The organism is Streptomyces sp. R11 (assembly GCF_041051905.1).
Classification (GTDB): Bacteria; Actinomycetota; Actinomycetes; order Streptomycetales; family Streptomycetaceae; genus Streptomyces.
Map to the genome: position 1 here is coordinate 7054481 of NZ_CP163432.1, position 112951 is coordinate 7167431.

Consider the following 112951-nt stretch of genomic DNA (forward strand, 5'->3'; position numbering starts at 1 on the left):
CGCTGGGTGCCGGCAGGGGGGCCCGGGTCGCCTCGTGCGGCGCACAGGCGGCGAGCGCGCTGAGCGCCGCGCCCAGGGCGCAGAGGGTGGTGTCGCGGCGTACAGATCTGATCACCGCATGAAGGTATGAGGATTAAACGACTTTTTCGGTACGTCGCTGGGTGTGCCGGACCCCTGTCACCCGCCCGGCGGGCCCGGTCCTCTCAGTCGTTGCGTGTGCAGGAGCCCGTCGGCGCGGCGGCCGGAGGGCGGCATTGGAGGCCGTACTCGGTGGCGTCGGTGCTCAGGTAGCGGCCCATGCAGGTGCTCACCGAGGTTCGGCCGCGCTCGGCGCAGAAGGTCAGCGCGGCACGGCCGTCGGCGAAGGGGCCGGGGGCGTAGATCACCCAGTAGCCGGGGCGCAGGGAGGCGTACTCGTCGCTGCGCAGGACGGCCGCCTCCGGCACCGATTCGCGGATGGTGGCGAGCCGCTTGTCCCGGGCCGCGGTGCCCGCGCCGACGGGTTCGGAGTGGAGCTGGGCGATCCAGCGGCCGTCGGTCGTGGCGGGCGTGGTCGGAGGGGTGGGAGCGGGCGTCTTCGTGGTGGGGCTGGGCGAGGGCGTCGGCTCCTGCTTCGCCGGGGTGGGGGTGGACGTCGTGGCCGGAGGGTTCGAGGTGGCGCGGGCCTTGTCGTCGTCGCCGGTGTCGCCGGGGCGCAGAGCGAGCAGGACTAGAGCCGCCGCGGTGGCGATCGCGAGCCCTGCGGTCGCGGCCACCACGAGGGGCCCCCGGCGTCGGGGCTCGGGCACCCGCTGCGGAACCGTGGGCCGGGGCGTGTCGAGCTGCGTCGGGGTCGCGGGCGCGGGCGGTGCGGCGGCGGTCAGCGTCGGCTGTGCCCAGTACGGAGTCGTACCGGCCTCCACCTGCGCCAGCATCGCGTCCAGCCGGGCGGCGTCCGGGCGCGCCGCCGGGTCCCGGACCAGCAGGGCGTCGAGCACCGGAGTCAGCGAGCCCGAGCGGGTCGGTGGCGGGAGAGGCTCGTCGAGTACGGCGGCCAGGGTGGCCAGCGTGGTGGGGCGGCGCAGGGGGCTGACGCCCTCCACGCACACGTAAAGCACCACGCCCAGCGACCAGAGGTCGGCGGCGGGGTCGTCGTCGCGGCCCCGGATCCGCTCGGGGGCCATGTACTCGGGCGAACCGACGAGCTCGCCGGTCGCCGTGAGGGCCGTCGTGCCCTGCAGGGCGGCGATGCCGAAGTCGGTGAGGACGGCGTCGCCGTCGGGGCGCAGGAGGATGTTGGCGGGTTTGACGTCCCGGTGCTGGATGCCCGCCGCGTGCGCGGCCCGCAGCGCGGCGAGCACCTGGCGGCCGACGCGGGCCGCCTCCACCGGAGTCAACGGGCCGTCGTCCAGGCGCCGCTGGAGCGAGACACCCGGCACCAGCTCCATCACGATCCAGGGATGCGGGTCGGCGGCCACGATCTGGTGGACCGTGACCACATGGGGATGGCTGAGCCGGGCCAGCGCCCGCGCCTCCCGCAGCACCCGCTCGCGCACCACACCGACCGTGTCCGCGTCGGAGCGGACCGCCTTGAGCGCGACCTCACGGTGCAGCACCGTGTCGCGAGCCCGCCACACGGTGCCCATTCCTCCGCTGCCCAGCCGCTCCACCAGCTCGAAACGGCCGTCGACGACATCCCCCGGTGCGTTCATGCCGCACAGGTTAGAGGACGTTCCGGAGAGTAAGCCTCCACTCGTTCGAGGGACGGGGCCCTACCTGCGCCAGGGGCCCGTCACCGCGAACGTCGTCCCCGGCGTGTAGCAGTTGACGTACATCGTCTCGCCGTCCGGCGCGAAGGCGACCCCGGCGAACTCGCCCCACTCGGGCTCCTGCGGCGTGCCCAGGTTCTGCGCGTTGCGCGCCATCGCGTACACCTCCCCGCGCCGTGTCACGCCGTACACGTGCTGGGCGCCGTTGCCGTCCTCGCACACCATCAGGCCGCCGCTGGGGGCGAGGCAGATGTTGTCCGGGGACTCGCCGGGGAGTTGGAGGTCGGTGTCGGGGCCGAAGACGATCACGAGGGTGAGGCGGCGCTCGGTGGGGTCGTAGCGCCAGATCTGGCCGTAGTGGTCCGCCGCCGAACCCTGCGCGCTGCGGGCGAAGGAGGAGACGAAGTAGACGCAGCGGCCGCCCCAGTAGCAGCCCTCCAGCTTTTGCGCGTGGGTGATGCCCTTCGGGCCGAAGTCCTGGTGGCGGATGGGGGTTTGGGTGGCGAGCGGGTCCGGTACGTCGACCCACTCGATGTTCTCGAAGGTCGCACCCGTGTCCTGGATCGAGGAGAGGTCGGGTACGCCCGGGACACGCATCGCCTGGAGCTTGCCGCCCGCGCGCAGGGAGCCGAGGCCGCCGTGCGGGGCGTGCGGCAGGAAGCGGTAGAAGAGACCGAAGGGGCGCTCGAAGGCGTCCTCGGTCTCGTAGACGATGCCGCGCCGTGGGTCCACCGCGATCGCCTCGTGCTGGAAGCGGCCCATCGCGGTCAGCGGGACGGCGCCGGAGCGGTGCGGGTTCGCCGGGTCGACCTCGAAGATGAAGCCGTGGTCCTTGGTGTAGCCGTTGGTGCCGGCCTTGTCCTCGGTCTCCTCGCAGGTCAGCCAGGTGCCCCAAGGGGTGGGCCCGCCCGCGCAGTTGACGGCCGTACCGGCGATGGCGACGCGCTCGGACAGGACGCGGTTGCGGGAGTCCAGGGTCAGGGCCGTACAGCCGCCCTTGCCCTGCGGGTCGTAGGTGAGGCCGGGGACCGTCGGGACGGGGACAGCCGCCGTGTTGCGGTTCTCGTGGTTGCGGACCAGGTGGACGCGGCCGCGGGCGCCGGGCAGGGCTGTCATGCCGTCGTGGTTGGAGGGGACCGGGCCCTCGCCGGAGCGGAGTCGGTCGCCCTCGCGGGACAGGACCCGGTAGCGGAATCCTTCCGGCAGGTCGAGCAGGCCCTTGGGGTCGGGGACCAGGGGGCCGTATCCGGTGTGGCCGAGGGTCTGCGCGGCGGCGGTGCCCGCGAAGAGCTCCGACAGGGACCCGGCGAAAGTGATGCCGATACCCAGGGCGCCGGAGCGGGCGAGGACCTGACGTCGTGTTGCGGACATGGTGGGGAAACCTTCCTGCTGGCGGACAGGAACTTTGATCCCGCCGTGTCTATCACCTGGCGCGAGTCGCGTGAACCACGCGCGTAGCGTGTGTCACTTCAGCGGCGGTTGCCCAGGGGGTTCTGCGGGGGGTTCGGCAGCGGGTTCAGCAGGAAGCTCGGCTGGAGGTGGTTCCGCGGATTCGTCGACGGCGATCGGCTCGGTGAGGGCGTCCGGCTCGGTGACGGCGGCCGACTCGGCAACGGCCGCCGGCTCAGTGGCCGCTCGGCCCGTGTGGTCCTGCGGTGGCTGTGCGCCCCGTTCCAGGAACCGCAGCAACTCCACCGGGATCGGCAGCACCAGCGTGGAGTTCTTCTCCGCCGCAACCGCCATCACCGTCTGCAGCAGCCGCAGTTGGAGGGCGGAGGGTGCGTCGGCCATCTGGTGCGCGGCCTCGGCCAGCTTCTTGGAGGCCTGGAGTTCGGCGTCGGCGTTGATGACCCGGGCCCGCCGCTCCCGGTCGGCCTCGGCCTGGCGGGCCATGGACCGCTTCATGGACTCCGGCAGGGACACGTCCTTGATCTCGACGCGGTCGATCTGCACGCCCCAGCCGATCGCCGGACTGTCGAGCATCAGCTCCAGGCCTTGGTTGAGCTTCTCGCGGTTGGAGAGCAGGTCGTCCAGATCGCTCTTGCCGATGATCGAGCGCAGTGAGGTCTGCGCCATCTGGGAGACGGCGAAGCGGTAGTCCTCGACGTTGATGATCGCGGCCGCCGCGTCCACGACCTGGAAGTACACGACCGCGTCGACCCGCACGGTCACGTTGTCGCGGGTGATGCCCTCCTGGGCGGGCACGGGCATCGTCACGATCTGCATGTTGACCTTGTGGAGCCGGTCCACGGCCGGGAGGATCATCGTGAACCCCGGCTCGCGCACTGAGCCCCGCAGCCGGCCGAGCCGCAGGATCACCCCGCGCTCGTACTGCTTGACGACCCGCGCGGCAGCCGCGATGTACACCAGCCCCGCCGCTGCGACACCTGCGGCCGCACCCAGCAGTTCCTCGACCATGGCGACCTCCTCGCCGAGAGGTCCGATCCGTACGCTCCTGTAACGGTATGTCCTGCAACGATATGCCCGGTGTCCGGTCCGGGGCCATGGACGGCCCCGGACCGGACACCGGGCCTGGGGTCACACCTCACCAGGAGGCATGCGCCACCCGGAGTCGTACGCCGGTCAGGGCGCCGTGACCCGTACCGGATCCGTGCCCGCCGCGCTGTGGCGCTCGGCCCAGTTCTCCAGGGCCGTACGGCAGGCGTGGTCGAGGTGGTGCAGTCCGGACAGGTCCAGCTCGACCGGGCGGTCCTGCGGCAGGGCCTCCAGGCTGTCGAGGATCTTCGGCAGCCTGAGGAAGGTCGCGTTGCCCGACAGGTACGCCTGGATCGGTCCGGCGCCCTTGTCGATGACCTCCAGCTTCACGTGCGAGGCCTCCCAGGCGGTCTTGGCGACCGACAGGGCCAGACCGATCAGCACGCCCTCGAACATGTTCACCATGACGATCGAGAGGGCGGTGACGACGAGGATCAGCGCCTCGCCCCGGTGCCCCCGCCACAGGGAGACGATCCCGCGGAAGGGGATCAGCTTGAAGCCCGCGTGGACCAGGATGCCCGCCAGCGCGGGGATCGGGATCAGTGCCAGCGTGGCCGGCAGCAGCGCCGCGAACAGCAGCAGCCATACGCCGTGCATGACACGGGACGCCTTCGTCTTCGCGCCCGCCTGGACGTTGGCGGAGCTGCGCACGATGACCGCGGTCATCGGCAGCGCGCCGAGGGCTCCGCAGACCGCGTTGCCCGCGCCCTGCGCCATGAGCTCCTTGTCGTACTCGGTACGCGGCCCGTCGTGCAGCCGGTCCACGGCCGCGGCGCTGAACAGTGACTCGGCCGACGCGATGAGCGTGAAGGCGACGATCGTGGCCAGCACGCCGACGTTCGCGAGTTCGCCGAAGGCGGTCAGGGACGGCGGCTGGATGGATCCCAGCAGGCCCTTGACCTCGACGGTGGCGACGGGCAGTGAGAACACGGCGGCGACCAGCGTCGCCAGACCGACCGCGGCGAGCGGACCGGGAATCGTGCGCACCTTGGCGGGCAGCCGCTTCCACAGCACCAGGACGGCGATCGTGCCGGCGCCCAGGCCGATCGAGGCCAGCGCCCCGGTGTCGCCGACGGCCCCGGCGAGTGCGCCGGGCAGCCCGGCTATTTTCTCCAGGCCGGAGGCGGGCGCCTTGGCGTCCGCGACCGAGTAGAGCTGTCCGGCGATGAGCACAAGGCCGATACCGGCCAGCATGCCCTCGACGACGGAGACCGAGATGGCCCTGAACCAGCGCCCCAGCCGCAGGGCGCCCATGAGGAGCTGGAGCGCCCCGGTGGCGAGCACGAGCACACCGAGGACCGGCAGCCCGAACTCCTGGACGGCCTCGAAGACGAGCACGGTCAGACCGGCGGCGGGCCCGGAGACCTGCAGGCTGCTGCCGCGCATCAGGCCGGTGACGATGCCGCCCACGATGCCGGTGACGAGTCCCAGCTCGGCCGGTACCCCGGAGGCGACGGCCACGCCGACACACAGCGGCAGCGCGACGAGGAAGACGACCAGTGAGGCGGCGAAGTCCTGCCGCAGATGAGGGTATTTGGTCATCATGCCGATCACAGCGCCTCGAACGCGTCGGTCTCGGCGCTGTGGGCGCGCACGGCACCCTTGTGCACCTCGTAGTACCAGGCGTGCAAGGTGATTTGACGCTCCTTGAGCTTCTTCTCGATGAAGGGGTACGAACGCAGCCGCAGCAGCTGCGTCAGCACATGGGCCTGGACGCCTTCGGCGACCTCCGGGTCCTCGGCGGCGCCGGTCGGGCGCGGGGTGGCGTGCGAGAGCCAGTCGCGCACGGCCGGTACGGCATCCAGGTCGTCGCCGCGCACCAGCGCGCCGACGGCACCGCAGTGGGAGTGGCCGCAGACCACGATGTCGCTGACGCCGAGGACCTCCACGGCGTACTCGATGGTGGCCGCCTCGCTGGTGGGGTGCTCGGAGGCGTACGGCGGGACGATGTTGCCCGCGGTGCGCAGCTCGAAGAGCTCGCCGGGGCGGGCGCCCGTGATCAGGGCCGGAACGACCCGGGAGTCGGAGCAGGTGATGAACAGGACCTGCGGAGACTGCCCTTCGGCGAGCCTGGCGAACTCCTCAGGGCGCTGTCCGAACATACGGGCGTTGTCGATGAGGGGCTGCATGTGTGGTGACTCCTCCTGGCGCGCCTCAGTGGCGCGTCGGGGTTTACATGACAGGGGTGGGGGGACTGCTCTGCTGCTCAGCAGCGGAAGATCTGAAGCCCCGCCGGAGTGTGGGACGTCGAGGATCTCGACGTGCGCTGGTGCGCGGCGCCGGCTTCGGCCGGCTGGTGCGCGGAGTCCCGGGTGAGCAACGGCCGGTCGGGCGCCTGGGGCCCGCAGTCGGCGAAGCGCAGCTGGTCACGGGTGCGCAGTGGACCGGTCGGGTCCCCGTCACCCGACGGGACGCAGTGGCGTGACGTGAGGGTTTCGTCGCGCAGCGCCTTCCCGGAGAGCTTGATTCCGGGCTGGGCCTTGGCCTCTGCCTGACTCGCTGTGTATGCGTGTGCGAAGGCCGCGCCGGGTGCGAAGAACTGGAGGGCGAGCAGGACGGCGGCGAGGATCGAAATCGGGGTCCGAACCGTCGTACCTCGGAACATGCGCCCCCCTCCAGTCAGTCCACACCTCATGCACGTGCCAACACTTGGTCAACCGTTGGTCAAGAAACACGTTAACCCGGCAACGTTGTTTGCAGGGTTAACTTAACGTTTCGAGCTGAAGAGAGCCTGAAATGCGAGGGTGGCTTGGCTTGAACCACGCCTTGACCAGGGGGAGTTACTGGGCTACCAGGCCCTTGGCGTCGCGGGCCAGCGCGGTGAGTCGCGAGATCGCGCGGAAGTACTTCTTGCGGTAGCCGCCCTTGAGCATGTCCTCGCTGAACAGCTGGTCGAACGGCAGTCCGGAGGCCAGCACCGGGACTTCACGGTCGTAGAGCCGGTCCGCGAGCACGACGAGCCGCAGGGCGGTCGACTGGTCGGGAATCGGCTGCACGTCGGTGAGACACACCGCCTTCAGGCCGTCCGTCAGCGCGCCGTAGCGGCTGGGGTGGACGCGGGCGAGGTGCTCCAGCAGATGCGGGAAGTCGTCGAGCGAGGCGCCCTCGGTAGCGTACGCCGCCTTCGTCACCTGCTCGTCGGAGTACGGCGCGGGCGCCTCGGGCAGGCCGCGGTGGCGGTAGTCCTCGCCGTCGATGCGCAGCGCGCGGAAGTGGGCCGACAGGCCCTGGATCTCGCGCAGGAAGTCGGCCGCCGCGAAGCGGCCCTCGCCGAGCTTGCCGGGCAGGGTGTTGGAGGTGGCGGCGAGCGCGACGCCCGCGTCGACCAGCTTGCCGAGCAGCGTGGAGACGAGGACGGTGTCGCCCGGGTCGTCGAGCTCGAACTCGTCGATGCACAGCAGGCGGTGGCCGGACAGGGTCTGGACCGTCTGCTGGAAGCCGAGGGCGCCGACGAGGTTCGTCAGCTCCACGAAGGTGCCGAAGGCCTTGAGGGACGGCTCGGCCGGGGTGGCGTGCCAGAGGGAGGCGAGCAGATGGGTCTTGCCGACGCCGTAGCCGCCGTCGAGGTAGACGCCGCGGGGGCCCGGCGGGGTCTTCGGAGCCTTGGGCCTGCCGAACCCGAGGAAGCCGCGCTTGGCCTTGCCCGCGCCGCTGGCGTGTGCGCCGCCGAGTCCGGCCGCGAAGGTCTCCAGGACGCCGACCGCCTCGGTCTGGCTGGGCTGGTTCGGGTCCGGGATGTACGTGCTGAAGCGGACCGAGTCGAAGCGGGGCGGCGGCACCATCTCGGCGACCAGCCGGTCCGCGGGCACGTGCGGCTCACGGGCGCACAGGGACAGCGGGCTCGCTTCGGCTATCGGGCTCCGCCCGGAGGCGGCGGTGGAGGACGACACGGGTCACCATGCTAAGGGCCGTGCCACACTCCATGACATGCGACGCCTGTTCCCTGTGACCGATGAGACAACAGCGAGGGCCTCCGGCGGTTCGGCCGGGGACGACGGGGCTGGGGCCGCCGGAGGGGGGCCTGCGGCGGGTGGGTCCGGGTCCGGGGCCGGTGGTTCGGTGGCGGAGGGCCCTGGCCGAGGATCCCGTGGGCCGGTGGCCGGGGCACCCGATCGGGGTACCGGGGGTGGTCCGCGCGTCGGGTTCCCCGGTGGTGGTCTCGTCGATCGTGAGTGGAGCCTCGCCGAGCTTGCCGCCGCGTACGCCTATCCCGAGCCCGGTCCCGACGGGCGGCAGCCCTGGTTGCGGGCCAACATGGTGTCCACGCTGGACGGGGCGGCCCAGCACGACGGGCGTTCGCAGCCGATCTCCACCGCGACCGACATGCGGATCTTCGGCACGCTGCGGGCGCTTGCGGACGTAGTGGTCGTCGGCGCTGAAACGGTACGCCTCGAGGGGTACCGTCCGGCACGCGCGCGTGAAGAGTTCGCACAGGCGCGTGAGGCGGCCGGGCAGGGACCCGCGCCGGCCATCGCGGTGGTGAGCGCCGGTCTGGACCTCGACTACAGCCTTCCGCTGTTCACCTCGCCCTTGGTGCCGACCCTCATCCTCACGGGAGCCGCCGCGGCCCCGGACCGGATCGCGGCCGCGGAGAAGGCGGGTGCCCAGGTGGTGATCGCCGGTGACGGTGTCGGCGTGGACCCCGTACGCGCCGTCCAGGCCCTCGCCGAGGTCGGCCACACCCGCCTGCTGACCGAGGGCGGGCCGCGGTTGCTCGGGCAGCTGGTGGCCGCCGGAGTGCTCGACGAGCTCTGTCTGACGATCTCCCCGATGCTCACCGCGGGAGACGCCCAGCGGATCGCCGGCGGGCCGTCGGTGCCGGTTCCGAAGCGGTTCGAGCTGGTGTCGTTGCTCGAGGAGAACGGCTTCCTGTTCAGCCGCTACCGGCGGACGTGAGGTTAGTCGGCTCGGAAATGGGTTCTATGACTGCCGTGCTCCTGAAAACGGCGGAATCCACCGTTCCGTTTGACGTCCGACGGGCACACTAAAACTCGCAGTCCCCGTGCGAGCACGGGGCAGGATGGTTTCCGCAGAAGGGGCGCCCGGTGTTCACAAGCGTTTTGATGATCGAGAAGGCCCTGACGTCCGCCGACGTGGAGTTCGTCACCACCTTGCACGGGGACGAGCAGGTCTCGTTCCATGTGCTGCTCCAGCCGCGGGGTGAGCAGGCCGACAGGTTGTTGCGCGCCATCGACGACATCGCGCTCGGCGAACTGGACGAGGCGGTCCGGGAGGGGAACACGCCGGAGGGGCAGGAGGCGCTGAGTACGGGGGAGCGGGCGCTGGAGGTGTCGCTCACGGCTCTGCGTACGGCCGGGGCCGCGGCCGAGGGCCGGCTTCTGGAGGACCATCCGCTGGACGCGCTCAGAGCGGTGGTGGACGAGGTCGGGGCGGACGAGGTGATCGTGTTGACCGACCCGCACTACGTGGAGGAGTTCTTCCATCGGGACTGGGCGTCCAGGGCTCGGCACAAGGTGGGGGTGCCGGTGCTGAAGCTGTTCTCGCACAGCAAGGCGTAGGGGTTTTCGGCTCAGGGCCGCCGTAAGGGGGTGCTGGTTCTCCCGGCTGCGGGTCGTACGTGGCTTGCCGCGCAGTTCCCCGCGCCCCTGGGGGTCACAGTTCGCGGCGTCCAGTGCGCGAGGTCCGAGGCCCTACCCAATAGGCTGGGGCCTCACCGTCGTATCGCACTCCTGGGAGAACACGCATGGCACCCGGCATTCCCCACGCCATGGACCGACCGCACTTCATCGGCATCGGTGGGGCCGGGATGTCGGGGATCGCGAAGATTCTCGCGCAGCGTGGGGCCAAGGTGGCCGGCAGTGATGCCAAGGAGTCCGCGACCGCCGAGGCGCTGCGGGCCCTCGGTGTGACCGTGTACATCGGGCACGCGGCCGAGCACCTCGCCGACGACGCCAGCTGTGTCGTCGTGTCGTCGGCGATCCGGCAGGACAACCCCGAGCTCGCCCGGGCCGCAGAGCTGGGCGTTCCGGTGGTGCACCGCTCCGACGCGCTCGCCTCGCTCATGGACGGGCTGCGTCCGATCGCCGTCGCCGGTACGCACGGCAAGACGACCACGACGTCGATGCTGGCGGTCTCCCTGAGCGAGCTCGGGCTGCGGCCGTCGTACGCCATCGGCGGTGACCTCGACGCTCCCGGCTCGAACGCCCTGCACGGCGACGGCGACATCTTCGTCGCCGAGGCGGACGAGTCGGACCGCAGCTTCCACAAGTACGCGCCCGATGTCGCGATCGTCCTGAACGTCGAGCTCGACCACCACGCGAACTACGCGTCGATGGACGAGATCTACGAGTCCTTCGAGACCTTCGCGGACCGCATCACCGAGGGTGGCACGCTGGTGATCTCGGCCGACCAGGACGGGGCGCGGGAGCTGACCCGCCGGGTCTCGGCGCGGGATGTGCGGGTGGTGACGTACGGCGAGGCGGAGGACGCCGACGTACGGGTGCTGTCCGTGCTGGCGCAGGGGCTGAAGAGCCAGGTCACCGTCGTTCTGGACGGTCAGGAGCTCACCTTCACGGTCTCCGTCCCGGGCCGCCACTACGCGCTCAACGCGGTGGCCGCGCTGGCCGCCGGCGCGGCGCTCGGCATCCCGGCCGCCGAGCTGGCCCCGGCGCTGGCGGCCTACACGGGCGTCAAGCGGCGGCTGCAGCTGAAGGGCGAGGTCGCGGGCGTCCAGGTCATCGACTCCTACGCCCACCACCCGACCGAGATGACGGCCGACCTGGAGGCGATGCGCGCGGCCGCCGGGGACGCCCGGATCCTGGTCGTCTACCAGCCCCACCTGTTCTCCCGTACGCAGGAGCTCGGCAAGGAGATGGGCCAGGCCCTCGCCCTGGCGGACTCCTCGCTGGTCCTGGACATCTACCCGGCCCGCGAGGACCCGATCCCCGGTGTCACCAGCGAGCTGATCATCGAGGCGGCGCGGGCGGCCGGCGCCGAGGTGACGCCGGTGCACGACAAGAGTGCGGTGGCCTCGCTGATCGCGGGAATGTCGAAGCCCGGTGATCTCGTTCTCACCATGGGCGCGGGCGATGTCACGGACCTGGGCCCGGTCATTCTGGACCGCCTGTCGAAGTGAGGGGCAAGGACTCATGTCGTACGACATCGAAAAGCCGGACGAGCAGTGGCGCGCGGAGCTGACCCCGGCCGAGTACGCCGTCCTGCGCGAGGCCGCCACGGAGCCCGCCTTCACCGGCGAGTACACCAACACCAAGACGACGGGCGTCTACTCCTGCCGGGCCTGCGGCGCCGAACTCTTCACCTCCACCACGAAGTTCGAGTCGCACTGCGGCTGGCCGTCCTTCTACGACCCGAAGGACACCGACGCGGTCGAGCTGGTCGAGGACCGCTCGCACGGGATGGTGCGCACCGAGGTGCGGTGCGCCCGGTGCGGGTCGCATCTCGGGCACGTCTTCGAGGGCGAGGGTTATGCCACCCCGACCGATCAGCGGTACTGCATCAACAGCATCTCGCTGCGGCTGACGGCGGACGAGGACTGACGCGGACGAGGACTGACGCAGGGGGCGCCGCCCGGGTGGCGCCCTCCTTGCGCCGGCACGCCGGATGCCGGTGTTCCCGGATGTTCCTAGACTCGTAGGGGACGTCCGGCCCCGGCGGTCAGTTCGGTGCGGGAAGGCGGTGGCGCTGCATGGCGTACGTCGCTGTGAGTGCGATCAGTCATCCCGGACTGCTGCGCGAGCGCAACGAGGACAGCCTCGTCGTCGGGCCGTGGACGCTGTGCGCCACCGTGACCGAGAATCCGCAGACCCTGATCTTTCCGCTCGGCACGCCCCTTGTCGTGGCCGTCGCCGACGGGCTCGGCGGGCATCCCGGCGGCGATGTGGCCAGTGCGCTCGTCGCCCGCCGGATGGCCTCGCTCGGCCCCGCCCTGACCAGCGAGGTGGCCGTCCGGGACGCCCTGAACGCCTGCAACCTCGCCGTGTACCAGGCGGCCGGCGGGGACGAGGGCGGCGACCTGGAGGCCATGGGGACGACGATCGCCGGCGTCGTCGTGCAGCCCGACTCGCTGCTGGTGTTCAACGTGGGCGACAGCCAGGTCTACGCGGCCGACGGCGACGGGCTGCGCCAGGTGAGCGTCGACGACAGCCCTCCCCACCCGGCCGGACGCAGCACCTCACTGGTCACCCAGTGCCTGGGCGGCTCGCCCGCCTACCGGGCCGTCCATCCCCATGTCACGTCCGTGCCCCTGTCCCTGGGCGAGCGCTATCTCATCTGCTCGGACGGACTGACGGACCCGGTGCCCACGGACGTACTGGACGAGGTGCTGCGCGAGCACGACGACGGGCGGGCGGCGTTCGAGCTGTGGAAGGCCGCCATCGAGGCGGGCGGGCCCGACAACATCACGGTGGCGGTGGTGCGGGTGGGGGAGGAGTAGGTCGGCGCGCCGCGCGGGAGTCCCGGTCGCCAAGTGCCGGTCGCCCGTTGTCAGTCCGAGGCCAGGGGATCGCGGTGGTCCGCCTCGTCCAGCTTCCAGTAGCCCTTGGCGTAGGCGTGCTGACGGTCCAGGCCGAGGTTCTCCGTGAGGTGGCGGCGGATCTCCCGTACGGCTCCGGACTCGCCGGCCGCCCACGCGGCGACGCCCTGCTGCGGAACGGCGGCCTTGAGTACGGCGTCCCGCAGGGCCTCGCCCTTGAACCGGCCGGCCTCCCGGTGGACCCAGATGACGTCCAGGCCGGCCCGCCGGGGCACCGGGATCTCGGCCTCGGGGCCGGTCACCTCCAGGTAGATGGCGCCGCGGGTGCCGGGCGGCAGGTTCTCGGCGATGGTGAGCACCGCGGGCTGGGCGCTCTCGTCACCCGCGAGGAGGTAGAAGTCGGCGCCCGGGACGGGGCGGAAGGACCCCTTGGGGCCGCCGAACGAGACCTCCTGGCCGGGGAGCACGGCCTCGGCCCAGCGCGCGGCGGGGCCCTTTCCGTGCAGGACGACGTCGATGTCCATCCGTGGCTCTGACGGGGACTGATGGCGGACGGTGTAGGCGCGGCCGACCGTCCGGCCGTCGAGCGGGTCGGTGACGAACAGCTTCACCCACTGAGTCGGTTCGTCGCATCGGAAGGCCGACATCCCGGGCCCTCCCAGGGTGATGCGCGTCATCCGCGGGGCGATCGGGGTGACCGCCTCCACCGTGGCGGTGTAACGGGTTCGGCGTGCGCGGAACATGCGGGGACAGCCTTTCAGCAGGTGGGGCCGGCGGCCGGCGCCCCGTCGGGCGGGGTGCCCTGCCGGCAGGTCAGGACGGTGGCGGCCAGACGCTCGGCGAACAGCGGGTCCGTCGGCCGGCCTGTCATGAAGGCCCGGTGGAAGACGGGACCGGCCAACAGGTCCAGGAGCCGGTTGGCCTCCTGCCGGGGCAGGGCGCCGGGCGCGTCACAGGACAGGGCTTTCCGGAGCCGTGCGCGGGCGTGGTCGCGTCGGCGGTCCAGCACTTGGTTCCGGAGCGCGGACGCGGTCGCTGCGTCCTGGAGGGCGTGGCCGATGAGCACGAACAGGACGCGGCCCGTGTCGGACCGTGTGAAGACCCGGTTCAGATGCGTCACATGCCCCGTCAGGACGTCCTGCGCGGATTCCGTCCCGGGCGGCCGGGACGTGACGTCGTCCGGCAGGTCCTCCTCCAGGACGTCCAGCAGGATGTCGATCTTCGATCTCCACCAGCGGTAGATCGTCTGCTTGGAGACGCCCGCCCGCTCGGCGATCGAACCGACCGTCACGGCCTGGAACCCGCTGTCGACCAACAGGTCGTCGGCGGCTCGCAGGACGGCGACGCGGGCGGCCTCACTGCGCCTCGGTCCGTTCCTGGTGCGGTGTGGTGCGTCTATGGCGGCTCTCCTCGATCGTCGATCGGTGCCAGCTAGACTAGACGCAACGGTGCGTATAGTCAAAGTCGAAGGGGTGGAGGGGCCCGCTTCTCCCCGGGCGGGGGAGGCCCGGGGAGAAGCGGGAGTCTGGCTGCGGCGCCGGTCATCAGCTCCGCAGGGACACCGCGTCCTGCGCGGCGTCGGCCGGCTGTCCGCAGGCGAACAGCAGCCGCGTGCGCATCCGGTACACCGTCGCGCCCTCCTGGTTGTCCGCCTCGACGAGGAAGCGGATCGTGCCCGTGCCCGGACGCCTGGGATGCGGTGCGGCCTCCTCCACGGTGGCCCGGCCGCGCAGTTCGTCGCCGGGGCGTACCGGACCGAGGAACCTGACCTCGTCCATGCCGTAGGACCCCTGGCAGGCGGAGTCCGCGAGCAGGGTGCGCACGAACTGCCCCATGATCACGGCACCGGTGTGCCAGCCGCTGGCCACCAGGCCCCCGAAGGCAGAGCGCCGTGCCGCCTCCGGGTCCAGGTGGAACGGCATGGGGTCCCAGGCGCGCGCGTAGCCGATGATGTCCTCGCTGGTCAGCCGGGTGGCCCCCAACTCGTGGGTGGCGCCTGCGGGGAAGTGCTCGAAGTACCGCACAGTGATCTTCCTCCGGATCGGAACTCGGCGGGCCGGGACGTGCCCGACGGGCGGGCGGAGACGGGCTCCTGGTGGGGGTTACTCAGTCGGCGCTTCTCGGCGCTGTGCCACTCGGCGATCCGGAAGGCCAGGTCCATCGACTGCGCCCGGTTCAGCCGGGGATCGCAGGCCGTCTCGTACCGCAGGTGCAGATCGTCGGAGAGGACCTCCCTGCTGCCGCCCAGACACTCGGTGACGTCCTCGCCCGTCAGCTCCACATGGACGCCGCCGGGATGGGTGCCCAGCGCCCGGTGCACCTCCAGGAAGCCGGTGACCTCGTCCAGGACGTCGTCGAAGCGCCGCGTCTTGTGGCCGCTCGGCGCGGTGCAGGTGTTGCCGTGCATGGGGTCGCACGCCCAGACCACCCGGGCGCCCTGCGCGCGTACCGCCTCGACCAGCACGGGCAACCGGTCGCGCACCAGGCCGCGTCCCATCCGGGCGACCAGCGTCAGCCGGCCGGGCGTGCGCTGTGGATCGAGCCGGTCCAGCAGCCGCAGTACGTCGTCGACGGCGGCGTCCGGACCGAGCTTGACGCCCAGGGGATTGTGGACACCGGCGGCGAACGCCACGTGCGCGCCGTCGAGTTGGCGGGTTCGCTCGCCGATCCAGAGCATGTGCCCGGACAGGGCGTAGCGCCGCCCGGTGTCGGGGTCCGTGCGCACGAGGGCCGACTCGTAGTCGAGCAGCAGGGCCTCGTGGCTGGCGAACACCTCCGTGGTGCGCAGCGTCGAGGTGCTCATCCCGCAGGCCCGGATGAAGGCGAGCGCGGCGTCGATCTCGTCCGCCAGCCGCTCGTACCGGCGTCCCGCGCCGGACAGGGCGACGAAGTCGCGGTTCCACTCGTGCACCCGGTCGAGGTCCGCGTGCCCTCCGGCCGTCAGTGCGCGCAGCAGGTTCAGCGTCGCCGCGGACGCGTGGTACACGCGCCGCAGCCGGTCCGGATCGGGGGTGCGGGCCTCGGCGGTGAACTCCAGCCCGTTGACCGCGTCACCACGGTACGAGGGCAGGGTCACGCCTTCGCGTGTCTCGGTGGGCCGCGAACGGGGCTTGGCGTACTGGCCGGCGATACGGCCGACCTTGACCACGGGCACCCCGGCCGCGTACGTCAGCACGGCGGCCATCTGGAGCAGGACTTCCAGCTTGCCGCGCACGGACTCGGCGCTCACCGAGTCCAGCGTCTCCGCGCAGTCGCCGCCCTGGAGCAGGAAGGCCCTGCCGAGGGCCACTTCGCCGAGCCGGTCGAGCAGCGCGTCGCATTCGCGCGCGAACACCAGGGGCGGTGCGCAGGAAAGGGACGAGAGGGTGGTGTGCAGCGCGGCGGGATCGGGCCAGTCGGGCTGCTGGGCGGCGGGGAGGGCGCGCCATGCCTCGGGTGCCGCCCCGGGATTCGCCGACGCATTCGCTCCCGGAATGGGCGCGGGACCGGCCGCGGCATTCGCTGCGGCATCAGGTACCGGATTCGGCACGGCATTCGATACCGGATTCGGCACGGCATTCGGTACCGGATTCGGTACCGCGTTCGGCAGGGGCTTCGTTTCTGCTTTCGCTGTGGGGTTCTCTATGGCTTCCACGGATTTCACGGCGACAACCTCAACGCCTTCCGCTGACGACGGCACGGTGGGGGCAGGTGGTGGGCGCAGCCTGTCATGCGCGAAGTACCGGCGGGCAGTGCGTCGTTGTGGCTAGAAGGGCGGATCTACTACCCGAGTACTAGCCCCAGTGGCCGACTGTCGGCGCAGGTCGCGCTCCTGGAGCATTTCGGCAGGCGCAAAAGTCCGCTCGAAAGGTGATCCCGCATGAGCAACACCGTGAACCCGTCCGGATCCGTCTCCCGCCCACAGACCGGGGACGAGTATCTGGAGAGCCTCCGCGACGGCCGCGAGGTGCGGATCTACGGCGAGCGGGTGGCGGACGTCACCAGCCACCCGGCCTTCCGCAACAACTCCCGGATGGTGGCCCGACTGTACGACGCGCTGCACGACCCCGAGCGCAACAGCGAGCTGGTCGTCCCCACCGACACCGGCAACGGCGGTTTCACGCACCCCTACTTCAAGGCCCCGTACACCACCGGCGATCTGCGCGCCTCCGCGCGGGCCATGACGGAGTGGGCCCGTATGACGTACGGCTGGCTGGGCCGCACCCCGGACTTCAAGGCAGCGTTCCTGTCCACGCTGGGATCGAACCGGGAGCACTACGCGCCGTTCGAGGACAACGCCGCCACCTGGTACCGCAAGGCCCAGGAGAACGTGCTGTTCATCGGTCACGGGATCGTCAACCCGCCGATCGACCGCAACCGGGGGCTCACCGAGCTCAAGGACGTCATGCTGACCGTCGACCGGGAGACCGACGCCGGCCTCGTCGTGTCCGGCGCCAAGGTCGTCGGCACCGGAGCCGCACTCACCCAGCACATCTTCATCGGCAGCTACGGCGTCATACCGAAGGGCGCGAAGGAATTCTCCGCGTACTTCATCGTGCCGACGAACAGCCCCGGGCTGAAGGTCATCTCGCGGCCGTCGTACGAATTCTCGGCGGCCACCGTCAGCAGCCCCTTCGACCAGCCGCTGAGCAGCCGCCTGGACGAGAACGACGGTATTCTCGTCTTCGACCAGGTACTGATTCCCTGGGAGAACGTCTTCTGCTACGACGTCGACAAGGCGAACAACTTCTTCTACGGCTCCGGATTCTTCTACCGGGCCATGTTCCACGCCTGTGTCCGCTTCGCTGTGAAGATGGACTTCCTCACCGGCCTGCTGGCCAAGTGCCTGGAGACGACGGGCACGTCCGAGTTTCGCGGAGTGCAGAGCCGGCTCGGTGAGGTGCTCGCCTATCGCAACATGTTCTGGGCGCTGGTGGACTCCATGGCCGAGAACCCGACCAAGTGGCCCGACGGCACCGTCACCCCCAACGGCGAGACCGCGCTGGCGTTCCGCGTTCTGTCCTCCTCCATCTTCCCCAAGGTCCGCGAGATCTTCCTGCGGGACCTCGGCAGCGCCCTGATCTACAACAACTCCCACGCTGCCGACTGGTCCAACCCCGAGGTACGGCCCTACCTCGACAAGTACGTCCGCGGCCTCGGCGTGGAGGCGGTCGACCGCGTCAAGCTGATGAAGCTGGCGTGGGACGCGGTCGGCACCGAGTTCGGTGCCCGCTGGGAGCTGTACGAGATGAACTACGCCGGCAACCACGAGCAGATCCGCTTCGAGGCACTGCACGCCCAGCAGGCGTCGGGGAAGTTCGAGGACTACAAGCGACTCGTCGACCGGTGCCTGTCGGAGTACGACGAGAACGGCTGGACCGTTCCCGACCTGATCAACCCCAAGGACACGACCGTGATCGGCGGCGGGACCCCCACCGAGGCCGGGCGGTGAGCAGCCGCGCCCTGCCGGACGCCACGCAACTACGCAGTGTGCTCGGGCAGTTCGTGACCGGCGTGTGCGCGGTGTCCACCCGCTTCGACACCCCGTCCGGGGTCCGGCACGACGCCATCGCGGTGAACTCGTTCACCTCGGTGTCCCTCGATCCGCCACTGGTGTCGATGTACCTGCGCGACGACTCCACGTTTCTGGAGCGGGTGCGCACGTCGGGACAGTGGGCCGTGTCGTTCCTCGGCGACCGGGCGCGGTCCCTGGTCGGTGTCCTGACCACTCCCGCCGCCCGGCGCCCCGCCGTGGAGGACGCCGCGGACTGGACCGTCGGACCGCACACCGGCTGCCTGGTCCTGCCGGACGGGCCCGGAACGCTCGAATGCGCCCTGCACCTCACCCAGCCCCTCGGCGACCACGTGCTCGTCGTCGGGCGGGTGCTCGGCGCCGTCGGCCGCGACCACGAGCCCCTGGTCTTCCATCGGGGCACCTTCACGGGGATCTCGCCGGCCCGGTGACCGCGTGCGGCCTCGCGCACAGCGGCGTGCTGCCCGCACCCCGAACAGCCCGCACACAGAACAGGAGGAGGCGCCATGGCGCCCAAACGCCCGTACGTGGCCGTCGTCGGCGGTGGCATCGGCGGCCTGGCCGTCGCCATCGGACTACGGCGCCAGGGCATCGAGGTCGTCGTCCACGAGCAGGCCCGTGAACTGGCCCCCCACCGCGGCGCCGGCATCGCCATCGGCGCCAACGGCCACCGCGCCCTGAGGGACCTCGGTGTCGCGGGACGTCTGGCCGCGGCGGCCGTGGAGCCCGTGCGTGCCGACTTCCGGCACTGGCGCACCGGGCGGTCGATGGTGACGCACGCCCTGACCGGTATGTACGAGGAGAGGTTCAAGGCGCCGTTCTGGACCGTCGAACGGGCGGCCGTGCAGCAGGCCCTGCTCGCCGAGTTGGGAGCGGACCGTGTCCGGCTGGGCGCGCGCTGCACCGAGGTGGCGCAGACCGGCGCCGGCGCCGTCCTCCGCTTCGCCGACGGCACCGAGACCGAGGCCGACGCGGTCGTCGGCGCCGACGGCATCCACTCCGCCGTACGCGACAGCGTCTTCGGGCCGGACGAGGCCGTGTTCTCCGGCACCAGCGGATACCGGGCCCTCGTCCCCATGGACCGGCTCGGGCACATCCCGGAACTCGCCGAGCGGGTGTTGTGGCTGTGGCTCGGACCCGGCCGGCACTTCATCGCCTACCCCGTGGCCGACGGCGCGGCGCTGAACTTCCTCGCCGTCGTCCCCGACACCGAGTGGACGATCGAGTCCTGGTCCACCGAGGGCGACGGCGCCGACCTGCTCGCCGCCTTCGACGGCTGGCACCCGTTCGTCACCGAGATCCTCGCAGCGTGCGAACGGCCCGGCCGCTGGGCGCTGTACGACCGCGAACCCAGACGCATGTGGAGCTCGGGCCGGGTCACCCTGCTCGGCGACGCGGCCCACGCGATGCTGCCCCACCACGGCCAGGGCGCGAACCAGTCGCTGGAGGACGCGGTGGTGCTCGCGCACCTCCTCGGCCGCGCCGGCGCCGACGAGGTCGCGACGGCCCTGCGGTCGTACGAGCAACTTCGCCGGCCGCGCACCCGGCTGCTCCAGGCGGGCTCCCGCAAGAACGCCACCTGCTTCCAACTGCCCGACGGTGCCGAGGCCCGGGCCCGCAACGAGCGGCTCACGCGGCTGCCCGAGGACCTCGCCTGGATCCACGGCCACGACGCCCTCGGCCCGCTGCGCTCGGCGCCGACGCCGGCGTGAGCGACGCCGACGACCATCGACGAACGGTGAGAATGACCATGGCACGGACCTACTCCTTCGAAGGCAACGTCCCCGTCGTCCACCCCACGGCGTTCGTCCACCCGGACGCCGTACTGATCGGCTCGGTCGACGTCGGGCCCGGGTGCTACGTCGGCCCGCTCGCCAGCCTGCGCGGCGACTTCGGGCGCATCGAACTGCGCGCGGGCTCCAATGTGCAGGACGGCTGTGTGCTGCACTGCTTCCCCGGTGCGGACACGGTGGTCGAGGAGGACGGCCACGTCGGTCACGGCAGCGTGCTGCACGGCTGCCGGGTGGGGCGCGACAGCCTCGTCGGCATGAAGTCCGTCCTGATGGACGGCGTGGTCGTGGGGCGGCAGGCCTTCGTCGGCGCCGCCAGCTTCGTCAAGTCCCGCTTCCAGGTGCCGGAACGGCACCTGGTGGCCGGCAGCCCGGCCAAGGTGCTGCGCGAACTCACGGCCGACGAGATCGCCTGGAAGGGCAACGGAACCCTCCAGTACCAGAAGCTGGCCCAGCGCTGCCTGACCGGCCTGCACCCGGCCGAGCCCGCGACCGAGCGGGCGCCCGACGAGGCCCTCGGCCACTCGGGCGAGCCCGAGCACGTGACCCTGCACGCCTACCGGGCCTGCTGAGGCGCATTCCCGGTCCCTTCGAACGACTCCCGCGGTCCCACCGGCCGCGGTTCCCCACCCAGAGCCAGGAGGCACGTTCATGACCAGCACGGCTACTTCCCGCCTCGTCGTCGGCGACCGGTTCCGCGACTTCGCCGAGGCCGTCGGGGCCGAGACGCTCACAGCCCTCACCCACGCGCTCGACGCCGGTGACCTGGACACCGTGGAAGGCCCGGTGCACGTGGTCACCGGCCAGGGGATAGGGGAGTTCGAGCTCTCCTATCTCAAGGACGCGATCACCCGCCGGAACCTGGACGACCGGATCGTCCTGGTGCACTCCGCCGGGCGGCCGGCCCGCCGCCAGGAGCTGCACAAGGCCCGCGAGGACAACGTCCTCGTCGCCGGACTCCGCCAGGTCGACGAGACCACGTACGAGGCCGGGCTGCGCCTGCACGACCACAACGAACTCCTCGTCGACGTGCAGGACCGCGTCCATGTGCAGGGCATGGTGGCCGTCGAGGCCGCCCGCCAGATGTTCCTCACGGTGATCGAGCACTACTTCACCTCGCGCTGGCCGCAGCAGCGCTACTACATCGTTCTCAACTCCATGAACACCTCGTTCACCAACTTCCTGTTCCCCGTCGGGGCCACGCTGCGGCTGACGGTGGACGAGTCCGACCTCTCGGAGCCCAGCAGGCTCACGGTCCGTACGACGGTGGAGGTGGAGCAGGCCGGACGGGTCGCCGCCAGTGTGACCATCGACGCCGCCGCCTTCGCCCCGGGACTGCTGGAGGAGAAGGAGCTTCGGCGCGCGAAGAGCGCCGTGGCGAGCACCATGGACGCGGCTCTCGCGGCCGTGTGACATGACACCGCCGGTACAGGACTCGCGGGTACACGACCCACGGGCGCGGCCCGCCATGGACCGGCCTCCGCGCCCGCAACGGCGGTTCGCCTATCTGGGGCCGCGCGGCACCTTCACGGAGCGGGCGCTGCGCTCGCTTCCCGAGGCCGAGGGTGCCCGGCTGACGCCGGCCGCCACGGCCTCGCAGGCCCTGGCGCTGGTGCTCCGGGCAGACGCCGACGCCGCCATGCTTCCCGTGCACAACACGGTGGCGGGGATGGTCCCGGACACGCTGCGCGCGCTCGCCGAGTCGCCCGCGCCGAGCGTGCTGCGCGAGGTCGTGCTGGGCATCGAGTTCGCCCTGCTGGTCCGGCCCGGAACGCCACTCGCCCGGATCCGAACGGTGAGCGGGCACCCGCACGCGCTGCGGCAGGTCGGCGGCTGGCTCAGCGGCCGGGTGCCGCGGGCACGCCGGCTGTCCGCGGCGTCCAACGCCGAGGCGGCGCGCCTGGTCCGGGAGGGGGAGTGCGACGCCGCGGTGGCCGGAGAGTTCACCGCCGCCCCCTACGGTCTGCGGGTCGCCGCCTCCGGGATACAGGACACCGCGGGTGCCACCACCCGGTTCCTGCTGTGCGCGCGCTCCGGCGGGCGCGGCCTGCCCGCCCTCGCGCCCGCCGACCGCACCTCGATGATCGGGCGGCTCGACGGGCGGCCGCAGGACGTCGACGGGCTCCTGGCGGACCTGCGGCGCCACCCCTTTCTGCGGGCCGTTTCCCTGTACGCCGTGCGCGACGGCGGGAGAGGGTCCCTCCTCTTCGCCGACTGCCCGGGCCGACCCGACGAGCCGCCCTCCGCACGAGCCGTCGGACTGCTCCGGCTGCGCGTACCGGGGCTGAGATCCCTGGGGTCGTACACGGCGGCGCAGGACCCGTCCCGGCCCCACGACCCGAGCCACCCCAACGACTTGTGCCACGGCCACGACTCGTACGAAGGGAGCAGGACGATGCCCACCGAGGCAGCCGACGTGACCACCACCGGGGCGCCCCGCCCCGCGCAGCCCACACCCGAGGACATCGCACAGCTGCGGGAGCAGATCGACGACCTGGACCGCTTTCTCATCGGCACGCTCAAGGAACGGCTGCGGACGTCCCGGGAGATCCAGCGCCTGCGCACCGGTCGTGGCGGCACGCACCTGGACGCCGGGCGCGAGCACGCCATACGGGGCCGGTACGCCGAGGAACTGGGCGAGGGCGGCGCCGGACTCGCCGAGGCCCTGCTCCAGTTGTGCCGGGGGCGGTCGGCACGGTGAGCGCACCCCCGGGGGCGCCGCCCCCGCCTCGTCGTCGCGGTCGTGAGCTCCTCCTCGCGGCCGCGACGGCGCTGTTCCACGAGCGTGGCTACGACGCGACGAGCATGAGCGACCTCGCCGACCGTCTCGGCGTCACCAAGGGCGCGCTGTACCGCCATGTGAAGAACAAGGCGGAGCTGCTGCACGCGGTGACGGCGCCGGCACGCACCACCGTGCGGGCGTTGCTCGCGGCGAGCACGCCGCCGCACGACCGGCCCGTGGAGACCCTCGCCGCACTGCTGCGCGGACTGGCCGACGCGGTGTCGGGCGACCCCGCGGGACACGCGCTCTTCTGGGGAACGCACCCTTGGACCGGCAGGGAGGCCCCCGATGCCGTCTGCCGTGACGCGGTGGTCCGGCGGCTGACGGAGCTGCTGGAACTCGCCGCCGCCCAGGGCGACGTACGCGGCGACATCGCACCCGCACTCGCGGCCCGGCTGCTCCTCGGCGCCGTCGTCGGGCCCGGCAGTCCGTCGGACGCGCCGAGGGTGCCGCCGTCGGCCTCAGTCGTCGGTCTGCTGCTCGACGGTCCGGTCCGCCGCTCGCTCGCCGGGATCTCCTGAGCCGCCCCGGACGGCGGGGCCCCCGGGAGTCTGCCGGGTGAGCGCCGCCCGTACGGCCTGCCTGAGCCACAGATGCACCGGCTCGGTGTCATGCCGGGGATGCCACGCCTGACAGATACTGATGGGCTCCGTCTCGACCGGGAGGTCGAACACCTCGACGCCCACGGCCCCGCGCGCGCTGCCGGCCAGCGAGCGGGGCATCGCCGTCACGAAGTCGCCGGCGGGGATCATCAGCAGCGCCTCGCCGTAACTCGGCACGGCGGCGACGACGTCCCGGCTCAGCCCGCGGGCGTGCAGGGCGGCATCGATCGGGCCCGTCATACGGCCCTTGCGGGAGACGCTGATGTGCCGCACCGACGCGAACGCCTCCGCCGTCACCGCGCCGTCGAGGAGCGGATGACCGGCCCGTGCCACTCCTACGAACCGGTCGTCGAAGAGCGGCTCGATCCGCAGTTCGGGACTGGGCTCGTCGATGATGCCGACCTCGATGTCCACGGCGCCCTCCCGCAGCGGTGTGCTGCCGTGGGAGTTCTGCACGGTGAAGGTGAACCGGGCGAGCGGCACCTGGGCGCTCGCCCGGTTCAGCAGCACCGGCGCCAGAACCGCCGCGTAGGCCTCGTCCGCGACGATGGTCAGCGTCCTGTCGACCCGGGTGAGGTCCTCCTGCCTGCTCGGCGTGAGCAGTGACTCCGCCTCACGCATCAACGCCCGTACCTTCGGCTGGAGTTCCAGTGCCCTGGGCGTGGGCACCAGACCGCGTCCGGCACGGACCAGGACGGGGTCGCCGAGGGCGCGGCGGATCTTGGACAGGGCCCGGCTCATGGCGGGCGGGGACAGCGCGAGCCGCTCGGCCGCTCCGGTGACGCTCCCCTCCTGGAGCAGGGCGTCCAGGGCCGGCAGCAGCCGCATGTCCACGGCCGGCCCGCAGGGGCCTGCCAGCCCGTCGGCCCACTCCCGGTCGTGGCCGGAGTCTTCGATGCCGGTGGCGCTCAATGCTTCTCCCGAGAAGAGTTCTGCTGTGCGTCGTGCGGACGCAGCCAGTTGACGACCAGCAGCGCCGCCAGCAGCAGCACGACGCCGATCACCCGCAACGACTCGGCCATACCGGTGCTGAACGCCTCGCGCACCTGAGCGGCGAGCCGCGCGGCGTCGTCGGAGCCGAGGTGCCGCGCCCCGCGCAGGGTGGTTCCCAGGGCCTGCCCGCCGGCCGAGTCGTCCTTCAGCTGCCGCAGCCGGGCGGGGAGGGCGTCGGTGAACCGGATGTTGAGCAGCGTGCCGAAGACGGCGAATCCGAGCGCTCCGCCGATCTCCCGGCTGAAGCTGTTGATGCCCGAGCCGACCCCTGCCTGCCGCACGGACACGGAGGTGACGACGGCGTTGGACAGCGGCGGATTGGACAGCCCCGAGCCGACACCGACCACGACGATGCACCCGGCGTAGAGCACGTAGGGCGTGCCCGGTCCGCACAGGGAGAACAGCCCCAGTCCGGCGACCACGAGCAGCAGTCCGCAGGCGACGACGGGGCGGGGTCCGTGCCGGTCGGCCAGCCGGGCGGCACGCGGCGAGACGAGGAAGATCACGACGGCCAGGGGTGCCGTGCCCAGGCCCGCCAGCGCGGCCGGGTACCCCTTCACGTTCATCAGGTACTGGCCGTTGAGATAGAACACCGAGTACATCGCGATGAACGAGACGACGATGCCGAGGGTGCCTGCGCGCATGCCGGGACGGCGGAACACCCGGGGGTCCAGCATCGGTTCCGCGCGGCGGAGTTCGTGACGGCAGAAGAGCAGGAGGAACGACGCTCCGGCGGCGAGGGCCAGGAGTACGGCGGGCGAGGCCCAGCCGAGTTCCGCGCCCTCGATGATGCCGAACAGCACGCAGAAGACCGTGACGACAAGGAGGAGCACCCCGCCCGTGTCGACGGGGTGGTGATGGCGTTCGGCCCGGGGCAGGGACCTCGCGGCCACCGCGAGACCGAACGCGGCCAGGGGAGCGGCGACCGCGAACAGGGCCTGCCAGTCGAAGTACTGGAGAACGGCACCGCCCACGACGTTGCCCGCAACACCGCCGCCGCCGCTCAGCGCGGTCCACAGCGCGACGGCATGGCCGCGTTTGTCGGGTGCGTAGCAACCGATCAGCAGCGGGAGGCTGTTGGGCAGGATCAGGGCGGCACCGGCACCGGTCACCGCTCGTGCCGCGAGCAGGAGGGGCACGGTGGGGGAGACGGCGGATCCGAGGGACCCCACGACCAGCAGGGCCAGGCCGGCGAGCAGGGCCCCCTTGCGGCCGAAGCGGTCTCCCAGGGCACCGCTCGGGATCAGCAGACAGCCGAAGACGATGAGATAGCTGTCGACGATCCACAGGACCTGGGTCGGCGTCGGGTGCAGCGCGCTGGTGGCCAGCCGGCCGACCGCCAGGTTCACACTCGCGCCCAGGCCGAACACCAGCATGACGCACATCCCGAGGGCGGCGGCGGCCGTGCGCGAACCGGGAAGTGCACCGCCCCGCGCGGCCGTGGACTGCACGGGGTCGGCCGACGGGGCGGCGGTCATGAGAGGGCCCGTTCGGACGGGCCCGTGTAGGTGGAGAGTTCGAGGCCCTGGCCGTCGGTGATGCCGAGGGAGACGTAGCCGTTGGCGGGATCGCGGACGTGGTCGAGATAGGGGCGGGCGCCGGCCGCGAACTTCTCGGTGTCGTCCGCGTGCACCAGGGCACCGGCACGGAGCCGGGGTTCGGCGGCGCGGACGACGTCGAGATAGAAATCCACCCACCCGTCCAGATAGAGGAAGTCGATCGGACGGGAGAACGAGGAGACCACGGCCACCGCCTCACCGGTGATGACTTCGGCGTATTCGTCGAGTCCGGCGGACGTGAGATTGTCCCGGGCCGCCAGACACTTTCCGGCGTGCAGGTCCACGGTGTACAGCTTTCCCGATCCGTTGTCGCGCAGGGCCGCCGCGATATGGATGGCCGTGAATCCGTACGAGGTGCCGAACTCGAAGACGGTGTGCGGACGCATGGCGCGGACACAGGTGTAGAGCATCCGGCCGATGGCCGCCGGGGCGGCGTAGTAACCGCCGGCGCACGCGGCCACGAGTTCCTCAGGAGTCCAGGGAATCTCGCGCTTCTTTATCTTTTCGAGGAGTTTCGGCTGTTCTGTTTCGTCGATCCGCAGTTGCTCGGACGCAATGCGATTCACTACGTCCTGAATGCGCGGCGAGAAAAGTGAGGAGGTCATGTCCGTACTTCCCTGAAGGGGCTTCCGAGGGTATCCGGAATATTGCTCCGGATCACCTTTGAATTGACTCTGATGAGGGGCTGGATAAGCAGATCGACCCCCACAAGAAAACAGATCGTCCCGATTCCCAGTGGTCCGCCCATAAGGAATCCGAGGGTCATGAGGGAGGCCTCGATGAGCCCTTTCGTCGTCCAGAAGGGCCAGCGCCATTTGCTGGTCATCGTGAGGGCCAGCAAATCGATGGCCCGGATGCCGAAGCCGCTCATGATGATGAGGGCCGAGCCGTACGCGCAGAGCAGGACCGCGCCCGCGAGGACTCCAGGGGAGGGAATCGGCAGGTCGCGAGCAGGGTCCGACCAGCGCAGCAGGTCGATGACGCTGCCGCAGAAGAAGAAGGTGAAGAGGGGGGACAGCAGGGGGCGGGTCCGGTTCCAGGCCGCCACGACGGCCAGGCAGATCGCGGCCACCGTGGCCTGGGAGAGGCCCACGGTGACGGGCACGTGCTCCATCAGGCCGAGCGCGAACACGTCGAGGGGGTCGGTGCCCAGATCCGAGTGGATGAAGAGATAGGCGCCGGCGGAGAAGACGAGGCAGCCCGCCGGATAGAGTAAGTGATTTTTTCGCCGTTTGCGGTGAATGAGCATCGGCTCACCTCCGGGCTTCACTCTATTGACCACCCGGTTATTAATCCAGTGCGTTGTGTGCAACCTACACTTTCACCGAATGGAATTGCCTCACCGCTAAGAGTTTCAAGATACAACTTCACGTGTGAGGTAACCCACGTTTGATGCCGTGATTGAATCTCAGCCATATAATTATTCCGCAACGCGCAATCGTTGCCTGGGTGACTGATGACCATTGCATGACAGGGGGAACACATGTCTCGCGTATCCCGTCCGGGGTCCGAGGGGTTAGCGCCGAGGTCGGCTTCGATGCTCACACCGCGCGAGTGCCAGGTCCTTGATGGCATCAAGGAGGGATACTCCAACAGGATGGTAGGGAGGGCGCTCGGAATTTCCGAGCGCACCGTGAAGGTTCACCTGCACTCGATCTTCATCAAACTTGGCGCCGCTTCACGTACCGAGGCCGTCATCTCGGGAATCAGGAACGGTTGCATCAGCCTGCACTGAGTGAAGCATGTGAGAGTGGCCCCCGGCGGGAAGCGCCGGGGGCCACTCATCTGCAACGGTCCGTCAGCGGGACGCGGACGACGACTCGCGGGCGAGGGTCAGGACGAGCCGGGCCGTGGAGTCCACCAGCTCCTGGTCGATGGCTGCGCCGAACACGAGCACGCGGTAGTACAGCGGGCCGAGCAGCAGGTCCACCAGGTGATCGAGGGTCCGTTCGTCCACGACCAGTTCGTGGTCGTGGGCGAGGAGTTCGCGCAGGCCGGTCACGTCGCGCTCGCGTTGCTCCTTCAGGAAGCCTTCCCGCAGCGACACGGCCGTGTCGCTCTCCAGTTGGGCCTGGCCGAGCAGGGCCTGGAGTACCTGGCCCGCCGGCTCCTCGAAGAAGTCGGCCACGCGCCGCAGATGGGACGCGAGGGCCTCCTCGGCGCTCGCGGACTCGTCCGTCCGCCACTCGAGGGCCTCTCGGGCGTCGTCGATGAGGGTGTCCAGAAGGATGTCGACCTTCGACTTCCACCAGCGGTAGATCGTCTGCTTGGCCACGCCGGCGCGCTGGGCGATGCCCTCGATGGTCAGGCCGGTGAACCCCCGCTCGACGAGGAGATCGTCGGCGGCGTGCAGTACCGCGAGCCGGACGCTCTCGCTGCGGCGTGGGCCGGTTCGGCTGATGACCGGGTTCTGTTCGCAGGCCGGCTTTGGCTTCCGCGTGGCGCTGATGGTCCCGTCAACCTTTCGAGTCGTGCGTGTGGGGAGATTCTGGCACAGGGCGCCGGGGTGAACCGCTGTGCGGGGGACCCAACTCAGGCGGTCTTCCGGCCGGTGCGCACCAGGCTGAGCAGTACGCCGAGGGAGAGCGCGGCGACCACCGCGCTGAACGTCTCACCGGCCGGGCGCAGGCTGGTCTCGCGGATCAGGACGCCCACGCCGATCGCGGGCACGGCGAGCATCGAGTACAGGATGGCGAAGAACGTGGACACCGAGGCGCCGCGGTGCTGAGGAGCGCTGCGCGTGGTGATGCTGCCGATGCCGTGGCCGACGGCGATGCCGGTCGCCAGTCCGTTGACGGCGGCGCCGATGAGCAGGGGGGCCAGGGTGCCGGTGGCCATCGAGGCGGCGATCAGGCCCGCGGCGACGATCAGGCCCAGGCAGGACGCGGGCAGGGCGGTGGCCGGCTTGAGGGTGCGCACCAGGAGCTGTCCGAAGGCGGTGCAGGCGAAGGCGACGAAGACCACGAGGCCGGTCAGGGCGTGGCTGGTCTCGTGCAGCACCGTGCCGAGGAAGAGGCCGGTCACGGCCGTCAGGACGCCGAGCACCGCGAAGCCCGAACCGGCCGCCATCGCGGAGCGCAGGAAGTCCGAGCGGATCTCGCTCGGCACGTGCAGCGGCTGGAACTGGAGCGAGAAGCCGGACCGGTGGGCGGAGCTCTCCCCGTTCACCATGACCCCGAGCATGCCGATGGCGGCCAGCGCGAGCATGACGACCCAGGGAGTGCGCAGTGGGGAGGGGGCGGCGTCGGCCAGGATGCCGGCCAGCAGCGTGCCGCAGGCCAGGCCGCCCATGTTGGCGAACAGCGCAAGGGTGGCGGGCTTCACGCGGGCGTCCGGCCCGAGCCGTTCGGCGAGGGAGGCGGTGGCCGCGCCGGTCACCAGGGCCGCCGAGAAGCCCGAGATCACGCGGGCGACGAGCATGGCCCCGAGGTTCTCGGCGATCAGGAAGACGGCCGCGGCGCACACGGACAGGAAGGTGGCCGCGATCAGCACGGGACGGCGTCCCACCTGGTCCGAGAGTCGGCCGAAGACCAGCAGCCCGAGGACGACGCCGAGTGCGTAGACGGCGAAGACCACGGTTACGGTGAAGGGGGTGAAGCCGAACTCCTCGCCGTAGAGCGGATAGAGGGGGGTCGGCGCCGTGGTGCCCGCCATGGTGATCCATAAGGCGAAGGCCACGCTGAACACGGCGAGCCCGCCGCCCTTCACCCTCTCTGGTGCGCTGGTCCGGTCCATGGCGCGGACGGTCGGATTCCCCACGGGTGTGGCCTCTCATGAGCGGTTGAACAGGAAGACGCGTACAGGTCGGAGACAAGACTTACCGTTGCGTCTACTCAAGAGACTAGACTAGTCGTCGCGTCTATTCAATGGGCTCCGACGATGCCGGGCGGCTGCGGCGGGCGCCCCCGGGCGGGCGGGTCAGAGCAGCTTGCGCTGGACCATGACGGAGAGCACCAGGGCGCCCGGCAGCAGAGGTACCCAGACCGTCAGGACGCGGTAGCCGATGACGGTGGCCGCGGCCAGGCTCATCGGGGCGCCGAAGGTGACCATCGTGAACACCAGGGCCGCGTCCACGGGGCCGATGCCGCCCGGCGCCGGGACCGCGCCGACCGCGGTACTGGCGAGGAGGAGTGCGAGGGTCACCTGCGTCCACGACAGCGGCAGGCCCAGCGCGAAGCCGACCGAGGCGATCACGCTTGCCTGGAGCAGCGGGGTGGCGGCGGCGCCGCCCCAGAGGGCGAGGACGCGGCTGGGCCGGGTGTGCAGGATCCGCGCGTCGGTCAGGGCGGTGCGGACGAAGCCGAGGAGGGGGCGGCGCAGCGGTCGTACGGTGGTCACGAGTACGACCGCCGTGATGAGGGCGGCCGTCACGCCTCCGGCAACCAGGAGCAACGTCCGCTCGTCCGGGACGAGTTCGCCCAGGTTCAGCAGCTCGGGGAAGGCCACGAGGAAGCCGAGCAGGACCACCGTCTTCGCGATCGGCTTGACCAGCGAGTACAGCGCGAGTGAGGCGGTGGCCCGGGCCAAGGGGATGCCGCAGTGCTGCAGGAAGCGCAGGGTGACGGCGTGGGCGCCGATGCTGGCCGGCAGTACGTGGTTCGCGGCGCCGGCGGCGAACTGCGACGCGACCAGCAGGCCCGGCGGCAGGCGTTCCGGTATGGATCCCTGGCGGACGACCGAGGCGGTCACCCAGCCCATACACGTGAAGAAGAAGCCGGCCAGCAGCCACCAGGGGTCGGCGGAGGCGAGCCGGAGGGCGCCGTCCTGGACGGTGTGCCAGTCGGTCACCGCCCAGCCCCCGATCATTACGAGCGGGAGCAGCGTCAGCACGTGGCGGACGAGGCGTGCGGGGGAGAAGCGGGGGCGGGGACGGACGGACGTGGGGGTGGCGGCGGGAGTGGGGCAGGCGGGCAGCGGTCCGGGGAGATCGCTGAGCGGGAGCGAGGACACGGCGCGGTCGTCCTTCCGCGTCACACCCACGCGGGCGCGGGCGGACGGCTTGAGGGCGAGGCAGGAGGGGACGTGGGAAACGTGCCCGTCCGGCATGACGCCGTGGTGTCCGGCAGCCGAAGCGACGTCGGCGGGCGGGCGACGCGACCGGGGATGCGGCCTCTGCCGCCGCTCGCGCCAAGGGGGTTCGAGGGGCTGCTGGGCGCGGGGGTTGATCTCCCCCGTCCCCGTCCCCGTCCCCGTAACGGCTGACGGCTGCATGCCGGACCGCGCCGCGGCCTCAGCCCTCGCCCCCGCGCCCCGCCCTCACCGCATCCAGTGCCGTTCCGTGCTCCACCCCAGGAACCGGCGTGCGCGACCCTGGTCCGCCGTGCCGTCCGTGTCGAAGCTGCCGCCGTCTGCGACCAGGGCCAGGCCCGCCAGGGCCGGTGCCAGTCGGGACCTGACGTGGGCGGGGTGGCGGGCCGTCTGCTCGTCCAAGGTGGCGAGGAACCGCCGGAGCTCGTCGGGCCGTCGCCTTCGTCAGTACCGCGGCGGCGTTGTACGACTACGGCATCGAGTGCGACGGCGTCTTCGGGCCCACCGAGCCGGTCGACGGCAAGCCCAACCCCCAGGCCGGCGACATGGACGTGGCGAAGCTGACGAGCCTCGGTACGGACTGGGGGCAGTTCAACGTCGAGAAGTACGCGGCGCTGGGGCCCGATCTGCTGATCAGCAACATGTTCCCGGCTCCCGACCTCTGGTATGTCCCGCAGGAGAGCCGGAAGAAGATCGAGGCGCTCGCGCCCAGCGTCGGCATCAGCGTCGCCCGCACCTCCCTGCTGAACCCGCTCAAGCGCACCGCCGAACTCGCCGAGGCGCTCGGTGCCGACCTGAAGGCGAAGAAGGTGACGGACGCCAGGGCCCGCTTCGACAAGGCGGTCGAGACCCTGCGTGAGGCGGCCGCAGCCACCAAGGGGCTGAAGGTCATGGCCGTCACCGGTGACGACGAGCAGTTCTACATCGCCGTCCCCGACTCCTACGTCGACCTGAACTACTACAAGGACCTCGGCGTGGCGTTCGTGGAGGGGGAGAAGTCCGATGAGTGGGGCTTCTGGGAGTTCTTGAGCTGGGAGAACGCCGACAAGTACGACGCGGACCTGATCATGGTCGACAACCGCTCCTCGTCGATGAGCGAGGAGCAACTCGCCGAGAAGGCGACCTGGCGGCAGCTGCCCGCGGTCAAGGCGGGGCAGACCGTGCCGTGGGCCATGGAGGAGCGCTTCAGCTACGCCGGGTACGCGCCCGTGCTCGAACGGCTGGCGGAAGCCGTGGGGAAGGCGAAGAAGCTGTCCACGTGAAGACCCACTGTTGAATCAGCCAGCCATCGAAAGGTTGACTTTAGGCTGACCCAGCCAGAGCATTGCCGGGGTGAGCCACTTCGAGCACGCATCACCCCGGTCGGCCGGCCTCCCCGCCGACCTGGACGAAGCCGCCCACCGCTGTCTCGTCGCCGGGTTCGACGGCGCCACGAGCGTGCCGGACACGCTCAAGGGCCTCATCCACCGTGGCCTCGGCGGGGTCATCCTCTTCACCCGCAACGTCCGTGACGCGGGGCAGGTGCGCCGCCTCACGGACGAGCTGCGCGCGATACGCCCGGACCTCCTGGTCGCCATCGACAACGAGGGCGGCGGCATCGGCCACCTGGTCGGTGCCGCCGCCCCGGACGTCCCCGGCTCCTACGCCCTCGGCGTCGTCGACGACCCGAATCTCACCGCCCGCTGCGCCGACGCACTCGCCGGGCACCTTGCCACCCTCGGCATCACCGCCTCCTACGCCCCCGTGGCCGACCTCCAGCACCGCCCCGGCAACCCGATCGTGCGCACCCGGTCCTTCGGCGCCGACCCCGAGCTCGCCGCCCGCCATCTGCGCGCCTGGATCACCGCCACCGAGGCCCGCTCCATCGCCTCGTGCGCCAAGCACTTCCCCGGCCACGGCGGCACCGCCACCGACAGCCACCACGGCATGGCCGTCGACCCACGGCCGTACGACGAACTGCGCGCCGACCTCGAACCGTTCCGCGCGGCGATCGCGGCGGGCGTACCGATGCTGATGAGCGCTCACGTCGTGTTCCCGGCGCTGGACCCCAACCGCCCCGCCACGCTCAGCCGCCGCGTCCTGGGCGACCTGCTCCGCCACGACCTCGGCTTCGACGGCGTCCTCGTCAGCGACGCGCTGGAGATGAAGGCCATCGCCGACCAGTACGGCGAGGCGGCCGGCGCGCGCATCGCACTCGCCGCCGGCGCGGACCAAGTGATCGTCGCCGTGGGCGACTTGAACGTCACCCTCGACTGCCGCGACGCCGTGCTCGACGCGCTGCGGACCGGTCAGCTCGCCGAGGAACGGATCGAAGAGGCCGCGGGACGGGTGCGTCGGCTCGCCGAGCGGTACGCGACCCCCACGGCCGACGTGGCCGACTGGGACTCCGGCGCCGGACGAGAGGCCGCCCGCCGGGCCGTACGGAGCCGGGGCGTGCCGCCCCCCGTGCGCGGCGCCCATGTCGTCGACCTGTTCCCGCCGCCGCACCCCGCCCTCAACTGGGGCGGCGAGGACCTGCTGACCGAGACACGCGCGGTCGACCCCGCGGCCACCGGCACGGCGGTCACGGGGGACCCGGCGGACCCGGCCGAACTCGTCGACGGCATGCTGCGCCGCTGCGGATCCGCCCCGCTGGTCGTGGCCACCTGCGACGCCGGGCTGCACCCCTGGCAGGTTCGGCTGCGGGACGCCCTGCTGAAGCGGCGGCCAGACGCGGTGCGAGTGGACACCGGGCTGCCGGAGGGCGGTGCGCTGTGCTCGTACGGGCGTGGCCGCGTGAACCTGCGGGCGGTGGCCGAGGCGCTGGCGGGCGTCACCGACGGCACTGAGAGCTGACGGGGCCACAGCGCTCAGGACGGCCGTACGACCTCCTTGATCCCCTGGCCGTCAGGTACTCGGCGTCCGCGGCCCGCTCGGCCTGGACCACCGCCGGGCGTGCTGGGAGACGAACCAGCCGTGGCGGGGCGTGTGGTTGACGCCGAATCGGAGCGTGTGGATGGGATCCTCCTCGGGCCGGGCCCGCTCTTCCGGGCTACGGGCCGGCTCTCGGTCTTGTCCCTTACGAATGCATCAACCACCATGGTCGTCGATGAATAGTGATTTGAACCAAGATTCGCCCGGGAGGGCGCATGCGTACGTCGTCGGCCTGGACGCCGGCGGCACCCGCACCCGCGCCGTCCTGGCGCCCCTTGGCGACGGTGAGCCCGAGGGCGAGGGCGTCTCCGGTCCCGGCAACGCCCTGACGGTCCCCGGCGCGCTGCTCACGGAGCACCTCGCCGAGGCCCTCGCGCACGCCGTGCCGGCAGAGCTGCGCGGTCAAGTCGTGGCCGTGGCCGGCGGGTTCGCCGGCGCCTCGCGGACCGCCCCGGACGAACCGGGCCGGGTCAAGGCGCACGCCGCCCTCACCGTCGCGCTGAGCAGGCTCGGCATCAGCACCGACACGGTCGAGATCCACAGCGACGTCGAGGCCGCCTTCGCCGCCGCGCCCGGCAACCCCGCCGACGGCCTGGCCCTGGTGGCCGGCACCGGCGCGGTCGCGGTGCGCATCACCTCACGCGTGTGCACCGAGACCGCCGGCGGCGACGGCTGGCTGCTCGGCGACGACGGCAGCGGCTTCTGGATCGGTCGCGAGGCGGTACGGACGGCGCTGCGCATGGCGGACGGACGGGGCGGGCCGACGGCGCTGGCCGCGTCGGTGGGGCGGGAGCTAGGGGTGCCGGAGGACGTTCTGCCGGGGGAGACGGCGGACCCGTACGCCGGCGGATCCTGGACGCGGGCCCGGCGCGAGGCCTACCGCATGCGCCTGCTCCCCGCCGTGATGGACCGGCCGCCGGTCCAACTGGCCGGGCTCGCGCCGCTCGTCGCCGAGGCGGCCCGGCACGAGGACGCCGTCGCCGCGGGCATCCTCGAAGCGGCCGCCGACCACCTCACCGGCACAGTCCGCGCCCTCGAACCACGTCCCGGCGAACGCATCGTCGCCACCGGCGGTCTCCTCGGCGACGACGGCCCACTCACCGAGCCGCTCACCGCCCGGCTCCGGCTCCTCGGCCTCACCCCCGACCGGGTGGCCGACGGCTCGCTGGGCGCCGTGTGCCTCGCCCGGCTGGGGTACGGGAGTTGAGCGGCGTCAGCGCGCAGCCGCACCGCCTGGCCGCGGGGGGATGATTCAAACAGCCACCTTCGAAGCAGCCACCTTCACGTGTCCAACGTGGTTCAGTCATACATTTCGGTCGGCTTCAGCGTGCCCGGCGATTCTTCACCGCGTGCTGCGGGGTGATGTGGTCCGTCAGGGCGAGTGAGGCGCTGGCGCGCTGGTAGGAGACCTGGCCGACCCGGACGTAGAGGCAGTCGACGATCATCAGGACGGAGTGCCTGCCGCCGATGCTGCCGGTGCGGAAGCTGGTCTCCGAGGTGGCGGAGATGAGCCGGATGTCGGCGGCCTTGGCCAGCGGTGAGCGCGGGTCGGTGGTGATGGCGACGGTGGTGGCGCCGCGCTCCTTGGCCATCTCGAAAGGTTCGAGGGTCTCGCGCGTGGCACCCGAGTGGGAGATGCCGATGGCCACGTCGGCCGGGGTGAGCAGGGCCGCCGAGGTGGCCGCCCCGTGCACCTCGGTCCAGCCGCGGACCTGACAGCCGATGCGGAACAGTCGCGTCTCCGTCTCCTGGGCCACGGCGCCGCTGCCGCCCACGCCGTACACGTCGATGCGGCGGGCGCGGGCCAGGGCCTGGGCCGCCCGCTCCAGCGCGTCGAGGTCGATCCGTTCGATGGTCTGCTGGATGGCGCGCAGGTCCGCGCTGCCGACGACCTGCACGACCCGTTCCAGGCTGTCGTCGGGCGAGATGTCGGGGCCGATCTCGGCGCTGCCCCAGTCGGAGACCTCGCCGCGGCCGCGCTCCTGGGCCAGTTCGATCAGCAGATGCTGGTAGGAGTCGAGCCCGATGGCCCGGCAGAACCGGGTCACCGTCGCCTGGGAGGTGCCGGTGCGGCGGCCCAGCTCGGCCGCCGAGCAGTGGGTGACGGCGGCCGGATCCTCCAGGATCAGTTCGCCGACCTTCCGCAGGGAACCGGCCAGCCGGGGCAACTCGGTGCGGATCAGCGTGGTGACGTCCGTCGAGGGCATGGGGAGAAGGTACCAGCCACCGTTTGGCCCGTAACTTGAATACCAGGACCGAGATGAGGCCGCTCATTGCCCCGGGCCGACGGTCTGTGATTCAGTGATTCACTGACTGAGTTGTACAGGGTGGTTCAATCCATCAGTGGGGAGTGACGCGTGTCCGACGAGTCCGTGAGCGCCCAGCGCTTCGTGCGCGAGAGCATGACCGTCCTCGACCGCCTGACCGAGTCCGCCCGCGACGACGTGGCCCGCGCGGCCGAGCTCATCGCCGACTGCGTACGAGCGGACGGTGTCATCCAGGCCTTCGGTACCGGTCACTCCCAGGCGACGGTCCTCGAAGTCGCCGGTCGGGCGGGCGGACTGGTGCCCACCAACCGGCTCAGCATCGCCGACCTCGTCCTGTACGGCGGGGCCGCGCCCGGCGTCCTCGACGACCCGCTCCTGGAGCGCGAGCCCGGAGTGGCCGCCCAGATCTACGACCTGGCCGCCCCGCGCGCCCAGGACCTCTTCGTCATCGTCTCCAACTCCGGCGTCAACAACGTGATCGTGGAGATGGCCCTGCACGCCAAGGGGCAGGGCCACAGGATCCTGGCCATCACCTCCCTCGCCCACACCCGGGCCGTGCCGGCGGGCCACGCGAGCGGCAAGAAGCTCGCCGACCTCGCCGACGTGGTCCTCGACAACGCGGCCCCTCGCGGCGACGCACTGCTGGAGCTGCCGGGCGGCGGCGCGGTGTGCGCCCTGTCCACGCTCACCGGCGTGATGCTCGTACAGATGGCCGTGGCCGAGGCGTCCGCCCTGCTCATCGCCGCCGGGGAACGCCCGCCGGTGTACGTCTCGGCCAATGTGCCGGGAGGGTTCGAGGCAAACCTGGAGCTGGAGAAGCGGTACGCCGGACGGATCCGGCGCACCGCGAGCTGATCACTCCTGCATGGTGCATTCAACAGCGGGCTGAGCACGCGCGCCCGACCGCACGTGGGCGCACACTGGAGGAGTGCTGTCGGTGCTCAAGGGGGTGTCGGCATGGCTGCGTCCGGATGTTCGAAGGTGCGGCTGTGGCGATGGCGGCGCAGCCCGCTGAGGCGGCGCAGCGACGTCATCGAAGCCTGGGTCGTGCTGTGCGGGTGGCTGTTCGCGCTGGGTGCCGCCCTGTTCGCGGGCATCGCTGCGGCGGACGCGGTCGTGGCCTCCGCGGAGCAGCAGCGGGCCGAGAGCCGCAAGGTGACGGCCGTACTCGTCGCGGACGCGGAGGATCCGGGGGCCTCGCGGGTCACCACCGACCATCTCGTGTGGACCACCGTCCGCTGGACCGACCCGGACGGCACGACCCACACGGACGAGGCGCGGGTACCGCCCAAGACGCATGCGGGCAGCAAGGTCGAGGTGTGGACGGACCGCAACGGCGTCATCGCCGGCGAGCCGCTCTCCGAGAGCGAGATGCAGCTGCACTCGGTCGCCGGAGGCCTCCTGGCCGGGGCGGCCACCGCAGGCCTCGTGCTCGGCTCGGTCTGGGTGGTACGGCTGGGGCTGGAGCGGCGCCGACTGGAGGAGTGGGGCGCGGAGTGGGAGCGGCTGGACACGCCGTGGGGGCGGAAGACGGGCTGAGGAGACGGGTCGAGACGGGCCGAGACGGCACCCCGGCGCGCATGACAGCGCCCCGGAGGAACTCTCCGGGGCGCAGCAGGCGTTGTTGCTCGGCGTCCGCTACTTGACGTCCGCGCTCGGCAGCGCCGACGGGGACGCGGTGTTCAGGTCCTCCAGGCCCTTCGGGATCGCCAGTGTGAGGACCGGCGAGCCCGGCTGGGGCGCGGGCGGCGTCATCTGGTCCTTCGGGAGCTTCGGCGGCGAGGTCTGCTGGAAGTTGTTGGCGTCGAAGTTGACCATCCCCGTCTTCTCCAGGACGGTCATGTGGTCGAGCACGGTGTCGTTCGCCAGGTCGGCCAGCTGACGGACCAAGCTGTTCTGCGTGGTGCCCCGGATCTTCGCGATCGCCGGGAAGATCTGCCCGTGCGTCACCCGCATGATCGCGACACCCGTGGCGTCGAACTCCTTGCCCGTCTTGGAATCCACCGTCGCCACGAACTGCTGCTGCTGCGGGCTGGCCTGGTTGGGCAGCGTGATGTTCAACTCGGACGCGAGCTTGCGGCAGGCGAGGTCGAGCCGGGCGTGTCCGACGACCAGGTGCTCCCCGGCCTCCTTCATCTCCGGGGTCGTGCCCCTCTCCATCGCCATCATGCCCAGCGGGTGCTCCCACAGACCGGCCGCGCGGACCTTGACCACGAAGTCCCGGTCGGCCTCGGTCAGCGGCCCGTACTGCGTGTTGGCGATGACGCGGTCCTGGTTGGCGGAGGTGGTCTCCACGCCCAGCATGGCCGGGTAGGCAAGGGCGGAGAGGGTCAGGACGAGGGCGCCTCCCACGAAGACGGTTCCTACCATGCGGCGCGAGATGGGCATCGTGCCTCCAGAGATGAACGGCTGCTACGCCAAGAGGTACGGACGGGACGCGCGAAACAATCACCGCCGCGCGAAAAAACTTGCGGTTCGCTGTGCGTGGTGCGTCACACCCGCCGCACCACGAGCGGGGCTTGAGCGGGTCTCAGCGCAGGTGGCGCTCGAAGAAGGCCGTCGTCGCCGCCATGGAGTCCGGCCACCGTGGCCCGAACGTGTGCCCCTCGCCCCGGTAGGTCCGCAGCTCCACGTCCTTGCCCGCCGCCTCGAACGCCGCGACGGTCGTCCTCGTCCAGCCCAGGGGGCAGGTGTCGTCGGCGGTGCCGTGGTGGACCAGCAGGGGCTCGGTGACCCGGTCGACGTAGGTGATCGGCGAGACCTGCCGCCAGAACTCGGGGTTCTCCTCGGGGGTGCCGTGCGCGGCCTCGATCTCGGCGACGAGCGGGTCGCCCTCGGAGCGCTGGAAGTGGTCGATGTTCTGCTCGGGGCGCGAGCTGACCGGCGCGAACACGACGGCGGCGTCGACGAGGCCGGGCGCCACGACCAGCGTGTTGTACACGACCCCACCGCCCATCGACCGCCCCATCAGGCCGATCCGGTCGTCGTCGACGTCCGGGCGGGCGGCGGAGCGCAGCGCGTGGACGGCGGCGATGACGTCCTCGGTGTAGCCGAGGCGCAGGTTCACGTCGTTGTCGGGGTCGTCGTCGGAGCCCGCGTGGTTGCGGTAGTCGGTGTGCAGGACGACGTAGCCGTTGCGGGCGAGGAGGTCCTGCTCCCGGGGCATGCCCTGGCCGGTCGCGTACACGTCCGGGTCGATGTAGCCGTGCGCCAGGACCAGCGCGGGGAAGGGGCCCTTGCCGGTGGGGACGTTCAGGATGCCGGAGATCTTCAGGCCGTTGGACCGGTAGGTGACGGCGTACTGCGTGTAGGCGTCGGTGCGGACGCGTACGGCCCCGAGGCGGAGGTCGGAGCCGCGGTGCTCGCGCTGGATCAGGGCCGGCAGGGAGACGGGGTCGGCGGGGGTGGGGGAGGGGGCGAGTGTGGTGGCGCTAGGGCTGCCGCCATCTGCTCTGCTCGACGCCGGCGGATCCGTACGCGCCGGCTCGGCGCCGTCACCACCGCTACCGCTGCAGCCGACGGCGGTCACGAGCACCAGCACCAGCCCGACCGCGAGACGGGCCACGCACCGCGGGTACCGCATGCGCCCAAGTATCCCGCGCTCCGACGCGGTTGGCTCCTGCTGCGGCGGGCCCGGTCCACGGTGTTCCGGGGCGCCCCGGTCATCGGATCCGGGTGCCGAAAGGGTTCTGTTGTGATGGGCATCACACAGGTCTACGGTGATATGGCCTGGAAGCCTCCCACGAGCCGCAGGCCGAGTGGCGGTGTGCGGCCGGGTGGTTCCGGGTGAGGAAGTGATCCGGTTGTCCGTCGCCTGGGACGACATCGGCGGGCTCGTCGATGCGCACAAACGTTTCCTGGCCGGCTCCCTCGTCGAGTCGGACGTCAGGGACTGTGTGCTCGACTCCTGGAAACGATGCCGCTCCGCGGGGCTCGAGCCGGATCGGCTGCTGGTCCCCTACACGGCGGGCGTGGCGCTGGACGACCGGTTTCTGCACGCGGCGGGCCCGGTCCTGGAGTGGCTGGTCGAATCCCTCGCCGACGTGGGCATGGCGATCGCGCTCTGTGACGCGCAGGGGCGGATGGTGCAGCGGCTCGGTGGTGATCCTGGGCTGAGCAAGCGCCTCGACGCCGTGCAGTTCGCCCCCGGGTTCGACGCCTCGGAGCCGGTCGTGGGCACCAACGGCGTCGGCACCGCTCTGGTTGAGCGCGGTCCCGTCTACGTCGCCGGCCGCGAGCACTTCGCCGACTGTCTGCAACCCTTCGCCTGCGCGGGCGCGCCGGTGCGTGACCCGCTCAGCGGGCGTATCGAGGCCGTCCTCGACCTCACGTGTCTGCGCGACCAGGGCGATCGGGCCATGGTGCGGATGGTGCGTGAAGCCGCCCTGGGTATCGAGGCGCGGCTGCTGGAGCAGGCCACCCAGCGCGAGCGCGCGCTCTTCGCCGCCTACCGGCGGGCCGACGGCCGCCCCGAGAACTGGCCCGAACAACCCGACGCGGTGGCCGCCGGCCAGGACGGGGCCGCCCTGTCCCGGCTCGACCTGGCCGTCCTGCGCGAAAAGGCCGAGGAACTCATCGCCTCTCCCCACCGCACCCTCGCCGAAGTCGCCCTCCCCAGCGGCCGAACCGCCACTCTGCTGCGCCGCCGGCTCACGGGCGAGTCCGGCGAGACCGGCGTCGCAGTCGAGGCCCGCATCCTCGGCGGGCCCCGCCTACGCCGGGTGGCACCGGGGCCGACGGCGACGCAGGGTCCGCCCTCACCTTCGGCCCGGGCCCCGCTCCGGCCGTCCGCGCGGAGACCGGGTTCGCCTGCTGTGCGAACTCCGGGTTCGCCGGCCGCGGACGGGCCGATTTCCTCACGCGCGGCCACGTCCGCCGTATCGGCCGAGCCGCCGGCACCGGTCGAGCAGGCCGGTGCGTTTCCGGAGGCGCCGCCGCTCACGTCGCCCCGTGCGCACAAGCACGCCGTGCAGGCCGCACCAGCCCCGGCGACCGCGCCCGTACCCTCCACCACCCGGCGTACGGTCGTACCCCCGCCCGCCGCACCAGCCCCGCAGCCGACTCCCGACGAGGGCGACACCGGCACAGGCGCCCCGCGCATCGCCCTGCCCGAGCCGGACGGTCACGGCGCCGATGGCCGGCTGCTGCTCGTCGGGGAGCCCGGTGTCGGGCGGTTGGCGGTGTTGGCGCGGCGGCGGCTGGAGTTGTTGCACGACGCGAGCGTGCGGATCGGCACGACCCTCGATGTCACGCGCACCGCGGAGGAGCTCGCCGAGGTGACCGTTCCCCGGTTCGCGGACTTCGTCGCCGTCGACCTGCCCGACTCGGTGCTGCGCGGCGAGGAACCGGAGGCGCTCGGCGGCCGGACCGCGCTGCGCCGGGTGGCCATCCGCGCCGTACGCAAGGAACCCCACAACCTGTACGACGTCGGCGACCCCGTCGAGTACGTGCCGTCCACGCCGCAGGCCCGCTCCCTGGAGACCAGGCAGTCCGTGCTGGAACCCGTGCTGGCCGAAGCGGCCGGCTGGATCGCGCAGGACCCGGCGCGGCTGGAACCGGTGCTCGCGGCGGGCATCCACTCCCTGATCACCGTGCCGCTGCGGGCCCGCGGCACGACCCTCGGCGTGGTCAGCTTCTACCGGTCCCTGCAGCCCGCCTCCTTCGAGGACGACGACCTGTCCCTCGCCCAGGAGCTGGCCGCCCGCGCGGCGATCTCCATCGACAACGCCCGCCGCTACACCCGCGAGCACAACACCGCACTCGCCCTGCAGCGCAGCCTGCTGCCCCGCGGCCGTTGCGAGCAGAGCGCCGTCGAGGTCGCCTACCGCTATCTGCCCGCGCAGGCCGGCGTCGGCGGCGACTGGTTCGACGTCATCCCGCTGTCCGGCGCCCGCGTCGCGCTCGTGGTGGGCGACGTCGTCGGGCACGGTCTGCACGCCGCCGCCACGATGGGCCGGCTGCGCACCGCCGTTCACAACTTCTGCGCCCTGGACCTGTCGCCCGACGACCTCCTCACCCACCTCGACGACCTGGTCGGTCGGCTCGACCGGGGCGAGGGCTGGGCGGCGGAGAGCACCCCCGACGCCGGCATCGTCGGCGCCACCTGCCTCTTCGCCGTCTACGATCCGGTGTCCCGGCGCTGCACCCTCACCCGCGCCGGGCACCCCCTTCCCGCGGTCGTCGCCCCCGACGGCACGGTCGAGTTCGTCGACCTGCCGTCGGGGCCGCCCCTGGGCCTGGGCGGCCTGCCCTTCGAGACGGCCGACTTCGAACTGGCCGAGGGCAGCCAACTCGTGCTCTACACCGACGGGTTGATCGAGGACCGCAACCGCGACATCGACGTCGGCCTGGACAAGCTGCGCGCGGTCCTGGCCAGTGCCGGCCGCCCGCCGGAGGAGACATGCGAGGCCGTCCTGGACGCCATGCTGCCGACCCGCCCCGCCGACGACGTGGCCCTGCTCGTCGCCCGCACGCACACGCTGGGCCCCGACCGGGTGGCCCAGTGGGACCTGCCCAGTGATCCGGCGGTCGTCTCCCACGCGCGGGCCGTGGTCACCGAACGGCTCGCCGCCTGGGGCCTCGGCGACCTGGCGTTCACCACCGAACTGGTCGCGAGCGAACTGGTCACCAACGCCATCCGCCACGCCACCGGCCCCGTCCGGCTCCGCCTGCTCCGCGACCGCGCCCTGGTCTGCGAGGTCTCCGACGGCAGCGGCACCTCACCACGCCTGCGCCGCGCCCGGAGCACGGACGAGGGCGGCCGCGGCCTGTTCCTCGTCGCCCAGTTCACCGAGCGCTGGGGGACGAGGTACACGCCCAACGGGAAGATCATTTGGACGGAGTCGCCGCTGCCGTGACCGGCAGTCCCGGCCCGGCGCAGCGCACGTCCGCCGCAGGCACCTCCCCGTCGACGAGGTAGCCCGCCACCGCCCCGTCCACGCAGGCATTGCCCCGGCTGGCGAACACCCCGTGCGAGTAGTCGTCGTCGAGCGTCACCAGCCGGGATCCGGGCAGCAGTTCGCGCAGTTGCCGGGCGCCCTCGATCGGGGTCACCGGGTCGTGCGCGGAGGCGACCAGCAGGACGGGAGGGGCGGCGGGACTGCCCAGTCGGGTGCGCCGCGCGGGGCGGTGGTGCCAGTACGCGCAGGCCGACGCCTCCATGCCGGTCAGGACCGGCTGCGGGTCGGCACGTCGTATGCGCCGTACGTCCGCCACGACCTCACGGGGCGTCGGCCCCGGACCGTCCGCGCACTTCACGATCCGGTTGGCCGCCTCGTAGTTGCGCGACTGCGGGCTGTCGAAGGCGGATGCGGGGCGCAGGCCGGCCACGCTCCCGTCCGTCAGGTAGCCGTGCAGCCCGTCGGCGAGACCCGTCCAGCGTTCGGTGCGGCCGAGGGCGCGGTAGACGGCGCGGTCGAACTCCGCCGCGCCGAAGCCGCCGACCGGGCGCGCGGCCAGGCCCTGGCGTACGCGCAGATACGAACGCCGTACGGCGCCCGCGTCGCCGCCCAGCCCGAAGCGTTCGGCATGCGCGGCGGTCCAGCCGAAGAACGTGTCGCGGGCACGCAGCATCGCCCGGCTCTGGATCACGTCGAAGTCGTACCAGTCCCAGGGCCCGACCACGCTGTCCAGCACCATGCGGCCTACCCGGTGCGGAAAGCGCGCCGCGTACGCCGCGCCCAGGTAGGTGCCGTACGAGACACCGAGGAAGCTCGTCCGCGGCTCGCCCAGCGCGACGCGGATCGCGTCCATGTCGTACGCCGTCCGCTCGGTGGACAGGTACGGCAGCACCCGTGAGCCCGCGCCCGCCGCGCAGTCGTCGGCCAGATGCCGCAGTGATGTGAGGTACGACCGCTCGGCCTGCGGGGTCGTCGGCACCGGATCGGTCCCGGGAGCGGCGAACAGGCCGCCCATCGCGCCGCAGCCGGCCGGCGCGCTGTGGCCCACGCCGCGCGGGTCGAAGCCGATGACGTCGTACGAACGCCGCACGCTCACGGGGAGTTTGGCGCGCTTGGTCACCGCGTAGGGGAGCCCGGAGCCGCCCGGGCCGCCGGGGTTCACCAGCAGAATGCCGCGCCGCTCGGCGGGGGTGCCGGAGGCGGGGACGCGGGAGACGGCGATCTCGATGCCCGGGCCGGACGGGTGCCTCCGGTCGAGCGGGACGGTGAGGCGGCCGCACTCCACGCGGTCGGGTGCGGGCGGCGTCGGTACGGAGTCCGGGCAGGCACCGAAGGCGAGGGTGGCCGTCGCGGCCGTTGCCCGGGCGGGGCCGGCCGTGGGGAGCAGGGCTGCCGCGGCCACTAGGGCGCACAGCAGGGCGGTGGGGCGGGGCAGGGCGGTCAAGGTCTCTCCGATTCTCCGAAGCGAGGTAAGAACGGGGTAGCAAATGAAAATGATTATCGATAGCGTGTGCCAGTCAAGTCCGGCACCCCTCCCGTCGAGGGGTGCTCCGGGCTGCCCTGCCGTCTGAACCCACGTCATGAAAAGGGGAGTTGTGGCTCATCTGCTGGTGGTCGAGAGCTGGGTCGGATCGATGAGCAGACTGCTGCCACGCGCGATCCGCGAAGGCGGGCACGAGTTCACCTTCCTCACCCGTGACCTGCATCACTACCTGCGCTCGGCGCCCGAGGGGGCGGCGCATCCGCTGCTCGGCGCGCGCAACGTGATCACGACCGACACCAATGACCTCGACGCCCTGCTGCCCGAGGTGGAGCGGCTGCACTCGGTACTGGGCTTCGACGGGGTGATCACCTCCTGCGACTACTACCTGCCGACGGTGGCGCGGATCGCCGGGCGTCTGGGTCTTCCCGGGCCCGGCCCCGAGGCGGTGGAGAACGCCTGCCGCAAGGACGCCACCCGCCGTGTCCTCGCCGACGCGGGCCTGCCCGGACCGCGCTTCGCCGTGCACGAGGAGTGGGCCGACCTCGCGCGGGCCGCGAAGGAGATCGGCTACCCGCTGGTCGTCAAGCCGGTCGACCTGTGCGCGGGCATGTTCGTGCGCCGCGTGGACGACGAGGGTCAACTGGGTGCCGCAGTCAGGGCCTTGGCCGACTTCCCGGTCAACGCCCGCGGCCAGCGGCGCACCCCCGCCGTCCTCCTCGAAGAGCTCCTCGACGGCCCCGAGGTGAGCGTCGAGACCGTGTCGTACGCGGGCGCCGTGCACCTGGTCGGCGTCACCGACAAGAGCCTCGGCGGAGCGCCCGCCTTCATCGAGACCGGCCACATGTTCCCCGCCGCCCTGACGCTCGCCGACATCGAGGCCGCCGAGCAGACCACGCTCGGCGCGCTCAAGGCGCTCGGGCTGACGGACGGGGTCGTGGCGCACACCGAGATCAAGCTGACCTCCGCCGGGCCGCGCGTGGTCGAGGTCAACCCCCGCCCCGCCGGCAACCGCATCACCGAACTCGTCCGCCACGTCACCGGCATCGACCTCTCCGCCGCCTTCGTGGACGTCGCCCTCGGCCGCAGGCCCGACCTCAGGCGCACGGACACCGGGCTGCGCAGCGCCGCCATCGGCTTCCTCGTCCCGGAGCGCACGGGCACGCTGGAGGCGCTCGACGGACAACGACTGACCGACCTGCCGGGGGTGTTGGAGGTCCAGCTCGCCGAGCCCGGCAAGGTGGTCAAGGCGGCCGGCAGCAACAACGAGTACCTGGGCCACGTCATGGCCGGCGACCCCGACGGTCCCGGCGCCCGTGACCGCGTCGAAGGCCTGCTGGCCGGGCTGCGCGCGGGGCTGGTGATCCGGTGACCGCCGTCAACGCCTCGCCGGCGGCGCTGAGCCGGACGTACGACGACCTGGTCGCCCACGTCCGCGCGGGCGCGCTGGGCCCCGACCCCGGCACGCAGCGGATCGCCGTCGCATTCACCACCCGGCAGGCCGTACGGCACGACGGGCGTGGTACCGGCTACCGCAACGAGGTGCTCAGCCTCCGCCTCGCCGAGGCCGTCGGGTCATGCGCCGTCGAGCCCGGCGAACTGCCCGACGGCGCGCTCGACGACTGCGTCGGTGCCGACGTGGCACGGCTCCTCGATCATCCGCTGCCTGCCGTGCGGGTGGCCGCCCTCGACGCCTACCTGATGCACATCACCCCGCACACCCCGGACCACGGGGCGCGGCCGGTCCCCCTGCCGGCCGGGTCGTCGCTGGAGAAGTCCACGGCGCGGGCCAGGGCCGTGGTCGAGCTGCTCGACCTGCCGGCCGGGAGCACGGTGCTGGTGGTGGGTGTCGTCAACTCCTTGTTGGCAGCGCTGCGTTCGCGCGGCCTCGGCTATGTCCCGTGCGACCTCAAGGGCGGCGCCACGGAGTGGGGCGAGCCGGTCGTCGCCGACGCGCTCACCGCGGCCGGGAGCTGCGACGCGCTGCTGGTGTCCGGGATGACCCTGGGCAACGGCACCTTCGAACCGCTCCGGCAGCACGCGCTGCGGCACGGCAAGCAGCTGGTGATGTTCGCGCAGACCGGCAGCGCGGTGCTGCCCCGCTTCCTGGGGCACGGCGTGAGCGCGGTGTGCGCGGAACCGTACCCGTTCTTCTGGCTCGACGGGGGTCCCGGAACCGTCCATCGGTACAGGTCCACCGACTTCGTCGACCGCCACAGCTGTCCCGGCGGTGAGCGATGACCCCCACCACCGCCACCGTCGTACGGCCCACCGCCCGCCCCGAGTTGCTCGCCCTGCTCGGCCGCACGCCCGTCGTCCGGGTCGGCACCGACCTGCCGCACGCCCACCCCGGATTCTGGGCCAAGCTCGAAGGGCTCGCGGCGGGCGGCATGAAGGCGCGAGCCGCCGTGTCGATGCTGCTCGGCGCGCGCGAGCGCGGCGAACTGCGCCCCGGCGCCCCGGTGGTGGAGTCCACCTCCGGCACGCTCGGCATCGGACTCGCCTTCGCGGGGCAGGCGCTCGGCCATCCCGTCGTCCTGGTCGGCGACAGCGAACTGGAGCCGTCCATACGGCAGTTGCTGCGCGCACACGGCGTCCGCCTGGAGATCGCCGACCGTCCCGCGCCACAGGGCGGCTGGCAGGCGGCCCGGCTCGGCCGACTGCGCGAACTGCTCGCCGAACTCCCCGGCGCCTACTGGCCGGACCAGTACAACAACCCCGACAACACGGCTGGTTACGCCTCCTTGGCCGCGGAGCTCTCCGCCCAACTCGACCACCTGGACATCCTGGTGTGCAGCGTCGGCACGGGCGGCCACAGCGCCGGCATCATCGGCCCGCTGCGCCGGCACTGGCCCGGGCTGCGGCTCATCGGCGTCGACGCCACCGGTTCCACGATCTTCGGCCAGCCCGCCCGGCCCCGCCTGATGCGCGGCCTCGGCAGCAGCATCCACCCGCGCAACGTCGCCTACGACGCCTTCGACGAGGTCCATTGGATCGGTCCCGCCGAGGCCGTGGACAGCTGCCGCCGGCTCGCCCGGGGCAGCTTCGTCAGCGGTGGCTGGAGCACCGGCGCCGTCGCCCGGGTCGCCGCCTGGGCGGCCTGCGTGCACCCGGGGGCGGTCGTCGCCACCGTGTTCCCCGACGGGCCGCACCGCTATCTCGGCACCGTCTACGACGACGACTTCATCGCCGCCCACGGCCTCGACCTCGCCGGCGCGGCCACCCGGCCCGTGGAGATACCGCACCCGTACGCCGCCGAGGCGAGCGGGTGGGTGCGGTGCGCGCGGGTGGCCGATCCGCTCAAGACGTTCCCTCCCCTGGACGGCACTGCTCCGAAAGGCACTTCGTGAAGGTCCACTTGCGCACCGTGCGCCTCGAACTCACCGAGCCGTTGCGCATCTCCCGATCCACCATGTCCGCACGCGAGGCCGTGTGGATGAGCGTCGAGCACGAGGGGGTGACCGGGCACGGCGAGGCAGTCACCAGCGTGTACTACGGGCTCGACGCCGAGACACTCGTACGGCTGCTGACCGCTGTGGACGTGCGGCGCTTCGCCGACCCGGAGAGTGCTCTACAGGCCCTGCGGAACGATGAGTTGGCGTCGGTCGCGGCCGTGCCTCCCGCCGTGACGGCAGCCGTCGAATCCGCGCTCCTCGACCTCGTCGGCAAGCGCGCGGGCCTTCCCGTGCACCGCCTCCTCGGTGCGGCGGCACTTCCCGTGGCGGCCACCGCGCGCACCATCGGCATCACCTCGCCGATCCGCGCGGCCGCTGAGGCCCGCCGGCTGGCCGCGAGCGGCTTCCAGGTCGTCAAGGTCAAGGCGGGCACCTCCGACCCCGAGGACGACATCGAACGCGTACGGGTCATCCGCGACGCCGCTCCGCGTGCCCGGCTGCTCCTCGACCCCAACGGCGCCTGGAGTCCGGCACAGGCGGCGGCCCTGCTGCCCCGTTACGCCGACCTCGGTGTCGAGGCCGTGGAGCAGCCCCTCGCGCCCGGCGACCCGGACGCGCTGGGAGCCCTCGCCGAGAAGTCGCCGCTGCCCGTCATCGCCGACGAGGACGCCGTGTCACTGGCCGACGTCCGGCGCCTGGCCGGGCGCGTCCACGGCGTCAACGTCAAGCTCGCCAAGTGCGGGGGCGTCCACATGGCCCTGCGCATCGCCGAGGCGATCGAGGGCAGCGGGACCGACTTGATGCTCGGCTGCCTCACCGCCAGCACCCTCGGCCTGGCACCCGCCGTGCACCTGGCCGACCGCGCCCGCTGGACCGACCTCGACGGGCATCTGCTGCTCGCCCACGACCCGTGGCACGGGATCGGCGGCGCGAACGGCCTCGTACACGCAAGTACCCGTCCCGGGCTGGGAGTCGAGGAGGTGACGGCACATGAAGACGTGGCATGAGATGCGGCGCTTCCCGCTCGCCGTGCAGTTGCTCCTCGTCAACCAGCTCGGCGTCAACATCGGCTTTTACCTCCTCATCCCGTACCTCGCCACGCACCTCGGCCAGAACCTGGGCATGTCGGCGGCCGTCGTCGGTGTCGTGCTCGGCGTGCGCAACCTCAGCCAGCAGGGCCTTTTCATCATCGGCGGCTCGGCAGCGGACCGGCTCGGGGCGCGGGGCGTCATCATCGCCGGGTGCGCCCTGCGGACCGTCGGGTTCGCGTTGTTCGCGCTGGGGGACGGGCTGCCGGTGCTGCTCGCCGCGTCCGTGCTGAGCGGGCTCGCGGGGGCCCTGTTCAACCCGGCCGTGCGGGCGTATCTCGCGCAGGAGGCGGGGGAGCGGAAGGCGGAGGCGTTCGCGCTGTTCAACGTCTTCGCGACGGCAGGTGCGTTGATAGGCCCGCTGCTGGGCAGCGCCCTGCTCCTTGTCGACTTCCGGACGTCCGCGCTGACCGCCGCCGGGATCTTCGCGGTGCTCACGATCGCCCAGGCTCTCGTCCTTCCGGCGCGCAAGGTCGAGCCCAGCGGGAGCGGTGTCCTCGGGGACTGGCGCGAGGTCCTCGGCAACCGGGCCTTCCTGGCCTTCGCCCTCGCCATGGTCGGCATGTTCACCCTGGAGAACCAGCTCTACCTGCTGCTGCCCGACGGGGCCCGCGAGGCCACCGGCTGGGACGGAGCGGCGGGCATCGTCTTCCTCGTCGGCACGGTGGCCAACCTGGCGCTCCAGCTGAGAATCACCCGGGGCCTCAAGTCCCATGGCAGCAGGGCCGGTTGGATAGCCGTCGGCCTCGCGGTGATGGGCCTGGCCTTCCTGCCGCCGGCCCTGGTGGCGGGCACCGGATCCGCCGGGTGGCTCGACGTGATTCCCGTGCTGCTCGGCGCGCTCCTGCTCTACCTCGGCGTCATGGTCGCGTCGCCCTTCGTGATGGAACTGATCCCGCGCTTCGGCCGCCCCGAGCTGACCGGCACGTACTTCGGGATCTTCTACGTCGTCTCCGGCATCGCAGCGGCCGTCGGCAACGCCGTCGTCGGCTGGGCCATGGACGCGGGGGAGAGCGGCGGCCGTGCCTGGCTGCCATGGGTGTGCTGCGCGCTCTTCGGGCTGGCCTCGGCGGGTGGGGTGGCCTGGCTGCAGCGACGTGGGGCACTGCCCGCGAGCCCCGCGGCGGCGGCTTCGGTGCGCGACGAACACAGGAGCAAGGCGTGAGTGCGGCGCGGGGAGTTGATGCGGAGCGGCGTGGGCCGGGGGGAGCAGACGTGGAGCGGCTCGGGGACGGTGAGTGGACGGACGGCCGGGGGCAGGGCGCTGCCTTCTCTGAGCCGGTCGGGCGGCAGCCTGGCGTGGCCGTCGCGGCGGGGCGAGAGCGTACAGGCGGCGGCCAGGACGCCACTTCCAAGCGGGTCGGTCCGGACGCGCGGGTGGCTGACGCCGCAGCAGGCGAAGGCTGTGACTGCGTCGGGCGCGATGCGGGCGGGCAGGCCGGCCCCGTTCCCGGCAGCCATCCGCACGACAAGGGCGTCCCCGCCCCCACCACCCCTGCCGGCCACCGCAACCTCCTCACCGACAACCCCGCCCTCTACGAGGCCCGCTTCCCCGACCCCGACCGGCACGCAGGGCGCTGGGCCGAGGACTGCCTCCGTCGCCACGGCGCCGGGCCGCGGGTGCTCGACATGGGCTGTGGCACCGGGCGGGACGCCGCCCACCTGCACTCCGGCGGTCGTACGGTGACCGGCGCCGATCTCTCCGAGGCGATGCTGGCGTACGCCCGGGTCCGGCATCCGGGACCGGCATACGTACGGGCCGACCTGCACGGGTTCGACCTGGGCCGGGCTGCCTTCGACGCGGTCGTGTGTCTGGACAGCTCCCTGCTGTACTGCCACACCAACGACCAGCTCGACGGCTTCCTCGCCTCCTGCCGTCACGCCCTCGCACCGGGCGGCCTGCTGATCGCGGAGATGCGCAACGGCGCGTACTTCCTGGGCCGCACGGACCTCCTGGACACCCCGTCCGACAACGCCTTCACCTGGCAGGGCGTCGCCTACCGGTCGACCACCACCCTGACCGTCGACCGCACGGACCAACTCCTGCGCCGTACCCGCGTATGGACCGCCGATGAGGGCGGCGTCGACGCGGCGCCCGTCGAACAGCACTCCGCGTGGCGACTGCTGTTCCCGCACGAGCTGCGCCACTTCCTCGCCGCGCACGGCTTCGACGTGCTCGAACTGCACGATGGCCCAGGCCCGCGCACCGAACCGCCCTGGCAGGACGGCCAGTTGCCGGGCACCGCCACGGACGCGGACCGGCTGCATGTCGTCGCGCGCCGTCGCCGCACCAACTGAGCGTCTGCACACCAACTGACACGAAGGACACGAAGGAACAGTGATGTACGACGAACGCTTCCCCGGTCTGCGCCGCCGCGGCTTCCTCGCCGCCACCTCAGGCGCCGCCGCCCTCGCCCTCGTCGGCTGCGGAGGCGGCACGGACGACAAGGCGGCAGGCGCCTCCGGCAGCCCCAAGCGCGGCGGCCGGCTGCGTGCCGCGTTCGCCGGGGGCGGTGCGAGCGAGACCCTCGACCCGCACCTGGGCAACCTCTTCGCCGACGTGGCCCGATCCAAGGCCCTCTTCGACAAGCTCGCCGACTACGGCGCCGACCTCTCCGCGCAGCCCCGCCTCGCCGAGAAGTGGGAGGCCAACAAGACCCTCGACCGCTGGCAGATCACCCTCCGCGAGGCCACCTTCCACGACGGCAGCCCCGTCACGGCCAAGGACGTCCTCTACAGCTACCGCCGAATCGCCGACCCCGAGCAGGCGTTCCGCGCCAAGGCGTCCCTGGAGCCCATCGACCTCGACGCCAGCCGGGCGACCGGCGAGCGGAGCATCGAGTTCGTGCTCAAGCGCCCCACCGCCGAATTCCCCAACGTACTGGCCGCGTTCGGCGCGTACATCGTCCCCGAGAACGCCACCGAGTTCGACGACAAGCCGATCGGATCGGGCCCCTTCCGGTTTGTCTCCTTCGCGCCGGGCCGCTCGGCCGTGTTCCGCCGCTACGACGGCCACTGGGACGGCGCCCCGCTCCTCGACGAGATCGAGTTCGTCGTCGCCAACGAGGAGTCCGCCCGCGTCAACGCGCTCCTCGGCGGCCAGGTCGAGTACGCGCACGAGCTCAACCCGACCACCGCACGCGCCCACGAGAGCGGCGGCCAGATCGAGATCGTGCGGCTGCGCAACAGCGCCATGCAGGCGTTCTGCATGAAGACCGACCGGGCACCCTTCGACGACAAGCGGGTCCGCGAGGCGTTCTTCCTCATCGCCGACCGCCAGGAACTCGTCGACGGCGCGCTGTCCGGCGCGGGCGAGATCGGCAACGACCTGTTCGGCAAGGGATACGAGTACTACGCCGCCGATCTGCCGCAGCGCACCCAGGACCTCGACAAGGCGCGCGCCCTGCTCAAGCAGGCCGGCGCCGAGAAGCTCAAGGTCACCCTGGACACCTCTGCGGTCGCCGCCGGGTTCACCGAGGCGGCCGGCATCTTCCGCGACCAGGCCGCGAAGGCGGGCGTCACGATCGACGTCAGGATGGGCAGCAAGGACTCGTACTGGAGCGACATCCTCGACGGCGGCACCCTGTGCTGCTACCGCTCCGGCGCCATGCCCATCGAGTCCCACATCTCCCAGCGGCTGCTCACCGACTCCACCACCAACGCCACCAAGTGGCAGCACAAGGACTTCGACGGCCTCTACCAGCAGGCCCAGTCCATCCGCGACAAGGCCGAGCGGGCCGCCGTGTACGAGCGTATGCAGCGCCGTCTGTACGCCGAGGGCGGCTTCCTCATCTGGGGCTTCGCCGACTGGATCATCGGAACCGCCCGCACGGTGCGGGGAGTTGAGACCAAGGCCCCCGCCAACACCCTCGACTGGGCCCGCTTCGACAAGGTGTGGCTCGCGTGAGCGGACTGCGCTCCTTCGTCGCCCGGCGGCTGCTGCTCGGCGTCGCGCAGACCCTGGCCGTCGTGCTGCTGGTCTTCGCGCTCACCGAGGCACTGCCGGGCGACGCGGCCGTCGCCCTGGCGGGCGACCAGCCGGACCCGGCACGCATCGCCGCGATCCGTGAGGCGCTGGACCTCGACCGGCCGGCGTACGAGCGGCTGGCCGACTGGGCGACGGGCCTGGTGCACGGCGACCTCGGCACGTCCCTGACCTCCGGCCGCCCGGTCACCCAGTACATCGCCGACGGCTTCGGCCCGACCCTGCTGCTGGCCGCGCTCACGCTGACGCTCCTCGTCCCGCTCGGCCTCGGCTTCGGCGTGCTCGCCGCCCGCCACGAGGGACGGCTCGTCGACCGGCTGGTCAGCTCGGTGACACTGGCCGTGTACGCGGTCCCCGAGTTCGCCCTCGGGGTCCTGCTGGTGACCGTCCTCGCGCTCAAGCTGGCCTGGCTGCCGCCGACGGCGGTCGGCTACGGCACCGACCTGCTCGCCCATCCGGCGGCGCTGGTACTGCCGGTGCTGGTCCTGCTGTCCCGCCCGGTGTGCTCCCTGTCCCGCCTGGTCCGGGCCGGCATGGTCGACGCCCTCGCTTCCCCCTACGCCGTCCACGCCCGCCGCTACGGTGTCCCCGGCGCCCGAGTCCGCTACGCCCACGCCCTGCCCAACGCCCTCGCCCCGGCCGTGCAGCAACTCGCCCGCACCGTCGACTGGTTGCTGTGCGGAGTGATCGTGGTGGAGGCCCTCTTCGTCATCCCGGGCCTGGGCACGGTCCTCCTCAATGCCGTGGCCGAACGGGACGTGCCCGTGGTGCAGGGGCTGGCCGTGGTGTTCGGCGTGCTCACGGTCGTGCTCAACCTCGGTGCCGACCTGGTGGCCCATCGGCTCACGCCGCGCGCGGGGGTGGCCGCATGACGACGCCCCTCGGCCGCCGTCGCCGCTTCGCGTTCGGCCTGGCCGTCGTCACCGTCCCCCTCCTCCTCGCCCTGCTCGGACCGCTGTTCACCGGTGCCCCCGGCCCCCGCGCCACCTCCTTCATCCTCGGCGACGGCCACTGGCTCGGCACCGACTTCGTGGGCCGTGACGTCTGGCGACAGGTCCTGCTGGGCGGCCGTACGGTCGTCCTCACCGCCCTGGCCGCCACCGCGCTCGCCTACCTCGTCGCCGTCCCGGTCGCGCTCATCAGCGCCCTCACCCGCCTGCGAGGGCTGGAGGAACTGCTGATGCGGCCGCTGGACGTGCTGCTCGCCGTGCCCTCGCTGCTGCTGATCCTGCTCGTGGCCTCCGTGCTGTCGCCGGGAGCGACCGGGCTCGCGCTGCTCGTGGCGCTGGTGAACGTGCCCGACGCGGCCCGGATCGTGCGGGCGGCGGCGGGGGAGGCGGCCGCGCGCCCCGCTGTCGAGGCACTGCGCATGCAGGGGGAGACCTGGTGGCGGATCGCCGTCGGCTACGTCGGCCGTTCGGCGCTGCGCACCCTCGCCGCCGACGCCGGGATCCGCCTGACCGGCGTGCTGTATCTGGTGTCGACGGCCGCGTTCCTGGGTGTCGGGGTTGCGCCGGACGCCGCCGACTGGGCGGTGATGGTCGACCGCAACCGCACCGGCCTGCTGGTGCAGCCCTGGGCCGTGGTGGTGCCCGCACTGCTGATCGTGGCGCTGACGATGGGCACCAATCTGCTCTTCGACGCCGCGCTGGAGAAGACCGCGATGAGGAAGACCGCGCCGGCCAAGGCCGTACCGGAGAAGACCGCACCTGAGCAGAAGGGATCACGCTGGTGAGTCGGGCAGAGCACGCGGCGGTCGCCGAGATCCGCGACCTCCGCGTCGAGATCGACGGCCGCGCGATCGTCGACGGCGTACACCTGCGCGTGCTGACCGGGAAGGTGACCGCCCTGGTCGGCGCCTCGGGCAGCGGGAAGACCACGACCGGCCTGGCGCTGCTGGGGGAGTACCCGCGCGGCGCCCTGGTCACGGGTGAGGTGCGGCGGCCCGGGGACGGCCCGGTGGGTTACGTCCCCCAGCACCCCGCCGCCGTCCTCAACCCCGCCCGCCGCGTCAGCGCCCTACTCGACGACCTCGCCCGCCCCCAGGTCCGTCACCTGCCCCGCGCCGAACGCCCCGAGGCGGCCCGGGCACTGGTGCTGCAAGCCCTCTCCGACGCCCAACTCCCGGACGCGGGAGAGCTGTTGTCGCGCTACCCGCACCAGCTCTCCGGCGGCCAGCAGCAACGCGTCGTCCTCGCCCAGGCTCTGCTGCTCGGCGCCCGCGTCGTCGTCGCCGACGAACCCACCACCGGCCAGGACGCGTTGACCAAGAGCCGTATCGTCGAGCAGTTGGCGGCGGTCGCGGCACGGGGCATCGCGGTCGTCCTGCTCAGCCATGACCTCGACGTGGTGCGTGCCCTCGCCGACGAGGTCCTCGTCATGCGTGCGGGCCGGGTCGTCGAGTCGGGGCCGGCGGAGCGGCTGTGGGCGGCACCCCGGCACGAGTGGACCCGCCGGCTGCTGGACGGACAGCGTGTGGACCCGCAGGTCGCAACGGGCACGGATGCGGTGCAACCCGTCCTGGAAGTACGGGATTTGACGGCCGTACACGACCGCAGGACCGTCGTGCTGCGCGCCCCGCACCTCGCCCTTCACCCCGGCGAGTGCCTCGCGGTGGTCGGCCGTTCCGGCAGCGGCAAGACCACGCTCGCCCGGTGTGTGGCGGGCCTGCACCGGGACCAGGACGGGCAGGTCCTGCTCGACGGCACGCCGCTCCCGCGCAGCCTGCGCCACCGCACCCCTGCCCAACTCGCCGCGGTGCAGTACGTCTTCCAGGACGCCCGCGCCGCCTTCGACGAGTACCGGACCGTGCTGCACCAGGTGGCGCGTACGGCGATACGGCTACGGGGCTCCGACGAACGGACGGCAACGGAGGAGGCATCCGCCACCCTGAACCGCCTCGGCCTGCCGGAGAACCTGGCCCGTCGCCGCCCCGGCGAACTCTCCGGCGGCGAGCTCCAGCGTGCCGCTCTGGCCCGGGCCCTGCTCGCCCGCCCCCGGGTGCTGATCTGCGACGAGGTCACCTCCGGCCTGGACACGGTCACCCGGCGGGGCATCCTCGACGTCCTGGCGGGCCTGGTGGGCGGGGGCGACGGACTGTCCCTCGTCCTCATCACCCACGACCTGGACACCGCACGGCTGGCTCACCGCATCGCCGTACTGGACGCGGGCGAACTGGTCGAACAGGGCTCGGTACAACGGATTCTGACGGAGCCTCGGCATCCGTTCACTCTTTCGCTCATGCGGACGACGGAGCGTCTGGAGACAGGGAGCCGGCTGTGAGAGCCGACCTCCGGGCACCGTCGCGGAGGAGACGGGAGGCCTCTGCGAAGGGCCCGGAGGCCGGCAGCGAGGGGGCGCGCCCGCGCCTACGACGTGGTCGGCAGGCGCCGGCGGCGCGGGCGGGCGCCGGCCCGGGCGAGGAGCGCGTGGATCTGGCGCACCGCTTCTCCCGGGTGGGTGGCCGGGGCTGTGAAGGGCAGGCGGACGTCGAGGTGGGAGTCCGCTGTCTCCAGCCGGAGCACCAGGCCGTGCCGGTCGAGCCGCAGTGGCCGTACGCCGGTCGCGCCGAGCTGCTCCAGCGCCGGCAGCAGCCGGGCGAGCGGGGCGACGGTGTCGGCGTGGGCCGCGTCGAGCCGGCCCAGCATCTCCGCCTCGTGCGTGGCCAGGGGGTCGGGGGAGGCGAGGGTCAGCTCGTCCAGGCCGATGACGGTCGTGCCGTCGTCCTCGGTGAGCACGGCCCGAGCGGGGTGGAACACCAGGTTCTTCGGGCCGAGCGCGCTGAGCCAGCCGCCCAGCGTCAGCCGTGAGCGCACCCTGTCGCGTACGGCTACGGCGGCGACGTCGGTGAACTCCACGAGGGCGGCCAGATCGCCGTGCGGCGCCACGGCCAGTTCGGCGGCCAGGTGGCCGTCCGGCGGGTTGTGCAGGAGCAGCCGCGCGGCGGCGTCGACGGTGTGCAGGCCGATCAGTTCGATGCGGTGGCCCTGCGTGGTGACGGTCAGCGAGCCGGCCGCCGCCAGCACCGAGCGGGCACGCTCGGCGGGCGTCGGCTCAGGGCAGGTGGCAGCAGCCATGGGAACCTTTCGAGCCGGTTGGCTTCTACTTAGGCAAGCCTAACCTATCCTGGGTTCGCGTGGTCACCAACCCGTCAGCAGCAGGTGGTTGACGAGTAGTGCGAGCACCGCCTGTCCCGCGAGCCAGGCCCGCGGCCCCCTCAGGAAGGCGCAGGCCGGCAGCAGCCACAGCGCGAACGGCAACCAGATCCGCTCCGTCTCCGCCTTGCTCATCCCGGACAGGTCGGCGGCCAGCATCGCGACGAGCGCGCTGAGCACCAACACACCGAGGCGGCACGCGGCCGTACCCCTCTGCCGGACGATCACCACCCCGGTCCGCCGCAGCGCCGCCGCCGTCGCCAAACCCACCACCAGCACCTGGCAGGCGAGGTTGGCCCACACCCAGTAGGCCTGCGGCCGGGTACCGCCGGCGCCCTGGTTGTAGCGGGTGACCAGCAGGTCGTACGCCTCCCACCAGTAGAAGCCCAGCGCGGTGAACACCACCGGGACCACCACGAACCCGGCCAGCGCGAAGAGCAGCGGCCGGACGCGCTCCGAGCCCAGGAACAGCACGGCCGCCGCGATCACGACGAAGAGCGTCAGGCCGTACGACAGATAGACCGTCAGGCCGTACAGGAGACCCGAGGCCAGGCCGGTCCAGCGCGGCCGATGCCCCGTCACTGCCAGCGCGAGCAACGCCACCGCCCACGCCGCGACGGCAGCGAAGTAGCCGTCGGCGGAGGTGCCCGTCCACACCGCGCCCGGCGCCAGCGCCACGAAGGGCGCGGCACGGCGGGCGAGCTTTTCGCCGGCGAGGGTGCGCACGGTGACGAGGATGCCGAGGGCGGCCGTGGCCCCGACGGCGATGCACCAGACCCCGGCCCATGCGCCGCCGCCCAGGCCGATCCGGTCCAACTGGACGAAGGTGAGGGTGGCCGCCGGGGGGTGCCCGGCAACGTGCGCGGGCCAGTGGTCCGGTGAGCCCAGCAGGATGTGCCGGGTGAAGTCCCGCAGCGTCGCGGGGATGTCCTGGAAGCGGTCGATGACCTGGAGATACTCGTAGCGGGTCGTCAACCGGCGGGCGATGCCGCGCTGCCAGCCGTCGACGAGCGCGAGCGAGAAGGTCCAGGCCAGGCCCGCGCCCCAGACGGCGAGCAGCAGGCGGCGCCAGGGCAGCCGGGCGGCCAGGAGCGGGCCGTACGCCACGACGGCGACCGCGACGGCGATCGCGGCCGGGGTGCCCGGACCGACATGCGGGCCCCAGTCCGCCAGGAGCGGCGGCCAGTTGACGAAGAGGGTGCCGTCGCGGTGCTCGATCGCGGTGCCGACCAGGGCGGCGAGGGCGAACAGGAGCGCGGCGGCCGCGGCCGCGTACAGATCGCGGCGCAGGTCCCCGCGGGCGTCGGGAAGCGCGTCGGGGCGGGTGTCGGGCAGGAGATCGCTGGTCACGTCTGCACGCTAGGACGCCCCGGGTCCACCGGACGCGTGACGGCGCGGACGTCAGAGTTTCGTCATGGTCCGCAACGGCCTTTCCGGCCCTGGTCGGGCCTACGGTCGGCACATGGCACGGACTCCGAACTCCCCCCTGTCCCCGTTCTCTCCCGCCTTCTGGCGCAGCCCGCTGCGCGGCCCGTGGCTGACCTCGGTGCTCGGCGTCGTGCTGCTCGGCGGGATCACGGTGCTGTTCGTGACGGGTGCGGTGTCCTACGCCGCCTACAACCCGAACCTGTCGCCGGTGAACGACAAGACCCCGGACAAGGGGATCCTCGGCTTCTACCTCTTCTCCTGGCCGACCAGCCCGCACTGGCTGTACCGCCTCAACCAGGGCGTCCACGTCACCCTCGGCATCGCGCTCATCCCCGTGCTCCTGGCCAAGCTGTGGTCGGTCCTGCCGAAGCTCTTCACGCTGCCGCCGGCACGGTCACTCGCGCACGCGCTGGAGCGGATCTCGCTGCTGCTCCTGGTCGGGGGCGCGCTGTTCGAGTTCGTGACGGGCGTGCTCAACGTCCAGCTCGACTACCTCTTCCCCGGCTCCTTCTACACCCTGCACTTCTACGGCGCGTGGGTGTTCATGGGTGCGTTCGTCGTGCACGCCGTGCTGAAGACCCCCATGGCGCTGCGGAACCTGCGCCGCATGCGGGAGGAGAAGGGAGAGGGGGCGGGGGAGGAGGACCGGGAGCTGATTGCGCCGAGTCCCGCCGAGCCGACGGTCTCGCGGCGCGGCGCCCTCTGGTTCGTCGGCGGCGGCTCGCTGTTGCTGTTCGCCACGACCGTCGGGCAGAACTTCGACGGGTTCCCGCGCCGGACCGCCCTCCTCGCCCCGCACGGCGGTGCCGAGCCGGGGAGCGGGCCGGGCGGCTTCCAGATCAACAAGACGGCCGCGTACGCGGGGATCCGCGAGGCCGACACGAGCGACGAGGCATGGCGGCTGGTCGTCGCGGGCCGGGACGGTCGGACGGTCCGCCTCAGCCGTGCCGAACTGCTCGACATGCCGCTGCACAGCGCTGCGTTGCCGATCGCCTGCGTGGAGGGCTGGTCCACTTCCGACCAGTGGTGGCGCGGTGTACGGCTGCGGGACCTAGCGGCGCTGGTCGGCCACGACCAGGAACCGCCCGACGTTCTGGTGGAGTCGCTCCAGCAACGCGGCGCCTTCCGCCGGGCCGCCCTGCGGGCCAACCAGGTCGCCGACCCCCGCTCCCTGCTCGCCCTGTTCGTCAACGGCGAGGACCTGACCCCCGACCACGGCCACCCGGCGCGGATCATCGTGCCCGCCGCGCCCGGTGTGCTGAACACCAAGTGGGTGGCGCGGATGACGTTCGGAGACCTGTGATGGACCGACTGACGCTTCGACCGACAGGCCGACGGATGCGCCGACCGGGGCTCGCCCTGGGCAGTCCCCTCCAGATCCTCCTCCTCGCCTGCTCGTTCGCGCTCGCCGGATACGCGGGCGTACGGCTCCTGGACGGGGAATGGTTCGAGATCGTGCTGTGGTTCGTCGGCGCGGCGATCCTGCACGACCTCGTGCTGGTGCCGCTGTACGGGGCGGCGGACCGGGGACTGCTACGGGGTTTCGAGGCGGTCGACCGCCGGAGCTGGATGCCGTACGTCCGCGTCCCGGCCGCCCTGTCCCTGCTGCTCCTGCTGGTGTGGTTCCCGCTGATCACCGGCCGGGTGGCGGACCGCTACGCTGCCGCCACGAGCCTGTCCACGGACGGCTTCCTGACCCGCTGGCTGCTGATCACCGCCGCGCTCTTCGGCGGCTCGGCGGTGCTGCTCGTGCTGCGGCGGCGCCGGGGCTAGGCCGCCCGCGCCGCCGCCGACGCCACCGGAAAGCCCTCCGTGCGGAGGACCCGCCGCCCGGCGTCCACCGCGAACACCTCGCAGCCCGGCCGTGCGGCGGCCCACCCGACGCCGTCGCCGCCCATCGCGAACGCGGCCGTCGCCACCGTGTCCGCCACCGTCAGGGAGGACGCCACGACGGAGAGGGACAGCAGCCCCGTCGCCGCCCGCCCCGTGCGCCCGTCGATGATGTGGTCACCGCGCTCGTAGCGAGCGGACGTCGCGACGGCGCCGTCCGTGAGCTCGGCCACCGTGCACACCTGGTCGGCCCGCTCGGGGTGCCGTATCCCCACCCGCCAGGGCCCGCCCGCGGCGACCACGTCACCACCGGCGTTCAGCACGAAGCGCCGCGCCCCCGCCGCCTTCAGCAGCTCGGCGGCCCGCTGCACGGACCAGCCCTTCACCACCGCGCACGGATCGAGCCCGCGCCCGGGCAGCCGCACGTCGAAGGCGCCGCCGGTGGCGACCCGGTACTCCTCGCACAGCCCCAGCACCTCGTCGAGGTCCGCACTGACGTCACGCCGCGCGACCTCGCCCCGGTCCAGCCGGCAGACCTCGCTGTCGGCCTTGAACGGACTGAACCGGGCGTCGACCTCACGCAGCCACGCGAACACGGCATCGGCCGCCTCCTCGCCGACGTGTTCGTCGTCGACCCGCAGCGAGACCGGAAACCCCATGACGTGTTCGACTCGGTGCACGATCAGCCCTTTGCGTCGATGGCGGCCTGGAGGGACTCCTTGTAGCCGTCGCTGGTGATGGTGGCGCCGGAGACGGTGTCGATGTCGGCGCTCTGGGCTTCGAGGGTCTCGGCGATGAGCTTCGGGACCGCGGCCGTGGTCTGCGGGTGGTTGGGCTGCTGGAGCATCTTCACCGACGCGATCTCGTCGCCGTCGAAGGTCACCCGGACCTGGACGGGCCCCTTGTCGGTGTTCACCGTCGAGCCGTCGACCGTCCGCGACTGCGAGGCGGCGGACGCGGACGCCGACGGGGAGGACGTGGACGCCGACTCCGCGTTCGCGTCGATGGCGGCCTGGAGCGATTCTTTGTAGCCGTCGCTGGTGATGGTGGCGCCGGAGACGGTGTCGATGTCGGCGCTCTGGGCTTCGAGGGTCTCGGCGATGAGCTTCGGGACCGCGGCCGTGGTCTGCGGGTGGTTGGGCTGCTGGAGCATCTTCACCGACGCGATCTCGGTGCCCTCGAAGGCCACCCGGACCTGCACGGGGCCCTTCTCGGTCTGCACCGTCGTGCCCTTGACGACCGTACTGCCCGAACCCGAACCCGAATCCGAGCCCGACGCGGCGGAGGAGGACGCCGAGGGTGTCGGGGCCGGCGTGGCGGCCGTGCCGAGCGACGGCTCGTAACGCCAGACCGGGATCAGGCCCGCGATGCTGAGGACCAGGACAGGTATTGCTCGCTTCACGATGTCTTCCTTGTCCCTCTCAGCCGGCCAGGCTGAATCGCTCGAAGTGGACCTGCTCCTTGGGCACGCCCAGCTCGCGCAGGCTGCCGATCACCGCGTTCATCATGGGCGGCGGGCCGCACAGGAAGACGTCCCTGTCCGTGATGTCGGGGACCAGCCGCTCCAGCTCCGCGGGGGCCAGTCTGTCCGGCGTGACCGGGCCGGTGACCAGGTGCAGCTCGGCGCCCTTGGCGTGGGCGAGTTCCGCCAGCTCCCCGTACAGCACCGCGTCCCGGTCCGAGCCGACCCGGTAGATCACGACCGCGTGGCCGTGCAGCTCCTCCAGCAGCGCCCGGATCGGGGTCACACCGACGCCGCCCGCGATCAGCACCGCCTCCGGCCGGGTGCGGTGCATCGTGGTGAACGCGCCGTACGGGCCCTCGGCGAACACACGCGTGCCGACCTTGAGGTGCCTCAGGGACGCCGAGCCGTCGCCGGCCGCCTTGGCCGTGAGCCGTAGCCGGTTGCCGTCGGGCGCGGCCGACAGGGAGAACGGGTTGGCCTGCCACCAGCGGTCCTTCGTCAGGAACCGCCACAGGAAGAACTGGCCGGCCCGCGCGGGCAGCCTGTCCAGGTCACGGCCGGTGATGTACACCGAGACCACGTTGTCGGACTCGGGGACCACGGCCGACACCCGGAACTGGTGACGCCAGTTCCGCCACAGCGGCAGGACCAGCCGGCCGACGAACACCGCGCCGAGCGCCACGCCCCACACCGCGTACCAGTACGCCGTGGCGGCGGACGAGGAGGTGAAGGACGTACCTACCGCGACCTGGTGCGTGAACGCCAGGACCACCGCCACGTAGGTGTACAGGTGGATGAAGTGCCACGTCTCGTACGCCAGCCGGCGCCGCGCGAACCGGGCCGAGACGACACCGATCATGATGATGATCCCCAGCGCGACGACGGCGCGCAGCACGCCCTCGACCGTCTCGGCCAGGTCGATCAGCTGGTTCACCGGGTCCAGCGAGGACGACTCGGCGTAGCCGAAGGTGATGAACACCGCGTGCGCCAGGAGCGCCCACAGGACGCTGAAGCCGGTCCAGCGGTGCCAGGATGTCAGCCGGTCCATGCCGATCCGGCGGTCCAGCCACGGCAGCCGGGCCACCAGCAGCAGCTGGAACGCCATCAGCAGCGCGCCGAGCAGGCCGGTCAGCCGCCCGAGCACGATCAGCGTGTTCGAGGCGAAGCCGGCGGCGAAGAAGAAGTAGAGCACCACGGCCACGTTCGCGGCCAGCACGGCGTACAGGCCCGTGCGGGCGACCACCCTGGGGCGTATCGCCGTGGGGGGCGCAGGGGGCGATTGGACGGTCGTCACGGCGACAGCTCCTTGATCTCGTCTGTGGATACCGAGCTTGTCCGGCGGGTGCTGTCGAAAAGCTGTCGTACTTCTTTCAACTGGTTATCGATGTGGTCCCGGGCCCACACCCGGCTCATGTGATCGGCGCCGGGTGCCGCAGTATGAACGGGTGGAGAAAGTACGCCTGCTGGTCGTGGACGACGACCCGCCCATCGCCGACCTCGTCGCGACGGTCGCCCGCTACGAGGGCTGGGAGGCCGTCACCGCGAACTCCGGCGAGGAGGCGCTGCGGCTGGCCGCCGAGTTCCACCCGGACATCGTGGTCCTGGACCTGATGCTGCCCGACGTGGACGGCTTCGGCGTCCTGGACCGGCTGCGCGGCGCCGGGAAAATGGTGCCCGTGGTGTTCCTGACGGCCCGCGACGGGGTGGCCGACCGGGTGGCCGGGCTGACCCGCGGCGGCGACGACTACCTGGTCAAACCGTTCGCCGTGGAGGAGCTCATGGCCCGGCTGCGCACCGTCCTGCGGCGCAGCGCCGGACCCGGCTTCCAGCGTTCCGTCCTTCGGGTGGCGGACCTGACGATGGACGAGGACACCCGCGAGGTCCGCCGGGGCGAAAAACAGCTCACGCTCACGCCGACCGAGTACGAGGTGCTGCGCTACCTGATGCGCAAGTCGCCGACCGTGCTCACCAAGGCGCAGATCCTCGACCATGTGTGGGAGTACGGCTTCGGCGGCCGCTCGAACGTCGTCGAGCTGGTCGTCAGCCGGCTGCGCCGCAAGCTCGACGAGCCCGACGACGGCAGGGCGCCGCTGATCCACACGGTGCGCGGTTTCGGATACGTGATCCGGCAGGCGGCCGAGTGACAGGGCGGCTGCGGCGGGCGTACCGCGGGATGCGGCTCGGCACCCGGCTGGCGCTGGGCCTCGGGGTGCTGGCGCTGTTCGTGTTCGGCGTCGTCGGCACGGCCCTGACGACGTACATGCGGGACTACCTGTCGGCCCAGCTCGACACCCAGCTCGCGCAGGGCCAGATCGCCCAGTCCAAGAGCATCGCGGACTACGGCACGCTCTCGGGCAAGAAGTACTACAGCTGGTTCTACGCCGTGTACGACGTGTCCGACGGCAGGCCCGTACTGCGCCGGCCCGAGGACCCCGCCGACCTGCCGCAGGACGTCGACGACTTCACCTCGCTGGCCACGGCACAGACCGGCGCGCACACGGAGATCCTGCGCACCGAGCACCTGAAGGGCAAGGGCGAGTACCGGCTGCGGGCCTGCGAGGTCGAGCCCGGTGTGGTGCTGGTCAGCGCCGCGCCCATGGAGGACATCGAGGACACCGTGGGCCAGCTGATCACCATCCAGGTGGTCACCTTCGGACTCGCGCTGCTGGCCCTCGTGGTGTTCGGACGCGGGATGCTGCGGCGCGGCCTGAAGCCACTGAGCGACATGGCGCACACCGCCCGCGACATCACCTCGCACGACCTCACCGACTCGGCCCAGCTGCCCGTACGGCACGACCGGCGGGGCGGCGGCCCCGAGGTGGAGGAGCTGCGCACCGCGTTCAACACCATGCTGGAGCACATCGACGACTCCCTCGCGGTGCGCGCGGAGGCGGAGCAGCGCCTGCGCCGCTTCGTGGCGGACGCCTCGCACGAACTGCGTACACCGCTGATGTCGGTAAGGGGCTACGCCGACCTCTTCCAGTACGCCGCGGCCAACGCCCCCGAGGAGCGGGAGCGCCACCTGGCCCGGCTGCGTGCCGAGGCCGCCCGCATGGGCTTCCTCCTCGACGACCTGCTGCTGCTCGCCCGCCTGGACGCCGCCGAGGTGGAGACGCCGCTGCGGATGCAGAGCGCGGATCTGGTGGACCTGGTCGAACAGGCGGCGGACGCCTTCCGCGTCACCCACGCCGACCACCCCCTGACGGTCGCCCCCGGCCCCGGCTCCCTGAAACTCCGTCTCGACCCCCAGCGCATCCGCCAGGTGCTGGACAACCTCCTGACCAACGCGGCGATCCACACGCCGACCGGGACGCCGGTGTCCGTCGCGGTCTCGGTGGTGCAGACCACCGCCGTCGTCCGGATCACCGACGCCGGCCCCGGCATCCCGCCCGCCGACCGGATACGCGTCTTCGACCGCTTCTACCGGGTCGACAAGGCCCGCAGCCGCGACCGGGGCGGCAGCGGGCTGGGACTGGCGGTGGCGCAGTCCCTGGTCCATGCCCACGGCGGGCGCATCGAGCTGAGCAGCGAGCCCGGGCAGACGGTGTTCACGGTGACGGTTCCGCTCGTGGTGGACGGAAAGCGGGAGACAGGTCTTACGGACCCGTGACATGACCGGCGCCGAGCGACCGAAACGACCCTCGCCGCCCTAGCGTGAGCGCATGCGCGTACTGGTCACCGGCGGTGCCGGTTTCATCGGGTCCCACGTCGTCGAGGCGCTCGAGGCGCACGGGCACGAACCCGTCGTGTACGACGTCCGTCCCGACCCCGAGTCGGACGTACGCAACCCCTACGCCGTCCGCCACGCCCTGACCGGCGTCGACGCCGTGTGCCACCAGGCCGCGATGGTCGGCCTCGGTGCCGGCTTCGCCGACGCCACGGAGTACGTCTCCCGCAACGACCTGGGCACGGCCGTACTCCTGACCGCCATGGCCGACGCGGGCGTACGCCGACTGGTGCTGGCCGGGTCGATGGTGGTGTACGGGGAGGGACGCTACGAGTGCGAGCGGCACGGCGTCGTACGCCCGGGTCCGCGTGCCGTGGCCGATCTCGACGCGGGCCGGTTCGAGCCGCCCTGCCCGGAGTGCGGCGCCGACCTCGCGCCCGGGCTGGTGGCGGAGGACGCCCCGGTCGACCCGCGCAACGTGTACGCGACGACGAAGCTGGCCCAGGAACACCTGGCCGCGGCATGGGCGCGCGCGACGGGCGGCACGGCGGTGTCCCTGCGCTACCACAACGTCTACGGACCGGGCATGCCCCGCGACACCCCCTACGCCGGGGTCGCCTCCTTCTTCCGCTCCGCCCTCGCACGCGGCGAGGCGCCCCGCGTCTTCGAGGACGGCCGCCAGCGGCGGGACTTCGTCCACGTCGGGGATGTGGCGGCCGCCAACGTGACCGCGCTGGAGGCGAGTTCGGCGGCCCTCCCGGAGGGTGCGCTCACGGCGTACAACACCGCCAGCGGCGATCCGCGCACCGTCGGCGAGATGGCCCGCGCGCTCGCGGAGGCGTACGGCGGTCCCGAGCCGGTCGTGACCGGGGAGTACCGGCTGGGCGACGTACGGCACATCACGGCCGACTCGGCGCGGCTGCGCGCGGAGTTGGGCTGGAAGGCCGAGGTGGGGTTCGCCGACGGGATGCGGGAGTTCGCGGTGGCCGGGATGCGAGGGGCGTAGGCTCCCTGAGACCGGTGGTGCTGCCCGCCTTTCAGGAAGCGGCAGCGGGCAGCACCACCTCGAAGCGGCACCCCCCGGGGACGTTCCGTACCGAGGCCCGTCCGGCGTGCGCCTCCACGATGCCCCGCACGATGGCCAGGCCGAGCCCCGCCCCAGCCGGCGGGGTACGCGCGTGGGTGCCGCGCCAGCCGGTGTCGAAGACGCGCGGCAGGTCCTCGTCGGGGATGCCGCCGCAGCCGTCGGTGACGGAGAGGACCACGCCGTCGGCCGAGCGTTCGGCGGCGAGGGCCACGGTGCCGTCGGCGGGCGTCCGACGGATCGCGTTCACCAGCAGATTGCCCAGCACCCGGCTCATCTCCTTGCCGTCCACCTCGACGGGCACCGGTTCGATCCGCTCGCCGACCAGCCGTACGCCGCACTCGCGGGCCAGCGGGTCGGCGCCCGCGAGCGCGTCGCCGACCAAGTCGTACAGAGAGATCCGGCTCGTGCTCAGCGCCAGCGTCCCCGCGTGGATGCGGGAGAGTTCGAAGAGGTCGCCCACCATGCCGTTGAGCCGCTCGACCTCCATGCGGATCTGCTTGAGATAGCGGTCGGGATCGGCGGCGACCCCGTCCTCCAGTGCCTCCGCCATCGCGCGCAGGCCGGCCAGCGGGGTGCGCAGATCGTGGGAGATCCAGGCGACGAGTTCACGCCGGGAGGACTCAAGCGCCCGCTCACGGTCCCGCGACTCGGCGAGCTTGGCGCTGGTCGCCTCCAACTCGCGGCTCAGCGCGGCGAGTTCGGCGGTGGCGACGCCGCCGGGCGAGGTGAAGTCGCCGCCGTCGCCGAAGGAGCGGGCGGCGAGCGCGAGGGCGTGGCTGCGGGCGGCGACCCAGCGGCCGAGCAGCAGGGCGGTGGCCAGGGAGACCAAGGCGGCCATGGCGACGACGGTCGTGACGACGGACAGATCGTGCCCGTTCAGGAACATCGCCTGCGCGACGGCGAGCGTGCCCGCGAGCATCGCGGTGATGCCGACACCGGCGACCACGGCGAGGTGCACGATGAGCGAGCGGCGCCGGATCAGCAGCAGCACGCACGCGCCGAGCACTCCGGCCGCGGCGGCGCCGAGGAAGGCGAAGAGGGCGATCAGGAGGGTGTCGCGCATGGTCACGCCTCCCCGTCGGGAGCGGGGTCGGGGGTGGCGGTGCCGGTCGCGTCGAAGCGGTAGCCGACGCCCCACACGGTCTGGATGAGCTGGGGCCTGGCGGGGTCGTCCTCCACCTTGCCGCGCAGCCGGCGGACATGGACGGTGACGGTCGACAGGTCGCCGAAGTCCCAGCCCCACACCTCGCGCATCAGGTCCTCGCGGCTGAAGACCCGGCCGGGGTGCCGCAGGAAGAACGCGAGGAGGTCGAACTCGCGGATGGTGAGGGCGAGTTCGGCGCGGTTCTTGGTGGCGCGGCGGGCCGCCGGTTCCACCGAGAGGCCGGCCGCGCGCAGGGTGCCCTGCGGCTGGGCGGGGCCGGGGCGGGTGCGGCGGAGCACCGACTCGACGCGCAGGACGAGTTCGCGGGGGCTGAAGGGCTTGGTGACGTAGTCGTCGGCGCCGACCTCGAGGCCGAGGATGCGGTCGTCCTCGTCGCCGCGCGCGGTGAGCATGATGACCGGCACGGGCCCCTGGCCGCGCATCCGGCGGCACACCTCCAGGCCGTCCATGCCGGGCAGCATCAGGTCCAGGACGACGAGGTCCGGCCAGTGCGCGGCGGCCCGGGCGAGGGCTTCGGGGCCGTCTCCGGCGCGGTCCACGACGTACCCGGCGCGGTCGAGGTAGCCCGAGACGACTTCGGCGACGGTGGGGTCGTCGTCGACGACGAGAACTCTGGCCCCGGGCCCGGCCCCGGCCTGCGGGTGCGGCTGTTGCTGCTCCATGCCGCCAGCCTCGCACCCCGGGCGCGCATGTGCCGCCGCCGGGGCCCGACGTCCGTGTTTCGTAAGGAGCGGTAGTCCGAAATGCCCGTTTCAGGCTCGTAGGGTGAAAGCCGTGACGACCCCATCCGCAGCAGCGAATGAACCCCGCACGGCGTCCGTCGACGTCGTGCTTCCCTGTCTCGACGAGGCCGACGCCCTGCCCTGGGTCCTGGAGCGGATCCCGCAAGGCTGGCGGGCGCTCGTCGTGGACAACGGTTCCACCGACGGCTCGGCCGCTGTCGCACGCGAGCTGGGCGCGACGGTCGTACACGAGGAACGACGCGGTTTCGGCGCCGCGTGTCATGCGGGGCTTACCGCCGCCACGGCCGACATCGTCTGCTTCTGCGACTGCGATGCCTCGCTCGACCCTGGCGGCCTGGTGCCCTTCGTGCGCCGTATCGAGGCCGATGAGGCCGACCTCATCCTGGGCCGGCGCCGCCCCGCGTCCCGCGGCACCTGGCCGCCGCACGCCCGCGCCGGCAACCTCGCCCTGACCCACCTCCTCCACCGCCGCACCGGTCTGCGTCTGCACGACCTGGGCCCCCTCCGCGCCGCCCGCCGCGACCGCCTCCTCGCCCTCGACCTCACCGACCGCCGCAGCGGCTACCCCCTCCAGATGGTCGTCCGCGCCGCCGACGCGGGCTGGCGCATCGCCGAGTACGACGTCCCGTACCTGCCCCGCACGGGCGCGTCGAAGGTGACGGGGACCTGGCGGGGGACTTGGCAGGCGGTGCGGGACATGAGCCGGGTGTTGGGGGAGGGCGACGGGGGTGCGGGGGTGGGTGCGCGGGCCGGCGGGCCAGGCGGGTCCGGTGCCGAGCCCGCCCCGCACAGCGGGACGCACGCCGAGCCCGACCCGCACAGCGGGACCGTTGCCAAGTCCGTTGCCCGTGCCGAAGCCGAGTCCGCCGAGCGTTCCCGGACCCGGCCCGGCGCCGCCCCGTCGAAAGGAAGCCGCTCGTGACCACGCTCCTCGTCATCGCCAAGGAGCCCCGACCGGGCCGGGTGAAGACCAGGCTGACCCCTCCCTTCACGCCCGAGGAGGCGGCCGTGCTTGCCGAGGCGGCCCTCGTGGACACGCTGGACGCCGTGGCGCGGACGCCGGCCCGGCGCCGGGTGCTGGTCCTGGACGGGACGCCGGGCCCATGGCTGCCGCCCGGCTTCGACGTCGTACGGCAGTGCGCGGGCGGCCTCGACGAACGGCTGGCGCAAGCCTTCGCGGGGTGTGACGGCCCGGCCCTGCTCATCGGCATGGACACCCCGCACGTGACGCCGGAGTTGCTGACGGTGGACTGGTCGGGCTGCGACGCGTACTTCGGCCCGGCCGAGGACGGCGGCTTCTGGGCGCTCGGCATGGCCGAACCGGACCCGGCACGGCTGCGCGGCGTCCCGATGTCGACGCCACGGACCGGTGCCCTACAGCGGGCCCGGCTCGCGGGTCTGCGCGTGCGCGACCTGCCGTGCCTGCGGGACGTCGACACGGCGTACGACGCCGACCTGGTGGCCGCGGCGGCACCGGGCGGACGCTTCGCAACAGTGCTGGCGCACCTCAGCCCGACGGCGGACCGATGAGCGCTCCGCACGAGACGACGACGGCAAGGATCGCCCGCCAGGCGGACCCGGTCACGATCCACCACCCGGACACCGCCACCGGCAGCCGCCCACGGGGGACTTCGTCCGAGTCCGGCACGGCCGTGAGCGCAGCCCTCGGCACCGACGGCCGCCCGTCACGCCTCCCGGTCGAGGCCGGCACCCCGCACCTGCGCCCCGGCTCGACTCGCCCTCATGCCCCAAGAGCCGCCTGGTCCGCCGACCCCTACGCGCGTGCCCTCCGTGCCGGTCGGGGGCCCCTCTTTCTGCGGCGTACCGACGGCTGGCTGCTGCCGCTCGACGTGGAGCGGTGGTGTGCGGATGCCGATGCGGTGGATCTGGAGGTGCTGCGGCGCTGTGAGGGGGCGGTGCTGGACGTCGGGTGCGGGCCCGGGCGGCTGGTGGCGGCGTTGGGTCTGCAGGGTCGGCGCGTGCTCGGCATCGACGTCAGCGAGGTCGCTGTCGCGTGCACGCTGCGGCTCGGGGGACCGGCGTTGCGCCGCTCCGTCTTCGACTCGCTGCCCGGCGAGGGCCGGTGGGGCACCGCCCTGCTCATCGACGGCAACATCGGCATCGGCGGAGACCCGGCGGCGCTGCTCGACCGGATGGCCCAACTTCTGCTCCCCGGCGGCCTGTTGATCGCCGAGACCGTGCCGGACCTGGACCTCGACGAACGCGTCCACGTCCACGTCACCGACGCCGGTGGCCCCTCGGGCGCCCCCTTCCCCTGGGCTCGACTGGGCACCCCCGCCCTGCTGCGGTACGCGGAGCGCGCCGACTGGGGTGCCGTCGATCAGTGGGTGGCGGGCGGCCGTTCCTTCGTCGCCCTGCGCAGCAGCGGAGTCGGCCGGCAGCGATGACGGAGTAGCGCCGTAGGGCAGTAGCGCCGTAGCGCTGTAGTGCAACGATCTCGCCTGCACGGAGCCGGTCCAGTCCACAGTCCCGCAACACGGGACGTCTAGACTCTCCCCTCAACGGCCCGGACCCGTGGTCAAAAGCGGGCGAAATCTGCCAGACCCGAAGGGTATTCGGCGTTTTGATACGGATAGATTCAGTCACCAAGCGGTATCCGGACGGCACGGTGGCGGTCGACCAACTCTCCCTGGAGATACCCGACCGCTCGATCACCGTCCTCGTCGGACCGTCGGGCTGCGGCAAGACGACCACCCTGCGGATGATCAACCGGATGGTCGAGCCCAGCGAGGGCACCATCCTCCTCGACGACGTGGACATCCAGCAGCAGCCGGTCAACACCCTGCGCCGGTCCATGGGGTACGTCATCCAGAACGCCGGCCTCTTCCAGCACCGCACGATCATCGACAACATCGCCACGGTGCCCCGCATGCTCGGCTGGGGCAAGGAGAGGTCCCGGGCGCGGGCGCGGGAGCTGATGGAGCGGGTCGGCCTCGACGGGGCACTCGCCAAGCGGTACCCGTACCAGCTCTCCGGCGGCCAGCAGCAGCGCGTCGGCGTGGCCCGGGCACTCGCGGCGGATCCGCCGGTGCTGCTGATGGACGAGCCCTTCTCGGCCGTCGACCCCGTGGTCCGCAAAGGTCTGCAGGACGAACTCCTCCGCATCCAGGAGGAGTTGGGCAAGACCATCGTCTTCGTCACCCATGACATCGACGAGGCAGTCAAGCTCGGCACGATGGTCGCCGTGATGCGCACGGGCGGCAAGCTCGCCCAGTTCGCACCGCCGGCCGAGCTGCTGACCCACCCCGCGGACGAGTTCGTGGAGGACTTCCTCGGCGCGGACCGGGGCATCCGGCGGCTGTCGTTCTTCCCCTCGGCGGGCCTGGCGCTGCTGACCGAGCCCATCGTGGCCGTCGACGCGAGCGCCGAGCAGATCACCGCCGCCGGCACGGCCGACGCGCCGTATCTCCTGGTCACCGACCCGGACGGCAAGCCCCTCGGCTGGGGCGAGCCGCAGGAACTCACCGCCGGGGAGATCGAGGCCGGCCGACTCCTGCCGTACGGACGCCCGTTCGTGACCGGCACCGACTCGCTGCGGGCCGCCCTCGACTGTGCCGTGCTCTCGCCCACCGGGTGGGCCGTCGCCGTGGACGCCGACGGCCGGGCCACCGGGGTCGTCTCGCAGCAGACCATCGGCGAGGCCATCCGCGGTGCCCACGCGGAGCGGCGAGCGGACGACGGCAGGGCCGGGGAGTCGGCCCGGGCGACCAAGGACTCCGGGAAGCCCGGAAAGACCGGGACGACCGGGACGACCGAGAAGGTCGCGCCATGACCGAGCTTTTCGACATGCCCAGCGACCTCCAGAACAGCTACTTCGGACTGGTCGGCCTGCACCTGCGCGAGGCACTGATCCCCGTGCTCGCCGGGCTGCTCGTGGCACTGCCCGTCGCCCAGCTGTGCGTGCGGGTGCGCTGGCTGTACCCGCCGGTGCTGTGGGTGACGACCGTGCTGTACGCCATCCCCTCGCTCGCCTTCTTCGTCATCCTCATCGACTACACCGGCCTGAGCGAGATCACGGTGATGATCCCGTTGGCCGTCTACAGCCTGGTGGTGCTGGTCCCGGCCATCGTGGACGGTGTGCGGTCGGTGCCGCAGGAGACACTGGCCGCGGCCACCGCCATGGGCTTCGGGCCCGTACGACGCTACCTCCAGGTGCAGTTGCCGATCGCGGCGCCCGCGATCATCGCCGGACTGCGGGTCGCGTCCGTGTCGAGCGTCTCTCTCGTCAGCGTCGGCATGCTCATCGGCAACGCGGGAGCCCTCGGCAACCTGCTCAACAGCGGCCTGATCTACAACCAGCCCCGCCTGGTGTGGCTCTCCGTGGTGGGCACGGCCGTCCTCGCCATCCTCGTGGACGCCGTCCTGATCGGGCTGCGTCTGCTCCTGACGCCCTGGATGCCGCGCGGCACCCGTAAGAACGCGCGCCCGCTCGCCGTGAAGGAGGCCGCCCGGTGAACGTCCTGAACTTCATCAACTCCTTCTTCAGCGACAGCGCGCACTGGCAGGGCTACGACGGCATCCCCGCGCGACTCACCGAGCACGTCCAGTACACGCTGCTGGCACTCGGCATCGCCGCCGCGGTCGGACTGCCGGTCGGCCTGCTCACGGGCCACACCGGGCGCGGCGGCAACGCGCTCGCCCTCATCGCCACCTCCGCCCGGGCGCTGCCCAGCTTCGGCCTGATGGTGCTGATGTTCATCCTGCTGGGCCTGGGCATGGCCCCCGTCATGATCCCGCTGGTCGTGCTCGCCATCCCGCCCATCCTCGTCACCACCTACGAGGCCATGCGCTCCGTCGACCCCGCGCCGGTGGACGCCGCTCGCGGCATGGGCATGGCCGAGACCGGGGTCCTGTTCCGGGTCGAACTGCCCGTGGCCCTCCCGCTGATCCTCAGCGGCCTGCGCTCGGCGGCCATCCAGATCGTCTCGACCGCCACCATCGCCGCGTACGTCAGCTTCGGCGGCCTCGGCCGCTACATCATCGACGGCCTCTACCAGCGCAACTACGAGAAGGTCGTCGGCGGCGCCACCCTGGTCGCCGCCATGGCACTCACGACGCTGGCGCTGTTCTGGGCGGTGGCGCGGTTCGCGGTCTCACCGGGGGTGCGCAGGCGCGGCTAGCCACGCACCCACGGTCCGCAGGCTCGCCTAGGCCCTGTCGTTTGGATCATCTCGGCGTCGCGGGCCCCGGCACGCACATCTGCCGCGTTGTCGTCGGTCGCCGACTCCCCCACTCCCGACATCGCTCGAGCGGGGGTACCCCCATCGCGTCCACTCCCTCCACCGCCTTGCAGCTGCACGCACCAGACCCCGCTCGGGTCCGCCAAGAGGAACCGATCCGCACAGCCGAGCTGATCCAAACGACAGGGCCTAGCCCCGCGGGGACGGCCGTACGGCGACCGCGTCGATCTCGAACAGCATGCCCGGCAGCGCGAGCGAGGCGACGCCGCTCAGGGGCTGGGCGGGCAGGCGGTCGCCGAACCGGGCGTGCAGCGCCTTGCCGATGGCCTCCAGCTTGGCCGCGTCGTGGTCGACGACGAAGGTGCCCAGGCGGACGACGTGCTCGTAGCCTAGGCCGACGCCCTCCAGCGCCGAGCGCAGCCGGTCGAGGGCCAGCTCCACCTGGGCCGGGAAGTCGCCCGGCACGGGTGCGCCGTTGCCGTCGGAGGCGTACTGGCCTGCGATGAAGACGAGTTCGCCGGGCGCCGAGACGGCGTGGCTGTAGCTCAGCGGGGTCGGGTCGTGCAGGGCGGGCGGGTTGGTGATCGTGCGCTCGTCGAGGCTCATGCCTTCCCAACCCGCTTGCGGGCGCGGGCATTCCGCGTCCGCCGCCTCTCCAGCGCCCGCCGCCCGCCGCCCGCCGCCCGCCGTCAGTTCTCCGTGCGCGCCAGCGCCAGTTCCAGTACGACGAGCAGGGCGTCGCGGACCGAGCCGCGTTCGCGGGCGTCGAAGACGACGACCGGGACGCCGTCGGTGACGTCGAGGGCCCAGCGGATCTCCTCCAGCGTGTGCTCGACCTTGCCGTCGAAGGCGTTGGCGGCCACCGCGAAGGGGATGCCCTTGTGCTCGAAGTAGTCGACGGCGGCGTAGCAGTCGTCGAGCCGGCGCGTGTCCACGATGACGAGCCCGCCGACCGCGCCCTCGACGATGTCGTCCCACATGAACCCGAACCGCTCCTGCCCGGGCGTGCCGAACAGATACAGCTTCAGGGTGGGGTCGATGGTGAGGCAGCCGAAGTCCATGGCCACGGTGGTCGTCGTCTTGCGGGGTGTGTGCGTGAGGTCGTCCACGCCCGCCGCGACCTCCGTGATCGCGGCCTCGGTGGTCAGCGGCTCGATCTCGGATATGGCGCCCACGGTGGTGGTCTTGCCCACGCCGAAGCCGCCGGCGATCACCATCTTGACCGGCAGCGGCGGTCGTACGGTGGGCGGCGGCGCGGCGGACGCGCCGGCGGCCGGTTCAGTCGTCGTCACGGAGTGACCCCTCGTGAGTCGGGTATGGCGCGCAGGCCGTCGATGACCCTGCGCAGGACGGATGCGTCGTGGATGACGCCGGAGTCGGGCACGTGCACCGTCAACTGCCCGGCGGCGCGCAGGTCCTCGGCGAGGACGCGCACCACGTTGAGGTGCAGCCGCAGCCGGGCCGCGATCTCCGCGATGGACTGCGGCAGCCGGCAGACGGCGACGATGTCGTGCTCCTCGAACGCCAGCCGGTCCAGCGCGTCGAGCCCCTCGGTGGTGGCCACCACCTGCGTCTCAACGGGCATCGACCGCCCGTCGGCATCGGCCACGACCCGCCCGGCGGTCACCAGGAAGGGCCGCACGGCGGATGCGGGACCGACCGACTGCGACCCACCGGGATCCACCGCGTCGGGCTGCGGCCCGTCGAGGTCCGGCCCGTCAGGCGTCAACGCGTCGAGGTCTGGCCTGTCGAGGTCGGACTCATCGAGGTTCGGCCCGTCAGGCTTCAGCCCGTCGAAGTCCGGACCATCGTGGTCAGGGCCGTCGGGGCTCGGCGCTGGGGTGCCGTCCGCCATGGCGTTGTCCGTCCTCCTCGGCCGGGTGCCTTGCCGCTCGCCGGGGCTCCCGGGTACCTTCCCGGCGCGGTCAGCGGGGCGACGTGGCGCCGACGCTGTTCTTCAGCTCCAGTACGAGCTGCGGGCTGAGGGCGGAACCGGCGCGGTTGGCGAACACGGTCATCTCGTAGGCGATGTTGCCCAGCTTGGCCTCCTTGTCGGTGACGACGCCGAGTACGGCGCCGCTGCCGATCGTGGAGACCAGGACGTGGCCGCCCTCCAGGTCGATGATGACCTTGTTGAGGCCGCCGAGGCCGTAGTTGCCGGAGGCGCCGGCGGCCAGGCTGGTGATGCCGGAGACGATCGCGGCGAGCCGCTCGGAGTCGGCGTGCTCCCGCAGCTCGGACACGGCGATGAGGAGGCCGTCGGACGAGACGGCGATGGCGTCCACGACACCGGCCGTCTCCTTCGCGAAGCGATTCAGCAGCCACGTGAAGTCGGCTGCGGCGGCCTGCAGTTCGGCCGGGGTGGGGCCTCCCGCCGGGGTGCCACCTGTCGACGTGCTCACTGCTCCGCTCCTTCCGGGGGGTCGTTCTGGTCTTGCGTATGGGGGGCTGGGGTTGTCGCTGGGGCGGATTGCGCTCGGGTGCCGCCGTCACCACCGTCACCGCCGTTCCGGCTGTCGCGATGCGCGCGCTCCACGGCGGCCTCGAACTCGTCGAGCGCGGCCCGCACGGCCTCCGCGTCCAGCGTCCGCGCGGTATGCCGCACCGGCGTCTGCCGCTCGGAGGCCTCGACGGTCGTACGCAGGGTCGCACCGCGGACGCGGCGACGCAGAGGGCGGGCCGCCGGCACCGAGGGGTCCGGCTGGTCGGCCCGGGCGTGATCGGCGGATGCTGTGGGAGGGACGGCCGGCGTCCCGTCCGGAGCGGGCCCGCGCTGCGCGACACGGCGGGGGAGGGGCCGCAACCCGTCGGGGTCCGGAGCGTCGTCCGGCCGTACGGCATCCCCCCGCACGGCGGCTGAGGGCCGAGGGCCGGTGGCCGCACCCGCACGGCCCCCGTGCTCGGCCTTCGTCACGTCGGCCGCCTTCGGCCCCGAGCCCGAGCCACCGCCGGCCACCGCAGCCAAGGCCGCCGTAGCCGTCGACCCCGTGGTGCTCCCCGTCACCAGCAGCGACGACGGCACCGTCACCTCGGCCGTCACACCGCCGCCCGGCGTGCGGGAGAGCGTGACCGCGACCTCCCAGCGGCGCGCGAGGGTGCCGACCACGAACAGGCCGAGGACCTTCGTCGGTACGAGGTCGAGCCGCTCGCGGCGGATCAGGCGGGCGTTCTCCTCGTCGAGGCGTTCGGGGGCCATGCCCAGGCCGTGGTCGGAGACGACGATCACCGCGTCGTCGCCGGAGGCCGCCACCGTCACCTCGACCGGGCTGCCCTCGGGCGAGAACGACACCGCGTTCTCCAGGAGTTCGGCGATCATCAGCGTCAGGTCGCCGATGACCTCCGGCTCCACCACTGCCTCGGTCCGCGCGCGCAGTTCCACGCGCTGGTAGCCCTCGATCTGGCCGAGCGCGGCGCGTACGACGTTGGTGAGCGCGGTGGGACCGGAGTCCAGGACCGCCTCGTGGATGCCGGCGAGCAGCATCAGGCTGTCGGCGTTGCGGCGCAGCCGGACCGCGATGTGGTCGATGGAGTACAGCCGCTCGAGGAGGGCCGGATCGGTCTCGCCCCGCTCCACCGCGTCGATCAGGGCGAGCTGGCGCGTGGTGAGGTTGCTGACCCGGCGCCCGACGTTGCCGAACATCTCGGCGACGTTGCGCCGGCTGAGCACCTGCCGTTCCAGCAGTGCGGCCGCCATGGTCTGCACCTGGTTGAACGTCTCGGCGAGTTCGCCGATCTCGTCGCGGGCGGTGACCGGCATCGCGCGCAGCCGCGGCGGACCGTCGTCCTCGGCGTCGTCGTCGGCCACCCGGGCCAGCTCGCGTTCGGCGACCTCGGCGACCTGCCGCGCGGCACCCGTGAGGGCCTGCACCGGGCGGACCACCGAGCGGCGCACCAGCATCGCGAGGACCAGCCAGACGGCGAGGCCGAGCAGGGCGAGCCCCAGCAGCAGCACCGCGCGCCACGCCGCCTTGTCGGACGCGCTCTCCGCCTGGTCGGCGATCTGGCCGATGAGCGAGGTGGTGATCGCCAGCCGCGTTTTGGCCTGGTCACGATAGGCGGGGTAGGAGTCGAGCGCCGCGTCGAGGGACCTGCGGATCTCCGCGGGCGAGCCGCCCTGGGCGGCGCCGGGGTCGATCTGCAGCTCGGCGAACTGCCGGCTGATGACGCTCTGCGCGGCGGTGTACTTGATCCCCGCGAGCTGCGCGGCCTGGGCGTCGGTGGCGAACCGGGAGAAACGTTCGGCCTGATGGGTGTACTCGTCGTAGGAGCCGACCGCGCCGATGAACTCGATGAGGGCGTTGGAGTCGCCGGTCGACGCGGAGAACACGCCGGTCTCGAAGGCACTGTGGGCGGCGCCCGCGCGCAGCAGCGAGTCCAGCAGATTGCCGGTGAAGGCCGTCGCGAGGTCGGGGTTGCGGTCCAGGCCCAGGCCGTCGATCAGGTTCTGCGCGGCGTGGGTGTACGCGGGGTCGATGTTCTCGGCGGGCAGATACCCCTGCTCGATGGTGTCACGCAGACTGCTCAGGCCCTCGACTCCCCGCAGCGCCTGTGCCTCGGTCTCCGGCAGCCGTTCCCCGAAGGCGTCGCGCACCTGCTCGACCTGGGAGTCCACGAGGGACTGCGCCGTGCGGTAGGCGGCGGACGAGGGCGCGTCGCCCTCGGAGGCCTCGTGCCGTACGGAGAGCAGGACGGCCTGCTGGTGCTCGGACGCCAGCCGGTCGGCGAGGGTGGCGACCTCGGTGCTCTCCCGGACCAGCCGGGCGGCGTCGGCGGCGTCACGTGACTGCGCGGTCTGGTCGGCTATGAGGTAGGCGAGAAGGACCGCTACCACGGTCAGCGGCACACCGACGAGAAGGTTGAGCTTGCGCCTGAAGGGCCAGCGGTCGGCCAAACCGCGTAGACGACGTGGGCGCTGAGCGCCCACCTCGTTCGTGGACACCGAGTTGCCTCCTTCGTGGGCGTCACACGGCGCGCGAGGTCTCACGTGACCGTTGTTGACCGGTATCGCCCCCGCCAACGTCCGGGACACTACCGCCTCTTGCCTTTCGAGACCGGAACTGTACGTCAAGAATCCGTTACAACACCCTCCGCCCCAACCGTCCCCCCTTCACATCGGGGCACAAGCGACCATTGTTCGAGGCCAATCGGTGACCGGATTGCTCTTGACTGGGACAGAACCGGCTGGATTGGATCAGTGGAGAGCTCTGCCCAGACCTCGGGGTCGGCCCGCCAACCCCCACAAACCGGAACGGGAATCGTGACTTCCACCGCCGCAAGCAGTAGGTCCTTCAGGAACCATCCCGGCGTGGCCGCCGTCGCGCTCGCCGCCACGGCGGCGCTGTTGGCGGGATGTTCCTCCTCCGACGACAAGTCCGACCCGCTGGCCGGGGACAAGCCGAGCGGCGACACCGTGGTCGTCGGCTCGAACAACTTCGCCGAGAGCATCCTGCTCGCCGACATCTACGGCGAGGCCCTCAAGGCCAAGGGCATCAAGGTCACCTACAAGCCCAACATCGGCAGCCGCGAGACGACTTACGGTCTGCTGAAGAACGGCTCCATCACGGTCCTGCCGGAGTACAACGGCTCGCTGCTCGCCTACCTCGACAGCAAGGCGGAGCAGAAGTCGGCCGACGCCGTGAACGCCGCGGTCAAGGGCAAGCTGGACGCGAAGCTGACGCTGCTGGAGTCCTCGCCGGCCGAGGACAAGGACTCCGTCAGCATCAACGCCGAGACGGCGAAGAAGTACAAGCTGACGGCCGAGTCCAGCCTCGAGGACCTCAAGGACATCGCCCCGGACCTGGTGATCGGCGGCTCGCCCGAGTTCCAGACCCGGCACCAGGGCCTGGAGGGCCTGGAGTCCGAGTACGGCCTGAAGTTCAAGTCCTTCAAGGCGCTGGACGCGGGCGGCCCGCTCACCCAGGCGGCGCTGACGAAGAACACCGTGCAGGCCGCGGACATCTTCACCACCGACCCGACCATCACCAAGGAGGGCTTCGTCGTCCTGAAGGACCCGAAGAACCTCTTCGGCTTCGCCAACGTGACCCCGCTCGTATACAAGAGCGGCCTCTCCCAGGAGGGCGTCGAAGCGCTCAACGCGGTCTCGGCCAAGCTGGACACCAAGACGCTCCTCGACCTGGACTCCCAGGTGCAGCTGGAGAGCAAGGACCCGCTGGACGTGGCGAAGGCCTGGCTGAAGTCGGCCGGCCTCAGCTGACGCAGCCGGGGTGGGGGTGGTGGCCTGCCGGTGCCGCCCCCACCCCACCCTCCGTCCGAGGCCGCTCAGTAGCCGACGTGGAACGTGGCGTCCTGACGCTCGGTGGCCGTGGAGACCGGGTCGATGCGCAGGGCGTGGTCCGCGTGCCTGATGTAGCGGGTCGGGTTGTTGTACGAGCGGAAGGACGCCCAGGAGGCGTCGGCGAGCCCGGCCGTCCGGTAGAACGTAGCGTCCGCCGCGAACGTCGACGTGCCGTCGCTCTCGTCGAGACGCAGGGCGTAGTTGTAGTGCCGCAGGTAGCGGGTCGGGTAGTTGACCGACTGGAACGAGACACCTGAGGAGTCGGCGAGCCCCGGCACCAGCTTCCACTGCGAGTCGGGGAACGGATCGAAGGGGTACTCGTCGATCCGGCCGGCGAAGCCGCTGTGCCGGACGTAACGCGCCGGGTAGTTGTACGACTTGAGCCGGTTCCAGGCCGGAGCGCCCCAGTGCGAGACCAGGTTGGTGTACTGGGCCTGGGTGATGGGCTGGATGCCGCAGTGCTTGGAGTTGAGCGGCTGGGTGTAGAGGCGCTGGTCGAGCGCCGTCCAGGTGCCGGCGGCGAGATCGGTCGACTGCCACGCGTAGAAGACGCCATTGGGGGTGTACGTGTCTCCCCACAGGTACCAGGTGCTGGACGTCAGCGACTTCACCACCGTCGGCGCCTCGGTGCCGCCGTGTGCGGCCGGTGTGCCGAAGACCGTGAAGCTGCCGGGGTTCAGCGAGGTGGACCGGGCGCCGACCAGCGTCTGGTCCCGCTTGAAGTAGAGGTAGTTGACGCCGTTCACGCCCACGGTCAGGTTGCCGTCGATGACGTCGTAGCCGGGGTCGAAGAAGACCTGAGGATTCCGGGTGGTGCGGAAGTCGGACGTGTAGCTGACCATGATCACGTTGTGGCCGCTGCTGTTCACCGACGAGTAGAGGATGCCGTACTGCCCGCGTCCGGCGTCCCAGTAGGCCTCCGGCGCCCAGCTGTGGGTGCCCGTCATGTCGTGCAGCTTCAGCAGCCGGTAGCCGGTGAAGGACCGCAGGTCGGTCGAGTCCCAGACGTGGATGTTGACGCTGTTGCGGCTCCAGTCGGTGCCCTTGAGGTCGGTCGCCAGCACCACGAAGGTGCCGTCCTGCTTCCGCAGAACGAACGGATCGCGCAGTCCTCCCGCCCCCAGGGTCGGCGTGACGACCGGGTTGTTCTGGTTCAGCGGCATCCAGCGCAGACCGTCGGAGCTGACGGCCAGGTGCAGACCGTAGTCGGCCTCGAGCATGGTGGTGGACTCGGTGAAGTAGGCCATGACATACGCCGAGTCGGCGGCGTGGGCCGTCCCGGCGCCGAGGGCCAGGGCCCCGGTCGCCGCGAGCGGAACGGTCGCTGCCATGCCGAGGACCTGTCTGCGGGAGGGGTGGGCCATGTGCGCTCCAGGGGGTGTGGGGGTGCGGGCCTTGTGGTCGAGCGGACGAGCATGCCGAACTGTCGATATATCGAACAGAGTTCGGTGAATCGACCAGAAGGTAGGAGAGCGTGGGGTGCGCGTCAATCACTCGGTCACCCTTGGCGGATTTCCGCCACCCGGCCCACCAGGGGCCCCAGTTCCGCACGCGCGCGTGCCGCCGCCCCGATCGCCACCGCGTCGGCGCCGAGCCCGGCCGGCAGGACGCGCACGGGATGGCCGCTGACGGGCGGCTCGGTGGCCAGGGCGGCGCGGATCGAGCGCTCCAGCAAGGCCCATGAGCGGCTCACGCCGCCGCCGACCACCACCGTGGTGACGTCCAGCAGGCCCGCCGTGACGAGCAGGGCGCGGGCGACGGCCGCCCCCGCCGCGTCGTACACGGCGAGCGCGTCCCCGTCGCCCGCCCGCGCGGCCTCGGCGACCTCCCCGGAGGTGCGCGAACGGCCCGTGCGCTCGGCGTACCGGTCGGCGATCGCGCGGCCCGAGGCCAGGGTCTCCAGATGTCCGCGCCCACCGCACGTACAGGGCAGGTCGCCGAAGCCCGGGACGTGCCCGATCTCGCCCGCCGCGCCGTGCGGGCCGTCGTGGAGCACGCCGCCCAGCCACAGCGCCCCGCCGACCCCCGTGCCCAGCGTCATCCCGAGTACATCCGGCTCGCCCGCCACCGAACCGGCCGTCGCCTCCCCGCGCAGAAAGGCGTTGACGTCGTTGTCCAGGAACGCCGGTACGCCCAGCGCCTCCTCGAACGCCGCCGTCACCGCGAACCCGGCCCAGCCGCGGAACGAGTCGCTGGCCACCAGTACCCGCCCGGCCCGCGCGTCCACCACACCCGCCGCGCCCACCCCGACGCCGAGCAGCCGCGCGGGAGTACGGCCCAGCAGCAGCCGTACGGCATCCAGCGCGGCGCCGACCATCGCCGCCCCGCCGTCGGAGGCCGGGGTGGGTACGCCGACGCGGTCCAGGACGCCGAGGTCCGGGTCGCACAGCACCACCTGGGTCGTCGTACCGCCGATGTCGACACCGGCAAGCACTCCCCGCGTCATGCGCCGGCCCCCGTCCCGAGCGCCGCCCGGCGTTCCCTGCGCCGCCGTTGCAGCACCGGATCCGGTACGGGTACGGCCGCGATGAGCCGGCGCGTGTACTCCGTCCCCGGACGCAGCAGGGTCCTCATGGTCGGCCCCTGCTCCTCGATCCGGCCCTCCCGCATGACGACGACGCGCTGCGCGAACTCCTGCACGACGGCCAGGTCGTGGGAGACGAACAGACAGGCGAAGCCCAGCTCACGCTGCAACTCGGCGATGACCTCCAGCACCGTGCGCTGCACACTCACGTCCAGCGCGCTCGTCGGCTCGTCCGCGACCAGCAGCCGGGGGTCCAGCACCAGCGCCCGCGCGAGACTCACCCGCTGCCGCTGACCGCCGGACAGCTCACGCGGCCCACGGCCCGCCAACTCCGGCGGCAGCCGCACCAGTTCCAGCACCTCGGCGACCCTGGCCCGCCGCTCGGCCGCCGCCATGCCCCGCCGGTGCACCCGGAGCGGCTCGGCGACGCACTCCGCCACGCTCATCCGCGCGTCCAGCGAGGCCACCGGGTCCTGGAGCACCACACCCACGCCGGACAGCAGAGCCCGCCGCTTCCGGCCCCGGGCGCGGCCCAGGTCGGTGCCGAACAGCGACACCGAGCCGGAGGCGGGCGCGATGAGCCCGAGCGCGACCCTGGCCGCCGTCGACTTGCCCGACCCGGACTCGCCCACGAGACCGACGGTTTCGCCGGGGCGGACGTCGAGGGAGACACCCTCCAGCGCCCGGACCCGCCCGAACCGCACGGACACGTCCCGCAGTTGCACCACCGGCGCCTTCTGTGCCGCGGGCGGGTCCTCACCGCTCAGCCGCAGCCGGGGCACCGCCGCCAGCAGGCCTCGCGTGTACTCGTGCTGCGGCCGCAACAGCACGTCCTCCACCGTCCCCGTCTCCACGACCTCGCCCCGCAGCATCACGGCGACCCGGTCGGCGAAGTCCGCGACCACGCCCATGTTGTGCGTGACCAGCAGCACGCCGGTGTCCGAGTCGGCCGCCAATCGCCGTAGCAGGTCGAGGATCTCGGCCTGCACGGTCACGTCGAGCGCGGTGGTCGGCTCGTCGGCGATGAGCAGGCCCGGCGAGTTGGCGATCGCCATGGCGATGACGACGCGCTGGCGCTGCCCGCCCGACAGCTGGAAGGGGAAGGCCGACGCCCGCCTCTCCGGCTCGGGAATGCCGACGCGGCGCAGGAGTTCGACCGCCTCACGGGCGGCCTCCGACCGGGAGACCTCCCGATGGTTCCGTACGACCTCCGCGATCTGGGCGCCGACCCGGGTCAGCGGATCGAGGGCGGTCGCCGGCTCCTGGAAGACCATGGAGGCGGTACGGCCCCGCAGCCGGGCCAGCGCGGCCTCCGTGGCGCCCACCACGTCGGTGCCGTCGACCGTCACCCGCCCCGAGGCACGCGCGCTGCCCGGCAGCAGCCCCATCGCGGCGAGCGCCACCGTCGACTTGCCGGACCCGGACTCACCGACCAGCGCCAGCGTCTCGCCGGGCCGCACGTGCAGCGACACTCCGCGCACGGCGGCCACGTCACCGGTGTCGGTCGAGAAGGTCACGCCCAGGTCGGCGATCTCAAGGATGTTCATCCGCGTCCCCTCACGTCGAAGGCGTCACGCAGCCCGTCGCCGATCGCGTTGAACGCGCACACGACGAGGATGATCGCGAGGCCCGGCGGAACGATCAGCCACCAGCGCCCGGAGTACGCCGCCGTCAGACCGGCCGACAGCATGCCGCCCCAGTCGGTCTTCGGCGGCTGGACGCCCAGCCCGAGGTACGACACATACGCGACGAGCAGGATCGCGTCGGCAACCTGGAACGTCGCCGCGACCACGATCGTCGACACCGAGTTCGGCAGGATGTGCCGCCGGATCGCGCGGCCGTGCGTGCCGCCGGTCGCACGCAGCGTCAGCACGTAGTCGCGGTTCTTCAGGGTCAGCGTCTCGGCCCGTACGAGGCGGGACGGCACCAGCCACGACACCAACCCGAGGATCACGATCAGGCCGACCGTGCCCGGAGTGGTGATCGCGGAGACGACCAGCAGGATGAACAGCGCGGGAATCGCGATCCCGGCGTCCACCACCCGCATCATCACCGCGTCCACCCAGCCGCCCGCATACCCGGCGACCGCACCCCACAACGTTCCGATGACGGTGGCCAGCAGCCCGGCCGCGAGCCCGACGAGCAGCGAGACCTGCCCGCCGTACATGAGCCGCCCGAGCTGGTCGTGGCCGACGGCATCGGTACCCAGCCAATGGGCCGAGCTGGGCGGGAGGTTGACCTGGGTGAGATCGGTGTGGGTCTGGTCGGTGGAGTACAGCAGCGGGCCGACGAAGCAGAAGAGCAGGAAGAGCAGGACAATCAGGCCCCCGGCCATGGCGAGCCTGTTGCGCGCGAAGCGCGCCTTGAGGGGCGCGGGGCTGCGTCGGTCTGCGGCTCCGCCGCGGGGCGCGCCGAGCCCCCACCGGCCCGCAGCCTCAATACGACCACTCACGCCCGCCCCTCCTTCACCCGAGGATCGACAACCCGCTGCACCACATCCGCAAGCAGGGTCCCTACAACCGTCGCGACGGAAATCACGAGGACACAGCCCAGCAGCACCGGATAATCCGACGACTGCGCGGCGGACCAGAACAACAGCCCCATCCCCGGATAGTTGAAGAGCTGCTCGACCACCAGTGCCCCACCGAACAGCACCGGCACGTAGTACCCGAGCATCGCGATCACCGGCGTCAGGGAGTTCCGGAACACGTGCCGGAACAGGACCGCGTACTGCCCGGCCCCACCCGCCCGCGCGGTCCGCACATAGTCCTCGGACAGGTTCTCCAGCGTCGCCGCCCGCATGTACCGACTGAACACGGCCACCATGGAGGCGGCCCCGGTCACGACCGGAAGCACCAGCGCCGCCGGGTCTGCGAGCACCTGGGCCAACGTGTCCCCCTGGGGCGCCTGCGACGGAAACCATCGCAGGGTCTGGGTGAAGACCAGCACCAGGATCAGTCCCAGGAAGTACACCGGCGTCGAGTACGCGACGAAGCTCAGCGTGGTGATCACGTAGTCGGCCGGCTTGTTGCGCCGCACGGCCTGCCACATGCCGAGCGGGACGGCGAGCAGCAGCCCGACCAGCGCGGACAGCACGGTCAGCACCAGCGTCTTCGGCAGCCGTTGCTCGATCAGCCGCGCGACCGCCTCGTTGAGGGTGTACGACGTCCCGAGGTCACCCTGCGCCAACTCGCGCAAGTAGTGGACGTACTGCACGGGCAGCGACCGATCGAGTCCCTGTTCGTGGTTGAACGCGGCGATCTGCTGGGCCGTCGCCTGCGGGCCGAGGATCCCGCGTGCGGGGCCTCCGGGGAGGGTGTGCAGCAGGCAGAAGACCACGATCGTGACGATCAGGATCACGGCGAGGGCCTGGAGGAGCCGGCGGCTGAGATACAGGAGCGTGTCCATGCCTCAGCCGGTCCACTTCCACTGCGCGGGGTGGAAGTTGGCGAGCGAGTCCTGGGAGAAGCCGCCGAGGCCGTTCCTGATGACGGAGACCTGGTACACGGGCTCCGGGAGCCAGATCACGGGCAGGTCCTCGGCGAGGGCGGCGCTGTAGTCCTGGACCGCCTTCGTCGAACCGGACGTCGTGGAGGCGGAGATGAGCTTGTCCACGTCCGGGTTGGAATAGTTGCCGAAGTTCGAGCCGCCGCCTGTCTGGAACAGCGAGTCACCTGTCGGGAAGGCGGAGAAGTACCAGCTGCCGGCCGTTCCGAAGAAGGACAGCTGCCACTTGCAGATCGGCTGGCTCGCCTTGCACTGCGGGGTCTGCGACAGCACCGAGTTGACGGGCGCGGTCTTGATCGAGAACTTGATGCCGGTCCTGGCGAGCGAGGACTGGATCGCGCTCATCATGTTGTCGGTGACCGTCGAGCCGGACTGCGACAGCACCCGCATCTCGAACTTGGTGCCCCCGGCGACGCCCTCACCGCACTGGGAGGCCCCGGTCCCGGGGCTCGTGCAGGTCATGACCCCGCCCTGCTCGCTCCAGCCGTGACCGGTCAGCAGCTCGCGGGCGGCCGTCGTCGAGAAGGGGTACGGGTTGTCCTTCTGCGCCCGGGAGACGAAGTCGGACGCCTGCCCCTGCGGAACGGGGCCGTAGCCGGCGACCGCCGTCCCGTTGAAGACGACTTTCGCCAGACTTGCCTGGTCGATGGAGCGCTGGACGGCCTGGCGGGCGTACCGCTGCTTGAACACCGCGCCCATCGCCGGGTTGTTGAAGTTGTACGGCATGTAGGTGATCGCCCAGCCGGACCACGGCTTCACCTCGTACCCCTGCGCGGTGAAGCTCTCCTTCTGGTCGAGGTCGGTCGCCTCGATGTAGCCGTAGTCGACGCTGCCGGAGCGCAGGGCGTTCTTCTCGGCTTCGGCCGTGGTGAAGGGGAGCAGGTTCACCGTGGGGATGGCCGGCTTCTCGCCGCCGTCGTACTTCTTGTTGGCGGTGAGGACCACCTTGCCGGCCGTCGAGTAGGACTTGACCGCGTAGGGGCCGCTGATGGTCTTCCAGAGGGCGTTCTTCTCGTAGTCGCCGATGTTCTTCGCGGCGTTGTTGAGGTCCGTCCACACCTGCTTGGCGTCGCCGCCCTTGTCCCAGGTGTGTTGTGGCAGCGGTGTGATGGAGCTCAGCTCGTTGGCCAGCATCCACTGCGGGTTGTAGGCCTTGTCGAAGGTGATGGTGAAGTGGCGGTCGTCCTCGGTCTCGAAGGACGTCCAGTTGTCCGGCGCCTGGCCGGGGTTGTAGCCCGCCCACTCCGACTTGTTCGCCTTGATGAGGTCGAACCAGAACCGGACGTCACGGGAGGTGATCGGCTTGCCGTCGCTCCAGTGCCGGTCGCCCAGGGTGATCCGCACGCTCTTGTTGTCGGGCGCGAAGTCGGCGTCGGTGGCGACCGAACCGGCTTTGTTCCAGGCGATCTCGCCGGTGGACCCGTCGTAGGCGATGAGCGGCTCCCACAGCGTGTTCGCGATGGAGATGTTGTTGGTGTTCAGATGCGCCGCGGTGCCGATCGGCAGGATCCAGTTCGGCGTGAAGTTCGCAGGCAGCGCGTAGTTGATGGAGTCGCGGGACCCGGTCGACGTACCGCTGCTCCCGGAGCAGCCCGCGAGCAGCAGCGTGCCGGCGGACAGGGCGGCGGCAGCGGCGAGGAGTCTCGTGCGAGCAGGGGACATGGCTCTCCTCAGGGGGACAGAAGCGAGGTGCAGTCAGTGAAAGCCCCGCCTGTTCGAAGAAACAGGAGTGCCGCTGTAAAAAGTATGTTTCTGCTGTTCTGGAATTAGCCCGGAGAGCGCGTTCGCGGCCTACTCTCGCTGTCCCGACCGCAGATGACGGAAGTAACTTCGTCCATGACTGAAAAAAGTGGGTCGTTGACCCGGCGCATCCTCGAACTCCTCGCCTCCGGGCAGGCGTCCACGCGCACGGAGCTCTCCGAGCTGCTCGGCGCCGCGCCGTCGACGGTCTCGTTCGCGGTGACCAAGCTGCTGGACTACGGCCTGGTCACCGAGGAGGGCACCATGTCGTCCACCGGCGGACGGCCGCGCAAGGTGCTCCGGCTCGGCGGCGGCGACGGCTACGCCGTGGCGGCCGAACTCGGCGGCAAGCATGCCCACGTCGGCGTCGTCCACCCCGGTGGCGGTCTCACCGACGTCTCCACGGTGCCGTTCGCGACGGCCGACGGACCGCAGGCCTCGCTGCCCGGCCTGGTCGAGACCCTGGAGGGCCTCGTCGAGCGGAACGGGCGGGAGTCCCTCAGAGGTGTCGGACTCTGTCTGCCGGGCCCGGTCGACGTCGAGCCGGGCCTGGTGACACTGCCCGCGCGCATGCCGGGCTGGAACCGGTTCCCGGTACGGGACTGGCTCCAGGAACGGTTCGGGGTCCCGGTGGCCATCGAGAACGACGCCAACTGCATGGCCGTCGGCGAGCACAGCGTCCGGCCCGCCGGGCAGCGCCAGGCCATCATGGTGAAGGCTGGCACCGGCATCGGCGCGGGCGTCATCGCCGACGGCCGCCTCTACCGGGGCGGGTCGGGCGCGGCCGGCGAGATCACCCACGTCCGCGTCGAGGCCGCCCACGACATCCCCTGTTCCTGCGGGAACACCGGGTGCCTGGAGACGGTCGCCTCGGGTGCGGCACTGGTCCGCATCCTGCGCGAGCGCGGCCTGGAGGTGGCGTCCACCGAGGACGTCGTACGCCTCGCAGGTGACGCCGACCCCGAGGCCACCCGCGCGGTCCGGCAGGCCGGCCGCTACCTGGGCATGGTGCTGGCCGCCAACGTCAACTTCTTCAACCCCGACGCCGTGTACCTCGGCGGCATCCTCTCCACGCTGGAGCCCTTCGTCGCCGCCGTGCGCAGCCAGTTGTACGAGGGCTGCCATCCACTGGTCACCGAGCACCTGGTCATCGAACGGGCCGGCCTCGGCGCCGACGCCGGCCTGGTCGGCGCGGGCCAGTTCGCTCTCCAGCGGGCCCTCGCGCACGCGCTGCACTCGGTCGCCGGCACCCACCCCTGACCCTCAGGAGGAGCCATGCCTCAGCCTCAGCACCAGCTCCAGCCCCGTCCCGTCATCGCGATCGCCGGCCTCGGCATCGAGTCGTCGACCTTCTCCCCGGCCCGCACCGAGGCCCCCGCCTTCCACCCGCGGCGCGGACCGGACGTCCTCGACCGCTACCCGTTCCTGGCCCCGGGACAGCCGCTGCGGGACGCCGCCGACTGGCGAGGCGCCCTGGTCGGCAAGGCCCTGCCCGGCGGCACGGTGACGGCGGCCGCGTACGCCGAACTGTCCCGCGAACTCATCGAGCAGCTACGGGAGTTGGGGCCGCTGGACGGCCTCTGGTTCGACATCCACGGTGCGATGACCGTCGAGGGGCTCGACGACGCGGAAGTGGACCTGCTGTCCCGTGTCCGCGAGGTGATCGGCCCGGACGTCCTCGTGTCGACCTCCATGGACCTGCACGGCAACGTCTCCCGGCCGCTCGTGCACCTCAGCGACCTGATCACCTGCTACCGCATGGCCCCGCACGAGGACGCAATGGAGACCAAGGAGCGGGCCGCCCGCAACCTCGTCGACCTCCTGGCGAGCGACGGGCCCCGCCCCGTCAAGGCCTGGGTGCCGGTGCCGGTGCTGCTGGCCGGGGAGCAGACCTCCACCCGTATCGAACCCGCGAAGAGCGTGTACGCGGCCGTCGAGGACGTGGCAGCGGCCGACGGAGTGACCGACGCGGCGATCTGGGTCGGGTACGCCTGGGCCGACGAGCCGCGCAACCGGGCCGCCGTCGTGGTCACCGGATCCGACGAGGCCGCCGTCACCGCGGGCGCCGAGCGCCTCGCCCGCGGATTCTGGGACGCCCGCCACGACTTCGCCTTCGTCGCCCCCACCGGCACCCTCGGCGACTGCCTCGACGAGGCCCTCGCCGCCGGCGCCCGCCCCTACTTCATCAGCGACACCGGCGACAATCCCACGGCGGGCGGCGCCGGAGACGTCACCTGGGGACTTCAGCACGTCCTGGCCCGCCCGGAGTTCAAGGACCCGTCCGGCCCCGTCGTCCTGTACGCCTCCCTGCCCGGCCCGTCCGCGGTCGACACGGCGGTGAAGGCCGGCGTCGGCGCCACGGTCACCGTCACCGCGGGCGCGGAGGTCGACCACCGGCACGCCGGGCCGCTCACGATGACCGGCGTGGTGCACTCCGTACGCCACGGCGACCGGGACGCCGAGACGGAGGCCGTGCTGCGGGTGGGCGGCGTGCACGTGATCCTGACCCGGCTGCGGAAGCCGTATCACCTCGAACGCGACTTCACCGGACTGGAGTTGGACCCGCGCACGGCCGACATCGTGATCGTCAAGATCGGCTATCTGGAGCCCGAGCTGTTCGCCATGGCCGCCGACTGGAAGATGGCGCTCACCCCGGGCGGCGTCGACCAGGACCTGGTGCGGCTCGGCCACCACCGGATTCGCCGGCCCATGTTCCCCTTCGACCCCGCGATGGCCGACCCCGACCTCAGCGCCAGGATCGTGACACCCGTGAACCGGCCGCTCAGCGGCCCCGAGGAGTGACGTTCAGCTCGCCTGCCGGGCGTCGGCGATCAACTGGTCGATCAGGGCGATCAGCACGTCCCGGCACGACTCGCGCTCCCGCGCGTCGCACAGCAGCACCCGGACGTGCTCCGGGAGCGCGAGGGCTTCCCTGATCTCATCGGCGGGATAGGGGTGTTCGCCGTGGAAGCCGTTGACGCCGACGACGAACGGGATCTGCCGGCGCTCGAAGAAGTCGATCGCCGCGAAACTGGACTCCGGCCGGCGGACGTCGATCAGGACGACGGCACCCAGCGCGCCGATCGCCAGGTCGTTCCACATGAACCAGAACCGCTGCTGCCCGGGCGTACCGAACAGGTACAGCACCAGTTCCTGGCTGATGGTGATCCGGCCGAAGTCCAGGGCCACGGTGGTGGCCCGCTTCTCCTCGATGCCGTTGAGGTCGTCGACGCCCACGCCGGCGGCGGTCAGCGGCTCCTCGGTGCGCAGCGGGGCGATCTCGCTGACCGACCCGACCAGCGTCGTCTTGCCGACGCCGAAGCCGCCGGCTATCAGGATCTTGACCGTGTCGGGAGGCGCGACCGATTCCACGGTGGTGTCAGAGCCGGCCAAGGCCGTCCCTCACTTTCTGCAGCAGGTCCAGGTCCGGGGTGCGGGGGGTGACGGGGTGCGGCGGGTGCACGGTGATCAGACCCGCCTCCAGCAGATCGCAGAGCATGATGGCGACCACGCTCACCGGCAGGTCGAGATGGGCCGCGAGCTCCGCGACGGCGATGGGCCGGGCGCAGCGCCGCAGGATCCGTGTCTGCTCGGGCTGCGGACGGGGCGCCCGCTCCGGCGGCGGATCCACCGCCGTCACCGTCGTGATCAGCGTGAAGTCGGTGCGGCTGGGCCTGGTCCGGCCGCCGGTCAGCGTGAAGGGACGTACCAGCCTGCCCGCCGTATCGTCTCCGGCCACCTCACGCGCCAGGGCCGACATGGGCCCGCGGTGCCGCCGACAGGTGCTCGCCGATCTTCTTCACCAGCATGTTCATCTGGTACGCCACCACGCCGACGTCCGCGCCCTGGTTGGTGAGGACCACGAGATGGGCGCCGGGCCCGGCGGAGGTCAGGATCAGATAGCTTTTGGCCATCTCGATCAGCGCCTGGCGCACCGGCCCGCCTCTGAAGTCCATGCTGACGCCCTTGCTGAGGCTCATCAGGCCGGAAGCGGTCGCCGCCAGCCGCTCGGCGTCGTCCCGCAGGAACCCGGTGGACTTGCTCACCACCAGACCGTCCTCGGAGAGCACGACGGCGTGGTTGACGTCGGCGACCCGCTCCACGAGTCCGGTGAGCAACTGGTCGAGCTGGGTGTCCGTGGCGGGGCTGGGGCGTGTCATGGCGGTGTCCTTCATGAACGGTCGGCGGGCGAAGGGGAGGACGTGGGGGAGGAGGCCGGGGCGGGGGCGGACGCGGAAGTGGCGGACGCGGAAGTGACGGACGCGTCGGCCTCGTCGGCCGCAGGCGGCTCCCCGGGGGCGACGTCGTCGAGCGTCCGGCGGGCGGCCGGGATCCGCTGGTCCGCCGCCGGCTCGGGCGGGTCCGCGGCCTCGTCGCCGCTGTCGTCGCGGGCCTGGAGCGTGCCCCGCTGGAAGCAGGCGAGGGAGGAGGCGGCTCGCTCCGCGGTGAAGTCGTCGTCGCTCTCCTCGGCGGGCTGCGCCTCCTCGCGCAGTTCGGCGGCCAGGCTGGTCTGCGGCACCCGGCGGGGCAGTGCGGTGAGACCGCCGTCGCGGCGCGTGGCGGGGGCGGAGGTCGAAGAGGATTCCTGGGCGGCCGAGTCACGGGCCGGGACGACGGGACGGGACTCCCGTACGGGCTCCTCCGGTTCGGCGGCACCGGAGTGCTCCACCTCGTCCGGCTCCGGGGCCGGCAGGTCCCGCACCACGACGTCGTGCGGGATCAGCACGATCGCCGTCGTGCCGCCGAACGGCGAGGAGCGCAGGGTGACCGCGATGCCGTGCCGCTGGGCGAGCCGGGCGATCACGAACATGCCGAGGCGCAGGTCGTCGGCGAGGGCCACCACGTCGAACTGCGGGGGCTCGGCCAGCTGGGCGTTGAAGGAGTCGTAGTCCTCCTCGGACATGCCGAGCCCACGGTCCTCGACCTCCACGGCCAGGCCCTTGGCCACCATCGCGGCCCGCACCCCGACCGGCGCGGGCGCGGGGGAGTACAGCGTGGCGTTCTCGATCAGCTCGGCCAGCAGATGGATGACGTCCGCCACGGCAGGCGGCGCCAGGTGCACCTCCTCCTCCGTCTGCACCTCGACCCGCTGGTACTCGGCGACCTCGCCGACGGCGCTGCGCAGGATGTCGATCAGCGCGACCGGTTCGCTCCAGCTGCGGCCGGGCCGCTCGCCGCTGATGATGACGAGGTTCTCCTCGTAGCGGCGCAACTGGCTGGCTGTGGAGTCCAGTTCGTACAGGCCCTTGAGGATCTCGGGGTCCTGGTGCGCGCGCTCCAGCGCGTCGAGCTTGGTGAGCTGGAGGTTGACCAGGTTCTGGCTCTGCCGGGCGATGCCCAGGATGACCTTCTGGAAGCCGCGCCGGGTGTCGGCGAGTTCGACGGCGGTGTGCACGGCGGTGCGCTGGGCGGTGTTGAACGCCTTGGCGACCTGGCCGAGTTCGTCGTGGCCGTAGTCCAGCGGCGGGGTGGCCAGCTCCACGTCGACCTTCTCGCCCCGTTCCAGCCGCGCCACCACGTCGGGCAGCCGCTCCTGCGCGAGACCGAGGGTGGCCTCGCGCAGGCCGTGCAGGCGCCGGGACAGCGAGCGCGTGATCCGCCACGACATCCAGACGCACACCAGCAGGGCGACCAGACCGCCCGCGCTCAGGGAGGCGGCCTTGATCAGCAGGCCGCGCGCGTTGTCGCCGCTGCGTTGCAGCAGCGCGGTCGTCTGCTGCCGGATCAGGACCTCGTACTCGTCGGAGACCTTGACCAGCGCGGCCCGCCACTCCTTCTGCGCGTCCGGGACGGAGATGTCCCCGTCCCCGCGCGCCGTCGCCCGCGCCGCGAGCACCCTGTCCTCGACGGTCTCCAGGGTCCCCCATTGCGGGCTCCCCAGGATCCGCTCGGTCTCCGTCTTCGCGCTCCCCGTGAGCGAGGGGAGGATCTGGTCCTCGACGAGCCAGCGGCGGGTGTTCACCAGCTCCGCGAACTCGGTCCACGACTTCTCGTCCATCCTCCGCGACGGCGAGGCCAGCGTCAGCAGCGCGTCCTCCCGGGACACCAGTTCCGCCGCGTGCTCCAGCGCGACGAGCGGACCGGCCTGCGAGGTGAGGTCGCCGTCGTCGACCTGGGAAAGCTCCTGGAAGGCGTGGATCTGGTCGTCGATGATCGACGTGTACTGGCCGAGCGCCTGTACGGCGGTGATGTCGGTGGGGTTGTCGACCTGCCCCCGGTAGTACTCCAGGCTGCTCACCGACGCGACGACCGAGTACAGCCGGTCCTTGATCCGGGAGGGTGCCTGCTGGATCGCGTCCGACTGGGAGAGGAGTTTCGCCACCGCTTTGTCGGTCTTCTGCCGCTGCTCGTCCAGCGCGCTGCGGGCCTCCTCCTGCCGGGACGCCAGCCATACGGCCGAGTAGCTGCGCTCCTGCTGCAGCGCGAGCGTGGCCTCCGTGCCCATGGCCCCGGTCGACTTGCTCAGCCCGGTCTGCGACCGCAGCCCCAGGCCCTCCGAGAACATCTGGATCGTCGTCACGCTCCAGACGGCGGCGAGCGTGACGCTGGGCACCAGGGCCAGCAGGATCAGGGAGAGACGGATGGAGCCGAGGCGGCGCCGGGGACCTGTCCGTGGAGACATTGTCGTCCTTGGGCGATCAGCGGAGGGCGGGAGCGGGCGGGGTCAGCGCGGAAGCGGAAGCGGGACGAGCGCCAGGGGTGGCGGCGTGTCCGGTACGTCACAGGGGATGCGCTGGATGCTATCCGTACAAGTGAGCGCATGTGTCACGCGTGACCGAATCTTTGGCGACACCATCGGGGGGACCGTCCGGTCACCGGGTTCCATTGGCGGCGAACTTCGCGACCGAGGCGATGTTCGCCCTGGTGACGAACGCCGGCCCGGTAAGGACGGGCGCCTCGCCACCGCCGAGGGTGTTGCCGTTGGTCCTGTACAGCCACAGCGAGTCCACCGCGAGGTAGCCCTGCAGATACGGCTGCTGGTCGACCGCGAACTGCACGTCCCCGGCCTGGACCGCCTTGACCAGGTCCTTGTTGAGGTCGAAGGTCGCGACATGGGCCTTGGAGCGGGCCTCCTCGGCCGACTTCACCGCGGCCAGCGCGAACTGTGCGCCGTTCATGACGACTTCGTCGATGCTCGGGTCCTGTCTGAGCCGCTTCGCGACGGAGGCCGTCACCGCGTCCATGTCGGTGCCGTCCACGTAGAGGTTCTCGGTCTCGCCGCCGAAGGACTTCTTCACGCCCGCACAGCGCGCCTCCAGGGCGACGTTGCCGCGCTCGTGGATGACGCACAGGGCGTGTTTGGCCCTGAGGTCGTCCAGCTTGTCGCCGACGGCCCGGCCCGCGACGCTCTCGTCCTGGCCGAAGTACCCGACCAGACCCGCGGACTGCCAGTCGTCTATACCTGAGTTGAGGCCGACCACCGGTATGCCGGCCGCCCGCGCCCGGGCGACGGGACCCGTCATCGCCGTCGGCTTGGCCAGGGTCACCGCGATGCCGTCGACGTTCCGGCTGATCGCGTCGCGCATCAACCCGGCCTGGCCGGCCGGGTCGGAGTCGCTCGCGAAGGTCAGGTCGATGCCGTCCTTCGCGGCCGCTGCCCGGGCGCCCTTGTGGACGAGCTCCCAGAAGGCGTCGCCCTCGCCGCCGTGGGTGATGAGGGCGACCTTCAGCCCTGAGGAGCCGGCGGCGTCCGCGTCCGACGCCTCGTCGGTCCCGCCGACGGCGGAGCAGCCGGCCAGGAGCAGACAGGCGGCGGCCGTGAGGGCCGCGACGCGAGTGAAAGAGGGGGAGGGGGGTGGGGTCTTCATGAGGGTGCGGCACCTCGCTGTGCGGCCGAGCCGTAGGAACGAACGAGAGGACGGCCGAAGTCGACCGGGGGGTTCTCCGACCGGGTGAACTCTCGCTGGGGCGGAGCCAATCGCGTGCGACCACCGGTAGTCAAGTGTGCAACAACAACGCGTGAGTTGTTGCTCCCACATCGTGATGAACCGCTGGCGGGAGGGTGGGCGGCCGACCGGCCCGCCCGCACTGCTTGCGCTCGCAAACCGGGTCAACCCGCCTTGCGGGCGAGCGCCCCGTACATCGCGATGTCCTCGTCGCGGAACACCTCGGTGCCCGTGCCGTCCGGACGCCACTTGTGGACCTGGACGATGCCGGGCTCCACGTGGTCCAGACCGGTGAAGAACTCCTCGGCCTCGGCGAGGGTGCGCAGCCGCATCGGCATGCCCCGGGTCGCGTACTCCCGGGCGACCCGGCCGACCTCGTCCGGCGCGAACTCGGCGGTGCCGATGGACATCGCCAGGTAGCTCCCGGCGGGCAGCGGCTCCAGCAGCCGCCGGACGATCCCCACGGCGTCGTGCTCGTCCAGCATGAAGTGCACGATCGCGATCACGGTGAGCGCGACCGGCTCCCCGAGATCGAGGGTCTCGCGGAAGGCCGGGGCGTCGAGGACGGCCGCGGGGTCGCGCATGTCCGCTTCGACGTACGCCGTCCTGCCCTCGGCCGTGCCGGACATCAGCTCCTTCGACAGCGTGAGCACGAGCGGATCGTTGTCGACGTACACGACACGGGCCTCGGGGCTCACCGACTGGGCGATCTCATGGATGTTGGGCGACGTCGGAATCCCGGTCCCGATGTCGAGGAACTGCCGTATCCCCGCCTCCTCGGCGAGATACCGCACGGCCCGGTTCATGAAGTCCCGGTTGGCCCGCATGTGGACGGGCAGCGCGGGCCACTCCCGCACCATGGCATCGCCCGCGTCCCGGTCGGCGGCGTAGTGGTCCTTGCCGCCGATGATGTAGTCGTAGATCCGGGCGGAGTGTGCGGTCTCGGTATCGATACGGTCGGCGGACACGGGGCCTCCGGGCAACATGGGCACAGGCTGGTTCACCCCGCAACTACTCGGCGATACCGGGGAGTTGGCGGTCAGGACACCAACCTAGGGGCGCGGGGAACTGCGCGACCAGCCCCCACGAACCCGCATCCGCCGAACTCCGCCGATCCCCACGGCGCTCCGGCGCAACGGCACCACGACCCACGCCCCGGGCCTGCGAGCGCAGGCCGGAGAACCCGGTTCAGGCGGGCTCCCCGACCTACTCGACGGCCGCAGCCGCAACGCCTTCCTCCCGCCGCTGCCGCAGGCGCCTGCGCTTACGAGGTTCCTGATCCGGCAGCCAGCCAAAGGCAAGGCAACTCCCAGCGACCCCCAGCAGGAGCCCCACGAAGAAGCCCCCCAGGTTGGACGTGGGCCAGGACCCCAGGGAAACCAGCACCCCGGTGATCGAGTAGAAGAGCCGCTGAGCCGGATTGAACAGGACCAACAGCCCCAGCAGCAGCATCAGCGCCGGCAGCAGATACCCCGCCAGCCCCTGCATACCGACATGAAGTACGACCTTCAAGGACGCCTTCATCGTGAGCAGAATCTCCGCCCCGCCCAGCGCGAGCAACACCCCGCCCCAGAACGGCCGGTCGGCCCGCCAACGACGGAAGGCCGACCGGAATCCCGAACGCTGCGCCATCAGCAGCCCTTGCTGCTGAAGCCGAGTTTCAGCCCCGGAAGCTTGAACACGCCCGCAGTGGTCGCGTAGTTGGTCTGCCGCAGGTTCGCGATGCGCACGGTGTCCGCCTGCTGGCTGAAGACGCCGATCGGCCCCTTCACTCCGGCCTTGGTCAAGGTGCTCGCGTCGTTGCCGATCTCGATGTTGTTGAACGCCGCGTCACCCGACAGTTCGGTCGAGTCGGTGGTCAGATCGCTCGCGCTCACCTTCTCCGCTCCGCTGCCCGCGGTGATGAGCAGGTTCGTGCCGCCGAGGTCGACGCTCTGGCACAGCTTCGTGAGCGTCGCGTTCTTGATCGCGGAGGTGACGACCAGCACCTGGCCGCCGGTGTCCCCCTCGTTGGGGCTGCCCGGCGCCATGTTGTCGAGGCCGCCGAACTGCTCGAACCCGGTGCCGTTGAGCTCGGTCGCGGTGACCGTGAAGGGCATGCCGGAGATCGCGAACTGCACGCCCAGCGCCCCCTCGGCGGTGAGTACCGCGAGGGCACCGGCGACCAGGGTGGCCGGCACCGCCATCACTGCGGCCCGGCGGGCCCGGACCCGCCCGCGTCCGGTGGGGCCGTCAGTGGGTTCGGATGCCGCCGGCGCGGAACCGCTTTCCTGGTTCTCGGGGGTGTGGTCGGCGGACGAGGTGACGTCCGAGGACGAGGCCATAACTGCTCCCAGATGCAAAAGTGCGGGTAGGGCATCAGCGGCACGTTGTCCTGGCGCGGACAGCGCCCACGGCGCACGCCCCTCGCAACTCCCGGCGGGTGCAAGGGCTTTCTCGTACTCCGCAGTAGCCAGCCCGGAAGTTACCGGTGGTTACACCTGAGGGTCAAGGCGGTTGTGGGAAAAGAGTGTTGATTGTGCGTCACCTGTGAGTCCGCTTCCTGCGCGACTCCCCCGGAAGCCTCGGAGAGCGCCAACGCGAGCAAGTAACTCCCTTGCCACGCCTTGACGTTGACTGACACTCAGGTCTACAACTCTCCCTGGCTCCCCCCTGGATCCGTGGCGCCGGATCCGCCGTCGCGTGGCCCGTGGCCCGCGTTCCCGGACTTGAAGTCCTTCACATTCCGCGAGATCACTCCACGGCGCCGTGACGGTCGCTTCCCCCTCGGTCCGTGCCGGACGTCCTCCCCGCCCGGTCCGTCCGGAGCCCTCCCCACGGGCTCCGGCCGGTCACCGGTCGGCTGTCGTTGCCGGTCCGTGTCGTACGGAGAAGGCGTCACGGACCGGCAACGGCGCACACCGACGCTCGAACGAGCCCTCCACACCGAACCCCCTGAGCCGCGCAGCCGCCCTCAGGGCACACCCCCCGCAACGAAAGTCGAGGTACACCCGCATGCGCGCACGCACCCTCCTCACCCTCGCCGGCACCGTCGCAGCCCTCGGGCTCGCCGTCCCCGCCTCGGCCGCCGACACCCCGGTACTGACCACCACCGACGGAGCGGCGGTCGCGGTCGGCGCCGTGCTCGACGCCAACCTGGCGAGCGGCACCGCCGCCACCTTCTACTCCAGCGCGACCGGCACGAGCGGCATCTCCTGCACCAAGTCGGCGTTCTCCGCCACCGTCACCGACAACCCCGCCGCCCCCGGCACCGCCACCGAGTCGCTGACCTCCCACACCTTCGACACCAGCGGCTGCACCGCCAACGTCACCGGTGTGCTCGGCGTCAGCGGCATCACCGTCGACAATCTGCCGTACACCACCAGCGTGTCCTCCGACGGCACCGTCACCGTGACCCCGGCCGCGGGCTCCGCCGTCCAGTCCACGGTCAAGCTGCGCACCCTGCTCGGCACGATCACCTGCGTCTACCAGGCGCCCGGCCTCTCCGGTACGGCGAGCAACGCCGACAACAGCATCGCCTTCACCAACCAGCCGTTCACCAAGACGTCCGGTTCGTCGCTGTGCTTCAGCAACGCCTACTTCACCGCCAAGTACGCCCCGGTGACCAGCTCGGGCCTCGCCGTCGACGTCAACTGACCGCCGTTCGGCGGGGATTCACCGCCGACGCAGACGCAGGACGAGGGCGGCGCCGCCGGTGAGCACCAGTACCGCCGCGGCGCCGCCCGCCAGCATGGGGGTGGACGGCCCCGAGCCGGTATCCGTGCTGCCGGAGGCCACCGGAGTGCTGTCGCTCTGGGGCTGGGCGGACACCGGGGCCTGCGGCGGCTGCTGGGACGTGCGCTGTTCGGCAGCCGGCGAAGGGCTGCTGTCCGTGCGCTTGTCGCCGCCGCTCGGCGAAGCCGTCGCGGAGCGCTCGCCCTTGCCCGCTGAAGGCGTCGCGGAGCCCTCGCCGCCCTGCTTCTGCGCCTGCGGGAACACCACGTCGGAGCACGAGTAATAGGTGTCCGGCGTGCTGCTGTTCTGCCAGATCGTGTACAGCACATGGTGCCCGGTCCGGTCGGACGGCAGGGTCGCCCGGATCCGGTACGCCCCGTTCGTCAGCGCCGGGTCCTTCACCACCGCGAACGGCTGCTCCGCGAGGTCGGACCAGGCGAGCGGCTTCGTCGGGTCGTAGCCGGGCTTGGTGAGATAGAGCTTGAAGGTGCCCGTGTGCGGGATCGTGGACACGTACCGCATCGTCAGGGTGGACCCCGGCGCGAGTCGGGTCGACGGCCAGTCGGAGCGGGCGAGGTCGAGGCCCCGGTAGGCGGGCAGTCCGCCACTGCACAGCTGTCCGTCGGGAACGACCTGCCGGTCCCGGCCGTCGACATTCGCGATCCGCAGATTGTCCCAGGCCGTGAAGGGCGCGCCGTTCGAGGCGATCGCCGCCCGGCAGGCCGGCGTGGACGCGCTGCTGCCGTCGGGGGAGCAGGCGTACACACGGCTGGTCGGATCCGTCGGCGCACCGTGCGCATGGGCCGGGCCCGCCGCCCACACCGTGAGCAGCAACGGCGTGACGGCGGCGGCCGTCAGAGCGGTGCGATGCGATCTCATCCAGGGCATCCGGGACATCCGGAACGTCTCCTCGGCCGGTGCGGAAGGGTCCTCGTGCAGTACGGGAAACCGGCTCGGCGCGTTCAGTGCGCGACGAGTCGGGCAAAGTCCGCCAATACCGGTCAACCATGCGACGTAGAGGGTGGGTTTCCGGCCGGATCGAGGGTTTCCCCTGTATCCGGATGACCAGCTCTTTGCCTATCGTTCGACCACAGCCGCCCCACAGGTAACCCCGAACGGGGCGTAGCTCGCGCCAGGCCGGCCGCCGCGCCACCGCACTACGCACTGCCCCACCTGCGTTCGTTGCACCGCCCCGCCTTGCCGTATTGCCCCCACCTGCCCACCCGGTGGACCCCCCGCCGCTTCGAGGACGAAGCGAATCGACCGCCGCTCCGCGCTGCCCGGAGTACGGCCGGCCATGAAAGGCAAGCCCTTGCGTACCTCCACACCCCTCAGACGGAAGCTGATATCCGTCGCCGCGGTCTCCGCCGCGCTCTTCACGGCCGCCACCACCACGGTCGCCGTGGCTCAGGATTCCCCCACCAGGGAAGCCGCCGCCCGCGTCCCGGCGGCCCAGACCGAGGCCGCTCCCGGCACCCCGGCCGAGCGTCTCATCGTCGGCTACAAGTCCGGTGCCGCCGAGGCCAAGTCGAACAAGGCCGCCGAGTCCGACGCCGCCGCCAAGGGCAAGGAGGCAGGCGAGGACCTCGACTTCCAGCGCCGCCTCGGCTCCGGCGCCGCCCTCGTCGACCTCGGCGAGAACCTCACCAGGACGGACGTCGCCGACGTCGTCGCCGAGTACCGGGCCGACCCGCAGGTCGCCTACGTCGTACCGGACCGGCTGAACAAGCCGCTGGCCACCCCCAACGACACCGAGTACGCCAAGCAGTGGGACCTCTTCGAGTCCACCGCGGGCATGAACGTGCCGGGCGCCTGGGACGTCGCCACCGGCAGCGGCGTGACCGTCGCCGTCATCGACACCGGTTACGTCACCCACTCCGACCTCGGCGCCAACATCGTCGGCGGCTACGACTTCATCTCCGACACGGCGGTCTCCAACGACGGCAACGGCCGTGACAGCAACCCGGCCGACACGGGCGACTGGACCACCGACGGCCAGTGCGCCGCCGACTGGGAGGCCTCGCCGTCGTCGTGGCACGGCACCCACGTCGCGGGCACCATCGCCGCGGTCACCAACAACGGCAAGGGCGTCGCGGGCATCGCCCATGGCGCGAAGGTCTCCCCGCTGCGGGTCCTCGGCCAGTGCGGCGGCTACGACTCCGACATCATCGACGCCATCACCTGGGCGTCCGGCGGTACGGTCTCCGGCGTCCCGGCCAACGCCAACGTCGCCAAGGTCATCAACATGAGCCTCGGCGGGGGCGGCGCCTGCACCACCGCGACCCAGAGCGCCATCAACGCGGCCGTGAACCGCGGCACCACGGTGGTCGTCGCGGCGGGCAACAGCAACGCCAACGCCGCCAACTACTCGCCGGCCAGCTGCAGCAACGTCATCAGCGTGGCGGCCGCCGACCGCCAGGGGAACCGCTCGTACTACTCCAACTACGGCTCGGTGGTCGACATCGCCGCTCCGGGCGGCGAGACCAACTCCGTCACGGCCAACGGCATCCTGTCCACGCTGAACTCCGGCGCCCAGGGCCCGTCCTCCGAGAGCTACGAGTACTACCAGGGCACCAGCATGGCCGCCCCGCACATCGCGGGCCTGGCCGCGCTGATGAAGTCGGCCAACGCGTCGCTGACCCCGGCGCAGATCGAGTCCGCGATCAAGACCAACTCGCGTACTCTGCCCGGCACTTGCTCGGGCGGCTGCGGTGCCGGCCTGGCGGACGCGACCAAGACGGTGCAGGCGGTGAGCGGCGGCTCCACGGGGGGCACCACCTTCACCAGCACGTCCGCCGTGTCCATCCCGGACAACGGCTCCGCGATCGAGTCCTCCATCGCCGTCAGCGGCCGCAGCGGCAACGCCCCCTCGGCCCTCCAGGTCGGCGTGGACATCACCCACACCTACCGCGGTGACCTGGTCATCGACCTGGTCGCCCCGGACGGTTCGACGTACCGCCTTAAGTCCAGCTCCTCGGACTCCGCGGACAACGTCAGCGCCACCTACACGGTGAACGCCTCGAGCGAGACCGCCAACGGCACCTGGAAGCTGCGCGTCCAGGACACGGCGGCCCAGGACACGGGCCGGCTCAACAGCTGGAAGCTGACCTTCTGAGCGAACGGTCACCACAAGCGGGCGGGCCGGCCGGTGCGGATGGGGCATCGGCCGGCCCGCCGTTCGTCAGGGCACCGACCGGAGTGACGGAAACCGTCACTCCGGTCGGTGGTTGTGCACTCAGCGTACGGACAGGTCCATGTCGGTCTGCTCGACACCGGCTTCGCCGAGAGTGGCCAGGACCCGAAGCCCGCGGTCTGGCTCGCGGTCGATACCGGTCAGCAGACCCGGCACCGCGACGCTCGGCAGGATGTGTCCCCACAGGACCGAGATCCGCTCCGCCAGATCCTCCCGATCGGTCAGCGCCAGGGACATCAACTGGAGCCCCGCGAACGCCCCGACCAGCAGCTCCACCGTCTGCCTCGGTACCACGGTGGGCAGCAACTCGCCCTGATCACGGGCCTGTTCGAGCAGCCCGACCAGATGGTCCGCCCACTGCCGGAAGGGCGCGGCGTCGTCGACACCGGGCGGAGCGCTCTGGTCCACGGCCAGCCGCACACTGCCTTTGAGTAGGGAGTTGCCGATCAGCCGCTGCCCGAACACGAAGGTCATGTCGACGAGTTCCTGCAGCTTGCACGGCTGCGGCGGCACCGCGCCGAACGGCATCTGCTCGTCCAGCACGGCCTGGGCGAGGGATTCCTTGGAGGGGAAGTGAAAGTACAGGGCGCCCTTCGTGACCTCGGCCCGCTCCAGGACCATCGAGATGGTCGTTGCCGCGTACCCGTGCTCGTCGAAGACCGCGCCCGCGGCCTCCAGAATCACCCTCCGCGTTCTGATGGCGCGCTCCTGCCTCGCCATAACAGCCCCTCCGCCGCGCCGAGTCGACCTGTGCGCCGGGCGTGCGCCGGAGCGGTTCGGGCACGGCCGGGCGACCCAAGGCCGCATTGAAAACAAACCGGTCGCCTCGTACTCTAACGCTCGCGGCACGGGCACCTCGCCGTCGTCAGCGCACACACGGGGGGACCCAAGGAGGGGACATGCCTCATCCGCGGCAACTCGCCACGACTCCACTCACTGAGACCCCGGTGGCACCGCAAGGCCTGACCGCCACCGTACCTCGCCAGCTCGTCCACCGTGCCTCGGTCGCGGAAACGTTTCTCACCGGTGCGACCAGCACCGAAGCGGACCGGTTCACCGTCTTCGCCGAATGGCCGCGCGCTCACCATTTACACGTGTCGCCGGACCGGTCGGCATACGAGCCGCTGCTCGTCGCCGAGACCGTCCGCCAGGCCGGCACACTCATCGCGCACACCGGCTACGAAGTTCCGCTGGGCCACCAGTTCGTGCTCACCGAACTGCGGATCACCACGAGTCCCGAGCGCCTGGCCATCGGCCCGGCACCCGCCGAACCCGTCCTCCACATCACGGTTTCCGACGTCACCCGCCGCGGCGGCCGCCCGGCCGGATTCCGCTACGACGCGGAGATACGGCTCGGCGGCCGACGCGTCGGGACCGCACACGTGGCCGCCACCTGGGCCAGCGCAGCCGTCTACCGCCGACTGCGCGGCGGGCGCACCGCGGCCACCGTGTCCGTGCTGCCCGTCCCTCCCGCTCTGCCGCCCTCTGCCGTGGACCGCGCCCTGCCCGCGGACGTCGTCCTCGCGCCGGCCGAGCTCCCCGACCGCTGGCAGCTGCGAGTCGATACCGGCCATGCTGTTTTCTTTGATCATCCACTTGATCATGTGCCCGGCATGCTCCTGCTGGAAGCCGTCCGCCAGGCCATCCGGGCCAGGACCAAAAAGTCCTCCCGCAGGCCTGCTTCCTTCCATGCCGTCTTCCACCAGTACGCCGAACTCGACCTGCCTCTTTGGATAGAGGCCGTGGATGAACCGGGTCTGGACGGCACCAACGTGCAAGTCGTGGGACGGCAGGGAAAGTCGACGGTTTTCGAGTGCGGGGTGGGCACCGAGGAGGCCTGAGCTATCGTGTACGGGGAGTAAGAAACAAACGGCGCGACCCGTTCTTTTCCGGCCCCAGGAGAGTTCAGCTGATGGCGAGGCAGTTACGCGCGGAACAGACCCGCACCACGATCCTCACGGCCGCCGCCGAACTGTTCGACCGTCACGGCTATGAATCGACAAGTCTCAGCGACATCGTCGAGCACGCCCAAGTCACCAAGGGCGCCCTGTACTTCCACTTCGCGGCTAAGGAGGACCTGGCCCAGGCCATCATGGAGCTCCAGTCCCGCGCGTCGCGTCAGGTCGCGGCGGAGATGGACGGCCGGGGCTACACCTCGCTGGAAGCCCTGATGCGCACGACGTTCGGCATCGCCCGGCTGTCCGTCGAGGGGCCCATCCCCCGGGCCGGTCTGCGTCTCGCCACCGGGGGAGTGGTGATACGGCCGCCCCTGCGGCACCCCTTCACCGAGCTGCTGGACATCACCACCCGCAAACTCCTCGCCGCCGCCAAGGAGTCCGACCTGCACCCGGACATCGACGCCGAGGCCGCGGCCAACTCGCTCGTGTGCTTCTTCGTCGGCACCCGCGTCGTCGGCCGCTCCCTGGAACCCGTCACCCGCCAGCCCCGCAGGGTGGCAGAGATGTGGCACATCATGATCCGCGGCCTGGTCCCGGTGCCCCGCCGGGCCCGCTACCTCACCCTCGCGACACAGCTGGAGCGGGAGATCAGAGCCGTATGACAGGCCTGACCCGCGCGATACGGTGACGCGTATGCCCGAGAGGTCCGACACCCCGCCCGCGCCCGTGCTCCTCGGGAACGAACCCGGCTCGTTCCCGCACAGCGTCCTCGCCGAACGGCACCCCGCGATCATCCGGCAGGTACGGGAATCCTTCCCCTACGGCCCCGAGCAGCACCGTGCGCTGGACGTGCTCCTGGCGAGCTGCACCAAGGGCGTGATCGAACCGCTGCCCGCCGACGCGCACGACCGGGACCGCTGGACGGCCTGGGACGCCGACGCCCACGCCGGCCGGTCCTGGTTCGACGTACCGTGGCTGTGGTCCGAGAGCTACTTCTACCGCCAACTCCTCGAAGCGGTCGGGTACTTCACTCCCGGCCCCTGGCAGGGCATCGACCCCTTCCGCCCCTCCAAGGCGGCCGGACTCGGCGCCCCGGAGACGGACGAGGAGCTCGCCGCCCTCGACGACCTCGCGGACCGGCCCGCCGACGAACAGGACCGGGCCCTGCTGCACGGCTCCCTGTGGGGCAACCGGGCCGACCTCGGTTTCCGCCTGTCGGCCGGACCCGACGAGGCCTCCTCGGACACCCCGCCCCTGGTGGCCGACGACAGCGACACCCTCTGGTCCCTGCTCCCGCCGTCCGGCTCCGCCACCCTGTGTCTGATCGCCGACAACGCGGGCCGCGAACTCGTCCCCGACCTGCTCCTCATCGCCCACCTCCTCACCCAGGGGCGGATCGGCCGGGCCGTCCTGCACATCAAGGCGTACCCGTACTACGTCTCCGACGCCACGCACGCCGACGTGCTCGACGCCCTGCGCCGGCTGACGGCGGCGCAGGGCGTGGCCGCGTCGTACGGCCAGGTCCTGTGGTCGGCGATGACGGACGGGCGCCTCACCGTCCGAGCCCACCCCTTCTCGTGCGCCCCGCTGCCCTACGCCGCGATGCCCGGCGACCTCCGCGACGAGCTCGCCGCGGCCACGCTCACCATCGTCAAGGGCGACCTCAACTACCGGCGCCTGGTCGGCGACCGCCTCTGGTCGCCGACCACACCGTTTGCCGACGTCACCGCCTACTTCCCCGGCCCGGTGGCCGCCCTGCGCACTTTGAAGTCCGATGTGATCACCGGCCTGGACGCCCGTACGGAAGCGGCGCTGGTGGCGGCGGAGGGCCAGAAGTGGCGGACAGGCGGGACGCATGCGCTGATCCAGGTGCGGACATGACGACCCCGCGCCGTCGCATCGCTTCGGCTCAACCGATCCGCACCGGCAGGGACTTGAGCCCGTTGATGAAGTTCGACACCAGCCGCTTGGGCTCTCCCGCTGTCCTGAGGACGGGCAGTACCCGCAGGACCTCCCGGTAGAGCACCCGCATCTTCGCCGGGCTGCGCCTGAGCCTGTCCCTCTCCCTCATCCTCATGGTGTTCTCGGAGCTGCTTCCCGGCACCGCGAACGGCATCGGCTTCACCCTCACCGGCGCCCACTTCCGCTCCGACCTGCTCACGGTCTGGGCGGCGCTCGTCCTGCTCGGCGCCCTCGGCCATCTCCTCAGCACCGCCCTGCTGGCGGTCGAGAAGCGGCTCATCGGCACAGGGAGGACGATGACCGCATGACCCGTACGCCCCCTGCAACCTCTGCGCAGGGACATCCGTGCTCCGCCTGGACGAGGTCGGCCAGCACTACGGCGACCACCAGGTGCTGCACGACATCACCCTCACCGTGCCGAACGGCCAACTCCGGTACGTCGTGGGTCGTGGGCCCGTCCGGCTGCGGAAAGTCCACGCTTCAGCGGACCATCGGCGCGGGCGTCGCCGGCGTGGCAGCACTGGCCGGGGCTGCTACCGGGGTACGACGGCACGATCACCCTGGACGGCACACCCGTGCGCGGTGTCCCCGACAACCTGGCCGTCGTCTTCCAGGACTACGCCCGCTCCCTCTACCCCTGGCTCACGGTCCGCGAGAACGTGGCGCTCCCGCTGCGCCGCAGGAGCCTGCCGAGAGCGGAGCGCCGGGCCGAGGCCGACCGCATCCTGGCACGGGTCGGCCTCACCGACACGGCCCGCCGCCACCCCTGGCAGCTTTCGGGCGGCATGCAGCAACGCGTGGCCATCGCCCGTGCCTGGTCTGCCGCCCTTCCCTGCTCCTCATGGACGAACCTTTCGGCTCCCTGGACGCCCAGACCCGGGAGGATCTGGAGGACCTCCTGCTGGAGGTCCACCGCACCGACGGCACGACGATCGTCTTTGTCACCCATGACATCGACGAGAGTGTGTACCTGGGCGACCGCGTCGTCGTCCTGTCCCCGGGACCGGGCGCCGAGGTCGTCCTGGACCAGCCGGTCGAACTCCCCGGCACCCGGGACCAGAACACGACCCGAGGCCTCGCGGAGTTCGTCGCACTGAGGTCGGAGGTGGGGCGAGCGGTGCGCAACAGGTAGGGCGTCCGAGAGCCGTCACCTGTCCGTGCCCGCGCCGCTCGGCTCAGCCCACGCGCACGTCCTGCCACACCAGCCGATGGTCGGACGTCGGCACCGTCTTCCCGTCTCCCACCAGCCGGTACAGCGGGTCGTCGGAGGCCGGCCAGAAGACGCCGTTCGCGCCCGGTATCAGGCCCCTGGACGGGATGACGTAGTCGACGCGCAGGTTCCCCGGCGCGGTGTCGCCGAAGTCGGACGTGTCGTACGCCGGGTTGCCGAGGTGCGAGGCGTTGGCGCCGCCCTGGAGCTTCGCCGCCTCGACGCCGCCCGCGCTGGCCGGCGGGGTGGCCGGGAGGTGCACCGCCGGGTGGTCGAGCAGCTGCCGGATCGCGTGGGCGTAGCTGTCGCCGTCGTACGGGTCGGCGTTGTTGTCGCCCGCGATCACGAACCGTGCCCCGGACCGCAGTCCGCCGCGCACGCCCTTGTCGTCGTAGAGGTAGGAGCTGCGCCGGCGCCCGCCGATGTAGTCCGCCCACAGCCGGATCTCGTCGTGGTTGCGGCGGCCGTTGCGGTCCTCGGTGCCGTCGAAGGTGGGCGGCGTCGGGTGCGACACCAGGAAGTTCACCGTGGAGTGGCCGATGCGCACCGGCACGTCCCAGTGGCTCTTCGACGACAGGCGGAGGATCGCGCGGGCCTCGTCGCTGTAGTAGCCCGTGGGCATCACGTGGCCCGGCATGTCCCGCCACAGGAAGCGCTGGAAGGTGCGCACCGCGCATGTGTCGATCGGGTACTTCGACAGGACGACCATGCCGTACTGCCCCGGGAACCAGCCGTAGCCGTACGCGTCCTGCCCGTACGCGTCCGAACCGGGCGTCGTGACCGCGCCGTTCTTCCCGTCGAGGTCCACACCGGAGGCGACGCCCGTGTTCACCGGGCCGGTGAAGTGGTACGGCAAGCGGATCGGCTCGGCCCCGTTGTGGCCGACGGACAGGTAGTTGCGCAGGAACAGGCGGACCGCCTTGCCCCGCTCGTCGTAGTCGAACTCGTTGATCAGCAGGACGTCCGGGTCGACCCGCTGGATGGTCTCGGCGGCGTTGCGCGCCTGGGCGTTGTCCGGCGTGGACAGGTCGGTGATCAGTGCGCCCTCGGTGCCGCGGTTCAGGGAGGCGTTGAAGGTGGCGAACCGTACGGACCGGCGGCCGTGCCGCTCGGCCGCCGAGGCCGGGAACGCCGCGGTCGTGGCCAGCGCCGCCCCGGCGAGGGAGGCGAGTGCCGTGCGGCGGGAGAGTGATCCGGTGTGGTTCATCGCGACTCCGGGGAGGGAGGGGGACACGGGGAACATGAGGCTCGAAAAGTCTGCGCGCGTAGAGATGAACGCCGCAAGGTCCGTCGAGAACTCCCGGATTCACCCGCGATTCACGCGATGGTGTGATCATGTCCCGCGCCGCGGATGCCCGTTGGGGCCCAGGGGTAGGGCCCGGCCATGACGCAGCAGCCCTTCGAACTCCCGCACTTCTACATGCCGTATCCCGCGCGGCTGAACCCACATGTGGACGAGGCCCGAGCCCATTCGACCGAGTGGGCGCGCGAGATGGGCATGCTGGAGGGGTCCGGGATCTGGGAGCAGGCCGATCTGGACGCGCACGACTACGGCCTGCTCTGCGCCTACACCCACCCCGAGTGCGACGGCCCCGCGCTCTCCCTGATCACCGACTGGTACGTGTGGGTCTTCTTCTTCGACGACCACTTCCTGGAGATCTTCAAGCGCACTCAGGACCGGGCCGGCGGCAAGGCCTACCTCGACCGGCTGCCTCTGTTCATGCCGATGGACCTGTCGACCCCGATGCCGGAGCCGCAGAACCCGGTCGAGGCGGGCCTCGCCGACCTGTGGACGCGCACGGTGCCCTCGATGTCGGCCGACTGGCGTCGCCGTTTCGCCGTCGCCACCGAGCACCTGCTGAACGAGTCCCTGTGGGAGCTGTCCAACATCAACGAGGGCCGGGTCTCCAACCCGGTCGAGTACATCGAGATGCGCCGCAAGGTGGGCGGCGCCCCCTGGTCGTCCGGTCTTGTGGAGTACGCGACGGCCGAAGTTCCCGCGTCCGTCGTCGAGTCGAGGCCGCTGCGGGTCCTGATGGAGACGTTCTCGGACGCCGTGCACCTGCGCAACGACCTGTTCTCCTACCAGCGCGAGGTCGAGGACGAGGGCGAGCTCAGCAACGGTGTTCTGGTGCTGGAGACCTTCTTCGGCTGCACCACCCAGGAGGCCGCCGACACCGTCAACGACGTCCTGACCTCCCGCCTCCACCAGTTCGAGCACACCGCCCTCACCGAGGTGCCCGCCGTGGCGCTGGAGAAGGGGCTCACCCCCGGCGAGGTCGCCGCCGTCGCCGCGTACACCCAGGGGCTTCAGGACTGGCAGTCCGGCGGCCACGAATGGCACATGCGCTCCAGCCGGTACATGAACGCGCGCGCCGAACCGACGGCGCCCTGGAAGGGCCTGACCGGTCCGGGCACTTCCGCCGCTGACGTCGGCGCGCTGCTCGCGTCGGCCGGCGCCGAACGCCTGCGTGCCTACACGCACGTGCCGTTCCAGAAGGTCGGCCCGTCCCGGCTTCCCGAGTTCTACATGCCCTTCCAACTGGAGCTCAGCCCGCACCTCGAGGGTGCACGGCACCGCCTGACCGAGTGGACGCACCGCATGGGCATCCTCGAGGAAGGTGTCTGGGACGAGGACAAACTCGCCGCCTACGACCTTCCGCTGTGCGCGGCGGGACTCGACCCGGACGCCACCCCCGAGGCCCTCGACCTCAGCTCCCACTGGCTCGCCTGGGGCACCTACGGAGACGACTACTACCCCCTCGTCTTCGGCCACCGCCGCGACCTCGCCGCCGCCCGGCTGACCACACAACGCCTGGCGGCCTGCATGCCCCTCGACGGTGAGGAGGCCACCGTGCCCCTCAACGCCATGGAGCGCGGCCTCGCCGACCTGTGGGCGCGCACGACCGCGGACATGACCCCCGAGGACCGGCGTTTCCTGAAGGACGCGGTCAACGTCATGACCGAGAGCTGGGTGTGGGAGCTGTCCAACCAGATGCAGCACCGCATCCCCGACCCGGTCGACTACCTGGAGATGCGCCGCGCCACCTTCGGCTCCGACCTCACCCTCAGCCTGTGCCGGATGGGTCACGGCCCCGCCGTCCCACCCGAGGTCTACCGCAGCGGTCCGGTCCGCTCGCTGGAGAACGCCGCCGTCGACTACGCCTGTCTCCTCAACGACGTCTTCTCGTACCAGAAGGAGATCGAGTACGAGGGCGAGATCCACAACGCGATCCTCGTCGTACAGAACTTCTTCGGCATCGACTACCCGGCCGCCCTGGACGTCGTCCACGACCTGATGACCCAGCGCATGCAGCAGTTCGAGCACGTGGCCGCGCACGAACTGCCCATCGTGTACGAGGACTTCGGGCTCTCGGAGGAAGCTCGGGAGATCATGGCGAACTACGTGGTCGACCTCCAGAACTGGCTGGCGGGCATCCTGAACTGGCACCGGGAGGTCGACCGCTACAAGGCCGAGTACCTGTCGCGCCGGGCACACGGCTTCGTGCCGGGCCGCCCGCCGGCCGTGCCCGTCCTCAGGTGAGCTCGCGCACCCGCGCGGCCGTCTCCTCGGCGAGCTTCCGGGCGCCCTTGGCGGCGTTCTCCGAGAGCTCGCCGAGTATCGCGTCGGCGGCCGGGAGGAGCGAGCGGGCCTCGTCGGGGAGGTGCGCGTCGGCCAGAGCGTGGGTGAGCCGGTAGTGCTCCTCGGCTGTGAAGCGGCCGAGGTTCACGCCTTCCCAGTGACGCAGGGAGTCGTCTCCGGGGGCTGCCAGGATCTCCCGCAGCGCCGCCAACGTCTGTACAGCTTGCGCCAGTTGACCGTCCTCACGATCCAGACGGCCTGGTTGAGGCGGGCCGAGACCCCGTCCCAGGCCTTCTCCTGCAACGCGGTGTGGAGCCGCTGAGCGCGCAGGGCCTGGGTGCGGTCACCGAGCTCCTCGAAGTCGTGGGCGAGCGCGCCCAGCGGGGCCGTGGTCAACACCCGCGGAGCGTCGGGCCGGCGGAGTCTGCTCTGGTCCATGACGATCGCGTCGAGTTCGCGGATCAGCGTCACCCGGGCGAGCTTTCATGCCCTGGTCCCGGGCCAGGTCGGTCCAGGTGGACACCGGCTCGTCCGCCGGGTCGTACCGAACAGCGAGTCGTCGAGCCCCTGCGCCCAGTCCCGCAACTCCTCGGAGCTCGCGCTGGGTTCGGGCATCCCGCCGAGACCGCACGCCGTGTCCGGTTCCTTCCGCCGGCTCACGCACGACATCGAGCACGGCCACCGGCTGATCGTGCTCACCCCGCCCGCCACGTAGGGCCGGCGGGCACCCGGAGATGTGGGAGATGGCGGAGGTCGAGGACCCGGGCGACATCCAGGTCCCCACCGACGGCGTCATCCAGGTCACCGGAGCGGACGGGAAGACCAAGACCTACCGGCGCACGGCCCGGACGTTCGACGACGGGCTCGGCTTCACCATCGCCGAGGGCAGCCACCAGCAGTGGAGCTTCCTCAACCTTGCGCCGATCGTCCACCCCATGCACATCCACCTGGCCGACTTCCAGTTGCTGGGCCGGGACGCCTATGACGTCTCGGGCTTCGACCCGGCAGTGGGCGGCACCCGCAGCCCCATCCGGTACGACGCCGCCACCGCGATCCCGCCGGCACCCAACGAACGCGGATACAAGGACGTCTTCCGGGTGCCGGGGAACCGGATGCTGCGCGTCATGGGCAGGTTCGACGGGGCGTACGGCCGGCTCATGTACCACTGCCATCTCCTCGAGCACGAGGACATGGGGATGATGCGGCCCTTCGTCGTCATGCCCGCCGAGGCACTGAAGTTCGATCACGGCGGCGGACACGGTGGCCACGGGGAGGGACACACGGGCTGACGTACGGCTGCAGGGGCACGGGCTGACGTACGCGTGCGTGACGCGGCGATGGACGAGCGGGCGTCACGCGCGCGTGCGCGGTGGAGGGACATGCGGGCCTCACGCGAGCGTGGAGACCCTCCGTGCCGCGTGCTCGACCGCGGCTCGTGCCAGCGCCCGGACGATCGGGTGCGGGCGCGGGCCGTCGCCGGACAGTTCCGGCTGGAAGAGCGTGGCCAGGAAGAAGGGATGGCCGGGCAGTTCGGCGATCCGGACGAGACCGTCCTCGTCGTGCCCCGAGAAGCGCAGGCCGTGCGCGCGGAGGGTGTCGAGGTGGCGGGAGGGGCCGTAGGCGCAGAAGTACCGCTCGACCGTCCGTTCCGAGCCGATCACCGACTGGGCGAGCGAGCCCGGCTCGACCCGGACCACCGCTTCGTGGCCG

At 71.6% G+C, this 112951-nt stretch carries 105 protein-coding genes and 5 pseudogenes (2 of these 110 cut by a window edge); 53 read left to right on the plus strand and 57 right to left on the minus strand.

The annotated features are described in order from the left end of the window. From AB5J55_RS32500 to zapE, 8 genes are all read right to left on the minus strand, one after another. Positions 1-115: the 5' end (the start) of a polysaccharide deacetylase family protein gene (locus AB5J55_RS32500; RefSeq protein WP_369274015.1), read on the minus strand. 743 nt of this gene lie to the left of the window's left edge; only the first 115 of its 858 coding nucleotides appear in the window; it begins with the start codon at positions 113-115; its stop codon lies beyond the left edge, outside the window. A gap of 88 nt (positions 116-203) precedes the next feature. After that, entirely contained in the window at positions 204-1691 is a 1488-nt protein-coding gene (locus AB5J55_RS32505; protein WP_369274016.1) for a serine/threonine-protein kinase, read from the minus strand. Positions 1692-1751: 60 nt separating this feature from the next. Further along, on the minus strand, positions 1752-3119 hold the full coding sequence (locus AB5J55_RS32510; protein ID WP_369274017.1) for a PhoX family protein: 1368 nt from the start codon (positions 3117-3119) through the stop codon (positions 1752-1754). Between the two features lie 93 nt (positions 3120-3212). After that, the gene (locus AB5J55_RS32515) at positions 3213-4166 is read right to left on the minus strand and encodes a slipin family protein (RefSeq protein ID WP_369274018.1); all 954 of its coding nucleotides are present in this window, start codon (positions 4164-4166) and stop codon (positions 3213-3215) included. Between the two features lie 165 nt (positions 4167-4331). Then, positions 4332-5789, minus strand: a complete 1458-nt coding sequence (locus tag AB5J55_RS32520) for a SulP family inorganic anion transporter (protein WP_369274019.1) — start codon at positions 5787-5789, stop codon at positions 4332-4334. Between the two features lie 5 nt (positions 5790-5794). Further along, entirely contained in the window at positions 5795-6373 is a 579-nt protein-coding gene (locus AB5J55_RS32525) for a carbonic anhydrase (protein ID WP_369274020.1), read from the minus strand. Between the two features lie 77 nt (positions 6374-6450). After that, entirely contained in the window at positions 6451-6849 is a 399-nt protein-coding gene (locus AB5J55_RS32530) for a hypothetical protein (protein WP_369274021.1), read from the minus strand. A 175-nt stretch (positions 6850-7024) separates the two neighbouring features. Beyond that, positions 7025-8134 carry a cell division protein ZapE gene (gene zapE, locus AB5J55_RS32535; RefSeq protein WP_369274022.1) on the minus strand — a complete coding sequence of 370 codons (1110 nt, stop codon included), beginning with the start codon at positions 8132-8134 and terminating at the stop codon, positions 7025-7027. 205 nt (positions 8135-8339) lie between these two features. Between zapE and AB5J55_RS32540 the strand changes: the two genes are divergently transcribed. From AB5J55_RS32540 to AB5J55_RS32560, 5 genes are all read left to right on the plus strand, one after another. Continuing rightward, on the plus strand, positions 8340-9140 hold the full coding sequence (locus tag AB5J55_RS32540; protein WP_369274023.1) for a pyrimidine reductase family protein: 801 nt from the start codon (positions 8340-8342) through the stop codon (positions 9138-9140). Between the two features lie 149 nt (positions 9141-9289). Next, positions 9290-9763 (plus strand): indole-3-glycerol phosphate synthase, encoded by a 474-nt coding sequence (locus tag AB5J55_RS32545; protein ID WP_369274024.1) that lies wholly within the window; start codon positions 9290-9292, stop codon positions 9761-9763. Between the two features lie 185 nt (positions 9764-9948). Then, positions 9949-11340, plus strand: a complete 1392-nt coding sequence (gene murC / locus AB5J55_RS32550; RefSeq protein ID WP_369274025.1) for a UDP-N-acetylmuramate--L-alanine ligase — start codon at positions 9949-9951, stop codon at positions 11338-11340. A gap of 13 nt (positions 11341-11353) precedes the next feature. Continuing rightward, complete coding sequence (gene msrB, locus AB5J55_RS32555; RefSeq protein ID WP_369274026.1) at positions 11354-11761, plus strand: peptide-methionine (R)-S-oxide reductase MsrB; 408 nt, start codon at positions 11354-11356, stop codon at positions 11759-11761. 149 nt (positions 11762-11910) lie between these two features. Continuing rightward, on the plus strand, positions 11911-12657 hold the full coding sequence (locus AB5J55_RS32560; RefSeq protein ID WP_369274027.1) for a PP2C family serine/threonine-protein phosphatase: 747 nt from the start codon (positions 11911-11913) through the stop codon (positions 12655-12657). A 50-nt stretch (positions 12658-12707) separates the two neighbouring features. Here AB5J55_RS32560 and AB5J55_RS32565 read toward each other — a convergent pair whose 3' ends face one another. The 4 genes from AB5J55_RS32565 to AB5J55_RS32580 form a co-directional block, all read right to left on the minus strand. Beyond that, positions 12708-13439 (minus strand): siderophore-interacting protein, encoded by a 732-nt coding sequence (locus AB5J55_RS32565; protein WP_369274028.1) that lies wholly within the window; start codon positions 13437-13439, stop codon positions 12708-12710. Positions 13440-13453: 14 nt separating this feature from the next. Continuing rightward, positions 13454-14158, minus strand: a complete 705-nt coding sequence (locus tag AB5J55_RS32570) for a TetR/AcrR family transcriptional regulator (protein WP_369274029.1) — start codon at positions 14156-14158, stop codon at positions 13454-13456. A gap of 82 nt (positions 14159-14240) precedes the next feature. Next, complete coding sequence (locus AB5J55_RS32575; RefSeq protein WP_369274030.1) at positions 14241-14720, minus strand: MaoC/PaaZ C-terminal domain-containing protein; 480 nt, start codon at positions 14718-14720, stop codon at positions 14241-14243. Then, a complete protein-coding gene (locus AB5J55_RS32580; protein WP_369276354.1) occupies positions 14660-16171 on the minus strand; it encodes a class II 3-deoxy-7-phosphoheptulonate synthase in 1512 nt (503 codons plus the stop codon). Before AB5J55_RS32580 ends, AB5J55_RS32575 begins: the two co-directional genes overlap by 61 nt. Positions 16172-16555: 384 nt before the next feature. Between AB5J55_RS32580 and AB5J55_RS32585 the strand changes: the two genes are divergently transcribed. The 7 genes from AB5J55_RS32585 (at position 16556) to AB5J55_RS32615 (ending at position 23301) form a co-directional block, all read left to right on the plus strand. Continuing rightward, positions 16556-18127 (plus strand): 4-hydroxyphenylacetate 3-hydroxylase N-terminal domain-containing protein, encoded by a 1572-nt coding sequence (locus AB5J55_RS32585; protein ID WP_369274031.1) that lies wholly within the window; start codon positions 16556-16558, stop codon positions 18125-18127. Next, on the plus strand, positions 18124-18639 hold the full coding sequence (locus AB5J55_RS32590) for a flavin reductase family protein (protein ID WP_369274032.1): 516 nt from the start codon (positions 18124-18126) through the stop codon (positions 18637-18639). The genes AB5J55_RS32585 and AB5J55_RS32590 overlap by 4 nt, the downstream gene beginning before the upstream one ends. Before the next feature lie 75 nt (positions 18640-18714). Beyond that, entirely contained in the window at positions 18715-19920 is a 1206-nt protein-coding gene (locus AB5J55_RS32595; protein WP_369274033.1) for an FAD-dependent monooxygenase, read from the plus strand. Between the two features lie 38 nt (positions 19921-19958). After that, positions 19959-20570: a transferase hexapeptide repeat family protein gene (locus AB5J55_RS32600; protein WP_369274034.1), complete on the plus strand. Its 612-nt coding sequence runs from the start codon at positions 19959-19961 to the stop codon at positions 20568-20570. Between the two features lie 79 nt (positions 20571-20649). After that, positions 20650-21411 (plus strand): AfsA-related hotdog domain-containing protein, encoded by a 762-nt coding sequence (locus tag AB5J55_RS32605; protein WP_369274035.1) that lies wholly within the window; start codon positions 20650-20652, stop codon positions 21409-21411. Between the two features lie 55 nt (positions 21412-21466). Then, positions 21467-22699: a chorismate mutase gene (locus AB5J55_RS32610; RefSeq protein WP_369274036.1), complete on the plus strand. Its 1233-nt coding sequence runs from the start codon at positions 21467-21469 to the stop codon at positions 22697-22699. Next, positions 22696-23301, plus strand: coding sequence for a TetR family transcriptional regulator (locus tag AB5J55_RS32615; RefSeq protein ID WP_369274037.1), 606 nt, complete (start codon positions 22696-22698; stop codon positions 23299-23301). The genes AB5J55_RS32610 and AB5J55_RS32615 overlap by 4 nt, the downstream gene beginning before the upstream one ends. Here the strand turns inward: AB5J55_RS32615 and AB5J55_RS32620 are convergent. The 4 genes from AB5J55_RS32620 to AB5J55_RS32635 are packed head-to-tail and all read right to left on the minus strand — an operon-like array spanning position 23242 to position 27183. After that, positions 23242-24294, minus strand: a complete 1053-nt coding sequence (locus tag AB5J55_RS32620) for a LysR family transcriptional regulator (protein ID WP_369274038.1) — start codon at positions 24292-24294, stop codon at positions 23242-23244. The genes AB5J55_RS32615 and AB5J55_RS32620 overlap by 60 nt on opposite strands. Further along, a complete protein-coding gene (locus AB5J55_RS32625) occupies positions 24291-25853 on the minus strand; it encodes an MFS transporter (RefSeq protein ID WP_369274039.1) in 1563 nt (520 codons plus the stop codon). The genes AB5J55_RS32620 and AB5J55_RS32625 overlap by 4 nt, the downstream gene beginning before the upstream one ends. Beyond that, positions 25850-26539: an O-methyltransferase gene (locus AB5J55_RS32630; protein WP_369274040.1), complete on the minus strand. Its 690-nt coding sequence runs from the start codon at positions 26537-26539 to the stop codon at positions 25850-25852. Before AB5J55_RS32630 ends, AB5J55_RS32625 begins: the two co-directional genes overlap by 4 nt. Beyond that, complete coding sequence (locus AB5J55_RS32635; protein WP_369274041.1) at positions 26536-27183, minus strand: YitT family protein; 648 nt, start codon at positions 27181-27183, stop codon at positions 26536-26538. The genes AB5J55_RS32630 and AB5J55_RS32635 overlap by 4 nt, the downstream gene beginning before the upstream one ends. 288 nt (positions 27184-27471) lie before the next feature. Here AB5J55_RS32635 and AB5J55_RS32640 point away from each other — a divergent pair, with 288 nt between their 5' ends. Beyond that, entirely contained in the window at positions 27472-27669 is a 198-nt protein-coding gene (locus AB5J55_RS32640; RefSeq protein ID WP_369274042.1) for a response regulator transcription factor, read from the plus strand. Between the two features lie 63 nt (positions 27670-27732). Here the strand turns inward: AB5J55_RS32640 and AB5J55_RS32645 are convergent, their stop codons facing one another. From AB5J55_RS32645 to AB5J55_RS32660, 4 genes are all read right to left on the minus strand, one after another. Further along, positions 27733-28335, minus strand: a complete 603-nt coding sequence (locus AB5J55_RS32645; protein WP_369276355.1) for a TetR/AcrR family transcriptional regulator — start codon at positions 28333-28335, stop codon at positions 27733-27735. 131 nt (positions 28336-28466) lie between these two features. Next, on the minus strand, positions 28467-29669 hold the full coding sequence (locus tag AB5J55_RS32650; RefSeq protein WP_369274043.1) for an MFS transporter: 1203 nt from the start codon (positions 29667-29669) through the stop codon (positions 28467-28469). A 183-nt stretch (positions 29670-29852) separates the two neighbouring features. Beyond that, positions 29853-30884: a YbhN family protein gene (locus tag AB5J55_RS32655; RefSeq protein ID WP_369276356.1), complete on the minus strand. Its 1032-nt coding sequence runs from the start codon at positions 30882-30884 to the stop codon at positions 29853-29855. A 306-nt stretch (positions 30885-31190) separates the two neighbouring features. Continuing rightward, entirely contained in the window at positions 31191-31364 is a 174-nt protein-coding gene (locus AB5J55_RS32660) for a hypothetical protein (protein WP_369274044.1), read from the minus strand. Between the two features lie 47 nt (positions 31365-31411). Here AB5J55_RS32660 and AB5J55_RS32665 point away from each other — a divergent pair. From AB5J55_RS32665 to AB5J55_RS32675, 3 genes and pseudogenes are all read left to right on the plus strand, one after another. Next, positions 31412-32224, plus strand: a pseudogene (locus tag AB5J55_RS32665) (ABC transporter substrate-binding protein); the annotation flags it as partial. A gap of 70 nt (positions 32225-32294) precedes the next feature. Next, positions 32295-33797 (plus strand): glycoside hydrolase family 3 N-terminal domain-containing protein, encoded by a 1503-nt coding sequence (locus AB5J55_RS32670; RefSeq protein ID WP_369274045.1) that lies wholly within the window; start codon positions 32295-32297, stop codon positions 33795-33797. A gap of 265 nt (positions 33798-34062) precedes the next feature. Beyond that, positions 34063-35082, plus strand: coding sequence for an N-acetylglucosamine kinase (locus AB5J55_RS32675; protein WP_369274046.1), 1020 nt, complete (start codon positions 34063-34065; stop codon positions 35080-35082). Positions 35083-35197: 115 nt separating this feature from the next. Here AB5J55_RS32675 and AB5J55_RS32680 read toward each other — a convergent pair whose 3' ends face one another. Beyond that, positions 35198-36082: a MurR/RpiR family transcriptional regulator gene (locus AB5J55_RS32680; protein ID WP_369274047.1), complete on the minus strand. Its 885-nt coding sequence runs from the start codon at positions 36080-36082 to the stop codon at positions 35198-35200. 150 nt (positions 36083-36232) lie between these two features. On the opposite strand from AB5J55_RS32680, the gene AB5J55_RS32685 reads away from it, so the two are divergent. Beyond that, complete coding sequence (locus AB5J55_RS32685) at positions 36233-36997, plus strand: sugar isomerase domain-containing protein (protein WP_369274048.1); 765 nt, start codon at positions 36233-36235, stop codon at positions 36995-36997. A 102-nt stretch (positions 36998-37099) separates the two neighbouring features. Then, entirely contained in the window at positions 37100-37681 is a 582-nt protein-coding gene (locus AB5J55_RS32690) for a hypothetical protein (protein WP_369274049.1), read from the plus strand. A gap of 99 nt (positions 37682-37780) precedes the next feature. Here the strand turns inward: AB5J55_RS32690 and AB5J55_RS32695 are convergent, their stop codons facing one another. Together AB5J55_RS32695 and AB5J55_RS32700 are read right to left on the minus strand one after the other, a co-directional pair. Next, positions 37781-38530, minus strand: coding sequence for a DUF4142 domain-containing protein (locus AB5J55_RS32695; RefSeq protein ID WP_369274050.1), 750 nt, complete (start codon positions 38528-38530; stop codon positions 37781-37783). Positions 38531-38672: 142 nt separating this feature from the next. Continuing rightward, complete coding sequence (locus tag AB5J55_RS32700) at positions 38673-39725, minus strand: alpha/beta hydrolase family protein (RefSeq protein WP_369274051.1); 1053 nt, start codon at positions 39723-39725, stop codon at positions 38673-38675. Positions 39726-39936: 211 nt separating this feature from the next. On the opposite strand from AB5J55_RS32700, the gene AB5J55_RS32705 reads away from it, so the two are divergent. After that, the gene (locus AB5J55_RS32705; protein ID WP_369274052.1) at positions 39937-42999 is read left to right on the plus strand and encodes a SpoIIE family protein phosphatase; all 3063 of its coding nucleotides are present in this window, start codon (positions 39937-39939) and stop codon (positions 42997-42999) included. Here AB5J55_RS32705 and AB5J55_RS32710 read toward each other — a convergent pair. Next, positions 42971-44485: an alpha/beta hydrolase gene (locus AB5J55_RS32710; protein WP_369274053.1), complete on the minus strand. Its 1515-nt coding sequence runs from the start codon at positions 44483-44485 to the stop codon at positions 42971-42973. The two genes, AB5J55_RS32705 and AB5J55_RS32710, sit on opposite strands and share 29 nt — an antisense overlap. A 151-nt stretch (positions 44486-44636) precedes the next feature. Between AB5J55_RS32710 and AB5J55_RS32715 the strand changes: the two genes are divergently transcribed. The 10 genes and pseudogenes from AB5J55_RS32715 to AB5J55_RS32760 all read left to right on the plus strand — a co-directional run bounded on the left by AB5J55_RS32715 (position 44637) and on the right by AB5J55_RS32760 (position 56271). Beyond that, complete coding sequence (locus AB5J55_RS32715; protein WP_369274054.1) at positions 44637-45893, plus strand: ATP-grasp domain-containing protein; 1257 nt, start codon at positions 44637-44639, stop codon at positions 45891-45893. Next, complete coding sequence (locus AB5J55_RS32720) at positions 45890-46762, plus strand: DUF364 domain-containing protein (RefSeq protein WP_369274055.1); 873 nt, start codon at positions 45890-45892, stop codon at positions 46760-46762. Before AB5J55_RS32715 ends, AB5J55_RS32720 begins: the two co-directional genes overlap by 4 nt. Beyond that, entirely contained in the window at positions 46759-47871 is a 1113-nt protein-coding gene (locus AB5J55_RS32725; RefSeq protein ID WP_369274056.1) for a PLP-dependent cysteine synthase family protein, read from the plus strand. The genes AB5J55_RS32720 and AB5J55_RS32725 overlap by 4 nt, the downstream gene beginning before the upstream one ends. Further along, the gene (locus AB5J55_RS32730) at positions 47868-48923 is read left to right on the plus strand and encodes a dipeptide epimerase (RefSeq protein WP_369274057.1); all 1056 of its coding nucleotides are present in this window, start codon (positions 47868-47870) and stop codon (positions 48921-48923) included. Before AB5J55_RS32725 ends, AB5J55_RS32730 begins: the two co-directional genes overlap by 4 nt. Further along, positions 48907-50169: an MFS transporter gene (locus AB5J55_RS32735; protein WP_369274058.1), complete on the plus strand. Its 1263-nt coding sequence runs from the start codon at positions 48907-48909 to the stop codon at positions 50167-50169. Before AB5J55_RS32730 ends, AB5J55_RS32735 begins: the two co-directional genes overlap by 17 nt. 344 nt (positions 50170-50513) lie before the next feature. Next, positions 50514-51302: pseudogene (locus tag AB5J55_RS32740) on the plus strand (class I SAM-dependent methyltransferase); the annotation flags it as partial. 43 nt (positions 51303-51345) lie between these two features. Continuing rightward, positions 51346-52911: an ABC transporter substrate-binding protein gene (locus AB5J55_RS32745; protein WP_369274059.1), complete on the plus strand. Its 1566-nt coding sequence runs from the start codon at positions 51346-51348 to the stop codon at positions 52909-52911. Then, entirely contained in the window at positions 52908-53861 is a 954-nt protein-coding gene (locus AB5J55_RS32750; protein ID WP_369274060.1) for an ABC transporter permease, read from the plus strand. The genes AB5J55_RS32745 and AB5J55_RS32750 overlap by 4 nt, the downstream gene beginning before the upstream one ends. Next, positions 53858-54724 (plus strand): ABC transporter permease, encoded by an 867-nt coding sequence (locus tag AB5J55_RS32755; RefSeq protein WP_369274061.1) that lies wholly within the window; start codon positions 53858-53860, stop codon positions 54722-54724. Before AB5J55_RS32750 ends, AB5J55_RS32755 begins: the two co-directional genes overlap by 4 nt. Next, on the plus strand, positions 54721-56271 hold the full coding sequence (locus AB5J55_RS32760) for an ABC transporter ATP-binding protein (protein ID WP_369274062.1): 1551 nt from the start codon (positions 54721-54723) through the stop codon (positions 56269-56271). The genes AB5J55_RS32755 and AB5J55_RS32760 overlap by 4 nt, the downstream gene beginning before the upstream one ends. 86 nt (positions 56272-56357) lie before the next feature. Here AB5J55_RS32760 and AB5J55_RS32765 read toward each other — a convergent pair whose 3' ends face one another. Together AB5J55_RS32765 and AB5J55_RS32770 are read right to left on the minus strand one after the other, a co-directional pair. Then, entirely contained in the window at positions 56358-57065 is a 708-nt protein-coding gene (locus AB5J55_RS32765; RefSeq protein ID WP_369274063.1) for a DUF2470 domain-containing protein, read from the minus strand. A 63-nt stretch (positions 57066-57128) separates the two neighbouring features. After that, positions 57129-58433 (minus strand): hypothetical protein, encoded by a 1305-nt coding sequence (locus tag AB5J55_RS32770; protein WP_369276357.1) that lies wholly within the window; start codon positions 58431-58433, stop codon positions 57129-57131. Between the two features lie 172 nt (positions 58434-58605). Here AB5J55_RS32770 and AB5J55_RS32775 point away from each other — a divergent pair, with 172 nt between their 5' ends. Beyond that, a complete protein-coding gene (locus tag AB5J55_RS32775) occupies positions 58606-59874 on the plus strand; it encodes a molybdopterin-dependent oxidoreductase (protein ID WP_369274064.1) in 1269 nt (422 codons plus the stop codon). A 35-nt stretch (positions 59875-59909) separates the two neighbouring features. Further along, positions 59910-60344 (plus strand): hypothetical protein, encoded by a 435-nt coding sequence (locus tag AB5J55_RS32780; protein WP_369274065.1) that lies wholly within the window; start codon positions 59910-59912, stop codon positions 60342-60344. On the opposite strand, the gene AB5J55_RS32785 is transcribed toward AB5J55_RS32780, so the two are convergent. The 3 genes from AB5J55_RS32785 to AB5J55_RS32795 are packed head-to-tail and all read right to left on the minus strand — an operon-like array spanning position 60341 to position 63160. Continuing rightward, a complete protein-coding gene (locus AB5J55_RS32785) occupies positions 60341-61060 on the minus strand; it encodes an FAD:protein FMN transferase (protein WP_369276358.1) in 720 nt (239 codons plus the stop codon). The genes AB5J55_RS32780 and AB5J55_RS32785 overlap by 4 nt on opposite strands. A gap of 23 nt (positions 61061-61083) precedes the next feature. After that, positions 61084-61803 carry an FMN-binding protein gene (locus AB5J55_RS32790; RefSeq protein ID WP_369274066.1) on the minus strand — a complete coding sequence of 240 codons (720 nt, stop codon included), beginning with the start codon at positions 61801-61803 and terminating at the stop codon, positions 61084-61086. 19 nt (positions 61804-61822) lie between these two features. After that, positions 61823-63160, minus strand: coding sequence for a ferric reductase-like transmembrane domain-containing protein (locus AB5J55_RS32795; RefSeq protein ID WP_369274067.1), 1338 nt, complete (start codon positions 63158-63160; stop codon positions 61823-61825). 151 nt (positions 63161-63311) lie between these two features. Here AB5J55_RS32795 and AB5J55_RS32800 point away from each other — a divergent pair, with 151 nt between their 5' ends. Genes AB5J55_RS32800 through AB5J55_RS32810 form a run of 3 tightly spaced genes read left to right on the plus strand, consistent with a single transcriptional unit; the run spans position 63312 to position 66539 of the window. Then, the gene (locus AB5J55_RS32800) at positions 63312-64010 is read left to right on the plus strand and encodes a response regulator transcription factor (RefSeq protein WP_369274068.1); all 699 of its coding nucleotides are present in this window, start codon (positions 63312-63314) and stop codon (positions 64008-64010) included. Continuing rightward, complete coding sequence (locus AB5J55_RS32805) at positions 64007-65476, plus strand: sensor histidine kinase (protein WP_369274069.1); 1470 nt, start codon at positions 64007-64009, stop codon at positions 65474-65476. The genes AB5J55_RS32800 and AB5J55_RS32805 overlap by 4 nt, the downstream gene beginning before the upstream one ends. A 52-nt stretch (positions 65477-65528) precedes the next feature. Further along, positions 65529-66539 carry an NAD-dependent epimerase/dehydratase family protein gene (locus AB5J55_RS32810; RefSeq protein ID WP_369274070.1) on the plus strand — a complete coding sequence of 337 codons (1011 nt, stop codon included), beginning with the start codon at positions 65529-65531 and terminating at the stop codon, positions 66537-66539. A gap of 31 nt (positions 66540-66570) precedes the next feature. Here the strand turns inward: AB5J55_RS32810 and AB5J55_RS32815 are convergent, their stop codons facing one another. Both AB5J55_RS32815 and AB5J55_RS32820 read right to left on the minus strand, forming a co-directional pair. Further along, the gene (locus AB5J55_RS32815; protein ID WP_369274071.1) at positions 66571-67683 is read right to left on the minus strand and encodes a sensor histidine kinase; all 1113 of its coding nucleotides are present in this window, start codon (positions 67681-67683) and stop codon (positions 66571-66573) included. 2 nt (positions 67684-67685) lie between these two features. Next, complete coding sequence (locus AB5J55_RS32820; protein ID WP_369274072.1) at positions 67686-68447, minus strand: response regulator transcription factor; 762 nt, start codon at positions 68445-68447, stop codon at positions 67686-67688. Positions 68448-68550: 103 nt separating this feature from the next. On the opposite strand from AB5J55_RS32820, the pseudogene AB5J55_RS32825 reads away from it, so the two are divergent. The 6 genes and pseudogenes from AB5J55_RS32825 to AB5J55_RS32850 form a co-directional block, all read left to right on the plus strand. Then, a pseudogene (locus tag AB5J55_RS32825) lies at positions 68551-69240 on the plus strand (glycosyltransferase family 2 protein); the annotation flags it as partial. A gap of 206 nt (positions 69241-69446) precedes the next feature. Beyond that, positions 69447-70058: a DUF2064 domain-containing protein gene (locus AB5J55_RS32830; RefSeq protein WP_369274073.1), complete on the plus strand. Its 612-nt coding sequence runs from the start codon at positions 69447-69449 to the stop codon at positions 70056-70058. After that, positions 70055-70936 carry a class I SAM-dependent methyltransferase gene (locus tag AB5J55_RS32835; protein WP_369274074.1) on the plus strand — a complete coding sequence of 294 codons (882 nt, stop codon included), beginning with the start codon at positions 70055-70057 and terminating at the stop codon, positions 70934-70936. The genes AB5J55_RS32830 and AB5J55_RS32835 overlap by 4 nt, the downstream gene beginning before the upstream one ends. Before the next feature lie 176 nt (positions 70937-71112). Beyond that, a complete protein-coding gene (locus AB5J55_RS32840) occupies positions 71113-72321 on the plus strand; it encodes an ABC transporter ATP-binding protein (protein WP_369274075.1) in 1209 nt (402 codons plus the stop codon). Next, positions 72318-73004: an ABC transporter permease gene (locus AB5J55_RS32845; protein WP_369274076.1), complete on the plus strand. Its 687-nt coding sequence runs from the start codon at positions 72318-72320 to the stop codon at positions 73002-73004. The genes AB5J55_RS32840 and AB5J55_RS32845 overlap by 4 nt, the downstream gene beginning before the upstream one ends. Then, positions 73001-73669, plus strand: a complete 669-nt coding sequence (locus tag AB5J55_RS32850) for an ABC transporter permease (protein WP_369274077.1) — start codon at positions 73001-73003, stop codon at positions 73667-73669. Before AB5J55_RS32845 ends, AB5J55_RS32850 begins: the two co-directional genes overlap by 4 nt. A gap of 249 nt (positions 73670-73918) precedes the next feature. On the opposite strand, the gene AB5J55_RS32855 is transcribed toward AB5J55_RS32850, so the two are convergent. The 5 genes from AB5J55_RS32855 to AB5J55_RS32875 all read right to left on the minus strand — a co-directional run bounded on the left by AB5J55_RS32855 (position 73919) and on the right by AB5J55_RS32875 (position 78668). Next, a complete protein-coding gene (locus AB5J55_RS32855) occupies positions 73919-74335 on the minus strand; it encodes a RidA family protein (protein WP_369274078.1) in 417 nt (138 codons plus the stop codon). Between the two features lie 83 nt (positions 74336-74418). Further along, the gene (locus tag AB5J55_RS32860; RefSeq protein WP_369274079.1) at positions 74419-75021 is read right to left on the minus strand and encodes an ATP/GTP-binding protein; all 603 of its coding nucleotides are present in this window, start codon (positions 75019-75021) and stop codon (positions 74419-74421) included. Beyond that, positions 75018-75413 (minus strand): DUF742 domain-containing protein, encoded by a 396-nt coding sequence (locus AB5J55_RS32865; RefSeq protein ID WP_369276359.1) that lies wholly within the window; start codon positions 75411-75413, stop codon positions 75018-75020. The genes AB5J55_RS32860 and AB5J55_RS32865 overlap by 4 nt, the downstream gene beginning before the upstream one ends. A gap of 241 nt (positions 75414-75654) precedes the next feature. Then, positions 75655-76131: a roadblock/LC7 domain-containing protein gene (locus tag AB5J55_RS32870; protein WP_328421984.1), complete on the minus strand. Its 477-nt coding sequence runs from the start codon at positions 76129-76131 to the stop codon at positions 75655-75657. Continuing rightward, a complete protein-coding gene (locus tag AB5J55_RS32875; RefSeq protein WP_369274080.1) occupies positions 76128-78668 on the minus strand; it encodes an ATP-binding protein in 2541 nt (846 codons plus the stop codon). Before AB5J55_RS32875 ends, AB5J55_RS32870 begins: the two co-directional genes overlap by 4 nt. A gap of 318 nt (positions 78669-78986) precedes the next feature. Between AB5J55_RS32875 and AB5J55_RS32880 the strand changes: the two genes are divergently transcribed. Then, positions 78987-79943: an ABC transporter substrate-binding protein gene (locus AB5J55_RS32880; protein ID WP_369274081.1), complete on the plus strand. Its 957-nt coding sequence runs from the start codon at positions 78987-78989 to the stop codon at positions 79941-79943. A 65-nt stretch (positions 79944-80008) separates the two neighbouring features. On the opposite strand, the gene AB5J55_RS32885 is transcribed toward AB5J55_RS32880, so the two are convergent. The 6 genes from AB5J55_RS32885 to AB5J55_RS32910 all read right to left on the minus strand — a co-directional run bounded on the left by AB5J55_RS32885 (position 80009) and on the right by AB5J55_RS32910 (position 87717). After that, positions 80009-81388 carry a glycoside hydrolase family 43 protein gene (locus tag AB5J55_RS32885; protein ID WP_369274082.1) on the minus strand — a complete coding sequence of 460 codons (1380 nt, stop codon included), beginning with the start codon at positions 81386-81388 and terminating at the stop codon, positions 80009-80011. Positions 81389-81522: 134 nt separating this feature from the next. Continuing rightward, a complete protein-coding gene (locus AB5J55_RS32890; RefSeq protein WP_369274083.1) occupies positions 81523-82470 on the minus strand; it encodes an ROK family protein in 948 nt (315 codons plus the stop codon). Next, entirely contained in the window at positions 82467-84095 is a 1629-nt protein-coding gene (locus AB5J55_RS32895; protein WP_369274084.1) for a dipeptide ABC transporter ATP-binding protein, read from the minus strand. Before AB5J55_RS32895 ends, AB5J55_RS32890 begins: the two co-directional genes overlap by 4 nt. Beyond that, positions 84092-85000: an ABC transporter permease gene (locus AB5J55_RS32900; protein WP_369274085.1), complete on the minus strand. Its 909-nt coding sequence runs from the start codon at positions 84998-85000 to the stop codon at positions 84092-84094. The genes AB5J55_RS32895 and AB5J55_RS32900 overlap by 4 nt, the downstream gene beginning before the upstream one ends. Then, a complete protein-coding gene (locus AB5J55_RS32905; protein WP_369274086.1) occupies positions 84997-85956 on the minus strand; it encodes an ABC transporter permease in 960 nt (319 codons plus the stop codon). The genes AB5J55_RS32900 and AB5J55_RS32905 overlap by 4 nt, the downstream gene beginning before the upstream one ends. A gap of 3 nt (positions 85957-85959) precedes the next feature. Then, a complete protein-coding gene (locus AB5J55_RS32910) occupies positions 85960-87717 on the minus strand; it encodes a peptide ABC transporter substrate-binding protein (RefSeq protein WP_369274087.1) in 1758 nt (585 codons plus the stop codon). Positions 87718-87870: 153 nt separating this feature from the next. On the opposite strand from AB5J55_RS32910, the gene AB5J55_RS32915 reads away from it, so the two are divergent. Both AB5J55_RS32915 and AB5J55_RS32920 read left to right on the plus strand, forming a co-directional pair. Next, positions 87871-89055 carry an ROK family protein gene (locus AB5J55_RS32915; protein ID WP_369274088.1) on the plus strand — a complete coding sequence of 395 codons (1185 nt, stop codon included), beginning with the start codon at positions 87871-87873 and terminating at the stop codon, positions 89053-89055. 15 nt (positions 89056-89070) lie between these two features. Beyond that, positions 89071-90597 (plus strand): M81 family metallopeptidase, encoded by a 1527-nt coding sequence (locus tag AB5J55_RS32920; protein ID WP_369274089.1) that lies wholly within the window; start codon positions 89071-89073, stop codon positions 90595-90597. A 3-nt stretch (positions 90598-90600) separates the two neighbouring features. Here the strand turns inward: AB5J55_RS32920 and AB5J55_RS32925 are convergent, their stop codons facing one another. The 8 genes from AB5J55_RS32925 to AB5J55_RS32960 all read right to left on the minus strand — a co-directional run bounded on the left by AB5J55_RS32925 (position 90601) and on the right by AB5J55_RS32960 (position 98005). Then, on the minus strand, positions 90601-91188 hold the full coding sequence (locus AB5J55_RS32925; RefSeq protein WP_369274090.1) for an ATP/GTP-binding protein: 588 nt from the start codon (positions 91186-91188) through the stop codon (positions 90601-90603). Further along, on the minus strand, positions 91175-91555 hold the full coding sequence (locus AB5J55_RS32930) for a DUF742 domain-containing protein (protein ID WP_369274091.1): 381 nt from the start codon (positions 91553-91555) through the stop codon (positions 91175-91177). Before AB5J55_RS32930 ends, AB5J55_RS32925 begins: the two co-directional genes overlap by 14 nt. Next, positions 91536-91955: a roadblock/LC7 domain-containing protein gene (locus AB5J55_RS32935; RefSeq protein ID WP_369274092.1), complete on the minus strand. Its 420-nt coding sequence runs from the start codon at positions 91953-91955 to the stop codon at positions 91536-91538. Before AB5J55_RS32935 ends, AB5J55_RS32930 begins: the two co-directional genes overlap by 20 nt. An 11-nt stretch (positions 91956-91966) precedes the next feature. Next, positions 91967-94417 (minus strand): nitrate- and nitrite sensing domain-containing protein, encoded by a 2451-nt coding sequence (locus tag AB5J55_RS32940; RefSeq protein ID WP_369274093.1) that lies wholly within the window; start codon positions 94415-94417, stop codon positions 91967-91969. 190 nt (positions 94418-94607) lie between these two features. After that, entirely contained in the window at positions 94608-95603 is a 996-nt protein-coding gene (locus tag AB5J55_RS32945) for a substrate-binding domain-containing protein (protein ID WP_369274094.1), read from the minus strand. Between the two features lie 242 nt (positions 95604-95845). After that, positions 95846-96667 (minus strand): SAM-dependent methyltransferase, encoded by an 822-nt coding sequence (locus tag AB5J55_RS32950; RefSeq protein ID WP_369274095.1) that lies wholly within the window; start codon positions 96665-96667, stop codon positions 95846-95848. Between the two features lie 220 nt (positions 96668-96887). Further along, on the minus strand, positions 96888-97313 hold the full coding sequence (locus AB5J55_RS32955) for a DUF6114 domain-containing protein (RefSeq protein WP_369274096.1): 426 nt from the start codon (positions 97311-97313) through the stop codon (positions 96888-96890). Beyond that, positions 97313-98005, minus strand: coding sequence for a DUF6230 family protein (locus tag AB5J55_RS32960; protein ID WP_369274097.1), 693 nt, complete (start codon positions 98003-98005; stop codon positions 97313-97315). Before AB5J55_RS32960 ends, AB5J55_RS32955 begins: the two co-directional genes overlap by 1 nt. Positions 98006-98675: 670 nt before the next feature. On the opposite strand from AB5J55_RS32960, the gene AB5J55_RS32965 reads away from it, so the two are divergent. Continuing rightward, positions 98676-99317 carry a Tat pathway signal sequence domain protein gene (locus AB5J55_RS32965; RefSeq protein ID WP_369274098.1) on the plus strand — a complete coding sequence of 214 codons (642 nt, stop codon included), beginning with the start codon at positions 98676-98678 and terminating at the stop codon, positions 99315-99317. 18 nt (positions 99318-99335) lie between these two features. On the opposite strand, the gene AB5J55_RS32970 is transcribed toward AB5J55_RS32965, so the two are convergent. Continuing rightward, on the minus strand, positions 99336-100283 hold the full coding sequence (locus tag AB5J55_RS32970) for a lytic polysaccharide monooxygenase (RefSeq protein ID WP_369276360.1): 948 nt from the start codon (positions 100281-100283) through the stop codon (positions 99336-99338). A gap of 424 nt (positions 100284-100707) precedes the next feature. Between AB5J55_RS32970 and AB5J55_RS32975 the strand changes: the two genes are divergently transcribed. Beyond that, on the plus strand, positions 100708-102510 hold the full coding sequence (locus AB5J55_RS32975; RefSeq protein WP_369276361.1) for a S8 family serine peptidase: 1803 nt from the start codon (positions 100708-100710) through the stop codon (positions 102508-102510). Positions 102511-102630: 120 nt separating this feature from the next. Here the strand turns inward: AB5J55_RS32975 and AB5J55_RS32980 are convergent, their stop codons facing one another. Next, complete coding sequence (locus AB5J55_RS32980) at positions 102631-103308, minus strand: ScbR family autoregulator-binding transcription factor (RefSeq protein WP_369274099.1); 678 nt, start codon at positions 103306-103308, stop codon at positions 102631-102633. 179 nt (positions 103309-103487) lie between these two features. Between AB5J55_RS32980 and AB5J55_RS32985 the strand changes: the two genes are divergently transcribed. From AB5J55_RS32985 to AB5J55_RS32995, 3 genes are all read left to right on the plus strand, one after another. Beyond that, positions 103488-104429 (plus strand): ScbA/BarX family gamma-butyrolactone biosynthesis protein, encoded by a 942-nt coding sequence (locus tag AB5J55_RS32985; RefSeq protein WP_369274100.1) that lies wholly within the window; start codon positions 103488-103490, stop codon positions 104427-104429. 71 nt (positions 104430-104500) lie between these two features. Next, on the plus strand, positions 104501-105148 hold the full coding sequence (locus tag AB5J55_RS32990; RefSeq protein WP_369274101.1) for a ScbR family autoregulator-binding transcription factor: 648 nt from the start codon (positions 104501-104503) through the stop codon (positions 105146-105148). Positions 105149-105179: 31 nt separating this feature from the next. After that, positions 105180-106367 carry a damage-control phosphatase ARMT1 family protein gene (locus AB5J55_RS32995; RefSeq protein WP_369274102.1) on the plus strand — a complete coding sequence of 396 codons (1188 nt, stop codon included), beginning with the start codon at positions 105180-105182 and terminating at the stop codon, positions 106365-106367. Between the two features lie 28 nt (positions 106368-106395). Here AB5J55_RS32995 and AB5J55_RS33000 read toward each other — a convergent pair whose 3' ends face one another. Then, entirely contained in the window at positions 106396-106557 is a 162-nt protein-coding gene (locus AB5J55_RS33000) for a hypothetical protein (protein ID WP_369274103.1), read from the minus strand. A 4-nt stretch (positions 106558-106561) separates the two neighbouring features. Between AB5J55_RS33000 and AB5J55_RS33005 the strand changes: the two genes are divergently transcribed. The 3 genes and pseudogenes from AB5J55_RS33005 (at position 106562) to AB5J55_RS33015 (ending at position 107580) form a co-directional block, all read left to right on the plus strand. Beyond that, positions 106562-106756, plus strand: coding sequence for a hypothetical protein (locus AB5J55_RS33005; RefSeq protein WP_369274104.1), 195 nt, complete (start codon positions 106562-106564; stop codon positions 106754-106756). A gap of 267 nt (positions 106757-107023) precedes the next feature. Continuing rightward, a pseudogene (locus tag AB5J55_RS33010) lies at positions 107024-107206 on the plus strand (ABC transporter ATP-binding protein); the annotation flags it as partial. 83 nt (positions 107207-107289) lie between these two features. After that, a complete protein-coding gene (locus AB5J55_RS33015) occupies positions 107290-107580 on the plus strand; it encodes a hypothetical protein (RefSeq protein WP_369276495.1) in 291 nt (96 codons plus the stop codon). A gap of 43 nt (positions 107581-107623) precedes the next feature. Here AB5J55_RS33015 and AB5J55_RS33020 read toward each other — a convergent pair whose 3' ends face one another. Further along, the gene (locus tag AB5J55_RS33020; RefSeq protein WP_369274105.1) at positions 107624-108865 is read right to left on the minus strand and encodes an endonuclease/exonuclease/phosphatase family protein; all 1242 of its coding nucleotides are present in this window, start codon (positions 108863-108865) and stop codon (positions 107624-107626) included. Between the two features lie 177 nt (positions 108866-109042). Here AB5J55_RS33020 and cyc2 point away from each other — a divergent pair, with 177 nt between their 5' ends. Next, positions 109043-111202: a germacradienol/geosmin synthase Cyc2 gene (gene cyc2 / locus AB5J55_RS33025; RefSeq protein ID WP_369274106.1), complete on the plus strand. Its 2160-nt coding sequence runs from the start codon at positions 109043-109045 to the stop codon at positions 111200-111202. On the opposite strand, the gene AB5J55_RS33030 is transcribed toward cyc2, so the two are convergent. Both AB5J55_RS33030 and AB5J55_RS33035 read right to left on the minus strand, forming a co-directional pair. Then, on the minus strand, positions 111195-111389 hold the full coding sequence (locus tag AB5J55_RS33030; RefSeq protein ID WP_369274107.1) for a hypothetical protein: 195 nt from the start codon (positions 111387-111389) through the stop codon (positions 111195-111197). The two genes, cyc2 and AB5J55_RS33030, sit on opposite strands and share 8 nt — an antisense overlap. Further along, positions 111386-111712: a hypothetical protein gene (locus AB5J55_RS33035; protein ID WP_369274108.1), complete on the minus strand. Its 327-nt coding sequence runs from the start codon at positions 111710-111712 to the stop codon at positions 111386-111388. Before AB5J55_RS33035 ends, AB5J55_RS33030 begins: the two co-directional genes overlap by 4 nt. Positions 111713-111875: 163 nt before the next feature. Between AB5J55_RS33035 and AB5J55_RS33040 the strand changes: the two are divergent. Then, positions 111876-112530: pseudogene (locus AB5J55_RS33040) on the plus strand (multicopper oxidase domain-containing protein); the annotation flags it as partial. Between the two features lie 99 nt (positions 112531-112629). On the opposite strand, the gene AB5J55_RS33045 reads toward AB5J55_RS33040, so the two are convergent. After that, positions 112630-112951: the final stretch of a hypothetical protein gene (locus tag AB5J55_RS33045; protein ID WP_369274109.1), read on the minus strand. Its footprint extends 422 nt past the window's final position; the window shows 322 of its 744 coding nt (coding positions 423-744); the start codon falls outside the window, past its right edge — the gene reads right to left on this strand; it ends in the stop codon at positions 112630-112632.

What these genes read in the sequence shown, in the direction of transcription:
- AB5J55_RS32505 (WP_369274016.1), bottom strand. Translation starts at nt 1,691, where the DNA reads ATGAACGCACCGGGGGATGTCGTCGACGGCCGTTTCGAGCTGGTGGAG.
- AB5J55_RS32510 (WP_369274017.1), bottom strand. Translation starts at nt 3,119, where the DNA reads ATGTCCGCAACACGACGTCAGGTCCTCGCCCGCTCCGGCGCCCTGGGT.
- AB5J55_RS32515 (WP_369274018.1), bottom strand. Translation starts at nt 4,166, where the DNA reads ATGGTCGAGGAACTGCTGGGTGCGGCCGCAGGTGTCGCAGCGGCGGGG.
- AB5J55_RS32520 (WP_369274019.1), bottom strand. Translation starts at nt 5,789, where the DNA reads ATGATGACCAAATACCCTCATCTGCGGCAGGACTTCGCCGCCTCACTG.
- AB5J55_RS32525 (WP_369274020.1), bottom strand. Translation starts at nt 6,373, where the DNA reads ATGCAGCCCCTCATCGACAACGCCCGTATGTTCGGACAGCGCCCTGAG.
- AB5J55_RS32530 (WP_369274021.1), bottom strand. Translation starts at nt 6,849, where the DNA reads ATGTTCCGAGGTACGACGGTTCGGACCCCGATTTCGATCCTCGCCGCC.
- murC (WP_369274025.1), top strand. Translation starts at nt 9,949, where the DNA reads ATGGCACCCGGCATTCCCCACGCCATGGACCGACCGCACTTCATCGGC.
- msrB (WP_369274026.1), top strand. Translation starts at nt 11,354, where the DNA reads ATGTCGTACGACATCGAAAAGCCGGACGAGCAGTGGCGCGCGGAGCTG.
- AB5J55_RS32560 (WP_369274027.1), top strand. Translation starts at nt 11,911, where the DNA reads ATGGCGTACGTCGCTGTGAGTGCGATCAGTCATCCCGGACTGCTGCGC.
- AB5J55_RS32565 (WP_369274028.1), bottom strand. Translation starts at nt 13,439, where the DNA reads ATGTTCCGCGCACGCCGAACCCGTTACACCGCCACGGTGGAGGCGGTC.
- AB5J55_RS32585 (WP_369274031.1), top strand. Translation starts at nt 16,556, where the DNA reads ATGAGCAACACCGTGAACCCGTCCGGATCCGTCTCCCGCCCACAGACC.
- AB5J55_RS32595 (WP_369274033.1), top strand. Translation starts at nt 18,715, where the DNA reads ATGGCGCCCAAACGCCCGTACGTGGCCGTCGTCGGCGGTGGCATCGGC.
- AB5J55_RS32600 (WP_369274034.1), top strand. Translation starts at nt 19,959, where the DNA reads ATGGCACGGACCTACTCCTTCGAAGGCAACGTCCCCGTCGTCCACCCC.
- AB5J55_RS32605 (WP_369274035.1), top strand. Translation starts at nt 20,650, where the DNA reads ATGACCAGCACGGCTACTTCCCGCCTCGTCGTCGGCGACCGGTTCCGC.
- AB5J55_RS32610 (WP_369274036.1), top strand. Translation starts at nt 21,467, where the DNA reads ATGGACCGGCCTCCGCGCCCGCAACGGCGGTTCGCCTATCTGGGGCCG.
- AB5J55_RS32625 (WP_369274039.1), bottom strand. Translation starts at nt 25,853, where the DNA reads ATGACCGCCGCCCCGTCGGCCGACCCCGTGCAGTCCACGGCCGCGCGG.
- AB5J55_RS32630 (WP_369274040.1), bottom strand. Translation starts at nt 26,539, where the DNA reads ATGACCTCCTCACTTTTCTCGCCGCGCATTCAGGACGTAGTGAATCGC.
- AB5J55_RS32635 (WP_369274041.1), bottom strand. Translation starts at nt 27,183, where the DNA reads ATGCTCATTCACCGCAAACGGCGAAAAAATCACTTACTCTATCCGGCG.
- AB5J55_RS32640 (WP_369274042.1), top strand. Translation starts at nt 27,472, where the DNA reads ATGCTCACACCGCGCGAGTGCCAGGTCCTTGATGGCATCAAGGAGGGA.
- AB5J55_RS32650 (WP_369274043.1), bottom strand. Translation starts at nt 29,669, where the DNA reads ATGGACCGGACCAGCGCACCAGAGAGGGTGAAGGGCGGCGGGCTCGCC.
- AB5J55_RS32680 (WP_369274047.1), bottom strand. Translation starts at nt 36,082, where the DNA reads ATGCCCTCGACGGACGTCACCACGCTGATCCGCACCGAGTTGCCCCGG.
- AB5J55_RS32690 (WP_369274049.1), top strand. Translation starts at nt 37,100, where the DNA reads ATGGCTGCGTCCGGATGTTCGAAGGTGCGGCTGTGGCGATGGCGGCGC.
- AB5J55_RS32695 (WP_369274050.1), bottom strand. Translation starts at nt 38,530, where the DNA reads ATGCCCATCTCGCGCCGCATGGTAGGAACCGTCTTCGTGGGAGGCGCC.
- AB5J55_RS32700 (WP_369274051.1), bottom strand. Translation starts at nt 39,725, where the DNA reads ATGCGGTACCCGCGGTGCGTGGCCCGTCTCGCGGTCGGGCTGGTGCTG.
- AB5J55_RS32725 (WP_369274056.1), top strand. Translation starts at nt 46,759, where the DNA reads ATGACCCCCACCACCGCCACCGTCGTACGGCCCACCGCCCGCCCCGAG.
- AB5J55_RS32735 (WP_369274058.1), top strand. Translation starts at nt 48,907, where the DNA reads ATGAAGACGTGGCATGAGATGCGGCGCTTCCCGCTCGCCGTGCAGTTG.
- AB5J55_RS32745 (WP_369274059.1), top strand. Translation starts at nt 51,346, where the DNA reads ATGTACGACGAACGCTTCCCCGGTCTGCGCCGCCGCGGCTTCCTCGCC.
- AB5J55_RS32755 (WP_369274061.1), top strand. Translation starts at nt 53,858, where the DNA reads ATGACGACGCCCCTCGGCCGCCGTCGCCGCTTCGCGTTCGGCCTGGCC.
- AB5J55_RS32765 (WP_369274063.1), bottom strand. Translation starts at nt 57,065, where the DNA reads ATGGCTGCTGCCACCTGCCCTGAGCCGACGCCCGCCGAGCGTGCCCGC.
- AB5J55_RS32775 (WP_369274064.1), top strand. Translation starts at nt 58,606, where the DNA reads ATGGCACGGACTCCGAACTCCCCCCTGTCCCCGTTCTCTCCCGCCTTC.
- AB5J55_RS32780 (WP_369274065.1), top strand. Translation starts at nt 59,910, where the DNA reads ATGCGCCGACCGGGGCTCGCCCTGGGCAGTCCCCTCCAGATCCTCCTC.
- AB5J55_RS32785 (WP_369276358.1), bottom strand. Translation starts at nt 61,060, where the DNA reads ATGGGGTTTCCGGTCTCGCTGCGGGTCGACGACGAACACGTCGGCGAG.
- AB5J55_RS32810 (WP_369274070.1), top strand. Translation starts at nt 65,529, where the DNA reads ATGCGCGTACTGGTCACCGGCGGTGCCGGTTTCATCGGGTCCCACGTC.
- AB5J55_RS32815 (WP_369274071.1), bottom strand. Translation starts at nt 67,683, where the DNA reads ATGCGCGACACCCTCCTGATCGCCCTCTTCGCCTTCCTCGGCGCCGCC.
- AB5J55_RS32820 (WP_369274072.1), bottom strand. Translation starts at nt 68,447, where the DNA reads ATGGAGCAGCAACAGCCGCACCCGCAGGCCGGGGCCGGGCCCGGGGCC.
- AB5J55_RS32835 (WP_369274074.1), top strand. Translation starts at nt 70,055, where the DNA reads ATGAGCGCTCCGCACGAGACGACGACGGCAAGGATCGCCCGCCAGGCG.
- AB5J55_RS32845 (WP_369274076.1), top strand. Translation starts at nt 72,318, where the DNA reads ATGACCGAGCTTTTCGACATGCCCAGCGACCTCCAGAACAGCTACTTC.
- AB5J55_RS32855 (WP_369274078.1), bottom strand. Translation starts at nt 74,335, where the DNA reads ATGAGCCTCGACGAGCGCACGATCACCAACCCGCCCGCCCTGCACGAC.
- AB5J55_RS32885 (WP_369274082.1), bottom strand. Translation starts at nt 81,388, where the DNA reads ATGGCCCACCCCTCCCGCAGACAGGTCCTCGGCATGGCAGCGACCGTT.
- AB5J55_RS32890 (WP_369274083.1), bottom strand. Translation starts at nt 82,470, where the DNA reads ATGACGCGGGGAGTGCTTGCCGGTGTCGACATCGGCGGTACGACGACC.
- AB5J55_RS32895 (WP_369274084.1), bottom strand. Translation starts at nt 84,095, where the DNA reads ATGAACATCCTTGAGATCGCCGACCTGGGCGTGACCTTCTCGACCGAC.
- AB5J55_RS32905 (WP_369274086.1), bottom strand. Translation starts at nt 85,956, where the DNA reads ATGGACACGCTCCTGTATCTCAGCCGCCGGCTCCTCCAGGCCCTCGCC.
- AB5J55_RS32910 (WP_369274087.1), bottom strand. Translation starts at nt 87,717, where the DNA reads ATGTCCCCTGCTCGCACGAGACTCCTCGCCGCTGCCGCCGCCCTGTCC.
- AB5J55_RS32915 (WP_369274088.1), top strand. Translation starts at nt 87,871, where the DNA reads ATGACGGAAGTAACTTCGTCCATGACTGAAAAAAGTGGGTCGTTGACC.
- AB5J55_RS32920 (WP_369274089.1), top strand. Translation starts at nt 89,071, where the DNA reads ATGCCTCAGCCTCAGCACCAGCTCCAGCCCCGTCCCGTCATCGCGATC.
- AB5J55_RS32930 (WP_369274091.1), bottom strand. Translation starts at nt 91,555, where the DNA reads ATGTCGGCCCTGGCGCGTGAGGTGGCCGGAGACGATACGGCGGGCAGG.
- AB5J55_RS32935 (WP_369274092.1), bottom strand. Translation starts at nt 91,955, where the DNA reads ATGACACGCCCCAGCCCCGCCACGGACACCCAGCTCGACCAGTTGCTC.
- AB5J55_RS32940 (WP_369274093.1), bottom strand. Translation starts at nt 94,417, where the DNA reads ATGTCTCCACGGACAGGTCCCCGGCGCCGCCTCGGCTCCATCCGTCTC.
- AB5J55_RS32945 (WP_369274094.1), bottom strand. Translation starts at nt 95,603, where the DNA reads ATGAAGACCCCACCCCCCTCCCCCTCTTTCACTCGCGTCGCGGCCCTC.
- AB5J55_RS32950 (WP_369274095.1), bottom strand. Translation starts at nt 96,667, where the DNA reads ATGTTGCCCGGAGGCCCCGTGTCCGCCGACCGTATCGATACCGAGACC.
- AB5J55_RS32955 (WP_369274096.1), bottom strand. Translation starts at nt 97,313, where the DNA reads ATGGCGCAGCGTTCGGGATTCCGGTCGGCCTTCCGTCGTTGGCGGGCC.
- AB5J55_RS32960 (WP_369274097.1), bottom strand. Translation starts at nt 98,005, where the DNA reads ATGGCCTCGTCCTCGGACGTCACCTCGTCCGCCGACCACACCCCCGAG.
- AB5J55_RS32965 (WP_369274098.1), top strand. Translation starts at nt 98,676, where the DNA reads ATGCGCGCACGCACCCTCCTCACCCTCGCCGGCACCGTCGCAGCCCTC.
- AB5J55_RS32970 (WP_369276360.1), bottom strand. Translation starts at nt 100,283, where the DNA reads ATGCCCTGGATGAGATCGCATCGCACCGCTCTGACGGCCGCCGCCGTC.
- AB5J55_RS32980 (WP_369274099.1), bottom strand. Translation starts at nt 103,308, where the DNA reads ATGGCGAGGCAGGAGCGCGCCATCAGAACGCGGAGGGTGATTCTGGAG.
- AB5J55_RS32985 (WP_369274100.1), top strand. Translation starts at nt 103,488, where the DNA reads ATGCCTCATCCGCGGCAACTCGCCACGACTCCACTCACTGAGACCCCG.
- AB5J55_RS32990 (WP_369274101.1), top strand. Translation starts at nt 104,501, where the DNA reads ATGGCGAGGCAGTTACGCGCGGAACAGACCCGCACCACGATCCTCACG.
- AB5J55_RS32995 (WP_369274102.1), top strand. Translation starts at nt 105,180, where the DNA reads ATGCCCGAGAGGTCCGACACCCCGCCCGCGCCCGTGCTCCTCGGGAAC.
- AB5J55_RS33000 (WP_369274103.1), bottom strand. Translation starts at nt 106,557, where the DNA reads ATGAGGGAGAGGGACAGGCTCAGGCGCAGCCCGGCGAAGATGCGGGTG.
- AB5J55_RS33005 (WP_369274104.1), top strand. Translation starts at nt 106,562, where the DNA reads ATGGTGTTCTCGGAGCTGCTTCCCGGCACCGCGAACGGCATCGGCTTC.
- AB5J55_RS33015 (WP_369276495.1), top strand. Translation starts at nt 107,290, where the DNA reads ATGGACGAACCTTTCGGCTCCCTGGACGCCCAGACCCGGGAGGATCTG.
- AB5J55_RS33020 (WP_369274105.1), bottom strand. Translation starts at nt 108,865, where the DNA reads ATGAACCACACCGGATCACTCTCCCGCCGCACGGCACTCGCCTCCCTC.
- cyc2 (WP_369274106.1), top strand. Translation starts at nt 109,043, where the DNA reads ATGACGCAGCAGCCCTTCGAACTCCCGCACTTCTACATGCCGTATCCC.